At 40.1% G+C, this 115,343-nt stretch carries 100 protein-coding genes, 6 tRNA genes and 6 rRNA genes (2 of these 112 only partly in view); 70 read left to right on the top strand and 42 right to left on the bottom strand.

From position 1 onward, the window contains the following. The 6 genes in view from SDEL_RS08895 to SDEL_RS08870 are tightly spaced (at most 47 nt apart) and all read right to left on the bottom strand, a layout consistent with a single transcriptional unit that may run on beyond the window. Positions 1–982, bottom strand: the beginning of a protein-coding gene (locus SDEL_RS08895; protein WP_012857522.1) for a tetratricopeptide repeat protein. It extends 1,370 nt beyond the left edge of the window; only the first 982 of its 2,352 coding nucleotides appear in the window; the start codon lies at positions 980–982; its stop codon lies off the left edge, out of view. Position 983: 1 nt separating this feature from the next. Further along, the gene (gene serS / locus SDEL_RS08890) at positions 984–2,228 is read right to left on the bottom strand and encodes a serine--tRNA ligase (protein ID WP_012857521.1); all 1,245 of its coding nucleotides are present in this window, start codon (positions 2,226–2,228) and stop codon (positions 984–986) included. 8 nt (positions 2,229–2,236) lie between these two features. Continuing rightward, on the bottom strand, positions 2,237–3,202 hold the full coding sequence (gene trpS, locus SDEL_RS08885) for a tryptophan--tRNA ligase (RefSeq protein WP_012857520.1): 966 nt from the start codon (positions 3,200–3,202) through the stop codon (positions 2,237–2,239). A 9-nt stretch (positions 3,203–3,211) separates the two neighbouring features. Continuing rightward, positions 3,212–3,766, bottom strand: coding sequence for a shikimate kinase (locus tag SDEL_RS08880; RefSeq protein ID WP_012857519.1), 555 nt, complete (start codon positions 3,764–3,766; stop codon positions 3,212–3,214). After that, positions 3,735–5,168 (bottom strand): ribosome biogenesis GTPase Der, encoded by a 1,434-nt coding sequence (der, locus tag SDEL_RS08875; RefSeq protein WP_012857518.1) that lies wholly within the window; start codon positions 5,166–5,168, stop codon positions 3,735–3,737. The genes SDEL_RS08880 and der overlap by 32 nt, the downstream gene beginning before the upstream one ends. Positions 5,169–5,215: 47 nt before the next feature. Continuing rightward, complete coding sequence (locus SDEL_RS08870) at positions 5,216–6,286, bottom strand: mechanosensitive ion channel family protein (protein WP_012857517.1); 1,071 nt, start codon at positions 6,284–6,286, stop codon at positions 5,216–5,218. A gap of 131 nt (positions 6,287–6,417) precedes the next feature. On the opposite strand from SDEL_RS08870, the gene SDEL_RS08865 reads away from it, so the two are divergent. From SDEL_RS08865 to SDEL_RS08805, 14 genes are all read left to right on the top strand, one after another. Then, on the top strand, positions 6,418–7,269 hold the full coding sequence (locus SDEL_RS08865) for a DMT family transporter (RefSeq protein ID WP_049767073.1): 852 nt from the start codon (positions 6,418–6,420) through the stop codon (positions 7,267–7,269). After that, positions 7,266–8,066: a 3-deoxy-8-phosphooctulonate synthase gene (gene kdsA, locus SDEL_RS08860; protein ID WP_012857515.1), complete on the top strand. Its 801-nt coding sequence runs from the start codon at positions 7,266–7,268 to the stop codon at positions 8,064–8,066. Before SDEL_RS08865 ends, kdsA begins: the two co-directional genes overlap by 4 nt. Before the next feature lies 1 nt (position 8,067). Continuing rightward, on the top strand, positions 8,068–10,158 hold the full coding sequence (gene ovoA / locus SDEL_RS08855) for a 5-histidylcysteine sulfoxide synthase (RefSeq protein WP_012857514.1): 2,091 nt from the start codon (positions 8,068–8,070) through the stop codon (positions 10,156–10,158). Positions 10,159–10,215: 57 nt separating this feature from the next. Next, positions 10,216–10,680 (top strand): 6,7-dimethyl-8-ribityllumazine synthase, encoded by a 465-nt coding sequence (gene ribH, locus SDEL_RS08850; protein WP_012857513.1) that lies wholly within the window; start codon positions 10,216–10,218, stop codon positions 10,678–10,680. Between the two features lie 9 nt (positions 10,681–10,689). Further along, positions 10,690–11,100 (top strand): transcription antitermination factor NusB, encoded by a 411-nt coding sequence (gene nusB, locus SDEL_RS08845; protein WP_012857512.1) that lies wholly within the window; start codon positions 10,690–10,692, stop codon positions 11,098–11,100. Then, the gene (gene pyrF, locus SDEL_RS08840) at positions 11,097–11,780 is read left to right on the top strand and encodes an orotidine-5'-phosphate decarboxylase (protein ID WP_012857511.1); all 684 of its coding nucleotides are present in this window, start codon (positions 11,097–11,099) and stop codon (positions 11,778–11,780) included. Before nusB ends, pyrF begins: the two co-directional genes overlap by 4 nt. Before the next feature lie 16 nt (positions 11,781–11,796). Then, positions 11,797–13,245, top strand: coding sequence for an AsmA family protein (locus SDEL_RS08835; protein WP_012857510.1), 1,449 nt, complete (start codon positions 11,797–11,799; stop codon positions 13,243–13,245). Between the two features lie 53 nt (positions 13,246–13,298). After that, positions 13,299–13,442 carry a hypothetical protein gene (locus SDEL_RS12165; protein WP_012857509.1) on the top strand — a complete coding sequence of 48 codons (144 nt, stop codon included), beginning with the start codon at positions 13,299–13,301 and terminating at the stop codon, positions 13,440–13,442. A gap of 78 nt (positions 13,443–13,520) precedes the next feature. After that, positions 13,521–13,610: transfer RNA gene (locus SDEL_RS08830), tRNA-Ser, on the top strand. Between the two features lie 136 nt (positions 13,611–13,746). Then, positions 13,747–14,694 (top strand): lipid A deacylase LpxR family protein, encoded by a 948-nt coding sequence (locus tag SDEL_RS08825; protein WP_012857508.1) that lies wholly within the window; start codon positions 13,747–13,749, stop codon positions 14,692–14,694. Between the two features lie 96 nt (positions 14,695–14,790). Beyond that, a complete protein-coding gene (locus SDEL_RS08820; protein WP_012857507.1) occupies positions 14,791–17,265 on the top strand; it encodes an efflux RND transporter permease subunit in 2,475 nt (824 codons plus the stop codon). Positions 17,266–17,268: 3 nt separating this feature from the next. Then, positions 17,269–17,772 carry a lipocalin family protein gene (locus SDEL_RS08815; RefSeq protein WP_012857506.1) on the top strand — a complete coding sequence of 168 codons (504 nt, stop codon included), beginning with the start codon at positions 17,269–17,271 and terminating at the stop codon, positions 17,770–17,772. Positions 17,773–17,887: 115 nt separating this feature from the next. After that, entirely contained in the window at positions 17,888–18,583 is a 696-nt protein-coding gene (locus tag SDEL_RS08810; protein WP_012857505.1) for a tetratricopeptide repeat protein, read from the top strand. Then, positions 18,580–21,297 (top strand): cation-translocating P-type ATPase, encoded by a 2,718-nt coding sequence (locus tag SDEL_RS08805; RefSeq protein ID WP_223295816.1) that lies wholly within the window; start codon positions 18,580–18,582, stop codon positions 21,295–21,297. The genes SDEL_RS08810 and SDEL_RS08805 overlap by 4 nt, the downstream gene beginning before the upstream one ends. On the opposite strand, the gene SDEL_RS08800 is transcribed toward SDEL_RS08805, so the two are convergent. Next, complete coding sequence (locus tag SDEL_RS08800; protein ID WP_012857503.1) at positions 21,273–21,611, bottom strand: c-type cytochrome; 339 nt, start codon at positions 21,609–21,611, stop codon at positions 21,273–21,275. The two genes, SDEL_RS08805 and SDEL_RS08800, sit on opposite strands and share 25 nt — an antisense overlap. A gap of 296 nt (positions 21,612–21,907) precedes the next feature. Between SDEL_RS08800 and SDEL_RS08795 the strand changes: the two genes are divergently transcribed. After that, positions 21,908–23,080, top strand: a complete 1,173-nt coding sequence (locus tag SDEL_RS08795) for a diguanylate cyclase (RefSeq protein WP_012857502.1) — start codon at positions 21,908–21,910, stop codon at positions 23,078–23,080. A gap of 169 nt (positions 23,081–23,249) precedes the next feature. Here SDEL_RS08795 and cydB read toward each other — a convergent pair whose 3' ends face one another. The 5 genes from cydB to SDEL_RS08770 all read right to left on the bottom strand — a co-directional run bounded on the left by cydB (position 23,250) and on the right by SDEL_RS08770 (position 28,093). Then, the gene (cydB, locus tag SDEL_RS08790) at positions 23,250–24,380 is read right to left on the bottom strand and encodes a cytochrome d ubiquinol oxidase subunit II (RefSeq protein WP_012857500.1); all 1,131 of its coding nucleotides are present in this window, start codon (positions 24,378–24,380) and stop codon (positions 23,250–23,252) included. Beyond that, a complete protein-coding gene (locus SDEL_RS08785) occupies positions 24,380–25,909 on the bottom strand; it encodes a cytochrome ubiquinol oxidase subunit I (RefSeq protein WP_012857499.1) in 1,530 nt (509 codons plus the stop codon). The genes cydB and SDEL_RS08785 overlap by 1 nt, the downstream gene beginning before the upstream one ends. Continuing rightward, entirely contained in the window at positions 25,906–26,121 is a 216-nt protein-coding gene (locus SDEL_RS08780) for a DUF4492 domain-containing protein (RefSeq protein WP_012857498.1), read from the bottom strand. Before SDEL_RS08780 ends, SDEL_RS08785 begins: the two co-directional genes overlap by 4 nt. 14 nt (positions 26,122–26,135) lie before the next feature. Then, positions 26,136–26,525, bottom strand: coding sequence for a DUF6858 family protein (locus SDEL_RS08775; RefSeq protein ID WP_012857497.1), 390 nt, complete (start codon positions 26,523–26,525; stop codon positions 26,136–26,138). Between the two features lie 134 nt (positions 26,526–26,659). Next, on the bottom strand, positions 26,660–28,093 hold the full coding sequence (locus SDEL_RS08770; protein ID WP_012857496.1) for a response regulator: 1,434 nt from the start codon (positions 28,091–28,093) through the stop codon (positions 26,660–26,662). A 131-nt stretch (positions 28,094–28,224) separates the two neighbouring features. Between SDEL_RS08770 and SDEL_RS08765 the strand changes: the two genes are divergently transcribed. Both SDEL_RS08765 and SDEL_RS08760 read left to right on the top strand, forming a co-directional pair. Next, complete coding sequence (locus tag SDEL_RS08765; protein WP_012857495.1) at positions 28,225–29,055, top strand: mechanosensitive ion channel family protein; 831 nt, start codon at positions 28,225–28,227, stop codon at positions 29,053–29,055. 104 nt (positions 29,056–29,159) lie between these two features. Further along, a complete protein-coding gene (locus SDEL_RS08760; RefSeq protein WP_012857494.1) occupies positions 29,160–29,387 on the top strand; it encodes a DUF2798 domain-containing protein in 228 nt (75 codons plus the stop codon). Here the strand turns inward: SDEL_RS08760 and SDEL_RS08755 are convergent. Beyond that, positions 29,384–30,175, bottom strand: coding sequence for an RMD1 family protein (locus SDEL_RS08755; RefSeq protein WP_012857493.1), 792 nt, complete (start codon positions 30,173–30,175; stop codon positions 29,384–29,386). The two genes, SDEL_RS08760 and SDEL_RS08755, sit on opposite strands and share 4 nt — an antisense overlap. A 120-nt stretch (positions 30,176–30,295) precedes the next feature. Between SDEL_RS08755 and SDEL_RS08750 the strand changes: the two genes are divergently transcribed. The 5 genes from SDEL_RS08750 to proC all read left to right on the top strand — a co-directional run bounded on the left by SDEL_RS08750 (position 30,296) and on the right by proC (position 35,593). After that, positions 30,296–31,654, top strand: coding sequence for a TolC family protein (locus SDEL_RS08750; RefSeq protein ID WP_012857492.1), 1,359 nt, complete (start codon positions 30,296–30,298; stop codon positions 31,652–31,654). Continuing rightward, on the top strand, positions 31,651–32,838 hold the full coding sequence (locus SDEL_RS08745; RefSeq protein WP_012857491.1) for an efflux RND transporter periplasmic adaptor subunit: 1,188 nt from the start codon (positions 31,651–31,653) through the stop codon (positions 32,836–32,838). Before SDEL_RS08750 ends, SDEL_RS08745 begins: the two co-directional genes overlap by 4 nt. After that, positions 32,838–33,548, top strand: coding sequence for an ABC transporter ATP-binding protein (locus SDEL_RS08740; RefSeq protein ID WP_012857490.1), 711 nt, complete (start codon positions 32,838–32,840; stop codon positions 33,546–33,548). The genes SDEL_RS08745 and SDEL_RS08740 overlap by 1 nt, the downstream gene beginning before the upstream one ends. After that, the gene (locus tag SDEL_RS08735) at positions 33,545–34,765 is read left to right on the top strand and encodes an ABC transporter permease (protein ID WP_012857489.1); all 1,221 of its coding nucleotides are present in this window, start codon (positions 33,545–33,547) and stop codon (positions 34,763–34,765) included. Before SDEL_RS08740 ends, SDEL_RS08735 begins: the two co-directional genes overlap by 4 nt. Positions 34,766–34,846: 81 nt before the next feature. Next, positions 34,847–35,593 (top strand): pyrroline-5-carboxylate reductase, encoded by a 747-nt coding sequence (gene proC / locus SDEL_RS08730; protein WP_012857488.1) that lies wholly within the window; start codon positions 34,847–34,849, stop codon positions 35,591–35,593. A 49-nt stretch (positions 35,594–35,642) separates the two neighbouring features. Here proC and SDEL_RS08725 read toward each other — a convergent pair whose 3' ends face one another. The 3 genes from SDEL_RS08725 to SDEL_RS08715 all read right to left on the bottom strand — a co-directional run bounded on the left by SDEL_RS08725 (position 35,643) and on the right by SDEL_RS08715 (position 38,553). Then, the gene (locus tag SDEL_RS08725) at positions 35,643–36,650 is read right to left on the bottom strand and encodes a DNA cytosine methyltransferase (RefSeq protein ID WP_012857487.1); all 1,008 of its coding nucleotides are present in this window, start codon (positions 36,648–36,650) and stop codon (positions 35,643–35,645) included. Between the two features lie 2 nt (positions 36,651–36,652). Continuing rightward, positions 36,653–37,504 (bottom strand): NgoPII family restriction endonuclease, encoded by an 852-nt coding sequence (locus SDEL_RS08720; protein WP_012857486.1) that lies wholly within the window; start codon positions 37,502–37,504, stop codon positions 36,653–36,655. 119 nt (positions 37,505–37,623) lie between these two features. Then, positions 37,624–38,553: a D-alanyl-D-alanine carboxypeptidase family protein gene (locus tag SDEL_RS08715; RefSeq protein ID WP_012857485.1), complete on the bottom strand. Its 930-nt coding sequence runs from the start codon at positions 38,551–38,553 to the stop codon at positions 37,624–37,626. A gap of 213 nt (positions 38,554–38,766) precedes the next feature. Here SDEL_RS08715 and modA point away from each other — a divergent pair, with 213 nt between their 5' ends. The 8 genes from modA (at position 38,767) to SDEL_RS08675 (ending at position 44,567) form a co-directional block, all read left to right on the top strand. Further along, positions 38,767–39,516 carry a molybdate ABC transporter substrate-binding protein gene (gene modA / locus SDEL_RS08710; protein ID WP_012857484.1) on the top strand — a complete coding sequence of 250 codons (750 nt, stop codon included), beginning with the start codon at positions 38,767–38,769 and terminating at the stop codon, positions 39,514–39,516. Beyond that, on the top strand, positions 39,509–39,910 hold the full coding sequence (locus tag SDEL_RS08705) for a TOBE domain-containing protein (protein WP_012857483.1): 402 nt from the start codon (positions 39,509–39,511) through the stop codon (positions 39,908–39,910). The genes modA and SDEL_RS08705 overlap by 8 nt, the downstream gene beginning before the upstream one ends. Continuing rightward, positions 39,903–40,601, top strand: coding sequence for a molybdate ABC transporter permease subunit (gene modB, locus SDEL_RS08700; RefSeq protein ID WP_012857482.1), 699 nt, complete (start codon positions 39,903–39,905; stop codon positions 40,599–40,601). Before SDEL_RS08705 ends, modB begins: the two co-directional genes overlap by 8 nt. Then, complete coding sequence (locus tag SDEL_RS08695; RefSeq protein ID WP_012857481.1) at positions 40,598–41,458, top strand: ABC transporter ATP-binding protein; 861 nt, start codon at positions 40,598–40,600, stop codon at positions 41,456–41,458. The genes modB and SDEL_RS08695 overlap by 4 nt, the downstream gene beginning before the upstream one ends. 37 nt (positions 41,459–41,495) lie before the next feature. After that, entirely contained in the window at positions 41,496–42,479 is a 984-nt protein-coding gene (locus SDEL_RS08690) for an ABC transporter substrate-binding protein (RefSeq protein ID WP_012857480.1), read from the top strand. 2 nt (positions 42,480–42,481) lie between these two features. Further along, the gene (locus SDEL_RS08685; protein ID WP_012857479.1) at positions 42,482–43,234 is read left to right on the top strand and encodes an ABC transporter permease; all 753 of its coding nucleotides are present in this window, start codon (positions 42,482–42,484) and stop codon (positions 43,232–43,234) included. A gap of 3 nt (positions 43,235–43,237) precedes the next feature. Further along, positions 43,238–43,897 (top strand): ABC transporter ATP-binding protein, encoded by a 660-nt coding sequence (locus tag SDEL_RS08680; RefSeq protein ID WP_012857478.1) that lies wholly within the window; start codon positions 43,238–43,240, stop codon positions 43,895–43,897. Between the two features lie 82 nt (positions 43,898–43,979). Next, positions 43,980–44,567, top strand: a complete 588-nt coding sequence (locus SDEL_RS08675) for an IMPACT family protein (RefSeq protein WP_041666362.1) — start codon at positions 43,980–43,982, stop codon at positions 44,565–44,567. On the opposite strand, the gene SDEL_RS08670 is transcribed toward SDEL_RS08675, so the two are convergent. From SDEL_RS08670 to SDEL_RS08650, 5 genes are all read right to left on the bottom strand, one after another. Then, on the bottom strand, positions 44,562–45,128 hold the full coding sequence (locus tag SDEL_RS08670) for a YceI family protein (protein ID WP_012857476.1): 567 nt from the start codon (positions 45,126–45,128) through the stop codon (positions 44,562–44,564). The two genes, SDEL_RS08675 and SDEL_RS08670, sit on opposite strands and share 6 nt — an antisense overlap. Positions 45,129–45,238: 110 nt before the next feature. After that, the gene (locus tag SDEL_RS08665) at positions 45,239–45,712 is read right to left on the bottom strand and encodes a phosphatidylglycerophosphatase A family protein (RefSeq protein WP_012857475.1); all 474 of its coding nucleotides are present in this window, start codon (positions 45,710–45,712) and stop codon (positions 45,239–45,241) included. Positions 45,713–45,719: 7 nt separating this feature from the next. Then, positions 45,720–46,913: a sulfate adenylyltransferase gene (locus tag SDEL_RS08660; protein ID WP_012857474.1), complete on the bottom strand. Its 1,194-nt coding sequence runs from the start codon at positions 46,911–46,913 to the stop codon at positions 45,720–45,722. Next, positions 46,891–47,778, bottom strand: a complete 888-nt coding sequence (locus SDEL_RS08655) for a response regulator (protein ID WP_012857473.1) — start codon at positions 47,776–47,778, stop codon at positions 46,891–46,893. The genes SDEL_RS08660 and SDEL_RS08655 overlap by 23 nt, the downstream gene beginning before the upstream one ends. Continuing rightward, positions 47,775–48,899: a bifunctional 2-C-methyl-D-erythritol 4-phosphate cytidylyltransferase/2-C-methyl-D-erythritol 2,4-cyclodiphosphate synthase gene (locus tag SDEL_RS08650; RefSeq protein ID WP_012857472.1), complete on the bottom strand. Its 1,125-nt coding sequence runs from the start codon at positions 48,897–48,899 to the stop codon at positions 47,775–47,777. The genes SDEL_RS08655 and SDEL_RS08650 overlap by 4 nt, the downstream gene beginning before the upstream one ends. A gap of 105 nt (positions 48,900–49,004) precedes the next feature. Between SDEL_RS08650 and SDEL_RS08645 the strand changes: the two genes are divergently transcribed. Next, complete coding sequence (locus tag SDEL_RS08645) at positions 49,005–50,132, top strand: Mrp/NBP35 family ATP-binding protein (RefSeq protein ID WP_012857471.1); 1,128 nt, start codon at positions 49,005–49,007, stop codon at positions 50,130–50,132. A 115-nt stretch (positions 50,133–50,247) separates the two neighbouring features. Further along, positions 50,248–51,465 carry a tetrahydrodipicolinate N-succinyltransferase N-terminal domain-containing protein gene (locus SDEL_RS08640; RefSeq protein WP_012857470.1) on the top strand — a complete coding sequence of 406 codons (1,218 nt, stop codon included), beginning with the start codon at positions 50,248–50,250 and terminating at the stop codon, positions 51,463–51,465. A gap of 60 nt (positions 51,466–51,525) precedes the next feature. Here the strand turns inward: SDEL_RS08640 and SDEL_RS08635 are convergent, their stop codons facing one another. The 3 genes from SDEL_RS08635 to SDEL_RS08625 form a co-directional block, all read right to left on the bottom strand. After that, entirely contained in the window at positions 51,526–51,744 is a 219-nt protein-coding gene (locus SDEL_RS08635; RefSeq protein WP_012857469.1) for a hypothetical protein, read from the bottom strand. 66 nt (positions 51,745–51,810) lie between these two features. Further along, the gene (locus tag SDEL_RS08630; RefSeq protein WP_012857468.1) at positions 51,811–53,028 is read right to left on the bottom strand and encodes a GGDEF domain-containing protein; all 1,218 of its coding nucleotides are present in this window, start codon (positions 53,026–53,028) and stop codon (positions 51,811–51,813) included. Between the two features lie 19 nt (positions 53,029–53,047). After that, on the bottom strand, positions 53,048–53,842 hold the full coding sequence (locus tag SDEL_RS08625; RefSeq protein WP_012857467.1) for a HesA/MoeB/ThiF family protein: 795 nt from the start codon (positions 53,840–53,842) through the stop codon (positions 53,048–53,050). A 60-nt stretch (positions 53,843–53,902) separates the two neighbouring features. Between SDEL_RS08625 and SDEL_RS08620 the strand changes: the two genes are divergently transcribed. Continuing rightward, entirely contained in the window at positions 53,903–54,178 is a 276-nt protein-coding gene (locus tag SDEL_RS08620; RefSeq protein ID WP_012857466.1) for a MoaD/ThiS family protein, read from the top strand. On the opposite strand, the gene SDEL_RS08615 is transcribed toward SDEL_RS08620, so the two are convergent. The 4 genes from SDEL_RS08615 to SDEL_RS08600 form a co-directional block, all read right to left on the bottom strand. After that, a complete protein-coding gene (locus tag SDEL_RS08615) occupies positions 54,175–54,402 on the bottom strand; it encodes a MoaD/ThiS family protein (RefSeq protein ID WP_012857465.1) in 228 nt (75 codons plus the stop codon). The two genes, SDEL_RS08620 and SDEL_RS08615, sit on opposite strands and share 4 nt — an antisense overlap. Beyond that, positions 54,402–56,138, bottom strand: a complete 1,737-nt coding sequence (locus SDEL_RS08610) for an aldehyde ferredoxin oxidoreductase C-terminal domain-containing protein (RefSeq protein ID WP_012857464.1) — start codon at positions 56,136–56,138, stop codon at positions 54,402–54,404. The genes SDEL_RS08615 and SDEL_RS08610 overlap by 1 nt, the downstream gene beginning before the upstream one ends. Positions 56,139–56,289: 151 nt before the next feature. Further along, on the bottom strand, positions 56,290–58,824 hold the full coding sequence (locus SDEL_RS08605) for a glycosyltransferase family 2 protein (RefSeq protein WP_012857463.1): 2,535 nt from the start codon (positions 58,822–58,824) through the stop codon (positions 56,290–56,292). A gap of 110 nt (positions 58,825–58,934) precedes the next feature. Beyond that, entirely contained in the window at positions 58,935–61,223 is a 2,289-nt protein-coding gene (locus SDEL_RS08600; RefSeq protein ID WP_012857462.1) for a bifunctional diguanylate cyclase/phosphodiesterase, read from the bottom strand. A gap of 138 nt (positions 61,224–61,361) precedes the next feature. Between SDEL_RS08600 and SDEL_RS08595 the strand changes: the two genes are divergently transcribed. Genes SDEL_RS08595 through SDEL_RS08585 form a run of 3 tightly spaced genes read left to right on the top strand, consistent with a single transcriptional unit; the run spans position 61,362 to position 64,199 of the window. Continuing rightward, complete coding sequence (locus SDEL_RS08595; RefSeq protein ID WP_012857461.1) at positions 61,362–62,957, top strand: ABC-F family ATP-binding cassette domain-containing protein; 1,596 nt, start codon at positions 61,362–61,364, stop codon at positions 62,955–62,957. Further along, positions 62,926–63,285 carry an SUI1 family translation initiation factor gene (locus SDEL_RS08590; protein ID WP_012857460.1) on the top strand — a complete coding sequence of 120 codons (360 nt, stop codon included), beginning with the start codon at positions 62,926–62,928 and terminating at the stop codon, positions 63,283–63,285. The genes SDEL_RS08595 and SDEL_RS08590 overlap by 32 nt, the downstream gene beginning before the upstream one ends. 2 nt (positions 63,286–63,287) lie before the next feature. Continuing rightward, the gene (locus SDEL_RS08585) at positions 63,288–64,199 is read left to right on the top strand and encodes an AEC family transporter (protein ID WP_012857459.1); all 912 of its coding nucleotides are present in this window, start codon (positions 63,288–63,290) and stop codon (positions 64,197–64,199) included. A gap of 29 nt (positions 64,200–64,228) precedes the next feature. Here SDEL_RS08585 and SDEL_RS08580 read toward each other — a convergent pair whose 3' ends face one another. From SDEL_RS08580 to SDEL_RS08555, 6 genes are all read right to left on the bottom strand, one after another. Then, positions 64,229–65,461 (bottom strand): EAL and HDOD domain-containing protein, encoded by a 1,233-nt coding sequence (locus tag SDEL_RS08580; protein ID WP_012857458.1) that lies wholly within the window; start codon positions 65,459–65,461, stop codon positions 64,229–64,231. 21 nt (positions 65,462–65,482) lie between these two features. Next, entirely contained in the window at positions 65,483–66,790 is a 1,308-nt protein-coding gene (locus SDEL_RS08575; protein WP_012857457.1) for a M99 family carboxypeptidase catalytic domain-containing protein, read from the bottom strand. Positions 66,791–66,862: 72 nt separating this feature from the next. Continuing rightward, positions 66,863–67,237 (bottom strand): HIT family protein, encoded by a 375-nt coding sequence (locus tag SDEL_RS08570; RefSeq protein WP_012857456.1) that lies wholly within the window; start codon positions 67,235–67,237, stop codon positions 66,863–66,865. Continuing rightward, the gene (locus SDEL_RS08565) at positions 67,237–68,118 is read right to left on the bottom strand and encodes a radical SAM/SPASM domain-containing protein (RefSeq protein WP_012857455.1); all 882 of its coding nucleotides are present in this window, start codon (positions 68,116–68,118) and stop codon (positions 67,237–67,239) included. Before SDEL_RS08565 ends, SDEL_RS08570 begins: the two co-directional genes overlap by 1 nt. After that, positions 68,118–69,929, bottom strand: coding sequence for a glutamine--fructose-6-phosphate transaminase (isomerizing) (gene glmS, locus SDEL_RS08560; RefSeq protein WP_012857454.1), 1,812 nt, complete (start codon positions 69,927–69,929; stop codon positions 68,118–68,120). The genes SDEL_RS08565 and glmS overlap by 1 nt, the downstream gene beginning before the upstream one ends. A gap of 13 nt (positions 69,930–69,942) precedes the next feature. Further along, positions 69,943–72,477, bottom strand: coding sequence for a [protein-PII] uridylyltransferase family protein (locus SDEL_RS08555; RefSeq protein WP_012857453.1), 2,535 nt, complete (start codon positions 72,475–72,477; stop codon positions 69,943–69,945). Positions 72,478–72,591: 114 nt separating this feature from the next. Between SDEL_RS08555 and trpB the strand changes: the two genes are divergently transcribed. The 5 genes from trpB to SDEL_RS08530 all read left to right on the top strand — a co-directional run bounded on the left by trpB (position 72,592) and on the right by SDEL_RS08530 (position 77,893). Then, the gene (trpB, locus tag SDEL_RS08550) at positions 72,592–73,803 is read left to right on the top strand and encodes a tryptophan synthase subunit beta (RefSeq protein WP_012857452.1); all 1,212 of its coding nucleotides are present in this window, start codon (positions 72,592–72,594) and stop codon (positions 73,801–73,803) included. 104 nt (positions 73,804–73,907) lie between these two features. Next, positions 73,908–74,972 (top strand): aminofutalosine synthase MqnE, encoded by a 1,065-nt coding sequence (gene mqnE, locus SDEL_RS08545; protein ID WP_012857451.1) that lies wholly within the window; start codon positions 73,908–73,910, stop codon positions 74,970–74,972. Positions 74,973–74,993: 21 nt separating this feature from the next. Beyond that, entirely contained in the window at positions 74,994–76,283 is a 1,290-nt protein-coding gene (locus tag SDEL_RS08540; protein ID WP_012857450.1) for an NCS2 family permease, read from the top strand. A 1-nt stretch (position 76,284) separates the two neighbouring features. After that, complete coding sequence (locus SDEL_RS08535; RefSeq protein WP_012857449.1) at positions 76,285–76,734, top strand: phosphoribosyltransferase; 450 nt, start codon at positions 76,285–76,287, stop codon at positions 76,732–76,734. A 16-nt stretch (positions 76,735–76,750) separates the two neighbouring features. Beyond that, positions 76,751–77,893, top strand: a complete 1,143-nt coding sequence (locus SDEL_RS08530; protein WP_012857448.1) for an MFS transporter — start codon at positions 76,751–76,753, stop codon at positions 77,891–77,893. Positions 77,894–77,898: 5 nt separating this feature from the next. On the opposite strand, the gene SDEL_RS08525 is transcribed toward SDEL_RS08530, so the two are convergent. Then, complete coding sequence (locus SDEL_RS08525; RefSeq protein WP_012857447.1) at positions 77,899–79,554, bottom strand: ATP-binding protein; 1,656 nt, start codon at positions 79,552–79,554, stop codon at positions 77,899–77,901. Between the two features lie 356 nt (positions 79,555–79,910). On the opposite strand from SDEL_RS08525, the gene SDEL_RS08520 reads away from it, so the two are divergent. The 15 genes from SDEL_RS08520 to SDEL_RS08450 all read left to right on the top strand — a co-directional run bounded on the left by SDEL_RS08520 (position 79,911) and on the right by SDEL_RS08450 (position 94,169). Beyond that, positions 79,911–80,480, top strand: a complete 570-nt coding sequence (locus SDEL_RS08520) for an aminodeoxychorismate/anthranilate synthase component II (RefSeq protein ID WP_012857446.1) — start codon at positions 79,911–79,913, stop codon at positions 80,478–80,480. A gap of 54 nt (positions 80,481–80,534) precedes the next feature. Continuing rightward, positions 80,535–81,671: a hypothetical protein gene (locus tag SDEL_RS08515; RefSeq protein WP_223295815.1), complete on the top strand. Its 1,137-nt coding sequence runs from the start codon at positions 80,535–80,537 to the stop codon at positions 81,669–81,671. Positions 81,672–81,688: 17 nt separating this feature from the next. Further along, positions 81,689–82,348 (top strand): pilus assembly FimT family protein, encoded by a 660-nt coding sequence (locus SDEL_RS08510; protein WP_041666360.1) that lies wholly within the window; start codon positions 81,689–81,691, stop codon positions 82,346–82,348. A gap of 335 nt (positions 82,349–82,683) precedes the next feature. Then, positions 82,684–84,192, top strand: a 16S ribosomal RNA gene (locus tag SDEL_RS08505). A gap of 89 nt (positions 84,193–84,281) precedes the next feature. Continuing rightward, positions 84,282–84,358 (top strand) — tRNA-Ile (locus SDEL_RS08500). Position 84,359: 1 nt separating this feature from the next. Then, positions 84,360–84,435: transfer RNA gene (locus SDEL_RS08495), tRNA-Ala, on the top strand. A 301-nt stretch (positions 84,436–84,736) separates the two neighbouring features. Then, positions 84,737–87,649: ribosomal RNA gene (locus SDEL_RS08490) — 23S ribosomal RNA — on the top strand. Positions 87,650–87,784: 135 nt separating this feature from the next. Beyond that, positions 87,785–87,900: ribosomal RNA gene (gene rrf, locus SDEL_RS08485) — 5S ribosomal RNA — on the top strand. A 302-nt stretch (positions 87,901–88,202) separates the two neighbouring features. Continuing rightward, on the top strand, positions 88,203–88,445 hold the full coding sequence (locus SDEL_RS08480; RefSeq protein WP_012857443.1) for a ComEA family DNA-binding protein: 243 nt from the start codon (positions 88,203–88,205) through the stop codon (positions 88,443–88,445). Positions 88,446–88,837: 392 nt separating this feature from the next. Beyond that, a 16S ribosomal RNA gene (locus SDEL_RS08475) occupies positions 88,838–90,346 on the top strand. An 89-nt stretch (positions 90,347–90,435) separates the two neighbouring features. Further along, positions 90,436–90,512: transfer RNA gene (locus SDEL_RS08470), tRNA-Ile, on the top strand. Position 90,513: 1 nt separating this feature from the next. Further along, positions 90,514–90,589, top strand: a tRNA-Ala gene (locus SDEL_RS08465). Between the two features lie 301 nt (positions 90,590–90,890). Next, positions 90,891–93,803, top strand: a 23S ribosomal RNA gene (locus SDEL_RS08460). Between the two features lie 135 nt (positions 93,804–93,938). Continuing rightward, positions 93,939–94,054, top strand: a 5S ribosomal RNA gene (gene rrf / locus SDEL_RS08455). Together the 16S, 23S and 5S rRNA genes with 5 tRNA genes alongside form the textbook arrangement of a ribosomal RNA operon. A 38-nt stretch (positions 94,055–94,092) precedes the next feature. Next, positions 94,093–94,169: transfer RNA gene (locus tag SDEL_RS08450), tRNA-Arg, on the top strand. Between the two features lie 5 nt (positions 94,170–94,174). Here SDEL_RS08450 and SDEL_RS08445 read toward each other — a convergent pair. The 3 genes from SDEL_RS08445 to SDEL_RS08435 are packed head-to-tail and all read right to left on the bottom strand — an operon-like array spanning position 94,175 to position 96,821. Then, positions 94,175–94,633 (bottom strand): GNAT family N-acetyltransferase, encoded by a 459-nt coding sequence (locus SDEL_RS08445; protein ID WP_012857442.1) that lies wholly within the window; start codon positions 94,631–94,633, stop codon positions 94,175–94,177. Positions 94,634–94,635: 2 nt separating this feature from the next. Next, complete coding sequence (gene murG, locus SDEL_RS08440) at positions 94,636–95,664, bottom strand: undecaprenyldiphospho-muramoylpentapeptide beta-N-acetylglucosaminyltransferase (RefSeq protein ID WP_012857441.1); 1,029 nt, start codon at positions 95,662–95,664, stop codon at positions 94,636–94,638. Beyond that, positions 95,661–96,821: an FtsW/RodA/SpoVE family cell cycle protein gene (locus tag SDEL_RS08435; RefSeq protein WP_012857440.1), complete on the bottom strand. Its 1,161-nt coding sequence runs from the start codon at positions 96,819–96,821 to the stop codon at positions 95,661–95,663. Before SDEL_RS08435 ends, murG begins: the two co-directional genes overlap by 4 nt. Before the next feature lie 290 nt (positions 96,822–97,111). Here SDEL_RS08435 and flgB point away from each other — a divergent pair, with 290 nt between their 5' ends. From flgB to SDEL_RS08415, 4 genes are read left to right on the top strand one after another with little or no spacing between them, the layout of a single operon-like run. Continuing rightward, a complete protein-coding gene (gene flgB / locus SDEL_RS08430) occupies positions 97,112–97,546 on the top strand; it encodes a flagellar basal body rod protein FlgB (protein WP_012857439.1) in 435 nt (144 codons plus the stop codon). Positions 97,547–97,555: 9 nt separating this feature from the next. Continuing rightward, a complete protein-coding gene (flgC, locus tag SDEL_RS08425; RefSeq protein WP_012857438.1) occupies positions 97,556–98,047 on the top strand; it encodes a flagellar basal body rod protein FlgC in 492 nt (163 codons plus the stop codon). Positions 98,048–98,067: 20 nt separating this feature from the next. Further along, positions 98,068–98,364, top strand: coding sequence for a flagellar hook-basal body complex protein FliE (fliE, locus tag SDEL_RS08420; RefSeq protein WP_012857437.1), 297 nt, complete (start codon positions 98,068–98,070; stop codon positions 98,362–98,364). Positions 98,365–98,376: 12 nt separating this feature from the next. Beyond that, positions 98,377–100,176, top strand: a complete 1,800-nt coding sequence (locus tag SDEL_RS08415) for a peptidoglycan D,D-transpeptidase FtsI family protein (RefSeq protein ID WP_012857436.1) — start codon at positions 98,377–98,379, stop codon at positions 100,174–100,176. Here SDEL_RS08415 and hemH read toward each other — a convergent pair. Together hemH and SDEL_RS08405 are read right to left on the bottom strand one after the other, a co-directional pair. Continuing rightward, positions 100,157–101,095 (bottom strand): ferrochelatase, encoded by a 939-nt coding sequence (gene hemH / locus SDEL_RS08410; RefSeq protein ID WP_012857435.1) that lies wholly within the window; start codon positions 101,093–101,095, stop codon positions 100,157–100,159. The genes SDEL_RS08415 and hemH overlap by 20 nt on opposite strands. Next, positions 101,096–101,275, bottom strand: a complete 180-nt coding sequence (locus SDEL_RS08405; RefSeq protein WP_012857434.1) for a hypothetical protein — start codon at positions 101,273–101,275, stop codon at positions 101,096–101,098. It abuts the gene before it with no gap. 116 nt (positions 101,276–101,391) lie between these two features. Here SDEL_RS08405 and SDEL_RS08400 point away from each other — a divergent pair, with 116 nt between their 5' ends. From SDEL_RS08400 to SDEL_RS08370, 7 genes are all read left to right on the top strand, one after another. Continuing rightward, positions 101,392–103,344, top strand: coding sequence for a glycoside hydrolase family 17 protein (locus SDEL_RS08400; RefSeq protein WP_012857433.1), 1,953 nt, complete (start codon positions 101,392–101,394; stop codon positions 103,342–103,344). 63 nt (positions 103,345–103,407) lie between these two features. After that, on the top strand, positions 103,408–105,948 hold the full coding sequence (alaS, locus tag SDEL_RS08395) for an alanine--tRNA ligase (protein ID WP_012857432.1): 2,541 nt from the start codon (positions 103,408–103,410) through the stop codon (positions 105,946–105,948). Positions 105,949–105,957: 9 nt separating this feature from the next. Then, entirely contained in the window at positions 105,958–106,455 is a 498-nt protein-coding gene (locus tag SDEL_RS08390) for a hypothetical protein (RefSeq protein ID WP_012857431.1), read from the top strand. Continuing rightward, the gene (maf, locus tag SDEL_RS08385) at positions 106,455–107,009 is read left to right on the top strand and encodes a septum formation inhibitor Maf (RefSeq protein ID WP_012857430.1); all 555 of its coding nucleotides are present in this window, start codon (positions 106,455–106,457) and stop codon (positions 107,007–107,009) included. Before SDEL_RS08390 ends, maf begins: the two co-directional genes overlap by 1 nt. Positions 107,010–107,015: 6 nt before the next feature. Further along, entirely contained in the window at positions 107,016–108,107 is a 1,092-nt protein-coding gene (locus SDEL_RS08380; protein WP_223295814.1) for an aminotransferase class I/II-fold pyridoxal phosphate-dependent enzyme, read from the top strand. Continuing rightward, positions 108,104–108,799: an ATP-binding cassette domain-containing protein gene (locus SDEL_RS08375; RefSeq protein WP_012857428.1), complete on the top strand. Its 696-nt coding sequence runs from the start codon at positions 108,104–108,106 to the stop codon at positions 108,797–108,799. The genes SDEL_RS08380 and SDEL_RS08375 overlap by 4 nt, the downstream gene beginning before the upstream one ends. Next, positions 108,796–110,721, top strand: a complete 1,926-nt coding sequence (locus tag SDEL_RS08370) for a penicillin-binding protein 1A (protein ID WP_012857427.1) — start codon at positions 108,796–108,798, stop codon at positions 110,719–110,721. The genes SDEL_RS08375 and SDEL_RS08370 overlap by 4 nt, the downstream gene beginning before the upstream one ends. Before the next feature lie 71 nt (positions 110,722–110,792). Here the strand turns inward: SDEL_RS08370 and glnA are convergent, their stop codons facing one another. Next, the gene (glnA, locus tag SDEL_RS08365) at positions 110,793–112,223 is read right to left on the bottom strand and encodes a type I glutamate--ammonia ligase (RefSeq protein WP_012857426.1); all 1,431 of its coding nucleotides are present in this window, start codon (positions 112,221–112,223) and stop codon (positions 110,793–110,795) included. Between the two features lie 71 nt (positions 112,224–112,294). Then, complete coding sequence (locus SDEL_RS08360; protein WP_012857425.1) at positions 112,295–113,074, bottom strand: histidinol-phosphatase; 780 nt, start codon at positions 113,072–113,074, stop codon at positions 112,295–112,297. A gap of 88 nt (positions 113,075–113,162) precedes the next feature. Here SDEL_RS08360 and SDEL_RS08355 point away from each other — a divergent pair, with 88 nt between their 5' ends. The 3 genes in view from SDEL_RS08355 to purE are tightly spaced (each overlapping or abutting the next) and all read left to right on the top strand, a layout consistent with a single transcriptional unit that may run on beyond the window. Beyond that, complete coding sequence (locus SDEL_RS08355) at positions 113,163–113,900, top strand: magnesium transporter CorA family protein (protein WP_012857424.1); 738 nt, start codon at positions 113,163–113,165, stop codon at positions 113,898–113,900. Next, on the top strand, positions 113,901–115,172 hold the full coding sequence (locus SDEL_RS08350) for a peptidase U32 family protein (protein ID WP_012857423.1): 1,272 nt from the start codon (positions 113,901–113,903) through the stop codon (positions 115,170–115,172). Further along, on the top strand, positions 115,169–115,343 hold the 5' end (the start) of the coding sequence (gene purE / locus SDEL_RS08345; protein WP_012857422.1) for a 5-(carboxyamino)imidazole ribonucleotide mutase. 320 nt of this gene lie beyond the right edge of the window; 175 of the gene's 495 nt are visible here — the first part of the coding sequence; its start codon is at positions 115,169–115,171; its stop codon lies off the right edge, out of view. Before SDEL_RS08350 ends, purE begins: the two co-directional genes overlap by 4 nt.

The following is a 115,343-nucleotide window of genomic DNA, read 5'->3' as shown; positions in this document are numbered from 1 at the left end:
GCGAGGCGGTGTTGCCTAGATTGCCTAATTTATTTTCGACCATTGAAAGCGCTATTTTGACTTTTGCATTGTGGGGTTCAGCGTGAATCGCACGTTGTAAATAGTGTTTTGCTGTTACAAAATCACCTTTTTTCGCATATAAAAGTCCCAACGTGAAATGATCTCCTTCTGCTTTAATGCCTTCTAGCGTATCAATCGCAAGGGTGTTTTGATTTAAGGAAGCTAAAATTTTGGAAGCAAGATAGGTTTGATCCTCTTTATAAAACTCCATAGAGGGATGACGAATAGCACTAAGGGCTTCGTAATAAAAATTTTTATAATAATGAACCAGTCCGACATAATAAGAATAGAGTGGCGCATTACTCTCTTCCGGAAGATACGAAAAAGCAAGGTCAATATAGTAGGTAAAAAGGGTATCATCTTTGAGTTCCAAGGCGCAAACAGCGGCATTAATGGCACTGATACAGCGGTGCTCTTTGTTTTGAATCGCCTTTTTAAAGGCTTCAAGTGCTTCTGAGAAGTTTTTTTCTTTCAGTTTTGCAACGCCAATATTGTAATAAGAAATTGCCTCATTGAATGTAGCAATTTTTTCATAAATTTTAAGCGCTTCTTCTTTATTGCCTTGTTCGTAAAGAAGGTGTGCTTTTTTAATCATACTATCGAGTTTAGAAGGAGAAAATTGCTCCTTTTGGAGTATTTTTTCTTCTTCTTTCTCTTTGATTATGGGTGTTTGGGATACCGTGTCTTTTGCATTTAAAATAAGAAGAAGGGCAACCATGATGCCAATGAGCAAAATAACCCCTGCAATGAGTAAAATAAGCAATCTTTTTTTAGAGGGAGATCTCTTTTCATTTTGATTGAGTGGAACAACCTCTGAGGGGGTAATCTCATCTGTTCGCTCCTCCTCGATGAGCGCAAAACTCTCCTCTTCATTTGAAGGAGTGTTTTCCGCCTCGAGGATGACAACTTCTTCTTCTGCCATCTTACATGTACTTTTTCAAGACTTCAGGAATGGCAACACTGCCATCTTCTTGTTGGTAATTTTCCATAATGGCGATGAGTGTGCGACCCACGGCTAAAGAAGAGCCATTGAGCGTGTGTACTAAGCGGTTTTTACCCTCATCTTTAAAGCGAATTTTAGCTCGTCTGGCTTGAAAGTCGAAGGTATTAGATACGGAACTAATTTCACGGTAACGGTTTTGCCCTGGAAGCCAGACTTCCAAATCCACCGTTTTTGCAGCACTAAAGCCCAAATCTCCACCACAAAGCATTAAGTGGCGGTGAGGGAGTCCTAAGGAGCTAAGTAAATCAGAAGCACATGAAAGCATCTCTTCAAAAACCGTTTCGCTCTGTTCTGGTGTGGTAATTGAAACCAATTCTACTTTATCAAACTGGTGCTGGCGAATCATGCCACGGGTATCTTTCCCCGCACTGCCTGCTTCTTTTCGAAAACATGCAGAATAGGCGGTCATTTTAAGAGGGAGTTCTTCTTTGCTTAGAATTTCATCTCTAAAAAGGTTGGTGACAGGCACTTCAGCAGTAGGAATCAAAAAGAGCTCTTCGCCATCAATTTTAAAGAGGTCATCTTCAAATTTAGGGAGTTGTCCTGTTCCCATCAGTGTTTCACGGTTGACAATGTAAGGAACGGCTACCTCATGAAAACCACGGCTTCGGTTAAAATCAAGCATATAGTTAATGAGCGCTCGCTCTAATCTGGCAGCGTCATTTTTTAAAACACTAAAACGGCTTTTGGCAAGTTTTACACCTCTCTCAAAATCAATCCAGTTTTGTTTGCTGTCGATATCCCAATGCTCTTTAGGAGTAAAGGAAAATGTTTTAGGCTCAAGCACACGTTTCAGTTCCACGTTGTCATTTTCATCTTCACCTTCAGGAACAAGAGAAGAGGGCATATTTGGAATAATAGTCGCTAGTGCTTCAAGCTTCTCTTCTAAGGCACGAACCACCTCCGTTTTCTCAGCGATTTTTTCTTTGTTTAAAGAGAGTTCTGCTTTAAGCGCTCCCACATCTTTGCCTTCTTTGGCATAAACCCCAAAGAGTTTGCTTTTAGCATTTTGTTCCGCTTGGAGTGGCTCTAAAACAAGACGTGCACTTTTAAGTTCCAATGAAATAGCACGAAGTTCTTCCAAAAGGCTCTCATCTACTTTTTTCTTTCTGAGCGCTGTGGCAACAGTATCAAAATCATTTTGAATCAGTTTAATATCTAGCATACGTTTCCTTAACGGTAAATTCCAACAAGATTACGAATCATATCCATTTTTGCAGAAGCAATGTGACGTGCTTTAGCGGCACCTTCATCAAGAATGGCGATGACTTCCTCTTTATGCGCTACATAGTAGGCTCTTTTTTCACGAGCCGGTGCAAAATAGTCCCAAATCAGACCATTGAGGTAAGCTTTAAAATGCCCATACCCTTCACCGCCCTTTTGGTAGCGCACTTTGAGTGCTTCTAGTTCGTCATTTTCTAAAAAGAGTTTAGCCAGAGCGTACACGTTACATGTAAAAGGATTTTTAGGCTCTTCCATCGGTGTTGAGTCGGTTACAATACGAGAAGTTGCTTTTTTAAGCTCTTTTTCACTGCAAAAAATATCAATGGTATTGCCATAACTTTTACTCATTTTTGCCCCATCAAGTCCGGGGACAGTGGCGACGTTTTCATCGACTTTAAATTCGGGTACTTTAAAAATATCACCAAAATCGTTATTAAATTTAATGGCGATGTCACGGGTAATTTCAACGTGTTGGATTTGGTCTTTTCCCACAGGAATCACTTCTGAGTCATAGAGCAAAATATCCGCAGCCATTAAAACAGGATAGGAAAATAAAGAGTGGTTGGCAGCAATGCCTTTGGCGACTTTGTCTTTGTAGCTATGGGCTCTCTCTAAAAGTCCCATCGGCGTATAGCCTGAGAGTATCCAGTAGAGTTCTAATACTTCTTTGACATCGGATTGTGCCCAAAAGGTGACTTTGGTGTGATCAATGCCTAGAGAGAGAAAATTAATCGCCGCATCAAGCGTATTATGCTTAAGTGCCTCGCCATCTTTTAAAGAGGTGAGGGCGTGGTAATTGGCGATGAAGATAAATAAATCACTTTTTTCTTGAAGGTCAATCATCTGTTTAATCGCACCAAAATAGTTTCCTATATGCAGTGCACCTGAGGGTTGAATTCCTGTTAATACTCTCATAAAGCTGTCCTACTCTTTCTCTTTTAAATTGAGTCGTTTCATAATGGCATGAATAATCTCTTCGATACTTCGATCTTCCACATCCACAATCACATCGGCTTTTTTTTCATATAAGCAGGAGCGTTCTTTAAATAAGGCTCTTGCCTTCTCTTCATCTTGCAAAAGAGGGCGTTTTGCAAGTTTTAAATCGCCATTTTCATGCGCTTTTAAGCGTTTAAGGATACCATCAAAAGAGGAACGAAGATAGATGATGGTTCCTATCTTTTCTAAATTATCTACCTTAAAAAAACCACCACCTGTGGATATAATGGCATTTTTGACACTTTTTTCAAGCCATTTAGCTGTTTGTTTCTCAAGTCGTCGAAAGTAGGCTTCCCCATCGCTCGCAAAAATATCTTTGATTTTGCGATTTTCCATGCTCTCAATCAAATCATCAGTATCCAAACCCATTTGTTTGGTTCTTTGAATCAGTGCCCTTGCAATCGTACCTTTGCCAACTCCCATAAAACCGATAAAAACGATATTTTTATTCTTAAGATTCTTCACCGCTATTTTCCTGTTCATTATCCCTCTCCCCTTTAGCACGGGGGTAGAGTAAAATCGGTGAGCCTTCCAAATTAAAGACATCACGCAGTTTATTGGCAAGGTAGCGTTTGTAACTAAAATGCAAGGAGCGTGGTTTATTCATGACAAGCGCAATACGTGGTGGCTTGGTTTGGTACTGGGTTGCGAAGTAGATTTTGACAACTTTAGAGTGGTCGCTTGGAATTTGATGTCTAATGGTCGCTTCACGAATCACTTCATTGAGCTGTCTGGTTGGAATGTGTTGAGAGTAGTTTTCATACACACTTAAAATCATATCTTTAATTTTTGAAACCCGTTGTTTGCTTTTAGCCGAAACCGTAATCAGTGGCGCATAGGAGAGAAATTTAAATCGGTGGCGTACCTCTGCGGTGACTTTTTCAAAGTCATCCATCGCTTCATCCCATTTATTTAGAACGATAATACACGCAAGATTGTTCTCTTCCACTAGCCCTGCGATACGCTCATCGAGTTCCAAAAAGGGTTCACTCGCATCTAAGACAAGCAGAGCAATGTTCGCACGCTCTAGCATCTCTTTGGTACGCATGAGCGCAAATTTTTCAATGCCTTCGATTTTTCCACGCCTTCGAAGTCCAGCAGTATCGACAAAGTTAATGACTTTTTCGTTGTACTCAATGCTCTCATCTACAGGGTCAATGGTTGTTCCTGCCACATTACTCACAACCGCACGCTGTTTGCCGACAAGGGCGTTGAGTAGGGAGCTTTTACCGACGTTGACACGCCCAATAATAGCGACATTGATGTTAGGATTTTCTTCTTCAATGGGTGCTTCTAAGCTCTGCTCCTCTGATATTTTATCCTCATCCCAAACGTCATCTTCCTCATCTATCGTCTCCTCATCTGCTTCTTCTTCTGAAGCAACCAGAGCACCTTCTGGTGCAGGTAAGTATGAGCCAATCCACTCTAAAAGTGCACTGACACCTCGGTTGTGTGAAACGGAGAGAGGAAAGACGTGTTCTGCGCCAAATTCACTAAATTCCCAAGCACGTTCCATCTCTTTATCGTTGTCAATTTTATTAATGACTAAGGCAATAGGTTTATTGAGGGCTTGAAGGGCATAAAAAATCTTTTTTTCTTCTTCACTAGGGAGAAGTTTTCCATCGACGACCATTAATATAACATCTGCTTTTTTGGATGCTTGCATCGACATATCATGGACATTTTCAAAGAGCTCAGTTGATTTGTCCAGTCCACCTGTATCTAAGATAAGGCAGGGCTTTTCGGTGATGTAAACTTGATGACTTTTAATATCGCGTGTTGTACCACTAAAATCCGAGGTAATAGCAATACGTGCTTTAGCAATGCGATTAAATAAAGAGCTTTTCCCAACATTAGGAAGCCCGATAATAGCAATTTTTTTCATAGTAACCTTTATGGCATAATTGAATCTATTATAGCTTTTCTTTGCTGTTATTTTGGTAAACTCTCCACATAGAGCGATTGAGAAGGAAACGCAAACGTCGCTCCATTGCGTGCGACAATTTCCATAATTTTATAATTAATCTCTTCTCTTACATGTAAAGATTCATCAAGGGATGTGGCATAGGTAAAAAAGTTGAGTAAAATGCCAAGCGCACTCGCTTCAAACTCATCAAAATAGACCATAATTCCCTCAGAATGAACATCAGGATGATTCGATAACATCGTCTTAATCTCTTGCAAAATGGTTTGCATCTGTTCCATAGTGGTGGTATAGGTCAGTCCAAGACGGGTACGGATACGACGTTTTCCCATGCGTGACGTGTTGGTAATGGTCGCATTTGCGATAAAAGAGTTTGGTACACTCACCAACGCTTGTGTAGGATTTCGAATTTTGGTAGAACGAATGCCGATCTCTTCGATGGTTCCTTCCACGCCATTCATTTCGATGCTATCGCCCACTTGAAACGGTCTATCGCTGAAGATGACCAGTGAGCCAAAGAGGTTTGCAACGGTATCTTTTGCGGCTAAGGCAAAAGCAAGTCCACCGAGTCCTAATGAAGCAACAAATGCACTCACATTAATACCCCACTCTTGTAAAATCGCCATCAGTCCTAAGGCAATAATCAGAACACGCAGGGCTTTAATGGTGAAATTTTGGATGCCATTGTCCACTTCGGTACCTAGTTTGGAGGAAAAAAAGTTAAAAAGATGAGAAAAACGATTCACAAGACGGTATAGAATCCAAAAAATAAGAAAGGTTAAAAAGGTTTTTAAGCCAAGGTCTAGGAGTTTTTGTAAACGAGGATAAGACAACCATGTTCCTGCCACGTAGGCTGAGGCGAAGACAAGAGAGGCTTTTAAAGGACCTTCTAGGACGTTGATGACTCGATTATCCCATGATGTTTTGCTACGCAGAGCAATAATCTTAAACGGTTTGAGAATGACGTTGGTGAGAAAATGACGTAAGAAAAAAACCATCAAAAAGAAACAGATAGACAGAGCAATATGTGTAACGGCAAAGCCCATAAACGTGTAGTTGAAGATAGTTTCAAAATGCATGCTTTCTCCTGTAAGGCAAATCAAATATATCAACCAATTTTAACACAGAATAGATTAAGATTACGTATTTAACGCAGATTGGAGTGAGTGTGGGAGTATTTTTTGGTCAGATAAATAAAGGGGTTTTATTTATGCTGATCTCTTCATTTAGTTTTGCTTTTGATGGGGCTTTTGCAAAGATGTTAAGCGAAGGGATGGATTCGGTTGAGGTGGTTTTCTTTCGTAATGGCATTACCATGTGTATTGTGGCGTTAAGCATTGTTAAGCTTCCCCTCAAACAAGTGGGTGGAAAACCGTGGTTACTTCTTTTTAGGGCGTTGATTGGGTTTGCTTCGATGTTGGTTTTTTTCTATAACATTGCGCATATTCCGTTTGCTGATGCGATGACCTTTTCTCGTACGGCGCCGATTTTTACAGCGATTTTGGCATTTTTTTTCTTGAAAGAGAAAATGGGGTTGAAAGCGTGGATAGCTGTATTTATAGGATTTTTAGGTATTGTTTTTGTCATGAAGCCGACGGGTTTTATGCTTTCTAAAACAGATTTATTTGGGCTCTTTAGTGGGTTAGGTGCGGCTTTGGCGTATACGAGTGTGCGAGAGTTAAATAAGGTGTACGATACACGAGTGATTGTTTTAGCGTTTGTCTCCACAGGAACGATTTTTCCTGCCCTTTTTATGCTGATTAGCGAAGTCTATCATGCGCCGATGTTTGATTTTATGATGGGGCAATTTGTTATGCCAAAAGGCATAGAGTGGCTCTATATTTTTCTAATGGGCTTTTCAGGTGCCATTGGACAGGTTTATATGACCAAAGCGTTTGCTACAACCCGTGCGGGTGTTGTGGGTGCGGCTGGGTATTCGATTATCTTTTTTTCACTGATTATTGGGATTATTTTAGGAGACCCATTGCCTGATTTTCTAGGACTATTTGGTATACTCCTCGTTATTTTGAGTGGAATAATTGTAGCAAAGGAAAAAGAATGATTTTAATTGCAGGACCGTGTGTTATTGAAAGCAGAGAGAACCTTTTACGGGTTGCTGAAAAATTAGTGAGTTACCATGAAGATGAAAGCATAGATTTTTATTTTAAAAGCAGTTTTGATAAAGCCAATCGCACCAGCATTGACAGTTTCAGAGGACCTGGACTGGATGAAGGTTTGAAACTTTTAGATGAAGTTAGAAGAACGTTTGGTTTTAAACTTTTAACCGACATTCATGACTACACCCAAGCTAAGCCGGTGGGAGAGGTCGTGGATGTGCTTCAAATCCCTGCTTTTTTGTGTCGTCAAACCGATCTTTTGGTTGCAGCCGCACAGACAAAATGCGTGGTAAACGTTAAAAAAGGGCAGTTTTTAAATCCTGCGGATATGCGCTATTCGGTGAAAAAAGTTTTAGAGACCAGAGGAGTGAAAGAGGAAGGTTACGAAGCGGCAAAGCGTGCAGGCGTGTGGTTGACCGAGCGAGGAAGTACCTTTGGGTATGGTAATTTGGTTGTCGATATGCGTAGTTTTGGCATTATGAGAGAGTTTGCGCCTGTTATTTTTGATGCGACCCATTCGGTACAGATGCCTGGTGCTGAGGGTGGAAAAAGTGGTGGAAAACGTGAGTTTGTACGTCCTCTTTCACGTGCGGCTGCTGCGGTGGGTGTGGATGGCTTTTTCTTTGAAACTCATTTTAATCCCTGCGAGGCGTTGTGTGATGGTCCTAATATGCTCTATTTAGAGGATTTGGACTTAGCCATTAAAGATATCAAAGCGATTCAAAACGCCTTAAAGGTATAAGATGCAACTCATTCCTACACGCAATCTTCTTCTCAATCAAGGAAATGTTGAAGAAAAAAGAGTAGAGATTAGGAATTATTTTTTAAAAACGTATACGCTTTATGAGAAGCTTTTTGAATTGATGAAGGACGATGAAAGTTATTACCTTACGGCGGATCCTCTGCGTCATCCTTTGGTCTTTTATTTTGGGCATACGGCGAGTTTTTTTATCAATAAACTCGTCCTTGCTAAGCTTTTGGATCAACGCATTAACCCAGTTTACGAGTCTATTTTTGCTATTGGTGTGGATGAAATGAGTTGGGATGATTTGAACCAATCGCACTACAAATGGCCACGCATTGAAGAGGTGCGTCTTTATCGTGAAGCCGTTAAGGCTAAGGTGTTAGAGCTGATTGATACGATGCCTCTTTCTATGCCCATTTCGTGGGAGAGTCCGTTTTGGGCAATTATGATGGGCATTGAGCATGAGCGGATTCATCTTGAGACCTCTTCGGTGTTGATTCGTCAACTTCCCCTGAATAAAGTAGTCTCCGACTCGTTTTGGAAAGTCTGCCCTTTTGATACGCCTGTGGTGGAAAATTCACTCTTACATGTAACGGGGAAAACCCTTCGTTTGGAGAAGAAAAGAGACGATGCGCTTTATGGTTGGGACAACGAATACGGGTTACATGTAAAAGAGGTTAAAGACTTTAAAGCGTCTAAATATCTTGTTTCAAACGCTGAGTTTTTAGGCTTTATAGAAGAGGGCGGTTATGAAAATGAGCGTTTTTGGAATGAAGAGGGCTGGAAGTGGAGAACGTACAAAAATGCCACGATGCCACTGTTTTGGCGTAAAAATGAGGAAGGGTATGCGCTTCGCTTAATGGCAGAAGAGATTGCGATGCCATGGAGTTGGCCTGTGGAGATTAACTACCTTGAGGCCAAGGCATTTTGTAACTGGAAAAGCCAGAAAGAGGGTACATCCATTCGTCTTCCAAGTGAGGAAGAGTGGTATGTTTTAAGAGATTTACATGTAAAGGTGGATGAGCCCTTTTGGGACAAGGCGCCTGCGAATATCAACTTAGAGTATTTTGCTTCTTCTGTTCCTGTGGATACCTTTGCTTTTGGCGATTTTTACGATGTCATCGGCAATGTGTGGCAGTGGAGTGAAACACCGATTAACGGGTTTGATGGTTTCCAAGTTCATCCACTTTACGATGATTTTTCCGTTCCCACTTTTGATGACAGACACAATCTTATAAAAGGCGGTTCGTGGATTAGCACGGGCAATGAGATTATTCGCTCTTCTCGTTATGCCTTTCGTCGTCATTTTTACCAACATGCGGGTTTTCGCTATGTTGAATCAAACGAGCCAGTGGAAGTCTCTTCGGTTTTTTATGAGATGGACTTTGAACTCTCTCAAATCTGTGAAGTGCACTTTGGAAAAAAAGAGAACAATTACTACGAAGAGATAGCCCATTTTTGCACCACATTAGGCGAGGCAAAAGCCAAAGCCCTTGAGATTGGGTGCGGTGCAGGACGTGGAACTTTTGCCCTTGCACGTCATTTTGAAATGGTACATGGCATTGAGTTTACGGCACGTGTGGTCAGACTTGCTACCAATTTTAAAGAGAGTGGAAAGCTCAAGTATGCTCTTAAAGAAGAGGGCGAACTTGCGACATTTATAGAGAAAAATTTGAGTGATTTTGAGATTGACCCAAGCATTCAAAAAGTGGAATTTTGGCAAGCAGACCCGCATAATTTGAAACCTTATTTTGATGGATATGACCTGATTTTACTCAACGATACGCTAGATACCTTGTATGACCCAGCACTCTTTTTAGAGAAGATTAAAGAGCGTTTAAATCCACAAGGATTTTTAGTAATAGCCAGTAGTTATGATTGGGATGAAACGAGAACGCCAAGGGCTAAATGGCTGGGTGGATTTAAGAAAAATGGCGAAAAATATACGACATTTGATGCATTGCATGAACATCTTTCACCTTTTTTTACGTTACATGTAAACCCTTTTGTCATGCCTCTTCCTTTGCATGAGAGCGCACGAAAGACGGTTCTAAAATCGTTACATGTCAGTGTCTGGAAAAAGCGATAAAAGGTTCTCTAACCAAAAATAGTGTATGATTAAACAACATTTGATAGAAGGATTGTTATGAATATTATTGAAGGAAAACTCTCCCTAAGTGGTCACGAAAAAGTGGCGATTATTAATAGCAGATTTAACCATATTATTACGGATCGTTTGGTTGAGGGTGCGAAAGATGCGTTTATTCGCCATGGTGGAGATGAGAAAAATTTAGACCTTATTTTAGTTCCTGGTGCGTATGAGATTCCTTTGGCACTCGATAAAGTGCTTAGCAGTGGCAAATACGATGCTGTCTGTTGTGTGGGTGCGATTATTCGTGGCAGTACGCCTCATTTTGATTATGTTGCGGCTGAGGCAACCAAAGGTGTCGCCAATACAGCATTGAAGTATCAAAAACCTGTAACGTATGGTGTTTTAACAACCGATACGATTGAGCAAGCTATTGAGCGTGCGGGAAGCAAAGCAGGCAATAAAGGCTTTGAAGCGATGACAGGTTTGATTGAACTCATTAGCCTGTATAAAAATCTGTAAGGAAACGCATTGGCAACACGACATCAAGCAAGAGAAAGTATTATTACACTTCTGTATGCGGAAGATATAGGCAATGCGGGGATTGATAAATTTATTGATGAGCTTTTTGAAGAGAAAAAGATTCGTAACCAGCAAAAAGAGTTTGCGTTAGGGCTTTATCAGGGTGTTAAAGCACACTTAAGTGTTATTGATGAGGCGATTAACCGTCATTTAAAAGAGTGGAATCTTAGTGAAATTGGGATGTTGGAGCGCGCGATTTTACGACTGGGTGGATATGAAATACTCTACTCAGAACTGGATAATGCCGTTGTCATTAATGAAGCGATTGAATTAGCAAAAAAACTTTGCAATGAAACCAGCCCAAAATTTATCAATGGTGTTTTAGATGCGATTTGCAAAGAGGGAGAAGCTAAGGCATGAAAGTGTGTGTCGCTTTAGATTTGCCAACCCAAGAGGAAACCCTTACGCTTATTCGTACCTTAAAAAGTGAAGATATATGGCTTAAAGTAGGGCTTCGCTCCTTTATTCGTGATGGAGAATTTCTTTTAAAAAAGATAAAAAACATCAATCCAAATTTTAAGATTTTTTTAGATTTGAAAATCCATGATATTCCTAATACGATGGCAGATGCTGCAGAATCCATTGTGGGCTTAGGCGTGGATATGTTTAATGTGCATGCTTCTAGTGGAATTAAAGCCATGAAAACGGTGATGGAGCGAGTTAATCACTTACCTCAAAAACCGATTGTTTTAGCCGTGACAGCATTAACCAGTTTTGATAATGCGTCGTTTGAAGCTATCTATAAAACGCCTATTGCGCAAAAAGCGATTGATTTTGCTAGAGATGCTCACAATGCAGGTGTTCATGGCGTTGTTTGTTCTGTTTTTGAAAGTCGTGCGATTAAAGCTTCTACTTCTGAAGCCTTTTTAACATTAACACCAGGTATCAGACCCTTTGGAGAATCCCATGATGATCAAGAGCGTGTAGCAGACCTTGCAAGAGCAAAAGCGGAGCTTTCTGATTTTATTGTGGTGGGACGTCCTATCTATCAAAGCAGTGACCCTTTGGGCGTTGTTCAAAAAATTATCGAAAATATTTAGAGACGAAGAGGGAAACATGTTCCAAAAAGTAGTGCTTAGTATTGTGTTGTTTTTTGCATTTAGTATTGTTGCTTTTTTCTTATTGATTAAGGTGATAGATTTTAATGAGTACAAACCTCGCCTCCAAAAAATGATCAAAGACGCTACGGGTTATGAGTTGATTATTAAAGGGGATATTACTCTTTCACTTTCGCCCGTTGGAATTAGTGTTTTAGATATAGAGGTGTTCAATCCGCATGAAAAAGAAAAAGGTGCTTTTGCAACACTTAAAAGTTTTGATGTTGCCCTAGAAGTTGCGCCTTTGCTCACAAAAGAGATTAAAATCCATTATCTCTCTTTAGATTCATTGGCATTAACGCTTGAAAAAAATGAACAAGAACAGTTTAATTTTGAATTGCCAACGGTGAGTAAAAAAGAAGAAGCAAAACCAAGCACAGAGCAGAATACAACGCTTGAAAAAGCGCCACTTCTTCCTTTGGTCAATGTTAAAGAGATTAAATTTAGTAATGCGCATGTTTCGTATCATGATGTGCGTCAGAAAGAGACATTGCAAATCAAAGGTATTAATTTCGATATTGACAATATTCACTATGATCCATCAAAACATAAATTTCAGGGGCTCTCTTTTATCGCAGATGCGTCTATTGGAAGTCTGAATTATGGCGAATATGGCATCAAAGAGATTTATATGCCCTTAGAGATGAAAGAGTCAGTACTGAGTAGTGAAAATGTTCAATTTACACTATTTGAGACACCTTCTCAAGGAACACTTAAAATAGATTTAAGTGGTAAACAACCTAAGCTTTCATTGAAAAGCAAATTAGAACAGTTAAAACTAGCGCAAGTTTCCAAAGAAATTTTGAAAAAAGAGATTCTTGAAGGAAAAGCTAACGCCGATTTGAAACTCTCTTTCTTTCTTAATGATACATTGACGTTCAAAAATACGGTGAATGGATTTATCCATGTGAGCGGTGAAAATGTGACGTTTAAAGGGTACGATATCGACAAGATTGTTACGAGTGTAGATGCGAGTAAAGGTCTTTCGATGATGCTTTTAAACGTTATAAAGAGTACACAAGAAGCAAAAACACTTTTAAAAGAGGTTAATGCTAAGGTTGATATTGGGTATTCTGAAGTGCATTTGAGTGATGTTGCGGCAAGTACGGCTAAAAATCGTTTAGCCATAAAAGGTTCTGTGAATATCGTAGAAGAAAAATTTCAAGAGATGAAAGTGGCACTTTTAAATGCAAAAGGGTGCGCAACACTTACGCAGACGATTGAAGGGACGTTTCAAAAGCCTGTTTTCAATGTGAATGAAACGGTTTTAAATACCTTAAGTCAAGTCGCTTTCTCTTTACTCAATAAATCAAAATCATCGAACAAAACAGTAGATTCTCCTCAGGTTGAAACGGATGAAAATTGTACGGTTTTTTACGAAGGCGTTGTAAAGCATCCTAGTTTATAAAGAGGAATGCCTTTTGCTTTTTTTGATTATATTATGATCAAAAGGAGTACCCAATGCATTTTATAGAAGGTGTTAAGTTAATTGTTATGCTGAAAGATAAGATTGAAGAGGCGAAAAAAACTGATCAAGTTGCAGCGCAAAAGTTACAAAATTTACTTGAAAAACTTCTAAAATCCAACGATCCGCTCTGTATTTAAACACTAAACGGCTTAAAAAGTTTTTTCTTAAGCCGTTTATTATTTACTCTTGCTATAATTGCACTCTACTTTTTACTTGGACAGATGGGTGAGTGGCTGAAACCACACCCCTGCTAAGGGTGCGTCGGGGTGACCTGACCGAGGGTTCAAATCCCTCTCTGTCCGCCACCAAATTTAATTTTTAAACCTTCCAAAAACATCTTTTCAAATCAGCGTTTTTTTCATTGAAATATCTTTTCCCTAACGTATCTATCAAAATTCATTTGTTATACTTTCACACAAAATCAGAGTCGATGGAGTGAGGATGTTTAGTATACTAAAGAAGAGTATGGTGTTGGCATGTGCGACATTTGCGTATGCCGATACGATGTCATTGGTGCTTGAAAATGATGCCCTTGTAGGTAAAGATCAGCACTATACGAATGGAATGTATTATACATGGATGAGTGAAAAGGATACAAGCTTTCCTGATTTGTTGCCTTTTATTGATTTGGAGCAGAAAAATGTTGCTTTTTCACTCTCTCATGCTATTTTTACCCCCGAAGATAAAAAGCGTGATACCCGTAATTTAGATGATTTGCCATATGCTGGGTATATGGGCGTGAGCCTTTTAGCCTATAAATCTTCAGAGCATTTTTTTCATGAAGCAGGTGTTAATGTGGGGATGGTGGGTCCTTCAACGCATGCAGAGGATTTGCAAAAAGGGTTTCACTCTCTCATTGGACACAGTAAGCCCAAAGGGTGGGAGTATCAGCTAGATGATGAGTTCATGTATGGTGCTTCTTATCAGGTGGGATATAAGACGACTCCTTGGTCGCTAAGTGATGTATATCTGGACTTTACAACACATGTTAGAGGCGATGCGGGACGATTTTATACGGGTGGTTTACTGGGTGGAACGCTTCGTTTAAGCAGTACGCCTATGAAAAGTTTTGCGACGATTGGGAATTATATTGGAGGAAACGAGAGTGCATTGCTCAATTATGAAGCGAAAAAGAGTTTTGAGTGGGCACTCTCTTTAGGCGCATTTTATAATGCGGTTGAACGTTACTATCTCATTGATGAGGCGATTGATCAGGGGTATCGTTTGAAAAAAATGGATGCTCTCGTAGGTGAAAAGCTTTCATTAGACCTCTTTTACGATGAGATGCAACTCTCTTTTTATCTTAAATCCGTAGATATAGATTATAAAGGTGGGCGTTCTTCTCGTGAGCAAACAGGAGGAATGAATCTAGTATGGAAGTGGAATTAACCACTTCCTTTCTCTCTCAAAATGGCTAAGGCAGTATAAGCGAAATTAGGCTAAAATACGCGCAATAAATACGAAATTTTGTACGAAAGTTGCGCAATGCTTATATCTTTTTATACCCGTTTAGTAACGACATATTTTAAAACCACACTTTTTGTTGTGGCTCTACTCACAGCTCTTTTTGGCTACTACGCACAATATTTAAGTATTGATGCCTCCGCAGAAACACTTTTACTCGAAAACGATAAAGATTTGAAACTGACCCGTGAAGTGCATGGACGCTATGTTAGTCCTGAGTATTTGGTGATCTCTTTTACCCCGCATCAAGGGCTTTTAGAAGATACCACTTTGGAGAGCATGCGACGTTTAAAAGAGGAGCTTTTGAAAATCAAGGGCGTGGAGAGTGTGACTTCCATTTTAGATGTTCCCCTTTTAGAGAGTCCTATTCGTCCCATTAAAGAGGTGGTGGGCAATGTTCAAACCCTTGAATCTACTGGTATTGATAAAACTTTAGTTCAAAAAGAGCTTACCACGAGCCCTTTGTATGCCAATAATCTTGTCAGTGCTGATTTTAAAACCACAGCGATTTTGCTCAATCTTAAAGATGATACCACGTATACAAAACTCTTAAGTGAGCGTAATCAGTATATGCTTTTGTCGCAAGAGCGTTCGCTGAGTGTTGAAGAAAAGGTACGCTACGAAGAGGCGAAGAAGGCATTTAAAGCGTATAGGGATAGCATTCGTGATGAAACACATGAGATGATTGAAAATGTGCGAGCCGTGATGGAGCCTTTTAAAAGTGAGGGAGACCTCTTTTTAGGTGGCGTGATGATGATTGCTGATGATATGATTAGCTTTGTCAAAAATGACATTGTTAATTATGGCATTGCGATTTTTCTTATTATGATTGTGATTTTATGGGTGATTTTTAGACAGGTTCGTTTTGTGGTATTGCCTATTCTTGCCTCTTTTAGTGCGGTGGTGATTACGGTGGGCATTAACGCTCTTTTGGGCTTAGAAATTACAGTGATTTCGTCCAATTACATTGCGATGCAACTCATTACCACGCTCTCTTTGGTGATTCATTTAATTGTGTGTTACAGAGAAGAGTATCAGGTATATCCAAATCTTACGCAACAAGAGTTAATAGGCGTCACCCTAAAGCGTATGAGTGTTCCTTCTGTTTTTGTTATTTTAACTTCTGTGGCGGGATTTGGCTCGTTAATGACCTGCGATATTGTTCCGATTATCGACCTTGGTAATATGATGAACATTGGTGTGAGTGTCTCTTTAATTGTCACCTATCTGCTTTTCCCTTCCATGTTGATGCTCTTAGAGAAAAAAGCGCCTGTGATGATTTTTGATCATGCTTTTACGCTTAATGCGACCTTTGCACGTATTGTGGAAAAACGCCGTGGGGTGATTTTGAGTGTGGTGGTGCTGATAGCGCTGTTTAGCCTTTTTGGTGTGAGCCGTTTGGTGGTGGAGAACAGTTTTATCAACTACTTTAAAGAGAGCACAGAAATTTACAAAGGGATGCAAAAAATCGACAATGAACTAGGCGGTACCACACCGCTTGAGATTGTCGTGCGTTTACCCAAAGCAGATGTCGCTCAAGCAAAAGAGCAGAGTCCTTTAGATGAGTTTGAGGCTGAATTTGAAGAGAAAAGTTCAGAGGCACAGTACTGGTTTACTGCACAAAAAATGCAGACCATTTTAAAGGTGCATGACTATTTAGAGTCTTTGCCAGAAGTGGGTAATGTCTCTTCTTTGGGTACTCTTTCTAAAGTGGGGCGTATTTTAAAAGAGGGCAAAGATTTTGATACGTTTGAGTTGGCACTGCTTTATAATGAACTTCCTGAGGTGTATAAAAAGGTTATTTTAACGCCTTATGTGAACATAGAGCATGATGAGGCACGTTTTGTAGTGCGTTTGATTGATTCCAATCCAGAACTCAGACGCTCTGAGCTTTTGGAGAAAATTCAAAATGAATTAGAGAGCAAAGTAGGTTTGCCAAAAGAGGATTATAAACTGGTGGGGATGATGGTACTTTATAACAACATGCTCCAATCCCTCTTTTCGTCTCAAATTTCAACCCTCGCTTTAGCGGTATTAAGTTTGGGTTCGATGTTTTTATTTTTGTTCCGTTCTTTTAAAGTGGCGTTTTTGGCGATGGTGGTCAATATGGTTCCTGTGAGTGTTATCTTTGGCATTATGGGCGTGTTTAATATCCCGCTTGATATGATGAGCATTACCATAGCTTCCATTGCGCTTGGCATTACGGTGGACAATACGATTCATTACTACTACCGTTTCAGAGAAGAAGTCGCCATTGATGGCAATTATGTAGCAGCGATGCACAGAGCGCACGGGAGCATTGCCTTTGGGATGTTTTACTACTCACTTGCTACCATTGTGGGATTTTTAGTGATGGTGACATCCAATTTTATTCCAACGCTGATTTTTGGGCTTTTAACGGTGATTGTTCTGTTGACGGCCATTGTCTCTGACTTGCTTTTCTCTCCGCTTTTGGTGCTTTTATTTAAACCTTTTGGACGTGAAACAAAGGAGTAAGGTATGCGTAAATGGTGCTTTTTGTTTCTTTTTAGTTTTTCGTGTTTTGCGCAAGAGTTGCCTACGGTTTCGTGGGTGGATATGGAGCGTTACCTTGGAAAATGGTATGAAATCGCACGATTTGACCACTCCTTTGAGCGAGGGTGTGATGAGGTAGAAGCCTTTTACACGCTACGAGACGATGGCATGATAGGGGTTGAAAACAGCTGTTTTAAACGTGCGACACAAAGCCATAACGTGGCGTATGGTCGGGCAAAAATTGTCGATGAAATGAGCAAGGCAAAGCTAAAAGTCACTTTCTTTTGGCCTTTTTATGGGGATTATTGGATTGTGGATGTGGCGGAGGATTATTCGTATGCGATGGTGAGTGAACCCAGTAAACGCTATTTTTGGATTCTCTCACGCACGCCACAGTTAAGTGAAGATACGCTCAGCCGTTTACTCTCCTATGCGACGTATTTGGGTTTTGATACAAGCAAACTTATTTGGCGAACTTCTTGTCCTTAAAACACTGCATAACGTTACATGTAACGATAAAATAAATCCTTTATCTGCTACTTTTTTTTCCTTTTTTAAGGCTCAGTTGTACTATAATCAGTAAAACAATGACAAGGAGTCTGGCATGAAAAAACGTTTTTTTATGATAGCTATCCTTTTAACGACAGTCCTGTATGGTCTTGATTTTGAGCGAGAAAGTGAATATCAAAACGCTTGTGATAGGGGAGATGCTAAAGCGTGTGTCGCCTTAGGTGCGATGTACCATTCAGGCGATGGTGTGTTGCAAAATTTTGCACGAGCGAAGGCTTTGTACTTATACGCATGTGAGTTGGGGCTGGGCAGTGGGTGTGCCAATGTGGGTTACATGTATGAAAATGGTCATGCGGGGGAAAACCTCTCTTTAGCGCTTCAGTGGTATGAAAGAGCGTGTGCGCTAGGCGATGGGGAAGGGTGTATGAGTGTGGCATTGATGCATGAAAATGGCACAGGCGTGAGTGAAGATATGCAAAAGGCAGTGGATTATCACGATAGAGCGTGTGCGTATGGGGTGGGTCGCAGTTGTGCGCATTTGGGCTTACTTTATGAGCAAGATGAAAATGTTGTGGATGCGGTTATTTACTATCAGCGAGCGTGTGATGCGGGTGTCGCAGAATCGTGTGTGCGTGTGGGCGAGATGTATTATACGGGGCAAGGGGTGGCTCAAAATGAGCAAAAAGCAGAGGAGGCATTTCAAAAAGCGTGTGATTTAGGGGAAGAGAGTGGATGCAAGAATGTAACGATTTTGCAAAGCAATAAAGTTTGGTTTAAGGCTTCACATTGAAAGAAAAAGGGATGAAACAGACGCTTTGGCACACTTTACATGTAACGCATGTGCTTGAGATGCTCGTTGTGGATGAGAGCGTTGGCATTAAAGAGAGTGACGTTGAAAAGCAGCGTTTAACCTATGGCGTCAATCGTTTAAAATCCAAACCTTCGTATGTGCCGTGGAAACTTTTTTTACTTCAATTTCATCAATCCCTTGTTTATATTTTACTTTTGGCTGCTTTGGTTATGGTACTGCTTCATGAGTGGCTGGATGCGGGTGTTATTTTTGCGGTGGTGATGATAAATGCGCTGATTGGGTATTGGCAAGAGAGTAAGGCACACCGTGCTATTGAAGCGCTTTCTAAAATGCGTAAAAATAGGGTACGGGTTTTACGGGAAGGGCATATCAGCCTTTTGGATGCGGAGGATTTGGTCGTAGGCGATATCGTCTGGTTGGCTTCGGGCGATAAAGTCCCTGCCGATATGAAAATTTTGTATGCCAAAGCACTTAAAGTCGATGAATCACTCTTAACGGGAGAGTCAGTTTGCGAGAGTAAAACAAAAGGAATCGATGCGCCTCATACCCTTTTTGCCGATAGAATAAGTATGCTCTATGCCTCAACGTTGATTACCTATGGAGAAGCAAAAGGGGTGGTCGTTGAGGTAGGCGATGCAAGTTATGTGGGGCAGATTAACACACTAATCGCTCATGCGGATATTTTACAGACTCCTTTAAGTCAAAAATTGGCTCTTTTTTCAAAGCGTATGCTTTATGCGATTATGGGGGTTTCTGTTTTTACGTTTATCATGGGGATGGTGCATCAACAAGGAGTGATCGAGACTTTTATGGCTTCGGTTGCTTTAGCCGTAGGAATTATTCCTGAGGGATTACCTGCAGCGATGAGTATTATTTTAGCGATTGGCGTGATGAAAATGGCGGATAAACATGCCATTATTAGGAGGCTTCCTGCTGTGGAAACCTTAGGGAGCACGAGTGTTATTTGTTCGGATAAAACAGGAACCCTTACTCAAAATGCGATGAGTGTTACCACGCTTTATGCTGAGGGTGTTCCGTTTTTAGTCAGTGGCAGAGGATATGCTCCTAGGGGAGAGATTTTACTCCATGAAAAAGCTTTCATGCCTCTTCCCAAACGAGGGCTTTATGAGATGCTTGTTGCGGGGGTATTATGTAACAGTGCATCGCTTCAAAGTAAGAAAGGTGTGTATCATATTGTAGGAGATCCAACGGAAGGTGCGCTATTGGTTGCGGCGGCTAAAGGGGGCATTTGGATCGATGAACTCCTCAAAAAGGTCGTTTTAGAAGATACCCTTGCCTTTGAGTCGGAATATCAATATATGGCATCACTGTACAGTGTGGATGAAAAGAGTGTGGTGTATCTTAAAGGTTCAGTGGAGAGAGTGCTGGAACGATGCGCATGGATGATGGATGATAAAGGAGAAATTAGCGCTATTCAGAAAGAAGAGATTTTTGCGCAAGCGGAGATTATGGCAGAAGAGGGGCTTCGTATTTTAGCTTTTGCAAAGGGTGTGTGGGATGAAAAGCGCACCAGTTTGACGCATGAGGATGTGAAAGAGGGGTTGATTTTTTTAGGCTTACAAGGGATGATAGACCCTCCACGTTTAGGCGTGAAAGAGGCGATACAGAGCTGTTATGAAGCGGGTATTGTTGTGAAGATGATTACGGGGGATCATGGTGTGACCGCACGCTCTATCGCTCGTTCTATTGGTATGAATGTGGAAGGTGAGCAAAGGGTTTTAAGCGGAGCGGAAATAGATGCATTGGATGATGCTTCGCTCTCAAAGATTATCGCTCAGGTCAATGTTTTTGCACGCATTGCCCCTGAACAAAAACTGCGTTTGGTAAAAGCGTTACAGCAAAATGGTGAGATTGTGGCAATGACAGGTGATGGGGTCAATGACGCTCCTGCGCTTAGACAAGCTAACATTGGCATTGCGATGGGTGTGATGGGAACGGAAGTTGCCAAAGAGTCTTCCGATATGATTTTAACAGATGATAATTTCTTAACCATCAAAGATGCCATTGAAGAGGGACGGGTTGTGTATGATAATCTTATCAAATTTATCACATGGATTTTACCGACCAATGTAGGAGAGGGATTGGTGATTATTGTGGCGATTTGCTTTGGTGTGGCGCTTCCGTTGTTGCCTTTGCAGATTTTGTGGATTAATATGATTAGCGATAGTGCGCTAGGCATTATGTTAGCGTATGAACCCAAAGAGAACGCTCTGATGCAACGTCCACCTCGTGCACCCCAAACGCCTATCTTAACGTTTCTTTTACTGCGTCGAGTGCTTTTAGTGGGATGTTTACTCTTTGCTCACGCTTTTGGCGCATTTTTTTATACGCTCTTTTTAGGTGTGGATGAGAGTGTTGCTCGAACATTGGTTATGAATATTTTTGTGTTTGGTGAGATGTTGTACCTTCTAAATTGTCGTTCTTTTTATCATTCTGCTTTTAAAATAGGCTTTTTAAGCAATCCTTATCTGCTCTATGCGATGTTGGGAGTGGGTGTGCTACAACTCTTTCTAACCTATCATCCGTGGATGAACCATCTCTTTGATACGACACCACTTGGGTTGTTTGAATGGGGAATTGTAACTCTTTCTAGTCTAGTGATTTATGGCATTGTTGAGGTCGAAAAATACCTTACATGTAAAAAGCATCAAGGTTGCCATGTCGCATCATAAAGGTAACGGGCAATCTCTTCTAAGCTCTCCTTGTCATAGCCTAAAATGGGCATAAGCTCATACTGAGCAATGGCTTCAGGCATTAAAGCTGTTTTGGCATTGGGTTTTAAAATCCATTGCGCCATAAAAGAGACAAAGTCTTCTTTTGTGGGAAACTTCTCTTTGTAACGGGTTTGTATGGCTTGAATTGAAGGGGCTGAGTTTGCCTTTTGGATAGCATGACAGGTGACACAGTTGCCCTGAAAGAGCGTTTCTCCAAGGTTTGAGGCACTAAGGGTTGTTGTGATAAAAATAAGTCCAAAGAATCGTTTCATGGCTTTTCTCTCTGCGTAATCTATTTGGATTTATTGTAGCAAAAAGCAGGGCTTCTTCTCGTTGACGTGCGTCATAATTAAACAGCTAAGATATGAAAATGAAGAGAGTGATTTTGAGTGATGGATGGCTTGATGTGTATCAAGGAAAAAGAAAAAAATAAATATTAGAATTATTAGAATTTGTCAAAATTAAACACTTTTTTATTAAAAATAGTGAATAATTTGAGTACATTTTTTACATCATCATTAAAGTAGTTCCCATCAAACCTATTATCACTATTTTCACGGCTTTTCTTATGGTATTAACCTGTGCTGTTTTTCTTTTTTATGTCTTAGATTCTAGGCGAGAGAAAAAATTTATAGAAGAGTTAGCCCTCTCTCAAGCACGGTCTGTTTTTCAAAAAGATTTACGTTTGTATCGTTGGATATCCCAACAAGGAGGTATCTATATCCGTTCCACCGATACCAACGCCTCTCATGAGGCATTTACTTTTGTGAACCCCACAGAAATTGTTGATCATGTCAATGAAGATTCTTTTGGCTCCAAAGGAGGATTACAAGGACGTTTGATTCATTTGCATCGCTTAGAAAACTTACCCAATCCTCCTGATGCATGGGAAAAAGAGGCCTTAGCAAAATTAAGTGCCAACCAACATGAAGTGTACGATTTTAACCCATACGAAGGGAAGGAGCATCTACGTTTTATGGGTGCTTTAGTGGTGGATGAGAGTTGTCTCAAATGCCACCATGAAATGCACAAGGGTGATGTAAAAGGGGGCATTAGTGTTTCTCTTTCGTTGGAAAATTACGATGAAATTGCTCAAAAACGAGCACAATACTCTTTGTGGATTTATGGTTTCTTTTGGATATGTGGGCTTGTGAGCTTAGGGGTGGCGATGGCTTATCTTGTTCGATTGTTACGGAAACATCATCTCTTAGTGGAAGAGAGCGATGAATTGCGATTGTTAAATCAAATTGATCCTTTAACCAACGTCTCTAATCGAAGGGTTTTTGAAAGATGGTTGGAAGAGAAAATGACTCTTTATAAAACGCATCGCCTTTCGAGTTGTATGATCATGATGGATATAGATTTTTTCAAAAAAGTGAATGATACGTATGGGCATTTAGTTGGTGATGAGGTTTTAATCGCTTTGGCGAATCGAATGAAGCATTATGTGAGAGACAATGATTGTTTGGTAAGATTTGGTGGAGAAGAGTTTGCGTTGCTTCTTTTTAATACCTCTGCAAAACGAGGGTATATTATTGCTGAGCGTTTAAGACGCATGGTAGAAGCGTTGAAAATCTCCCTTCCTCATCATCCCAGTGCGTGCATATCTGTGACCATGAGTTTTGGAATGAGCACCTTTTTAAATTATGACACGACGATTGAAAATATTATTTCACGTGCTGATAAAGCAATGTATCTTGCCAAAAAAGAGGGTCGAAATAGAGTTAAAATAGAACTGTGAGTGGAGAAAAATCGTTACATGTAAAGAAGAAAGAGGCAGTTAAACTGCCTCAAGATGATTATGCTTCTAACTTTTTAACGGTAAAAAGAATCAAGCGGTACGTTGCATAAATAAGTACAGGCCAGCATAAAAGCCAGACAAATGATGTTGTATAATCCATAAAAATCCCCTAATAGTGATGTTCTGAAGCATCTTTTATCTCTGCTTCATCAATATCTTTTTTATCCATTGCATACCACGCATAGCTGATGTAGGCGAGTACGAAAGGGATAATAAGTGCTACATAACTCATGGTGGTTAATGTATAGTGACTTCCGCTTGAGTTTTCAATGGTGAGTGAGCTTTGCAGTGCACTGATGGAAGGGTAAAACGCTGTTTGATTAAACCCTAAAAGCAAGAAAATACCCATGACCACAAGAACAATGCCACTTCCCATCACTTTGATACCATGAACACTGGCTTTAAAAATGCCTAGATAAAGCGCTACCAACACCAAGACCACCCCTAAAAGAATCATCACAGCGACCACAGGTAAGGCAAGAAGGTTTTTAAGGTATTTGTACGCTTCAATACTCACCACTCCCGAAGCATCGTAGGTAAACCCCTCTTTGAGAAAAATCCATGCCAAAAACCCTAGAAAGAAAGGCAAAAAGAGCAGGGTATTTTTCAAAAGCATTTTTTGAATTCTTACATGTAAAGAGGCATGGTTGATGTTGCTAAGAAAATAAAGCCCTGCACTAAGACGTGCTAAAAAGAAAAGTGCAAAGGCTAAAAGGTAATTTTGGGGGACAAAAAGCGCTTCAAGACCTCGAAGGTTGCTATCCCATTGCACAAAGAAATTTTCATCTAAATGAAACGAAGCTCCACTAAAAAGGGTACTTAGCGCCACACCGAGTAAAATGACACCCAATGAGCCGTTAATGTACAAGAACATTTCATAGGTTTTTTGCCCCAAAAAGTTGTTCTCTTTTTTGCGGTATTCGTAGCTTACCGCTTGAATAATAAAACAAAACAAAATAGCAAGCCACACCCAATACGCTCCACCAAAACTGGTCGCATAAAAAAGAGGAAATGCGGCAAAGAGCGCTCCACCAAAAAGAACAAGCGTGGTAAAACCCAGTTCCCACTTTCGTCCTAAAGAGTTAATCAGCATACTTTTTTCTACTTCATTTTCAGGCAAACTAAAGAGCAGACTTTGTCCGCCTTGAATGAACATCAAAAAGACAAAAAGCCCCGCAAGCAGACTGACAATCATCCACCACAACTGTTGAAGTTGTAAAAAAGAGAGTAATTCAAACATCAGTGACCTCCCTCAAAGCCTTTGGCAATTTGCCTCAGCATAATTTTGATCTCCGCAATTAAGAGCACCGTAAATAAAATGGCAAAAAGGGTAAAGGAGAGGGCGATATTGCCTCCGCCTAAATGCGTTGCTGCGATGTGCGTTGGCATCAAGTCTTGAATCGCCCACGGTTGTCTGCCTACTTCTGCCACAATCCACCCTGCCTCAGCAGCGATGTAGCCTAAAGGAATGCTCCACAACGCAGAGTTCAATAAAAGCGGATAACGTACAATATCTCGTTTAAGCGTAAAAAAGAGGGTGAGCGCAAAGAGTGCGATAAACCACATGCCCAAAGAGACCATGATGTGAAAACTGTAAAAAGAGAGCGCAATGGGTGGTACGATTTGCTCAGGTTTCTCAAAATAACCATAACCAAAATCTTTCATATAGGTTTGTAAAATGGCTTCATTCTCTTTCATTTTTCCTGCATCGCCCATCTTTTTTGCTTCCCTAAAGTCACTTAAGGCTTGAAGGGCTATTTTGCCATTGGCGATACGTTCACTAGCGGGCGTAATGTTATGGGCAGGATTGCCATAGACCAAATCCTCTAAGCCTGGTACAAAGGCATCGACATCACGGTGACCTAATAAGGAGAGCATGTAGGGAAGTTCGATATCGCCTAAGAGTTCAGGCTCTTTATCGCCTAGTTGCTTGTTGGGATTTAAAATACCAAAAGCAATAATACCCGCTCTGGATTCACCTTTATAGAGCCCTTCCATGGCAGCGAGTTTGACAGGTTGGTGTTGTGCCACCTGATAGGCACTCTCATCACCGCTTAGGGTGAGGAAAAGCGAGGTTAAAAGACCAAAAGTAGCGCCTACGACGATACTGCGTTTGGCTAAAAGTACCTCTTTTTGTTTGAGTAAAAACCACGAAGAGATACCAATGACAAAAAGTGCGCCGATGACATACCCGCTTGAGACGGTGTGTAGAAATTTTGAAATGGCAACAGGGGAGAGTATGACATCGAAAAAGTTTGACATTTCATTACGGGCGGTGGAGGGGTTAAAATACATCCCGATGGGGTATTGCATCCAACCATTGGCGACCAAAATCCAAAAAGCGGAGAGGTTTGAACCAATGGCAACCAACCATGTGGAAAGCAGATGGAATTTAGGCGTCACCTTGTTCCAACCAAAGAACATCACGGCAAAGAAGGTGGATTCCATAAAAAAGGCTAAAAGACCTTCAATGGCAAGAGGTGCACCAAAAATATCACCAACAAACCACGAATAATTCGCCCAGTTGGTTCCAAATTCAAACTCCATAATAAGCCCTGTTGCGACACCAATTGCAAAATTGATCGCAAAAAGGCTCATCCAAAATTGGGTGATTTTTTTCCAACGTACATCGCCTGTTTTTACATAGAGTGTTTCCATTATGGCGATGATAAAGCTAAGCCCCAATGTGAGGGGAACAAAGAGAAAATGGTAGATGGCAGTGAGCGCAAACTGGGCTCTGCTCCAATCGACCGAAGAGAGTTCGTTCATGGTGTCTCCTTTATGAGATTGTCTAATACATAATTACTACGAGCTGAGTCGTCTAAAAAGTGGGAGTGAAGGGTCGTGTTAAAGAAGAAAAACTTAAACACGACCAGCATAATCAGCAGTTTTAAAAGAACAATTTTCCACAACGTCTTTCCCAGTCTAAGGTTGGCAAAACCCTCTTTGTAGAGGCTAAAGAAGGTGCGGAAAAATTGCATTTTTACTCCTTGAATCAGGCTTTTGCAAGTGATTTAGCCCATGTTTCCATAAGCACATGAAGCTCTTCTTTAGGGGCTTCTAAAAAGTCAACAATAAACTGATCTTTTGTTTCACATAAACCAATAGAACGAGGACGAACTGCTAAAATTTTAGAGTTAGGAATGGCAGCGCCAAAACAGAAAACGATATTTTTTGCATCTAAAATCTCAGGAGCAATTTCTCCGTTAATATTTTTAGTGTGCGCATAATGGTCAAAAAGAGCAATAAATTTTGCGATAGGATGCGCATCAATTTTCGCTTTCAAATCCTCTACTACTTCTTGCATAGTTTCGTATTTGCATTCGCTTTTGTCGATGGTAAGACTAAAAACGGGGTATTTATCCATAAAGGTTGTTTTTTTCATTCGATTTCCTTCTATTATTAAAATTTATGCAAATGATAATTTATTTTAATTAATAAAACAAGACAATTACGAGCTAATATTCAAAATTAAGAGTAATTTTATCCTTAATTCTTTCTCGCTCAACATGAGATATTTCATCCTTTTGGTTGCATTTCGTTGGCTTTTTTTGAATGGGATAAGGTAATTTGAAACTCTAAAACGGTACTTAAAATAACCCGATCAAACGCATGAATATCTTCTGTTTCCTCTGTGTAAAAAATAGCAATACGCCATTGGGTAAGGTACTGAAGCAGTTTTTCAAGACTCGCACAGGCTTCGTGCGCATATGTGCGAATATCCTCCTCTTCTAGCCCTTCCATAAAGTCACTCAGCGAGTAAAGCGCATTGCTAAGGTTTTGAAATTCACTGAGATTTTTTAAAAGGAGAGCATAGTGTTCTAGTAAGCGAGGAAGGAAGATGAGTGTCATAAGCGATGGGTTTTCTAAAAAGGCGCTGATGGTTTGATGGAGCGCATTTTCTAACGTCATTAAAGGGGTGAGTGTTCCAAACAAAGCTGCGTCTTGATGTTTTTTATACGCTAGGGCGCTTAGAGGCTTTACATGTAAAGAGGTTTTCTCTTGGATTTTGAGTGTTTTTTGTGTGTGCATAAAGGCTTTATTATTCTCTTTAAAAAGCTTTTGTGCTAAGAGTTCTTCGATGATTTCTTTGTAGTTATCCATCTTTTGTTGCTGATAGGTCATGTGTTGAATTTGAAGTAACAAAGGGGCGATATCGGTGAGCACAATGACACTAAAAGGCTCTTCCTCACTCTCAAGCGCAACGGTAAATTTGGTAGGGATAAAGATTTTTTGAATCGCATAATCTTTATAGATGTATTTTAAGTCTAACGATTTTCCCTCTTTAATTTGTGCAAAATGCATCTCTTTGGGCATCGTTTCAAATAAATCCTCTATATTCCATACATGCGCCATCTCTGGGATGTCTAATTTTTTGTTGTGAAAAAGTTTGGCTAAATCTTTGTTAAAAAAGAGAATTTTCTCCTGTGCATTGTAGGCAAAAATAGGAGAAGGTATCTCTTCAATAACCCGTTGAATCGTATATAACGCAATGCCTTGAATTTTACGCTTTTCTTTAAGTTCATGATAAAAATGTGTCTCTTTTTTGAGTTCTATTTTATGAATTAAGTTCCGTAGGCTAAAGCGAAGCGTTTCTTCTTCTAAAGGTTTGAGAAGGTAACACATCGCATTTGCGCTAATAAGCGCATCGTGATTGAGTTCTTCTTGGAGATGTGTGAGTAGTACGAGCGAAACATCATGCTGTTTTAAACGTAGTTGATGCACTAACGAGAGCCAATTATATGCCTTCATGGAGGTTTCTAAGAGAACAAGATCACTATGTTTTTCATCAAAAAAGTGAAGGCTTTGTGTGTGTGAATGGGTGGTGTAAACATGCGAAAAAAGAGAGTGAAGTAAGGGAAGCAGTGCAGAAGCGTCTTCACTGATGACCAAAACGCTAAGTGAAGATAAAGGTTTTATCGTCTCTTTCAAAGCCTCATGTTTACTTTCCATATCTTATCTTTCCTTGCCAAAAAATCACGAAAGATTATACTCTTTTTTATCGTCATCTATCGTAGAATTATTAAGCAAAGTTGTGCTAATTTTAATGTTTCTTAATCTTTATCTTTACGAAAGGTTTGACAATGGAAAAAGAGTTGCAAAGTCTCCAGCGTTTTTATGCGGTTGTGATAGAGTTTTTAACCACGTACAGTTTTCAGCTAGTGGGTGCTTTTATTATTGTGCTTTTAGGCTGGTTCGCCTCCAAATATGTCTATCTCCTTTTATTACGTCTTTTTGAGCGTCATCAGTTTGATACGACCCTTGCTAAATTTATCGCCAATGTTGCAAAAATACTTATTTTAGCGGCAATGAGTGTCGTGGCACTGGGAAAAGTGGGTATTTCCATTGCTCCTTTTGTCGCCGCGATTGGTGCGGTTTCTCTCACCGCTGGTTTGGCGCTTCAAGGCAGTGTTTCTAACTATGCGGCGGGTATTTTACTCATTATCTCACGTCCATTTAAAGTAGGCGATACGCTGTTGGTTTCAGGTGTGTATGGCGTGGTTGAAGAGATAAAACTCTCCTATACGATGCTTCGTAATGAAGATGAAGAGCTTATTACCATTCCTAATAAGCAGATGATTGGTGACATTTTGGTAAATTCGTTTGAATACAGGGTGGTTGAGTCACGTTTGGGTGTTTCGTATGAAAAGGAGCCTCATAAAGCCATAGAGATTATCCAAAATGTATTCATAAACCATCCTAGCGTCACTCAAGAGCATATTCCTATTGTGGGTATTTCTAAATTTGGTGATAGTGCCATAGAACTTGGACTTCGCTACTGGGTACCGACACGAAGCTATTTTAAAACCCAATATGAAATCAATTTAGCCATTTATGATGCTTTGCATCTCAATCATATTGCCATCTCATTTATACAAAGAGAAGTCCGTATTTTAGAGCATCTTGAAAAATAACGTTGCAAACGCTTCATCTTTCTAATGGCTATGAAAGACGTTTATTAAATTTTTGTTAAGACAACCACATTACAATGTCGCTTATTTTAAAAGAAGGATAGTGTGTGATTCCCAAAAAATATGAGTTTTTAGCTTTTGCGTTTTTAATGTCCCTTTTTATGACAACCTTAATGTCGTGTGTGGTTACATTTATTAACGTAGGTTGGGTGGATGATTTTTTTACCCTCTGGTTTAGAGCATTTTGGCGAACTTATTTTATAGCGTTTCCTACGATTTTAGTGGTTGTACCTTTTGTGCGTAAATTAGTCCACAAATTGGTTAGACCCCATTAATGCCCAAAAAATTCTATCAACCCCATCACAATTTCAAACATAATTAAAAGAATAATAATCCACTCTAGCACTTCGCTGTGTTTATGGTTAAACAGATCAAGCGCTAGGGTGATATTTTCTTTAAGATGGGTAAGTTTATGCTCTATAATTTCAAAGCGATCTTTAAGCTCTAAGGTTGAAGAGAGCATATTGTAGAGCTTTTCTGCTTCTTCGTTATCCCACAAAATATTGGGTTTATCGAGTAAAAAAAGATCATTGACCATGCCATGTTGAATAAAAATAAGATTGCGTGCGAATTCAATCAAACGGGAACGTTTAAAAAAGGTATAGCTTTTGGTGACATCAAGCAGTTCTTGACTTTTCCCAAAGTAAACATCCAAATCTTGTTCATACTTTTCAAGTCCCACACTTTGAGACACGACCAACGCAATGATAATGAGATAGAGAGGGAGGGCTTCTTTGAGGAGAATTTGCTCATTGCTCACTTTACATGTAAACTCCAAAGAAGCGTCAATAACAATGGGATAATCTTGGTATAAAAGATGGTTTTCAAACGTGTCCGCCTCTTTAATTCCTAGTTTTTCAAGCGCTTTGACAATTTCTAAACGCTCCCAATTTATAAAACTAATGACATTAAACGGAGTATAGACAAGATAACGTTCGTGGACTTGGGTGTAAAACGTCTTTTCAATCCCTTTTTTGAGTACACATTCTAAGATATTTTCAATCTCATGTTTGGCAAAAGGGTGTGGTAAAGCAATGGAAATAAGGGATAGCGTTGAATGCATCTATAACTCCTTATACGAAACAAGATAGAAAAGTATACTCCTAAAGTTTTACAAACGTATTACAAATGTTAACAATTTCATGCTAAGATAGATGGCATAAACGACATAGGATAGAAATTAATGCACTTAAAATCTGTAAGTTTTACGCTCTTGATGCTCACACCTTTGGTGTTTGCAGCAGAGTTTGATCCGCTTAATACACATGCACTCGTTTCACCCAATGAGATGAAGCAAAATGCCTGTCATAACGTTGATTTAGAGAAGGAATTGACGTTAAGTGATGTGATCAACATGGCACTTTGTCACAATCCTCAAACCAAAATCGCATGGGAAACCTCTTTATATCATGCTGCTCAGGTGGGAATGAGTCGTGCAGCGTATTTGCCAACCTTGAGCGCTTCAGGTTCAGCATCGAGGGGTACGAACAGTGAAACGATGACAGGAAATAGTGAAAATATCAGCGTTACGCTCTCTTACTTGCTCTATGATTTTGGTAAACGAGATGCTTCGTATGACAATACACGTGCGTTGTTGGATGCCGCATTGTACTCAGAAAACGATACTCTTCAAACGGTTTTTCTCTTAGCGCTTGAAGCCTACTATAACCTTTTTGGTTCTCAAGCAAGTTTAGATGCGGCGTATGAGGCAGAGCGTTCTGCTTTTGAAAGTCTTAATGCTGCTAAAACACGTTATGGTGTGGGTGTTGTAACGCCCGCAGATACGCTTCAAGCTCAAACGGCGTATTCTCAAGCGATGCTCAATCGCATTCAAGCGCAAGGCAATCTTAAAACAGCACAAGGTGAATTGGCTGCTATTTTAGGTTTATTGCCTGATACTTCTTTGCGTCTTCGTGTTCCTAAGCTATCTCTTCCTGATGGCTCGTTTGAAAAAAACATACGGGCATTGATGGAAGAAGCACAACGACTTCGCCCTGATTTGATGGCAGCGAGTGCCAAAATCAAAGCAAGTGAAGCGAGTCTTAAAGCTGCTAAAGCGGAGCATTTACCCAGTTTTTCACTCAGTGCGACGAAAGGCTCCACGGAGACGGTTTACAATACCACGCAACGTAATTCGAGTATTGGGCTTTATGTGAGTATCCCTATCTTTACAGGATTTAATACTAAATATAAAGTGCAAGCAGCACAGCAACAGCTGAAAATCTCTGAGGCTGAGTATGAGAGGCTCTCTCAAGATGCCAATTTGGAAGTGTACAAAACCTACCAAACGTTAGTCAGTCAGACGCAAGCGACACGAACGAGTGCCGATTTGGTAGCCAGTGCACAGGCCTCGTATGATTTAGCTTTGGGACGTTATAAGGCTGGAGTGGGAACTATTTTGGATCTTCTCAGTGCACAAAGTGCGCTTGCAAGTGCAAAACAGCAACATATTCAAGCGTTGTATACGTGGTATATTAGTAAAGCAACCCTCGCAAAATCGATGGGTTCTCTCGATTTTTCTGTGATTAAAGGACAACCATGACATTTTTACAAAAAATTCTTTTCAATAAAATAACACTTGTTATAGTGCTTATTGGTTTAGGCATCGGTGGATATAAGGCATGGAAAGCGTATACAAAACCTCCTCTTGAGGCGAACTATAAATTTTATACATTGGAAAAAGGGGATGTGACGCAAAGTGTCTCTGCCAATGGTACGCTGAACCCTCTTGTTCTCGTAACCGTAGGTACACAAGTCTCTGGTAAGGTGATTAAGCTTTATGTGGATTTTAATGATAGGGTTGAAAAAGGGCAGATTTTGGCAGAACTTGATCCTGCCTTGTTAGATGCACAAGCTGCCCAAAGTGCTGCGAATGTCAAAAGTGCTGAAGCCTCTTTGGAATTGGCGATTGCCAATGAAAAGCGTTCTCGAGAACTTTTAGCAAAAGAGTACATCTCCAAACAAGAGTTTGATACGACAGTACAAGCACTCAAAGCGGCACGAGCGGCGCTAGATTTGGCACGAGCTCAGGCACAAAAAGATAAAACCAATCAAGGATATACCATCATTCGTTCTCCTGTTTCAGGGGTTGTGGTCGATAGACAAATTGATGTCGGGCAAACGGTTGCTGCGAGTTTACAAGCGCCTGTTCTTTTTAAAATCGCACAGGATTTAAGACAGATGCAAATAGACTCTAATTTTGCGGAAGCGGATATTGGGCGTATTAAGGTAGGTCAAGCTGTAACTTTTGCGGTTGATGCTTTTCCAAATCTCTCTTTTTCAGGAGTAGTACGTCAAGTCAGACTGAATGCTACAACGGTTTCTAACGTTGTGACGTATGACGTTGTCGTGAAAGTTGAAAATCCAGATGAGATTTTAATTCCTGGCATGACAGCGTATGTTAATGTCATTATTGCTGAGAAAAAAAATGTTTTGATGGTTCCTAATGCCGCACTTCGTTATCGTCCAACATCGTTGCAAGGCAATGCAACATCGATGGGGATGAAGGTCAAAAATGAGAAAAAAGAGGGTGGCTTTGGTATCGTGTATGTGTTGGAAAATGGGGTGCCAAAACCTGTTAAAGTACGTGTGGGAATTACAGATAATCGTATGAGTGAAATAGAGAGTGACACACTCAAAGAGGGTGATATGATTATTTCGGAAGAGCTTAAAGCCAATGGGGCGCAAGGCTCTAAATCCTCACATCCTCCGATGAGACCTTTTTAATGGATGAGGTCATTAAAATCGTCAATGTGACGAAAAATTATGTGACAGAAGCGGGAGAAGTTTCTGTTTTAAAAGGGATTAATAGTCTTGTTTATAAAGGTGAATTTGTTGCGATTATGGGACCATCAGGTTCAGGAAAATCAACATTTATGAATATTTTGGGATGTTTGGATAAAGCCAGTAGCGGTGAGTATTATCTCAGTGGAAAAGAGACCAGTCGTTTGAGTAAAAATGAGTTGGCAGAGCTGCGTAATCGTATTATTGGGTTTGTGTTTCAAGGGTTTAATTTGATTCCACGACAAACACTTTTAGATAATGTTGCCTTGCCTTTAGTGTATGCAGGGGTGGCAACAGATGAACGTAAAAAACGTGCCAAAGAGGTGCTTAAAAGTGTGGGTTTGGGGAATTTTGAACACTACCTTCCCAATCAAATTTCAGGGGGACAGCAACAGCGTGTTGCGATAGCTAGAGCTTTGGTCAATCGCCCTCAATTAATTTTAGCCGATGAACCCACTGGAAATTTAGATACCAAAACCAGTCAAGAAATTATGCAGTTATTTTGCGATTTGAATGAGAAAGAGGGGATTACAATCGTCCTTGTTACCCATGAATCTAATATTGCAGCGTATGCGAAACGGTTAATTACAGTGGTGGATGGAAAAATTCAACACGATGGAACAACCGCAGTACTGAAGGATAAACGTTTATGATAATGCTCATGTTAAATGAAGCATGGCGTGCAATGAATGCCAATCGTTTACGCACGTTACTGACAATGCTTGGAATGGTGATTGGTGTTGGGGCTGTGATTATCATGTCCGCCGTGGGTGCTGGTACACAGATAAAGGTTCAAGAGGCTATTGATTCGATGGGAAGCAATCTTTTTATTGTTTTAGCAGGTTCAACCACCTCAGGAGGTGTGCGCATTGGAAGTGGGGGCGTGCAAACGTTGACGATAGCTGATGCGACTGCTATGGAAGAGCTAGAAGGTATTTCTGCCACAGCGCCTATGTCCACAGGTTCAGCACAGCTGATTTACCAATCCTCGAATTGGTTTACACAAGTGACAGGAACAAACCCTGCTTTTTTTCAAGTACGTGATTGGGAGATTGAACAGGGGTATCCTTTTATGGATTCGGATGTGAGAGGCTCAACACGTGTGGTGGTGCTTGGGCAGACGATTGTGCAAAATCTTTTTGGCGATGAAAATCCCATAGGAAAAACGATTCGTATTAAAAACAGTCCTTATTTGGTCGTGGGTGTTTTATCTAAAAAAGGGCAGAGTTTGGATGGAAGGGATCAGGACGATACTGCTATTATTCCGATTACGACAGCACAGACAAAGCTTTTTGGTAATCAATTTAAAGGTTCTGTTCGATTTATTATGGTGGAAGCTACTACTAAAGAAGTGATGGATCAAGTAGAAAAAGAGATGGTGCAGTTGTTGCGACAACGCCATAAATTACGTGAGAGTGCGGAGGATGATTTTACGATTCGAAATTTAACCGCTCTTGCCAATACCGCACAAGAAACGACACAGGCAATGTCATTAATGCTAGCAGCTATTGCTTCGATATCATTGGTGGTTGGGGGCATTGGGATTATGAATATTATGTTGGTTTCTGTAACAGAGCGAACACGAGAGATTGGTATTCGTATTGCTATTGGTGCGAAACAAAATGCGATTTTATTGCAATTTTTGCTCGAAGCGTTAATGATTTCGATTATAGGGTGTTTTATTGGGGTTTGTTTTGGAATGGGTGGAGCGTTTGTGCTGGAAAAATTTTTACCGATTGGCGTGACGGTCACACAAAGTTCTGTTATGATTTCCTTTTTGGTTGCTGGAGGAGTTGGTGTCTTTTTTGGATTTTATCCAGCAAAAAAAGCTTCCAATTTAGAACCGATTGATGCATTGCGTTATCAGTAAAGCGTGTGATACGTTATAATAGACTTCTTTCATAACCCATTGAAAGAAGTCTAATTTTTGAAAATGTATAGAGGATAAAGAATGAAATTACTTTTAATTGGTGCAGGTAACATGGGTGGAGCGATGCTTCAAGGCTTACATGTAAAAGATATCACCGTGGTTGAGGCGAATGCGACACGTGCAAGTGAGTTAAAAAAGCTTTATCCTACGATTACTGTGGTAGGAGAAATTCCCTCTTTGGAAGGGTTTGTCGTCATTTTGGCGATCAAGCCTCAGTCCTTTGCTTCGCTTCAAACTAAGGGGATTGCAGAGGGTGTTATTTCCATTATGGCAGGGATTAGTTTGGAAAAGCTTCATGCGGGTATTATGGCGAAGCATTATATTCGCTCTATGCCCAATATGGCAGCGCTTGTACGTAAATCAGCCACCTCTTTATGTGGCGATGTGGCATTAAAAGAGGTGGCGACAGAAGTGTTAGGCTCCATTGGATATTGTTTTTGGTTGGAGAGTGAAAAAGAGTTAGACATTGCCACAGGCATCGCAGGTTCCGCTCCTGCGTGGATTGCTTTGGTTGCAGAAGCTTTGAGTGATGGTGCGGTGAATTTAGGCATGAAGAGAGATATAAGCTATGCCTATGTGGCAGCACTTTTTGAAGGCGTAGGCGAGGTACTTAAGCATGAACATCCAGCGCTCTTAAAAGATAAAGTGATGTCTCCAGCTGGAACGACTGCGGCAGGGTATGCAAAATTGGAAGAGGGTAAGGTAAGAGATAGCTTCATTAAAGCGATGGAAGCTTCTTACGAGAGAGCTAAAGGGCTTTCAAAATAGAGAACATATAACGTGTTTGCAAAATTGTGAGCACGTTACATGTAATGAGTTATGAAACTTTCTTGAGAATGTTTGCTTGTGTAAGTTGTTTAGCAATAGCATCAGCTAAAAAGAAAGCAAGGTTTGGTGGCACGGCGTTGCCAACCATTTTATAACCTGCTGTTAAATTGTCGTAGTAAAAGGTATGGGTATCAGGAAAGGTTTGGATTCTGGCACATTCTCTGATGCTGAGCCTTCGATACAGATGTTCACTTCCTTTGACAAAAATGCGTTTGTTTTGTTCTATAAACTCCATCTTAGGTGCTTGAGGGTGAAGTGGGGCATGACGTCCTCCTGCTTGAATGGTAAATGAAGGTTCATCCCAATTTCTCACACGATTGCGTGACATAAAAATGGTCGAAAAACTACCCGTCATATACTCATGATTTGCAAGAGTGCACGCATGACCGTTGGTATAATTTTTCTCCTTAGCTGGTAATGCGTTGTCTTTTAAATCCCAAATAACATCTTTTAAATAGCGTTTTAAAGGAAACGCTTTAGGAAACTCAAATGTCATGTTCAAATCTTTTCTAAACCCCACAAAAAAGAGACGTTGTCTGTCTTGTGGCACTTTATAGTCATGGGCATTAAGAAGCTTGAAAGAGAGGTTGTAGCCACTGTCGATGAAGTGATTTTTGATGTTTTCTAACGCATCACTATGACGACTTGCTAACATTCCTGAGACATTTTCAGCCAAGAAAAACAGTGGTTTTTTATCTCGTAAAACCCTGATAAATTCAAAAAAAAGCTGACCCCGATGGTCTTCGATACCTCGTAATGCCCCAGCCTCACTCCAACTTTGACACGGCGGCCCTCCAATAAGCCCAATGGCTTCTGGAATGTCGCATGAGGGAATATTACGAATACTTCGTCTATCGAGCGTTGTATGAGGAAAATTCTTTTCAAAAGTTTCCCAAATTTCTTTGTCGTATTCATTTGCCCAAACGGTTTTAAAACCTGCTTTTTCAAAGCCTAAGTCTAAACCACCAGCACCACTGAAAAGAGAGATAATGTTCATTATTAAACCTTAAACACTAACAATTTCCCATCCATTAACTGAATAGGGTTATTCGGATTTTTAATTCTTATATCACTAAGCGTTACATGTAAATTACTCAAATTTTCAATAGCATTTCTATCTTCAAGTGGTAGTGCTTCGTACTTCTCTTTTTTCATCAAGCAGATGAGTTGAAAAGTAGCTGTTTCATCGTAATGGTAAAGATAGTTGAAAATTTTTGTTGGATTTTCAATATGCCACATACCACGTATGCGCAAATCCGTAATGCCCAAAGGGTCAACTTTTTTGACTTTTCCAAGTTCATTGGTTTGTGTAAACTCTACATTAGGAATTGAAGTGATACCGCTTGAAATTGTTTGTTGTATGCGCTCATACACTTCTTTATCGGCACAAAAACAATCACCATAAACTAACCATAAAGATTTTAATTGGTTGGTGGTTTTGGGAACGTTACCGATAGCATAAAGCATATCTTTTTCACTCCATGCCTCACATGTTCTACATGCCGTGGTAATCATGGTGCTATTGGAAAAAAGTTTTGCTTTTGGATAAGAACTATTAAGAGCAATGGCTGTACTAGCAGACTCTAACTTTTTAATTTCAATGGCATCGCTATTTTGGAGGATTAAATCAGGCGGATTGTTTTTATTGCCACTGTACGAATAAATTCTTGAAAAAACTTCTAGTTTCGTTTGCTCATTTGTCTCATTGAAGGTGTTGGCAAAAGCATCTTTGATAAAAGCTTCTAATCCATCACCCATATTGTTGGCTCGATTTGAGCCATTGGTCACATGTTGAACATTTGTTTGATAATTGCTGATAATGGTGCGAAAAGCACTTAATATATTTGTCATGAGTTCTCTTTTTTAGTTTTGTGTGTATTATAGCCAAAGAAGAATTTTGTCAAAAAAACATTGCAGAATGAAATTGTGATGATTATAGAATAGGCATAAAGAGATTACATGTAATCTCTTTATGCGTTTTGTGCTTTCTTCTTTTTTGTTGTTTTTTTGCTTTTCTTTTGTTTTGGGGTGACTATTTTTTTGACAGGTTTTTGTGTAGGAACTTGAACGGCGGTTTTGGTCAGTTGTGGTAAAACATCTTCAAAAATAGTTTTAATATCCTTCCAACGTTGCTCAGAATTGAGCATAACAACTAAAACATCTTTATTTCCATTTTTTGCACGAGCGATAAGACAAGGACCTGCTTTACGGGTGTATCCTGTTTTAATGCCTACGGCGTATTTGTAATTATTGAGTAGTTTATTGTGGGTGTAAGCAGCATATGCTCGTTTGGTATTGAGGGATTTAAAGTCATGGCGTTTGAGTTTTGCCATTTCGTTAAATTGAGAGTTTTTAATGGCATACTCACTCATTTTAAGTAAGTCTAACGCTGTTGAATGATGATCTCCAATATCAAATCCACAAGGGTTAGTGAAGTTGGTATTGTTCATGCCCAGTTGCTTGGCTTTGCGATTCATTTTCGCGACGAAGGTATTTACATTGCCATCACCCAAATAGACGCCAATGCTCATTGCTGCGTCATTAGCGGACATGACCATCGCTGCTTTGACTAAATCTCTTAAATAAAATTTTTCGCCAATTCTAAGACCTGCTTTGGTGGGTTCTACTTGAATCATATCACGTGTAATTGTTACAACATCGTTCATGCGACCACTTTCGATGGCTAACATGGCAGTCATGATTTTTGTAAGACTAGCAGGTTGGTTGATTTTTTGTGCATCTTTGGAAAAAATAAGCTCTTTGGTACTCAAATCTTTAGCGATAATCGCATCAGTGTTTTTGCTAAGCCTTGCAGCAGTCTCTTTATCGAGGTAATTTGCACTTAAACTGGTGGTGAGCAATGAGACGCCACAAAGAAGCGTTAAAAATTTTTTAGTCATGCTGGCCTTTTCATAAAATGTTTTCTTGATTTTAATGAAATTCTCTTAAAATTTCGCTTTGAAAATGGCTGAAATAGCCACTTTGAGTGAAATAATGCAAAATAAGGCATAAAGCGATATAACACTTAAGGTTATAACGTTATAATACTTTTGAAATGTTCTACTTTTTTGAAGGTCTTAGCGTTATATACCTAAAATATATAAGGAGTGTTTATGTTGAAAGTTTTGATGGCAAGTGCGGTGTTGGCTCTTTCGTTGAGTGCAGGTGAGATTAGCGTGGCTGTTGCAGCCAATTTAAGTGATGCGATTGAAGTGATCAAGACAGAATTTTCTAAGCAGCATCCTTCTACAAAGGTCAATACTACGTTAGGTTCCAGTGGAAAATTTACCACACAAATTAAAAATGGCGCCCCTTTTGATCTGTTTTTAAGTGCGGACATGCAGTTTCCTGAACATTTGTATGCAGAAAAAATTGCAGTAGATAAACCTGTTGTGTATGCCAGTGGCGCTTTAGCGATGGTGAGTGTGAAGGGATTAGACTTAAGTCAAGGATTAGCAATACTGAATCAGGCAAAAATTGAAAAAGTAGCGATTGCTAATCCTAAAACAGCGCCTTATGGCACGGCCAGTATTGAAGCATTTAAGAACGCAAAGGTTTACGATGGCGTTGTTTCAAAATTGGTTTATGGCGATAGTATCGGACAAGCGTTACAATTTACCTTAAGTGCTGCGGATGTTGGTTTTGTCAATGCCTCAGCCTTTTACAGTGAAAAAATGAAGCAGTATAAAGAGGGCAAAGAGTGGGTAAAGGTTGATTCAACACTCTATACACCGATTGCTCAAGGCATTGTGTTGCTTAAACAGGGTGAAAAAAATCTTGAAGCTAAAGCGTTTTATGATTTTATTTTAAGTGCTCCCGCAAAAAAAATCTTTAAATCGTATGGGTATGTGGTAAATGAATAGAATAAAGGCTTTTGTAACACGTATTGAGAAAGAGCAAAATTTACACATTATCCATTTTGAAGCAGAGCATTGCGCTTTGAAGATGATGGGATTGGAATTGCCAAAGGGGTTGCATGAAAATAGTTATGTTACCTTAGGCGTGAAACCTTCAAGTGTGGCTTTAGGAAAAAATCTTGGGGGAATCCTTAGCTACTCCAATCAGATGCAATGTACCATTGATGCGGTGGAAAAGGGAAAATTGTTGTGCAGTGTGTATGCAAGTGTGGGGTCTATTACGATGCAAAGCATTATCACACGGGGTTCGTTTGATCGTATGGATTTACATGTAAACGATTCTGTGACTCTTTTAATTAAGGCGAGTGAGTTGTTTATTGTGGAGGTTTTGGATGCTTGAGAGCTTGATGCAAATACCACTGACTCCTTTTTTCATTTCATTCAAATTAGCGGGAATTACGACACTGATTTTGCTTTTTCTCTCAACCTTTATCGCATGGTTTCTTTCGCAAAGCGCTTCTAGGATGAAACCTTTTTTTGAAGCCATTACGGCATTGCCGATTGTATTGCCTCCTTCGGTGATTGGTTTTTATATTTTGATAGCACTCTCTAAAAACTCTGCGTTAGGTGCTTTTGTTAATGATGTTTTTGGCGTTAGTATGGTGTTTAATTTTACAGGCTTAGTGATCGCAAGTTGTCTCTACTCACTTCCTTTTATGGTGCAACCCCTGCAAAGTGGTTTTGAGTCTTTGCCGAAAAATATGCTAGAAGCTTCTTATATTGCGGGGAAAAGTAAGCTCACAACCCTTTTTCGTGTGGCATTACCCAACATTAAACCTTCAATGTTAAGTGCTGTTGTCATAACGTTTGCACATACGGTAGGAGAGTTTGGTGTGGTTTTAATGGTGGGCGGAAGTATCCCCAATGAGACAAAAACGGCTTCGGTGGCTATTTATGAAATGGTTGAGATTATGGATTATACAAGTGCGCATATTTACAGCGGTATTATGGTGCTGATTAGCTTTTGTGTGTTGCTTTTGGTCTATATTTTTAATCGAAAACAAAAACGGCATCTCGGAGGTCTTGCATGATAGAAATTGCGGTTGAAAAAGAGCTCTTAGGTTCACGTGGAAAAATGGCGCTACATGTAAATCTTACGATTGAGCCTCAAAGTTTTGTGGCTCTTTCAGGTCAAAGTGGTAGTGGAAAAACGACACTTCTTCGTATCTTAGCAGGGTTAGAAGAAGCAAAAGGGCGTATTGTTGTGAATGATGAAGTGTGGTTGGATGGCTCGAAAGCCGTTTTACCTCAGCAAAGAGGCATTGGGTTTGTGTTTCAAGACTATGCGCTTTTTCCCAATATGAGTGTGTTGGAAAATTTGCTTTTTGTTCGAAATGATAGAGAATTAGCATTCCATCTTTTGGAAATTACAGAATTAAGTGAACTCGCCAAACGATCTCCTTTGACGCTTTCAGGTGGGCAAAAACAGCGGGTGAGTTTGTGTCGTGCGATGATGAATCGTCCCAAATTGCTTTTGATGGATGAACCCCTCTCTGCGCTTGATCCTTCCATGCGCTTAAAGTTGCAAAATGAAATTTTGACACTTCATAAAGAGTTTGAGACCACAACGATGATTGTCAGTCATGACCCCAGCGAAATGTACCGCTTAAGTAACCGTGTCTTGGTGATGTCTCAGGGAAGTATCATTCAAGATGGAAGCGCAAAAGAGGTACTTTTGCGTACACAAGGCTCTCAAAAGTTCTCTTTTGAAGGTGAAGTTTTAGAGATTGTGCGGGTTGATGTGATTTATGTAGCGGTGATTGCTATTGGACAGCAGTTGGTTGAGGTCGTTTTAGATAGAAGCGAGGCAGAAAGCTTGAAAATAGGGGATAACGTTACGATTGGTACGAAAGCGTTTGCGCCCATTATAACATTTCAAAAAAAGTGACGGTAAAGTATCCAAACTTAAATAAAAAGGTGTACAGATGTTAAAAAGAGGGATAGTGGGTTTTTTAATTGTATGTAATTTATTAATAGCTAATGATGGAGAGAAAAAGAATTTAAATTTTGCTGTTGAGTATACGAGTCACGCAACATCGTACTACTATGCAGAAGCTAAAGGATTGTTTAAAAAAAATGGTATTGATGTTAATGATGTTAAAGTGTATGTCAGTGGCGCAGCGGTAGCAACAGCCTTTGTTAAAGAACATTTTGATGTTGCATATATGTGTTTAGTCCCTGCTATTATTACTTATGTTAATGGAGGTGTTCCCATTAAAATTATTGCAGGGACACATAAAGATGGTTATGGTGTTGTTGTGAATAGCGCTAAAATTAAGACGGTTCAGGACCTAGGAAAAGAGGGAATCAAAATAGGCGTGGGACCTAAAGGAACGGTGACAAGTTTTATACAAGAAGTTTTAATTGAAAAAGCCAACCTAGATGCACAAAAGGTGAGAAAAAATTTTCTGACCATGAATTCATCTAAGCAAATTATGGCTTTGAAATCAGGTCTTGTTGATGCTGTTGTTTTACCAGAGCATTTTGCAACACTTGCTTCTCATATGGAAGGCATGAGTATGTTGGTATCGAGCCAAGATTTATGGAAAGATTTACAAGGAAGTGTCATTGTAGTATCTGATAAAATGCTTCAGGAGTACCCAAAAACTGTCACAAAGCTAAAACAGATAAATCAAGAAGCGATTGATGCAATTAACAAAGATAATGACGAAGCTTCCATCATCGTAGCCAAGAATTTAAATGTATACCAAGATCGTATTAAAAATGAGACAAAAACACCTGAAATAGACCTTAGTGTTACCCCAGAAATTGCTAAAGGATCTATTAAGCAGTTAGGGCTTACTTCCAAGATATCTGAAAAAGATGTTCAAGAAGTCATTGATAAAATGGTTCAATATGGGTTTATTAAAAAATCATTTGATGCTAAAGAGATTTTAGTGGTGGATTAATAATGGTCAAAAAATATATTTTAAATTTTTTATTGCTGAATAGTCCTATTTTTCTTTTTCTTATGATTTGGGAATTGGCTGGTAGAATTGCACAAACACCTCTTTTACCTTCTTTTTCGAATGTGATCATTGAGTTTTATCATCTCCTTTATTCAGGAATCATTATCGAAAATTTAAGTCACTCTTTTGCAAGGGTTGCTATAGGGTATTTGCTTGGGGGTCTACTGGGTATTGTTGTTGGTATTTTAATGGGAATGAATGTTATGATAGAAAAATCGCTCAAACCTCTAATTAGCTTACTTTTACCTATTCCCACTTTGGGATGGTTACCACTCATGATGTTGTGGATTGGTATTAACGAAGCGCTACCAATTACACTTATTTTTATCTGTGCTTTTTTCCCAGTAGCGTATGCAACGTTATTGGGCATTAAGGAAATTCCTTATGAATACATTAATACAGCAAAATCCTTAGGTGCTTCATCGTGGTATATTTTGATACGAGTAATGCTTCCTTTAGCGGCGCCTACTATTTTTACAGGATTGAGATTGGAAGCGGGTATGGTGTGGAAAACGGTTTTAGCTTCTGAGATGTTTGCTATTCCTACAGGAATTGGATCTATGATGATTCAAGCAGAGAGTTTGATTCGTGTTGATATTATTATGGTTTCACTTATGCTTTTAGCCTTTATGAGTTTTAGTTTTGAAAAAAGTATTTATTGGTTAGAACACTATGTCACTAAAAATTGGAGGTAGTTTATGGCAACGATTAGAATGCAAAATATTTCTACTTCTTATTGTTTGAAAGATATTAATATAACCATACATGATGGTGAATTTATGGTTATATTAGGACATTCTGGAGCGGGGAAAAGTACGCTTTTAAACATCCTTGCAGGTTTTGTTGGACATAGTGGTGATCTTTATTTTGATGAAAAACGAATGAATCAGATTGTCACACAAAAAAGGGAGATAAGTTATCTACATCAAGCCATTCATCTCTTTCCTCACTTAGATGTTTTTGAAAATATTGCCTTTGGATTGCGTGTAAAAGGAATGAGTAAAGGAAGTTTAGAAAAAAAAGTATCTGAAATAATGGGAACACTTCATATTTCTCATTTGAAAAACAGATATCCTAAAAATTTAAGTGGAGGTGAAAAACAACGTGTAGGACTTGCTCGTGCTATTGTCACACAACCAAAAATTTTGCTTTTAGATGAACCTTTGTCTAGCTTGGATGAAGCAACAGCTCATGAAATCAGAACGGAGTTAAAGATATTGCAACAAAAACTGCATCTTAGTATTATTTACGTTACACATACTATAATTGATGCAAAAGTATTAGCGCACAGGGTTATTGGTCTTAATAAAGGACGTATAGAGTATATAGGTACTCCTCAAGAGATTTTTAAAAACTAAATGACAGTAAGCAGGGATTTAGTTTAGACTGGTGTTAATATATAAAGTTTTTAATTTTAATATTTTGGATTGAAGCGTAATGATGTATACCGTAGATGAGATTTTTTCCTCCTTTTTTGAAGAAAAAAAGTCCACTTTTTTAAGTTTTTTATCTCCCATTGATGACATGGAATCTTTACATGTAACACTCAAAAATGAACATCCCAAAGCCGCACATATTGTCTGGGCAAAGCGTTATTTTAATGAATTTCGCCAGATTGTTGAAAATAATTCTGATGATGGTGAGCCTAAGGGAACCTCAGGTCCTCCTGTGCTTAATGTCATGCGTGGATATGAATTGGTTGAAGTGGGGCTTTTAATTGTGCGGTATTTTGGAGGTATTAAGTTAGGCACAGGAGGTTTGGTGAGGGCTTATGGGAGAAGTGCGAAAGAGGTGATAGCGGGGGCTTCTCTTGTTCCTTTTGTTTTCAAAGAACTTCTTACATGTAAAACCATTTATTCACTCGTGCCTCGTTTTGAGCACTATGTTATGCATCATGACTTACAGGTAAAGGAGCGTTTGTTTGAGAGCGATGGTGTGGTCTGGAGATTTGAGTTAAGCGAAGCACAAAAACAAGCATTTTTGCACTTCGCTTTAGCATTTGAGCGGGATGGTTTTAGCCTTTTATAGGGCGATGGCTTCCACTTCAATGGTGATATTGACCGTTTCATCCACCGTTAGTCCACCCCCTTCTAGGATTTTATTCCATGTGAGAGCAAAATCTTTACGGTTGAGTTTTCCTTCCAAACTAAATCCTAGACGTTGATTGCCTTGAAAGTCTTTAATCAAGCCATGAACCGTACTTTGAAGGACAATATCTTTGGTGATACCGTGCATAGTCAGTTTTCCATAGACTTTGTTCTCTTTCATAGAGGTCATGACAAATTCGATAGTTTTAAACTTTGCGACATCAAAAAAGTCCGCACTGCGTAAATGCTCATCTCGTTTACTAATGCCTGTGTCAATGGACGCTGCATCAATTTTTGCATTGAGTTTAGTAAACTGTTTATTCGCCTCATCGAACTCGATTTCAGCACTATAGGTATTGAAATTGCCTTTGACATTTGAGATCATCATGTGTTTGATACTAAATCCCACATGCGAGTGACTGGCGTCAATGACAAACTCTTTTGCGTGTACAAAAGAGAAACTAAGAAAGAGGGCAAAAAAAAGTTTGATAAGTGATTTCATGGTCTATCCTTTTTGGGGGAATAGGACTCTTTGTGTGACGAAAGAACCCTTTGTCTAAAAAGTATAGTTGGATGTGGCTTATGACTCTTGTGTGATAAAAAAGTAATTTTTTAATTTAAGAGAGTTTTCTCTATCATTTCGATGAGTTGAAAGACGCCTGCACTGCAAATTCCAGCAAAAATACCCGCTAACATGTCATCGCCCATCACCCCAATACCTCCTTGAATATTGCGGTCAATTCTCCCAATGACAGAGGGCTTCCAAATATCAAAAAGACGAAAAAATAAAAAACTAAAAACGATTTGAGTGAGTGTTGCTGAGCTTAAAATGAGTGCAATCCAAACCCCTACGACTTCATCAATCACAATACGTTTATCGTCGTGATTGCCACTATGCGTCTCATACGCATTGATTTGACGTATCCCCATTAAGGTAAAAAGAATGGTCAATAAAACCAAGGTTTCCATGGAAATAAAACGAATAATCCCTACTCCTAGGATAACCGCAAGAAAGGTTCCTGCTGTGCCTGGAGCTTTTGGGAAGAGTCCTGAATAGCAAAAGGTTAAAAAAGCATTGGGTCGCATATGATTCCTATGTCAGTGATGTGGTTTGATGTAAGCGCATGAGTTCAAGGTAAAAGTCTTTTTCATCATGGCTTTCCAGTAGTCCATTGTTGGGGAAAATAGCATCATAAATTTTGCTGATGTTATCAAATCGGTGCTTGAAAAGCTCACTCAAAAGCATTGCCGAGATATCTTTGCGCATAAAAATAGCAGGCGGTAACATCCCTAATTTTAGGATTTCCAGCAAAGATTTTGCATGGTACTTGATGTGGTGATGTGCGCCATGTGGGCAGGTGCTTGTGCTCACCAAGGTTTTACACTCATCACAATAGACAAACTCAGCAATAATCTCAATCTCAATATCAAGGTCATTATACTGATTGACAACGGATTTCATCTCATTTTTGTCATAATAAGCGCCAATGCCACTGTGATGTTGACCTAAGATAAGCTTATTGCATCCATAGTTTGAAGCACAAATGCTGTCTAAAATCGCATTTTTGTAACTGGAAAAAAGGTAGGTGTTTTCAAAAGGAACAATGACCACTCTGTTTTTCGGTAGATAATTATCTACAAAATATTGCAAACTTTTAAGGCGTAAATCATACGAGAGAATATCTTGTTTATAGGGTTTGAGAAGGAAAATCACCAAAAGGTCATACTTCTCAAGGGTCATACGAATAACCCGCTCGTGTGCTCGATGAAAAGGATTTGCGTTAATCATAATCGCTGCGACATTTTTAGCATCAAGCTCTTTTTTTGCCTCTTGAATGTTAGTTTTTATCTGTTTAATATCATCAAACCAAACTTCATAGGCTCCACACACCGCATAATCGCCTAAACGTTTAAGAAATGATTGGATTTCGGGGTTAGAAAGGTCATATGTGCCAAAAATTTGTTCAATACGTCTTTTTTTATCCACCTCAAAGACCTCTTCGACCACTAAAAATCCACGTATTTTTCCATCTACGATCAAATCTAACGTATCCCCTTTTTGTGCATGGGTAAGGGTTTCTTTGTTTTTTTCTCCCGCTGGGGCGATGATGAAAGGAAAGGGGAAAGGTTTGCCTTTGTAGTAGCCACTTTGCTCCACTTCAAGGCACTCTGCTTGATTCATTAGTTTATCCACAGGGTGTAAAATACCCTCTTTTGCGAGTGCTAAAGTTGCTAAAAATTCATTATCAAGATAAAGGGATTGGTTATTTTTTCTTGTTGATTCCATATTTTTTCCTTTTTTCCCACAAGCTTTTACGGGAAATTCCTAATTTTTTTGAGAGTTCTGTGTCGGGAAATTTGTTTTGAAAATTACCAATGATATATTTGACATATTCATCAATGCTCAAAATTTCACCTTGGTCTAGCACTTTGCTTTCGGTGTTGATTTCAATGGTAGAGAAGCTACTCTCTTCATTAGGGTCAGTGCTACAAATAATGGCACGTTTACCTTCTAAAACAGCATATGCTTTGAGCTTATCACTGCGCTTTAAATTTTGAATATCGATGATGTAGAGCAACTCATCATTGCTCGCACGGGTGATTTTTTCAAAAGCGTTTGCGTTTAAAAGCGAGATAAAGGTAAATGTTTCATTATACGTTTGTGCGTAGTTAAACACGAGGGCATCGGCGTGTTTTTGAAAATTGGTTTTAATGAGAATAGGAAATTTCATCTTCTTGTCAATGGGCTCTAGGTTTGCAGCGGCAAATAAGTTACTCACATACTCTTTATAGGTTTCGTTCTCTTTTTTGAGTTTTTTGTATTCATTGAGGTGTTGTAATTTTCGAATCAACTCTTCAATCATAAAGGGTTTTTGAATATAATCACTTGCACCTGCTTTGATAGGATTGGTGACGGTATCATTGCTGATATACGAAATCATTAAAATGATAATGGAGTTACGGTGTTTTTCAATAACAGGATAAAAATTTTGTCCAGAGATATTGGTAGAGAGAAGCACGGCGTCATATTTTTCATCTTTAAGTGAGTCTTTGATGCTGGTACTAATTTCACATAGATGTCCGATTTCCATTAATTTTGAGGCGATACTTTGGGCAAGATAAATTTCATTTTCGACAATTAAAATCTTCATACATGTGTCCAATCATAATAGTGTAATGTAGCGGTCGCACTGGCTGCGACACCTTCTTTGCGTCCCACAAATCCTAGTTTTTCTGTTGTGGTCGCTTTGATATTGACATGAACAGGATTTAATTCCATGATGTCTGCGAGGCAAAAGCGTATAGCATCCTTAAACGGGCTGAGGCGTGGAAATTCTGCCATAATGGCGATATCACAATGGGTAATTTCAAATCCTACTTTGCGCAAAAAGGTACACACCTCCTTCAGTAATACTTTAGAATCAATATCTTTATAGCGGGCGTCATTATCGGGAAAGAGCTCTCCAATGTCTCCAGCACCAGCCGCCCCTAAGAGAGCGTCAATCAGTGCGTGAATCGCTACATCGCCATCAGAATGTGCTTTAAAGCCGATGGTATCGTGAACGTGAATACCCCCTAACATCATCGCTTTGCCTTCTTCGTACGCATGGACATCAAATCCGTATCCTACTAAGGCTCTGTTGGAAGGCGCTTGAAGGCAATCCATGGTTGGAATATCGTCTTTACATGTAAGCTTTTTGGCTTTCTCATGACCTAAAACATAAGCAACCTTGCCACCCATAGCTTTAATGGCACTGCTATCATCTGTATAAATAACGCCTGTTTGAAGGGCTTTTTTTAAAGATGCTGTTTGGGAGAGTTGAGGTGTTTGTATGAGCTTGATGGCATCACGATTGATGGTACTCTCTTCATAAACAACGGTATCAACCACCGGTAAATACGGCACAACGATATCGGCGTTTTCCATTTCAGCCAAAAGGCGAACCAGCATTGCTTGGTCAATGCACGCTCGTGCAATGTCACTGACTAAAACGTACGGAGTCTTTACATGTAAAAGGGCTTTTTGCAAAGAGTCTTGTCTGGTGTCTCCTCCTTCAACGAAGGTGATATGTGGGCTAAATTTTTGTGCGTAAAACATCTCATCAGGTGTCGTGGTAACAATGGTCTGTGTAAAAGGGAAAAGCGTTTGAAGTGTTTGGGTAGCAAAAAGCCATAATGGAGTCTCTTCAATGCGTAACCACTGCTTTTTAACACGTTGATTAAAGCGTGATGAACTTCCAGCTCCCAACATAATAAGGGTTATTTCGGGCAAACTTTGTCCTTTTTCTGAAGTGTTACGATATTATACATTTTGAAAGCTTTTTTTTATCTTTTTTGTGTTAAATTCCGCCATTATTAAAAAGCATGTGAGGTCAAAATGTTAAATAAAGAATCAGTGCAAGAACAGTTAAGTGGGGTGAAATACCCAGGATTTGAAAAAGATATTGTGACGTTTGGATTTGTCAAAGCCATTGAAGTATCAGAATCAAATGTATATGTTGAAGTAGAGATTGTCTCTTCTAGTAAAGACGTGGGTGATGAGTTAAAAGCTTCTATTGAAAAAGCGATTAAAGCTTTGGGTGCGGGACGTGTCGATGTTGTGGTTAAACAACCTAAACCTCCTGTTGAGAAAAGCAACTCCCAATCGGGTAAAAATATGGCGCCACACATTAAAAATTTTGTGATGGTCAGCTCTGGAAAAGGGGGTGTTGGTAAAACAACTACGACCGTAAATCTAGCCATAGCCCTTGCAAGTCAAGGTAAAAAAGTAGGACTTTTGGATGCGGATATTTATGGTCCAAACGTGCCTCGTATGATGGGTGTGGTTGATAAACATCCTGAAGTCGTTGGACAAAAAGTAAAGCCTATTGTAGCGTATGGTATTGAGATGATGAGTATGGGCTCACTTATGGAGGGTGGTCAGTCACTGATCTGGAGAGGCGCTATGATTATGAAAGCGATTGAGCAACTCTTGCGTGATATTTTATGGAGTGATTTAGATGTGTTATTTATCGATATGCCTCCAGGAACAGGTGATGCCCAACTGACTTTAGCGCAAAGTGTTCCTGTTACAGCGGGTATTTGTGTGACAACGCCTCAACAAGTTGCCCTTGATGATACCGAGAGAAGTTTAGATATGTTCCAAAAATTGCACATTCCTATTGCAGGTATTATGGAAAATATGAGTGGGTTTATCTGTCCTGAGACGAATAAAGAGTATGATATCTTTGGTAAGGGAACCACTAAACCTTTAGCAGAGAAGTTTGGAACGATTGTGATTGGTGAAATTCCAATAGAGCCAGCCGTGCGTGAAGGTGGCGATGCGGGAAAACCTGTAAGCTTCTTCCACCCAGAGAGTGAGACAGCAAAACGTTACCAAGAATCAGCTAAAAAATTGTGGGAATGCATTGACAAAGTGAATGAAGAGGGTGGTGTTAGTAACGAAGCCATTCAGCCTACCATCGGTGTTAACGGTGGTGCAGCAAGTGCGTGTTCAACAAAATAAGTCCTACGGTGTAGGAAAACATTGATAAACCTTTTTGTAAAAAGAGGGGCATAGGGGGGGTAGGAAGAATCCTCTTAATTAAAAAGCATTTTAAATTGTCACAAAAGGAGACGTTATGGCGTTGCGTTTAAGTATGGATGAAGCAGATTTTAAAGCATTAGTTGAAGAGATTGAATCACAAGAGGGGTATAGAAAACCGATTGCTTTTGGTATTGCAAGGGTTGATAGAGGGCAACTCAATCCTGAGAAAATTCTTCAAGCTACTTTTCCTGTGGTTAACTGGAATGAAAATTTTGGAAGTGCGGCTATTTTTATTGCAGCATTACAAGCAACAGGTGTTGAGGTAGATTTTAGTAGCAGTGAATTTGTCTACGATGTGAAGAAAAAATTTGTTAAAAATGCGATGAATGCTTTTACGCCTTATTTAAATCTTGCTTTTGGTGATGCCCATAAAAATGTTCAAGTGATTAAAGCGTTGGATTGGATTGCGCAGACAGAAAAACTGAAAAAAGAGTATCGCATCGTCTTTTTATTTGAAGATGATAACCCTTTAAGCCCTGAGGCAGTTTATTTGAAACTCTATGCGCTCTCCACAGGTAAAGCGCCCCTTCGAACGGTTAATTTAACAGGTGCGTTTGGTGTACTTGAAAATGTGGCATGGTCGTTTGGTCAGCCACTTGAACTTGCGTGGCTAAGAGAACATGAAATCGAGATGAAACTTCGAGGAGAATACCCACTCATTGAGTCTGTCGATAAATTTCCACGCTTTTTATCGCATATTATTCCTGCGGACAATACTCGTATTTTAGATACCAGCAAAGTGCGTATGGGTGCGCAATTACATCCAGGCACAACCATTATGCCAGGGGCGAGTTATGTGAACTTTAACGCAGGAACCACCGGAGCGGTGATGGTTGAAGGACGTATTAGTTCTTCGGTTGTGGTTGGTCGTGGAAGTGATGTTGGAGGCGGTGCGAGTATTTTGGGAGTGCTCAGTGGAACCAACGGCAATCCTGTAAGCATTGGTGAAAACACACTTTTAGGTGCGAATTCTGTGACAGGTATTCCTTTGGGAGATGGCTGTATTGTGGATGCGGGCATGGCTATTTTAGAAGGCACAAAGGTGGGTGTGAGTGCTACTGAACTGGCAAAAATTGCAGAAGCTAATCCAAAAGCAAAACTGAAAAAAGCAGGAAAAGAAGAGATGGTATTTTTTAAAGGCTTAGAACTTGCAGGTCTTCATGGTATTCATTTCCGTCAAAACAGTGTCAATGGTATGATTCAAGCCACACGAAGCAAACGAGAAATTAAACTCAATAGTGAGCTTCACTAAAATCTTCAAAAGGGCTTTACATGTAAAGCCCTTTTGCTTTCTGAAAGGATAGGCGAAGAGCTACTTTCTTTCTAATAATGCTTCATTAAATTTTTCTGCCCAAAGGGTTGTTATCTTAAGATAGGTGGTGTTTGCCACGGCATTATCTTTGAGTATCCAATTACCGCATGTCGAACAGCGAGTGGCATAGGTTTCTAGTTCTTCCAAGCTCATCGTGTGAGCATCACATAAGCGTGCTTTACATTCTGCGAGAGAGCATTTGAGTAAATCAGAGTGCATGTAGATACCTCTTTATAACTTTTTTCGTCATATTGTAGCAGATAAATCTCTGATTAGATATCTAATTTATGAGCAAATAAGGCAATTCCTTCCACTCTCTTTAGCTTTATATAAAGCGTCATCTGCCTTTTTGATAATTTCTTGAGGCGTTTTTCCTTTTTGTGAAAGCGCTACACCAATACTTACTGAAAGACGCTCTTTTTTAGGGCTAGGGTTCGTTTTCGTTGCTTTAGATGATTTTGCAGGGCGATTTTTGTCACGAATGACAAAACCTCGACGAAAAATGGCTTCTCTTACCTCCTCAAGTGCCATAATACACTCCTCCTTTTTCTTGCCACTAAAGAGAATGGTAAATTCTTCACCCCCATAACGGAAGGCTTTTCCGCCATTTTTGACATGGTTTAACTCTTTGGCGACGAGCTTGAGGACATCATCTCCGATATCGTGTCCAAAGGTGTCATTGAATTTTTTAAAAAAATCAATATCCACCATAGCAATCACATAGCGTGAACCAAGGCGCAAAAAGCGCTCTTCAAGGGCTCTTCGTGAGGGAATACCTGTGAGGGTGTCAATGTATGCCATTTTATACGCATCATGCACCAGTGCACTCATCGCAATTAAGGCACTGAGCAACGAGAAAAGAATAAAACTTTGCGCTTCTTGCATCACTAAAAAAGAGAACATCAGTGAGGTAAGCATCCAAAAAGGTGCTTTTTGTGTTTGTGCTTCAAAGAGGAGAGAAACGAGAAAAATAAAGAGTAACGCAATGATAGAAAGAATAAAAATAAAGTCACTTGCTTGCGTGATTTTATGTAAAAAAGTTGGTAATAAAGGGGTGTTGAGTGCTGTATGCAGGTTGGATGAAAAGTGGTTTAATCCATAATAACTGATGCCTAAAATACCTAGAGCAATACCACTACGCAGTAAGCCAAAAAGGCTAAAAAGTCCTCGTTCTTGTAGGGCATAGAGTAAAAGATACCCAATGGCACAGCTAAGGGGTGCGATGTGCCAAAAGGCTTTACCGCTTAAGTGCGTAAAAAAAGTGTTTGGAAAGGCGAGTGCAAGATTGTAAAAGAGTGGAAAAAGGAGTAACGTAAAGAGTTTACTTTTATTAAAATAAATACTTAATCCAATAGCAATCACTAAAAAAGCAAAGGTGCTTTGCCATAAAAAATAGTATAAGTAAGAAGGAATCAGTTTAAAATAAAGAAGAGACCCTATCGCTAAAATGGCTCCTAAACAGAGCGCATTAAATGTATAAAGTTTCTCTTTCAATCCGTTCATTTCTATCCCTTTACTGATGTTAGCGTAATGAAAGATGGGTCATTTCATATTCCCATAAATCTCCCATTAAAAAGTGTGTTAAGTGAGGTTTCTTTAAAAGTAATTTTACCACTTCTACGCTTTGAATTGAGGCAGCAAAGCAGACCGTAAACGAAGGATTGCCTAATTGCGTCTCTATACCATCGCCTTCTTGAGCGTAGAGATGCTCTAAGGTTGTTTGGGTTGCAAATTGGCTGTAATATCCACCAATAGCGGCATGAACAAAAGGTTTATTGATGGCTTGTGCACATAAAGCAAGAAGGCATTTAAGGTTGGGATTGTCTAACGCATCGACAATCACATCGACTTTTTCTAGCAGTTCACGCTCTTCTGGAAGGCGTAAAAAGGTTGTTTTTGTTTTTACATGTAACGCTGGATTTATCTCTTCAAGTTTTTCTTTGAGTACCTCGGCTTTGTTGCGTCCGAGTGTTTTAATGGATGAAAAGTTTTGGCGGTTGAGATTGTGCTCTTCAAAAACGTCTCCATCGCACAAAATAAGCTCTCCTACACCAATGCGTGCGAGCATTTCACTGACAAATCCACCCAATCCTCCACACCCTACAATCAGCACTTTAGCTTTAAAAAGGGTATATTGATCTTGCGTTGAGAATGTTTTTTGATTTCGCTTGTATCGTAACGGCAAAATGTTGTTTTCAAGAGCGCATTGCTCAACATCACGAAAGTTACATGTAAAGTGTTTCATGGCTTCAAAACTGGTTTGAAGTGGTAAAAAACCCTCAATAAGGTGAGTACGTAAAAATTCTAAACACTGCATAATCTCTCCTGCATACGTTATACTATACCTCTAATTTTAGTCTCTTAAGAGAGGATAACCATGTACATTATACTCAATGCTTTTTCATTTTTACGTGAGAAACTCAAACAAAAGGGGATTCCCTATTTGGATGCGCAGTGGCGTATCAATGAACAAACACGCATTTGTGATTTGATTGATTCTTTGGGGCTTGAGCAAAATGAGGTGGAAGCCGTTTTTTTAAATCATACGGTTACATCGAAAGAGACACTGCTTAAAGAAGGAGATAGAGTGGCTCTTTTACCTCCAGGAACACCTGGTTCATACAGGTTACTCTCTGGTCTTAAAGAGCATTAACCCCCACCTACTTTTGGGAAGAGGGCAATGGTATCACCCTCTTGTAAAATGTAGTTCACATCAACATGTCTTCCGTTGACCATTAAAACACCCAAAGGAGAGACACTCTCAAGATGGAGTGTATCAATCACCTCTTGTGCAGAGGTATTTTCTTTGTATTCTCTCTCTTCAGCTTTAAATCGCCCCTCACGGTATTGCGCAAAGAGTTTAACAACAATGTGCATTAAAAATTCCAGAATGCATCAATCTCTTCTCCTGTAAAATCCCAAACCACATTGTGCGGAGGAAGGGTTTCGTATTTCATAAACTCAGGTAGCCTATCCTCAGCGCTGTTAAGACCTGCTTTGATATTAAATTCATGTTCTCTTTTAAGGATAGTCTTACCTAAATTGACGACATCATCAATCGTAAGCTTAGCGCCAAAACGTGCGTTAATCATATCGACTAAGGCAGGGAGACATTTTGGATCATCAAGGGCTGGGAAGGCAACGAAGATACACATACCTGTACTATCAACCGCTGCGGTTGCAATTTGAAGGTTTCGAGAAAGTTCAACTTGTCCCTCTTTTTTAAGCGGATCAACATACCCACCACTCTTAAGAATGTTCGTAGCAACAGCATATCCTGAAGTGTGATCTGCTCCCATCGTGGAAGTCGCATAGGTGATGCCTTGACCTTTAACGGCACGGGGTTCATACGCAGGAATACCTTGTCCTTTAACGGTTGGAACACGCACCAAACCATAAATTTTACCAAGAATATGTGTCCCACTGCCAATGATGCGACCTATGGGGGTTCCATTGGGTAAATCTTTCGATAAGAGCTCGTAGGCTTTTTCGCCATCGCCATAGGCTAAAATTCCCGCATCAACCGCCAGACCTAATGTAACACTTGCTTCGATAGAATCTACGCCTAAATCATCCATCAAGCCATCCATTTTGGCGATTAAATCTAAATCTTTAATGCCAAAGTTAGCACCCAGTGCCCAAATGGTTTCGTACTCAAATCCTGAAGTGAGGTAGTTGCCATCTTTGTCGTTATAGACTTGTGAACATTGAATGACACAACCTGCGTGACAACCGTGTGTTGTTTTTCCACCTCGTGCTTTGATGTTTTCTGCCATCGTTTCACCAGAGATATTTTCAGCAAATTCCCAATTTCCCGCTCTAAAGTTACGGGTAGGAAGACCACCTGCTTCATTGAGGATATTGACAAGGACATTGGTTCCAAATGCAGGGAGCCCTTGACCGCTGATAGGATTTTCTTGAAGCGCTTTGGTAAAGATTTTACTCGCTTCTTTAAATTTTTCAGGATCAGCGATAGTCACTTCTTTGTAGTTTTCTGCATCAACGGTGATACATTTAATCTTTTTCGAACCCATAACGGCACCAAGCCCTCCACGTCCGTGACTTCTGAGTTTTCCACTAGGGTCTTTAACGGAGATATTGGCAAGATTCATACGCATTTCACCCACGCGACCGATGGTCATCACCGCTACTTTCTTGTCATATTTTGCTGCCATCGCATCCAATACAGCGTAGTTATCAAGTCCAACAAGCTCAGGAACCTCAATAAATTCAACGTTATTTTTGGTTACATGTAATTGGTAAAACATCTCTTCATTTTTAGGCAAGCCTTCAATAATCAACGCTTTAACGCCAAGCTTTGACATAATACCAGCACTCGTACCACCCACGTTTGATTCTTTAATACCACCGGTTAAAGGGCTTTTCGCCCCACAGGAGTTACGACCTGAGTTAGAGGCGCTGGTTCCTGAGAGTAGTCCTGGTGCAAAAACGAGTTTATTATTAGGTCCTAAAGGGTGACACTCAGGATCAACTTCTTTGGCAACAATGGTTGAGGTTAAGGCTCGACCACCAAGACCTAGCCATTCTGCTGGCACTTCTTCGATTTTAAAGCTAAGATTGGTCATATTGACACGATAGATTAAATCTGCCATTTTAACTCCTTATATTTTGGTTATAAACCCATGATATAAGAAGTGTATAGCATGAAAATAGCGAAGTCAATGAAAGAGAGTGAAACAAAAATATGCTTTTTGGGCATATCTTTTTTTACACACCTGCATTGAAAAGCAGTGGCGATAGCCACTACTTTTTAGGTTTAAGGGATTGAAGCTCGATAATACGTAAGATAATCGCTGAGTAATAAGGGATACTTTGAATCAGCAACGTAAAGGCAAAAACATAAATCTCTGTAATGCGTGTAAAGTTGGTGAAATAGAGCGCAAAAAAGGCGATGGTCAGCAAACTTGCTAAAATCATCTCATGACGGATGGGATTGGTATTGGTTTTTTTAGTATTGCCACCTTTTTCAGTTCGTTTAAAAGGAAGACCATCTTTAACAAATCCATCATAGACGGCTTTAAAGATAACCAACTGCAAACTCATAGAGGCAATCGCACTTAAAACAGTCTCTTTAATGCCCATTTTAACCCGTGTGCGATACAAAATAAAGGCATGTAAAATGTTGACCAAAAAGGCGACGACAATCGGTAGTGTTAAAGGAAGCGTTGGGATGGTGACGCCTACAAAAATAATAAAGGGAACCCAAAAAATATTTAAAAATGCGGTCATAGCACCAAAGGCATCGGAGAGCCAGAAGAACCAACCCGCTACAAAATGATATTTTTGGTAGGGCGTTAACGTTTTGGATGAAGGCATAAAATGACGCCAATGACGTTTTAAAATTTGAATAGCTCCGTATGCCCAGCGATGGCGTTGTGTTCGGAAGGCTTCCACAGTGTCAGGTAATAATCCCCAGCCATAGCGCCTGTTCGTGTAGTGTGCGGTGTATCCTGCCTCAAAAAGACGAAGACCCAGCTCGGAATCTTCCACGATGGTATAGGTTGTCCAATCGCCCACTTCATGCATAGCGGAAAGGCGTGCCATAAGCATCGTTCCATGCGCTACAATGGCATTTTCTTCATTTCGCTCCACCATTCCGATATCAAAAAATCCTGCATATTCGGCATTCATGGCTTGTTTTATCAGTGATTCATTGCCATCTCTGTGGTCTTGCGGCGCTTGAACAAGGGCAACTTTTGGGTCATCAAACAAAGGAACCAAATCAATCAGCCAGTTATCACCCACAACATAATCTGCGTCAATGACCGCTAAAATTTCTGCTTTTTCATGGGTGTATTTAAGTGCTTCGTTGAGCGCACCTGCTTTAAACCCTTTACATGTAATGTTTAAAAAGACAAATTTTTCACCTAGTTTTGCACAATGCTCTTCAATCGGCTTCCAGTAAAACTCCTCAGGTGTGTTGTTAATGACCACTAAAACTTCGTAATTGGTGTATTTAAGTTTTGCAAGTGAATCTAGGGTCTCAATAAGAACATGAGGTTGTTCTTTATAGGCGGGAACATGAATAGAGACAAAAGGAACATGATCCGATTTGAGATTCAGAGGAGCTAAGCGTTTAGGAGCAATGCCTAGGGTACATTTAAAGAGTTCATTAATCTTTGCAAGGGTGATAATCACCAAAGGAATCATTAGAAAAATTCCCATGGTCCACATGACCCACATACCAAAATTCATGTAGTAAATAAACGGATAGGTGGCTGCCATAGCAATACCAAAGCCCATCGCTTGCGCTGCAAAACCATAGGTAAGCGCATGAGCAAAGTTGACCCGTTGGTTGCGAAGTCCAAAGAAAGTGAGGAGCAGACCAAAGAAAACAGAGGCTGCCATTTGATAGCGCCAGAGAGGATTTAAAATCGTCTGCTTGACAAAGTGAAATTTAGGTTGTTTGTTAATATCAAAAAGCCCCCAGTATGGTCCTACACTTCCCTCATGAACCCCTTTCCATGGCTGATCAAATGCTTCAACGATGTTATAACTCCATTTCAGTTCACGTGCCATTTCCAAAAAGCCTGTAATAGCAGCAATTTGGTTGGTGAGTGTGGCTTCAGCTTTTTCGTTGTTGTATCCACTGCTAGGCCAACCAAACTCCCCGATAGTAATGGGCTTTTTAGGATACATCTCAGCGATGGCGTCGTATTTTTCTTTGGCAAAAGCAAGGGTTTGCTCTATAGGGATTTTCTCCCAGTAAGGAAGAATATGGACATTGATAAAATCAACATGGTTAGCCAATTCTTTATTGGTAAGCCAGACATGTTGAACTTCTGCTGTGGTGACAGGAATACGGGTACGTTTGGAAACACGGTCGATGTACTCCATCAGCTCTTCAGGTGTTAAATCAGCACGTAAAAGTACCTCGTTTCCTACAATGATAGAAGCAATGCGAGGATAATAAAATTTGGTTAATTCAAAAAGCTTCTCCATTTCATATTCGTTTGCTCCTTTATCGCCTGAAAGCCATAGTCCAATATCAACTTTAAGCTTGGTATCGTCCACATTGCTCAAAACCCGTTTGGCATCATCAATGGCGTAAGTTCTGACTTTACGTGCAATATTTTCAACGGTTTTCATATCTTGCGCAATCTCTTCATCGCTTTTAGGTGCTTTTTCAAAGCCCCGATATGGTGTGTAAGAGAGGGATTCTATCTTGTCTCCAATTTGAGGAGATGTAACGATTTTATCGCCACCTCTTGTCCATAAAAAAACGTGTACAAGAGAGCTTAAAATCATTGAAAGTAGGACATATTTAAAGTATTTCAATCGAGTGCTCCGAAAGGATATGGTAGATTTTGTGTGACGGATGTTTGAAAATAGTCGCAAAAATCGAATGATTTTACAACAATTTTGTTTAAAAAATGAGGTATCAATCTTTACATGTAAAAAGCTGAACTTTTAAGAAATGCTAATAACGCCTCTTTATTTAAGGGTTTTGAGAAATAGTATCCTTGAAAACGATCACATCCAAAAGCTGTTAAAAGCTCTTTTTGTTCTTGGGTTTCAACGCCTTCTGCTAAGATGTGCATATTGAGGTTTTTACCGATGGTAATGATGTTTTGCACCATTTTAGCGGATGTTTCATCTTTATCAATGGTATAGACAAAGCTTTTATCAATTTTAAGCTCATCAATAGGCAGTTGGCGCAACATACTTAAAGACGAGTAGCCTGTACCAAAATCATCCATAGAAATCTGAATGCCTAAGGATTTGATTTTTTCTAAGAGAGGCACTATATAGTGTAACTCTTCAATAAAAAGATTTTCCGTGACTTCTAGTGTGATATTGAGCGTATGTAAGTCTGTTTTATCCAATATATTTAACAAATCTTCCAAAAATAGGGGATCCATAAATTGACGCACGGAAACATTTAAGGAAATTTGTAAACTTCGTTTGAGTTCTTGCTCAAGCGCAGCAATATCATAGCAAGCGGTTTCAAAAATCAGACGACCTAATTTAGGCATTAATCCTGTCGCCTCGGCCAAAGGAATAAATTGGTCTGGAGGTACGAGTTTTCCAAAAGCTGTGCTGTTCCATCGTACCAAAGCTTCAACGCCAAAAACGTTTCCTTGTGTATCGACTTGCGGTTGGTAAACCATAAAAAGTTCATTATTTTTGATGGCTTTTCTAAGTTCTTGCTCCATGGTGATATTTTTTAAAAAGCCCTCTTGCATCTCATTGGCAAAAATATGGGCACTGTTTTTAATTTTTTTGGAGGTGTACATGGCAATATCGGAGGCTCGAAGTAAAGCATCAAGGGTTTCTCCATGCTCAGGATAGCGGGCAATGCCCACACTCGCACCAATAGTAAAGTGAAACTGGTGAATTTCATAAGGTTGAGAAAGAGACTCGATGAGGTGTGAGGCGAAGCTCAACAGTTCGTGATGTTCATACATATGCGTTAAAAGAAGAAACTCATCGCCTCCATGCCGTACGATTAAAGAATCTTTGGGGGCTATCTGTGCGAGTCGTTTGGCAATGTCAATGAGAACTTCATCGCCTAAATGGTGCCCAAAACTATCATTGATATTTTTGAAATAATCCATATCAATATATAAAAGACTAAACATGGGGGCCTTAGGATAAATCCATTGGTGGATGTTTTGATGTAAAAAGTGGCGATTAGGAAGTAAGGTCAGTGGGTCATGGGTTGCTTGTTCGATTAAATCAGCATGGCGTTTCTCTTCTGCTTTGGCAATAAGACGGAAGAGGTAAAAGAAAATACTACCAATCGCTACAAAAATTAGAAAATAAAGAGAAACTTTTTGAGTAAAATCTTTCACGATAACGCTAAGCGGTGTTTGAGAAAGTGTCCAGAGATGGTAGGTGTGATTATATTTTAATGAAGCAAGGTAGTAGCCTTTTTTTCCTTCTTGGTATACAGAAGAGACTAAAAGTTGGTTCTCTTTGAGCTCCCTAGGGGTGATACCATAGCGATCAAAAATGGTTGTAAAAAGTTTTTCGAGGGTTGATTGAGGAAAAGGCGTGTTGTAAACTTTTTCGTAATCTTTATGCCCATTGGAATGGTATTGGTAATGGAAGTCATGGTCTCTTATCACCGAGAGATTAAGATAGTGACGGTGTTTTAACGTGGTTAAAAGCGCATCAAAGGTGCTGGTATGTTTCAGTACCGTGGTAATAACAAATTGTGCTTCACCTGCTTCATTGCGAATCGTTTTACGAATGGGCATACCCCATTTTTGTAAAGGGGGTGAAAAATAGGTGCGTCCAAAAACCATGCCATGAGATGCCAATGCTTGAATGAAAGAGTCTCGTGTTTCTGGAAGGGCAAGGAGATTGGGTATATTTTTGGGATTATCATCAGAACTTGCGTAGATAAAATCTCCTTGTGGTGTTGTGACACCTAGGGCAACCATCTCAGGATTTTGAAGTAGGGATTGTGCGTGTTTGTCAATGGCAATTTTAGGGTTTTTATCATCTATATGCTCTAGGATAGCTGAGCCTAAAATATCAATGAGTCGTTCGTGGGTATCAAACAAAGAGTGTGTGGCGTTCGCCATCAGTTCGACAATATTCTCTTGGGAAGCTTGATACTTTTGGGAGGTATTTTGCCATGTAACATAGCAAAGCACACCAAATAAGAAGGTGGCAGTTACGCATAAAACGTAAAAAATAAACCAAATATTTTTTTTGATAATTGCCACGAATCTCCTTTAAATAAAAAGGTTTCCAGAAGCATTGTAGCATTTTTTTGACTAAAAAAAAGATGAATTATAAGAGAATACAAGGCTTATAAAAGCACCTATTGGCTATAATCTTTGAAAAAACTAAAGAGAGAGTTTATGGTTGAAGTGAATAACTTGACGATGCGTTTTTCGCATCAATTATTGTTTGAAAATATCAATTTAAAATTGGACAAAGGGAAGCGTTATGGTCTTATTGGCGCAAATGGTGCTGGAAAGACAACGTTTTTAAAGATTTTATCCCGTCAGATAGAGCCAACCAGTGGCAATCTTTCGATTGAAAATGGCTTACGTGTGGGCGTTTTAGGACAAAATCAATACGCTTTTGAGGATTACACGTTAAAAGATGCCGTTATGTATGGCAATAAGCGTTTGTATGACGCCATTAAAGAAAAAGAGCACTTGTATGTTACGGGTGATTTTAATGATGAAAAAGTCAATGACCGTTTGGCGGAATTAGAGATTATTTGTGCAGAAGAAGACCCAACGTATGAAGTGGATGTGAATATTGAAAAAATTCTTGCCTCTTTAGGCTTTCCTGTCTCCATGCATGAGAGTTTGATGAGTGAACTAACCGGTGGCGATAAGTTTAAAATTTTGCTAGCGCAAGTGCTTTACCCAAAACCTGATGTCCTCTTTTTGGATGAGCCAACCAACAACCTCGATTTGGAAGCGATTTCATGGCTAGAAGAGCAACTCATTCGCCATGAGGGAACCATGGTGGTTATCTCCCACGATAGACACTTTTTAAATGCGGTTGTGACCAACATTTTAGATGTGGATTTTAAAAAGATTCGTGAATTTACAGGCAACTATGATGAGTGGTATTTAGCGGCAAATCTCATTGCTAAGCAACAAGAGATGGACAGAGACAAGAAGCTTAAAGAGAAAGAAGAACTTGAAGCGTTTGTGCGCCGCTTCTCCGCTAATGCGTCTAAAGCCAAACAGGCAACTTCTCGTCAAAAGCGTTTGGAAAAACTGGATATCGCAGATATTCAAACCTCTTCCAGACGTGATCCGAGTATTGTGTTTCGTGCAGGACGTGACATTGGCAATGAAGTGCTAGATGTTGAAGGCATTGAGAAGAGCTATGGCGATCAGAAGGTGCTTCATAATATCAGCTTTAAAGTTGAAAAAGGCGATAAAATTGCTTTAATTGGACATAACGGTGTGGGTAAGACAACGCTGTGTAATATTTTGATGGAGCAGTTGGAAAAAGATGCGGGTAGCGTAAAGTGGGGAGCGACGATTATTCCTAGCTATTTTCCTCAAAACACGACCGATATGATTAGTGGTGATTTACAACTTTTTGAATGGTTACAGCAGTATGATGCAAAGAAAGATTTGGATGAAATTCGAAAATGTTTAGGGCGTATGCTTTTTTCTGGAGAAGAGCAGAAAAAAAGTGTGAGTCAGCTTAGCGGTGGGGAAAAACACCGTATTGGGCTTTCAAAAATGATGTTGGAAAAAGGAAACTTTTTAGTTCTTGATGAGCCGAATAACCATCTTGATTTGGAAGCGATTATTGCTTTAGGTGAGGGATTGTTTAAATTTTCAGGCAATGTGATTTGTGTGACCCACGATAGAGAACTGATTGATGCCTTTGCTAATCGCATTATCGAGTTACATCCTGATGGCACAATGACAGATTTTAAAGGCGATTATGAAGCTTTTAGAGAGACCTATGGCCGCTAAAGACGCTCCGTTTACGCTAGGAAGTGCTTTAGACAACGATAGTGCTTGGCAGTTTGAAGAGGGAAAAACCTCTTCTTCGCCTCTTGAGATAAAAGTGCCTGCAAAACATCTTTTGGTGCTTAAAATGGAAAAACGACAGGGAAAACCTGTTTCGATTGCCGGTCCTTTTTTTCTTGAAAAAGAGGTACTTTTAAAACTCTGTTCTTTGCTTAAGAAAAAATTGGGCAGTGGCGGTACATGTAAAGAAGAGTGGTTAGAGTTTCAAGGTGAATGCCGTGAAAAACTTAAAACCTTTCTGCAAGATGAGGGATTTCGTTTTAAAGGATAAGAATGCCTTATATTTTAAATGCGCTCTTACCGATTTGTTTGATTATTTTTACAGGATATGTCTTTAAACATATGGCATTTCCATCGGTAGATTTTTGGCCGAAAATGGATAGGTTTACCTATTATGTTCTTATGCCCTCGCTCCTAGTGTATGAGCTAAGCGTCGCAAAGATTGATCTTCGTTATACGTTCAATCTTGTGATGAGCTCTCTGGGTGGTGTTTTTCTTATTTTACTCATCTTAATTCTGCTCAATCTTTTTTTGCATTTTGAAAGAAAAGCGTTCACTTCCATCGTTCAAGGGGGTATTCGCTTTAATACCTATGTTTTTTTAGCGTTAGTAAATGCCATCTACCATGAAGAAGGGTTGGTTCTAGCAGCGATTGTTATGGCGTTTGCTATTCCGTTTATCAATGTTTTGTGCATAGGTGTTTTTGCTTTTTATATACGCGAAGGGAAGTTCTCATTTCGTGGATTTTTGAAAACCATTGTAAAAAATCCATTGATTGGTGCGTGTGTGATGGGTGGTTTTTTAAATTTTTTAGGCAATCCAATGCCACTGTTTGTTTTAAAAGGCATTGCGGTTTTAAGTCATGCAGCACTTCCTATGGGGCTTTTATCTGTGGGGGTTGGCTTAGAGCTTAAATATCTTAAACATGCGAAAAAAGAGTTGGTTGTCTCTAGTGTGGCTAAACTAGTTTTATTTCCTCTATTGGCGTATGGCTTAGGGCTTTTGTTTGGTTTAGAGGGTATGAGTTTGAGCATTGGTGTTGTGTTTGCGGCGATGCCGACCGCAACATCTGCGTACATTTTAGCGCGAGAATTGGGTGGAGATGTTGCGTTAATGGCTTCGATTATTACCTTGCAAACCTTAGCGTGTATGGGCACACTTTTACTCATTACCCCTTTACTTTAAAAGAGGCATTTTATCTTTACATGTAAAGATTATTCGTATGCGGTTTCTTCCACAAATAAGAGTGCTTTTTGGCAGGTCTCATAAAGTTGATCCACTGTAAAACACGGTGTCTTTTCCATCCTCTTCAGGCTCTCTTTGATGTTGGTGCTATGGTTCATCTCCACCGCAATGTGCAAGAGATTTCCTAAAAAACCCTCTTTAAAAAGCAGTGCCGTTTTAATCTCATCGTCCAAATGGGCATGGTTCAAAAATTCAAGCATTGGAATACTCAGGTAGGTATCAATTAAGGAAAGACTTCCAATCAAAAAGGCTTTGTGTGAAAGTTCAGAGTGTTGGCAACAAAGAGCTAACTCTTCCATGGCTTTAGCTCTAAATTTGGCATTGTTGTAGATTTCTACTCCAAAAGGGCGTTCATGGGGAGTTCCGTATAAAAAAAGTCCTAGCCATGAGAGAATTCTTTTGGGACCTAAGAGGGTAATCATCTGTTGAATAGAGGTGATTTTTGTTTTAAAGTGATATGCTCCTGAATTGACATGGCGTAAAAGGTTATAGACAAGGTCTGGACACGTAGAAAATTTGTGGGTGACAAAGGCGATATCATCATTGGTTTGCATGCATTGAATCAGGTGGAGTGCGTTGAGTGTGCTAGGTTCGATTTTTTTTCCACTTAAAATGACAGGTTTTTCAAAAAAATAACCTTGAAAAAAGTGGAAGGGGTAGTTTAAGCAGCTCATATACTCTTCGTGAGTCTCAATTTTCTCTGCCAATAAAGGGATGGCATGTAAAGAGAGTTTGGCAAGAGCAGGGGCAAGATTTTCTACGCCAATAGCCTGAATATCTACTTTAATCAGTTTTATATAAGGGAATAAAGGCGTGTACGTTTCAAACATCTTCTCACTGCAATCAAAATCATCTAAGGAGAAGGTGTAGCCTTTCGCATGAAGTTCTGCCACTTTTTCAATCAGTTCATTGGAGATTTTTGTGTATTCTAAAATTTCAAATCCAAAAGATTCTGGAGGCAAGAGTAAAAGGGCATCACTAAAGAGCATGGATTCATCAAGATTGATGTATCCCTTTTTGGTGCCTATGATGGAGCGAAATCCTATGGTATGAATGAGATTAACAATGACTCTAGCCGTTGCTTTTGCGTTATCTTTAAAGGTTGCAACGTTGCTTAATTCACACGAACGATACAATAATTCATAAGCTAGACATTCACCCTCTTTATCGAAGATAGGTTGTCTTCCGATGTAGGTACTCACGATGCCCCTTTGTAAAACGGTTTAATGTTGAATAAACTGAATATTGACCATACCACAGAACTTTTTATCTTTGTAAAAGTGTACCATATAGGTGGTCTCTTCTTTGTCAATCGCATAGGACTTCATCAGGACACTAGGCTCCACTTTGATGCCTTCTTCACTGAGTACACCCTCTTTGGAATACCCAATAATATTGATACGGTATCCTTGAATGGGGGCAATTTCGAAATGTTCACGTGCTTGAATCAGCGTTCCCACTTTTGCGGTTGATTTTTTTCCATCTAGGAGGAGATTAATCTCATTTAAAGAGTTATCAAACTCCATCATATCGGCTTTTAGCGTTGAAATGAGTTTATTGCCATTCATGATTTTATACTCATTTTTATCGTGAATGATGGCCACCAAAGGATTTTCACTGTGGTAATGAAAATCTGCTTTGTTAATGGGGAAAAAGCGGATAGAAGGCTTTAGCGTTGAGAGATTGAGCATGATTTTTGTCGGAGGAATTTCTAACATCCCCACATCCTTCAAAAGCTCTTCAATGACTTTTTCTTCTAATTCAAATGAACGTGTAAATTCGATGTTCATGACTTTCATAAATTTTTCAATGGTTTTCAGTTGATAAAAGACTTTATGCGAAAGATCGGTAATATTTTTACTCGTTTCAATCGCAAATGCAGGTTTATTATTGGTGATCGAAAAATAGGTCAGGCTTTGTTGCATCGCCTTATCTTTATCTTTGGTGTTCGTGTTTTTAACGTTAAATTCATGCACATCTTCGATTAAATCAACATTGGTTTCTTGATTGACTTTTTTCGCAATTTCCGCAAGATTGCCGTATTTGGCATCCGGAATCTTTTGTTGGTCAATGATGGTTGCCTGTCCCCACGCTTTGGGGTTAAAATTTTTGTCAATGTTTTTTGCACGGTAAAACCCTTGTCCATCATGGAGATTGAGAGTTAAATCAACTTTGGGATCAAGAATCAGTTTTTTGATGTCAGAGACAATTTCAAAATCTTTATCTTTTGTTTCAATTTTGGCAAATTTACGGTTCATATCACCATAGGTGCCACGTCTGTTTTTGACGATGCTATCAAAATTAAGATTAGGAACGATCCAAACGTTGCCTTTTTGAATGGTATAGTGTTTGGCTAATAGCATGGGCGCAAAGTAGCCACCAGGTTCATCGCCGTGAATGCCTCCTATAACTAGCAGGGTACTTTCATTGGTTTTACCACTCTCTTTTTTGATGAGAGAGTAGTGCAAATCGGCGCTAAACGTAGAACTGGCACAGAGTAATAAAAATAAGGCAAACGAGCGTTTTTTCATTCAGAATCTTTGTTTTAAATTAATTTTAAGGCTAAAGCTTAGCAAATGAGAGATTAAATTTTACCCAAAAGCTTAGAGGTTCGATAACTTTTTGCTCAAAAGTGTTGCAAAATCTTCAAAATTAGGGAGTTTAATGGCTGATTCTCTTTGTTGAATGCCCCACATCGACTCAGGGAAATGTGAATCTTCCATAAAACGTGCCATCACATGAATATGCAGATGGGGCAGATAATTGCCAAACATAGCGATATTAATTTTGGTAGGATGGTAATAGGCTCTCATGATTTCTTCGGTACAGAGCATCGCTTGTAGCATTTGGTGTTGCGTTGTGGCATCACAGTCGCTTAACTCTTTATAGGGCTTTTGTGTAAAAATTTTGACCCACGGAATCGTGGACTCCTCTTTTTCGACATAAAAAAATGGATTTTCATAGAGTTTTGTTGACATTACTTTTCCTCATTAAAACGGTTTTTATAGGTACATTTTTGACAAAGAGGCTCTGTGGCTTTGTTTGCTTTAAACCCTTCAATGATAGCACGTGTGCGAGGAGCCTCTAAAATGGAGGCTAGAGAGTTTACATGTAAATCGCCCAAAACAACCACGCCATCTTTATCCAAGCAACAAGGAACAACCGCTCCATTGGAGAGAATCCCAAAATGAGAAGAGAGCCCTAAACACTTTCCATCTGAGTGGTGAGCGGAGTGAAGAGAAGGCCACTCAAAATAGTCATCAAAATGCAGACGTACTTTTTCTTGAAGTCTGATAGAGCGAGGTTTCTCTTCTTGAATCTGCTTTACATGTAAAGGGGTTTTAAAGGCATTTTCCAGATAGCTAAAAAGCATCTCATTAAAGGCTTGGTCGCTGTTGTTTTCATCTCTGTTCCATAAACGAAGGTTAATAAACAGAGATTTATTCTCCTTTTGTTTCGCATGGCAGAGCTCTAAAATAGGCTTCATATAGTCTTCAAAAGAGAGCGGCATACTGTTTTTATTAAAACTGTTAAGCGAGATGTTAATTTGTTTAATCGCTGGATGGAATAAAGTTGTGAGCGAATGGTTTTTCAAAAAATAACCACTCGTGGTCAGGATGACTTTAAAACCGTATGCGTGGGTGCGATCTAAATACGCTTCCACGTTAGAAAGCGCCAATGAATCCCCTGCCACATGATAAGCAATCTCTTTGGTATAGGGTTTAAGTTCACCTAAAATGTGTTCAAAAAAGGGAAGGGACATTGTTTGCGTGGGAAGAATTTTGGGTGGGCAGAAGCTACACTTCAACCCACAAATATTGGTTAATTCGACATAAACACGAAAAAAAGAGTGTGACATTATTCTACGGTAACGCTTTTGGCAAGGTTACGTGGCATGTCTACATCATTGCCTAAACGGATGGAGATTTCTAGCGCTAAGAGCTGGGTAATGAGCATCATCTCAAAAAACTCACCCATCATGTGTGTATGCGCATTGGTTTTAATAAAATCATCGGCCAAATCAAAAGGTTCTGGACTAATGATTAAAAGGGTTGAATCCCTTGCCCCTAACTCTTCGACGTTACTTTTCATTTTGTCGTAGAGAAGGTTTTTAGGCATGAGCGCAATGGTGAAAAGTTCACTATCGGCAAGGGCGATCGGTCCGTGTTTCATCTCTCCTGCTGGATACCCCTCAGCATGAAGGTAGCTAATCTCTTTGAGCTTCAACGCTCCTTCTAGGGCTAAAGGATAGAAGAGGTCTCTTCCGATAAAAAAGAAACCGTGTCCATGCAAGTAGCGTTTAGAGAGACGGCGAATTTTTTCGTGGGTTTGCTCATTGACTTTGAGTACTAAAGGAATTTTTAAAAGCGCACTAATCTCTTCATTCAATCGCTCCGGTGCGATACACTCTTTAATTTGAGCGACATAAAGGCTAAGAAGCCACAGCGTAATAACTTGTGTCGCAAATGCTTTGGTACTGGCAACGCCTTTTTCAATGCCTGCACGTGTAAGAATCGTCGCATCAGCAGTGCGAACAATCGAAGAGTTATCGACGTTACAGATAGCAAGCGTTGGCATACCGCCTCTTTTTGCCATTTTGAGTGCTTCAAGCGTATCGGCGGTTTCGCCACTTTGGGAGATAACGATAAAAAGCGTTTTAGGGTCGAGTAAAGGCTCTTTATAGCGAAATTCACTGGCGATTTCTACATTAGTGCGAATTTTTGAGAGGCGTTCAAACATGTAACACGCACTAAGGGCTGCATGGTAACTGGTACCGCATGCGCAGATTTTAATCGCATCAATAGCGCTAAAATCAATATGCGAGAGTTCATCAAGAACAATGGTATTTTCTTTGATACGTCCCATTAAGGTTTCGCCCACAACGATAGATTGCTCGTAAATCTCTTTCTCCATAAAGTAGCGATAACCATCTTTTTGGGCACTGAGTTTATCGTGGGTGAGTGGTTTAAAATCAAGGTGTTGTTTTGTGTTGTTTTTAATCAGGGTAATGGCATTTTTTTCGACCCAACCATACTCCCCATCTTCCAAATAGACAACCTCATTGACATGCCCAATTAAAGGGGCATCTGAAGAGCTAAAATAGACTTCATGCTCAGGGCTTCTCCCTAGTAAAAGGGGGACGGCATTTTTTGCAAAAAAGATAACATCAGGTGCTTTTTTGGTAATGAGTAAAATAGCATACGCTCCATGCAAAGAGGCGATGGTTTTCTCAAATGCCTTAAAACAATCTCCCAATTCACGGACATTTTTCTCAAAAAGATGCACCGCTACTTCGGTATCGGTTTGGCTTAGAAATGTGATTCCCTCTTTGAGAAGTTCATCTTTGATCTCTTTATAGTTTTCGATAATGCCATTGTGAATGATGTATGAAAATTCACCCCAATGAGGATGGGCATTGGCTTCTGTGGGTTTACCGTGGGTCGCCCATCTGGTATGCCCAATGCCAAGACCAAAGCCTGATGAACTGAAATTTTCAGTTTTATGGTCTAAATTGGAGAGTTTTCCTGTGGCTTTAAAGGAGCTAATTTCTCCTTCTTTTAAGACAGCAATGCCTGCTGAATCATACCCTCGGTATTCAAGTTCTTTAAGTCCGTGAATGAGAAAATCACGTTTTTCTTTTGTGCCAATATAGCCCACAATTCCACACATAATGGTTACCTTCTTAATAAAAATAGTCTAAAATGTTTTGCCCATTGTCGCATAAACGGGCTGTTTTTTCAATTAAAAGCAGGTTTCGGGTTCGGTTTTTAATGGTCTGAATTTTTGCCATAGCAATATCAATGCCATGCTCATCAAAAATGCTCATCATGTACGCCATAAGCCCTTGTTGGTTTTTCGTTTTGAGTTGCATCAAAGCGTAAGATTTGGAGTGGTCAAAATCAATACTCATCTCACCTTTTAAAATCACAGGTTTTTTGAGTACCGTGCGTTTGCTCATGTCAAACGAGTTTTCCAACAGCTCTTTGATGTAGGCTATATCGCTCTCATCGACCTTTTCATTAAAATCAATTTGAAAATATTTCTTGCCATCAAAGAGTTTGTAAATATCCATTTGGACGAGGTCTAAGTAGGAGAGTTTGCCTAAAAGGTAGCCAATGTTAAATTCAAGTCCTCGAATGACTTGAATGCTTAAATGATCTTCGTTGCGGATGGTGTAGTGGTAAAAATCCATGGAGGTTTCATCGGTTTGTTGGGCGATAGAGATAATTTCACTGGGTTTGAGTTTTAAAAAGAAAAAATTGGAAGGAATCGATAGAATACGTTTTTGCAAAGGTTTAGAAAGTTCCAAAAACTCTGGACTTTTTTTAAGACTCGCCTCTTTGCGTAGGCGTTTGGTCGTTTCATCAATCAGTTCCTCTTTTTCAAACATCTCCATGCTGTATTGGTAAAATTCACGCAGCAGTTTGGCGATAAATCCTGAATAAATATTGTTATTGACTGCGTTCATATCGGCATAGGTGAGAATGTAGAGCAATTTAAGCGCTTGAGGGTTTTGTAGCTTTGAGATAAACGAAAGGACGACCTTTTCACTGTAAATGTCCTCTCGATACGCTGTGTTACTCATGAGGGTATGGTACTTGATAATGAGAGAGCCCATCTCAATCGCTTTTTCGGGGAAATGCAATTTTGAGGCATACGCTCTAAAAATTTTTGCTCCTAGTTCACTGTGGTCTTCTTTTCTGCCTTTGCCCACATCGTGTAAAAAAGCGACCAGTTTGAGCATGGCACGACCTTCAGGACAGAGGTCATCAAAAAGCGCTTTAATGAAATCATCTTGAATATTTTCCAAATGGTACAAGGTATGTAAGGAGTGAATATCCACAGGCAATTTATGATACCCATCAAACTGAGCAAGGTTTAAAATCTGGCGGAAAGGTTTAATGAGCTGAGGCAATAACGAGGCTTCATACAAAAGGTTAAAGAGGGCATAGACGTTGGGTTGAAACAAAAGAGCGTAAAACTGTTTATAGGTTTTAGGTGTATTGTGTGGCGGATAGATGGCGTTTTTGATGTAATGTACATAACTGATATCAAAATCTAAAGAGGCATCATCAAAGCATTGGAGTTGCTCTAGCACGAGTGAGAGTTTAGGCGCTGGGTTTTTCAGCGAAGCATATACCGTGTGATTGGCAACATAAAGTCCTTTGTGTATGCGTCCTTTTTTAAGCGCATTAAGGCAGTTAGGATATAAAAACAGTGAGGCAGTGAGTTTGCGCATAAAGATTTTACATGTAACATCTACGGTGTGCATGGAAGCAAGGGTTCGAGAGGCGAGTTGCATATGGGCATTTTTCAAAATCTTATTTTCAAAGCCCAGTTTTGTCGCGACATCGGGGATGTACTCAAGGTTTAAAATATCTTGCTTCTTTTTCGCACTGAGATGAAGTGCTGAGCGCACACGGTAGAGAAACTCTAAGGCACTTCGAAACTCTTTATACTCCTCTTCGTTAATAATTTCAGGCACTCTATCTTTAATGCGAATACTTCCAAAAAGAATTTTACAAATCCAAAAAAGAGCATGGGCATCTCTAAGCCCACCCACGCCTTCTTTAATGTTGGGTTCCATGCTCATGGGGTGTTTGGCTCTGCGTGCCTCATTGGCGGCGATAATTTGCAGGATAATCTCTTTTTTATCGCCTTTATCGGTTTTGTGAAGCTTCAGCAGTTCTCGCTCCGTCTCCATCCATAAGATTTTGGAGCCACATAAAAAACGCGATTCAAGCATGGCGGTTTTGATGGTTAGGTCTTGATTGCTTGCTGTGACTAATTCTTCAAGTTTATGTGTTCGGTGTCCTAGTTTCATCCCCGCATCCCACGCTAAGTAGAGCATGGATTGGATGAGTGGTTCGATGTTGTACCCTGGAATGGCTTTGTAAACCACCATTAAATCAATGTCAGAGTAAACGCATAACTCTTCTCTTCCATAACTTCCCATTCCCACAAGTACCACAGGAATAGCGTTGGCAAAAGGCATGTAATTACCGAAGTATTTGCGTAGGGTATATTTATAGATAATGAGCATAAATTGGTCAATTTTTTTAGTATGTTTGACGAGAAAGTCTTTGCCTTGATTTTCTACAAAAATCTCATTTAAAGAGCTTAAATAGGTTTTAATATGCTCTTTAATCACTTTGGATATTTCAAAATCACTGGCATTTTTTTCGATTAAATCTTCAATTATCTCTTCAATTTCCATGCGCTTTTCCTAATTTCATTGGAGTGCGTTATAATACACCAAAAGTGCTTTTGCCTTCCCTTTGAGAATGCTCAATTTATAGGCAAAAAATCTTTACATGTAAAAAGGATAAACATGACTCAAAAGCCTTATTTAAGAGCGTTTCCTGATGCACAGGGTTACTTTGGAAAATTTGGAGGGGCTTATTTGCCTCCAGAATTGGTGGAGCAGTTTAAAAAGATTGAAGAGGCGTATTTGACCATTGGCAATTCGCACAATTTTATCAGGGAACTTCGTGACATTCGTAAGCATTACCAAGGCAGACCTACGCCTGTGTATTATGCGAAGCGTTTGAGTGAGTATGTGGGTGGGGCTAGAATTTATCTCAAACGTGAGGATTTAAATCACACAGGAGCGCATAAACTTAACCATTGTATGGGCGAAGCACTCTTAGCCAAATATTTGGGCAAGAAAAAACTCATTGCTGAAACAGGAGCAGGGCAACATGGTGTGGCACTGGCAACAGCTGCTGCGTACTTTGGGTTGGAGTGTGAGATTCACATGGGTGAAGTGGACATCGCTAAAGAGCATCCCAATGTCGTGCGTATGCGTGTTTTAGGCGCAAAAGTAGTCCCCGTGAGCTTTGGAGCAAAGACACTGAAAGAAGCGGTGGATTCAGCGTTTGTAGCGTATTTACAAGACCCAGAAAATTCTATTTATTGTATTGGCTCAGTCGTTGGTCCTCATCCGTTTCCTAAAATGGTAAGAGATTTTCAAAGTGTTGTGGGCATTGAGGCCAGAGAGCAATTTTTAGAGATGACGGGAAATTTACCTGATAATCTCGTAGCGTGTGTGGGTGGTGGCAGTAATGCCATGGGACTTTTTTCTGCATTTATCGATGATTCGTGTGAAATGTACGGGGTAGAACCAGGTGGACGAGGGACGAAGTTGGGTGAACATGCCGCTAGTTTGACCTATGGGAGTGAGGGAATTTTGCATGGCTTTAACTCCATTATGCTTAAAAACGATCAAGGTGAACCTGCGGAAGTTTACTCGGTTGCGAGTGGATTGGATTATCCTTCTGTTGGACCAGAACACGCCTATCTTAATTCGATTTCACGCACCAAAGTAGGCATAGCAGATGATAAAGAGACCATTCAGGCGTTTTACGATTTAAGCCATTATGAGGGGATTATTCCAGCTCTTGAGAGTGCGCACGCTGTCGCATTTGCCATGAAACTTGCCAAAGAAAAACCCTATGAGTCTATTTTGGTGAACTTAAGCGGAAGAGGCGATAAAGATATTGATTTTGTGGTAGAGAATTTTCCTCCTGAGAATTACATGTAAAGAGAAAAAGGAGCAATTTGCTCCTTTTTATTTTTTCGCTCTTTTAACCTCTCTTTATAAAAAAATGGCTAAAATCTTTCTTTATTTCTCTCTGAAAGCATATCATGACACTTATTGAAAAATTAGAAAACAATGAAAGATTGAGTCTTGAAGATGGTATTGCCTTGTATGATTTGGATCTTTTTACGCTAGGACATTATGCGAACAAAAAGCGAAGAGCATTGCATGGCAACAAAGTCTTTTTTAATGTTAATCGACATATTAATCCTACGAATATCTGCAAAGATATCTGCAAATTTTGTGCCTTTTCGGCGAATCGAAAAAATCCCAACCCTTATACCATGAGCCATGATGAGATTTTAAGTGCGCTTGAAAACACACTAAAACATAGCCCCATCACGGAAGTGCACATTGTTTCCGCACACAATCCTCATACAGGTTTAGCGTGGTATTTGGAAATTTTCTCCAAAATCAAAGAGCGTTTTCCTTCGTTACATGTAAAAGCACTCACCGCAGCCGAAATCAACTTTTTAGCGACACAGTATGGGCTTAGCTTTGATGAGCTCATTGATAAAATGATAGAACACGGTGTGGATTCCTTGCCTGGTGGCGGTGCGGAGATTTTTGATGAAGCGGTGCGGGATTATATCTGTAAAGGGAAAGTGAGCTCACAGGAGTGGTTGCATATTCATGAATTGTGGCACAAACGAGGCAAAGAGTCGAATGCTACGATGCTATTTGGGCATGTGGAAAAGCGTGAACACCGCATTGACCATATGATTCGTTTGCGTGAATTGCAAGATAAAACAGGCGGGTTTAATGCCTTTATTCCTCTGGTGTATCAGCGTGATAATAACTATTTACATGTAGAAGATTTTTTGAGTTCCAGTGAGATTTTAAAAACCTTTGCGATTAGCCGTTTAGTGTGCGATAACATTGAGCATATTAAGGCGTATTGGGCAACTTCAACGATTAATTTAGCCCTTGTCGCAATGGAGTATGGGGCGGATGATTTGGATGGCACCATTGAAGTGGAGTCCATTCAGTCCGCAGCAGGTGCGAAGAGTGCCAAAGGACTTGGGTTACAGAACATTTTAGAGCTGATTCAGACCAGTGGGTTTACCCCCGTTGAGCGAGATAGCTTGTACAATGAATTGAAACAGTATTAATATTTAATAAAAGGATATACCTTGGATTTTTTCAAACTTGAAAAACATGGTACCAATGTTAAAACGGAGTTTACAGCTGGTTTTACGACATTTTTAACCATGATGTATATTGTGCCTGTCAATGCTATTATTATGAGTAAAGCAGGCATGCCAATGGATGCGTTGATTACTGCAACAGCGTTAATCACCATTTTTTCATCTATCTTAAACGGTCTTTGGGCAAATACTCCTATTGCAATGAGCGTGGGTATGGGGCTTAACGCATACTTTACATTTGGACTTGTTTTGGGCATGAAAGTGCCTTGGCAAACAGCTCTTGGTGTTGTTTTTCTTTCAGGATTGTTGTTTTTAGTGCTCTCTTTAACACCGCTTCGTGTATGGATTATGCGTAGTGTGCCTCACGATTTGCGTCGAGCGATTAGTGCGGGTATTGGAACGTTTATTGCGTTTATTGGGCTCAAAAGTATGGGCATGGTGGTTGCAAATCCAGCGGTTTTAGTGGGTGTGGGTAACTTTAAAAACCCAACAGTTCTTTTAGGTGTTGTGGGTTTGGTGCTTGTTTTTGCTTTTTATTCATGGAAACTCAAAGGTGCTTTTATCTTAGCCGTACTTTTAACTTCGATTGTGGGCTGGGCATTTGGGATTGGGGCGTATCCAACAGAATTTTTCTCACTGCCTGCTTCTGTTGCTCCCATTGCGTTTGAACTGGATATTGTAGGTGCTTTAAAACTTTCATTGCTCCCTGTCATTATTACTTTCTTAATCACGGATTTATTTGACTCGTTGGGAACTCTTGCGGGTGTTGGATATCGTGCGGGTTTATTTAAAGATGATGGAAAAGAGCTTCAGAAAACACTTGAAATTGATGCCTTAGCAAGTACAGCCTGTGCGGTGGTAGGTGTTTCAACCACAACCGCATTCGTTGAAAGTGCGAGCGGTGTCGAAGAGGGTGGACGAACAGGATTAACAGCGGTTGTTACAGGTCTTTGTTTTATTTTAACACTCTTTATGATGCCACTGTTTAAAGCGATTCCTGAAAATGCTATTTATCCCGTTTTAGTGATGGTCGGTGTGTTGATGTTTAGTGAGCTTTCTCATGTCAATTTTAAAGATACTGCCATTGCCGTTTCTACGTTCTTAATTGTTGTGATGATGCCATTGACGTTTTCCATTACTAACGGTTTAGCGTTTGGCTTAATTTCATATGTGCTGATTAAGTTAATTAAAAAAGAGTTTAAAGATGTCAATTTTGGCATTTTATTTTTAACATTTGTAAGTTTAATCGTATTTATCGTACAGGAAGGACATTAAGTTGCGTTATTACAGTTATGAAGAATTTAAAGTAGATGTAAATCATTTAGCCAAAGAAATCAAACCGTATGCCCCCGATGTGATTCTAGCCGTTGCTCGTGGAGGAATGACCCTAGGGCATTTTCTCTCAGAAGCGTTGGAGATGAGAGCTTTGTACTCCATTAATTCCATTCATTATGAAGAGACCCATAAGCTTGATACGATTAATATTTTCAATATTCCAGACCTTAGTAAAGCTAAACGGGTTGTGATTGTGGATGATATTATTGACAGTGGCGAGACGATGATTGAGATTAAACGTGTGTTGGGCGAAAAGTACCCTGAGGTTGATTTGAAAGTTGCGGCTGTTTTTTATAAAGAAAAAGCACTTTTACGTCCTGATTTTGCTGCACGAGAAGCGACAGAGTGGATTGAGTTTTTCTGGGATTTCCAGATTGATAAATACAAATAACTTTCACGCATTTTTCGTGAAAAAGCAGCGCCTGATTGTCTATATTTGCACAATGTTGGCGCTGTGCTCCTTGTATGCGGCGCAACCCATCCAACCTCTTTTTGAAAAAGAGTTTAGCCTAAGCCGTTTTGAAGCGGTGATGTTTACCACTGCGATTATGTTACCTCTTGGCTTTGCGCCTATTTTTTATGGTTATATTTTAGAAACCTTCTCCTCAAAACGCTTTTTAAGAAATGCGGTTTTACTTTTAGGTCTTTTAGAGTTAGTGTTTGCTCTTAGTTATGACTATGCGTATTTGATTGCCATTCGAGCATTGCAAGGGCTTTTGATTCCTGCGATTTTAACCTCTTTGATGAGCTATATAGGATTTATGGCGCCTAAAGATAGGGTTCAACAATCCATTGGATATTATATTGGTTCGACGATTTTAGGTGGATTTTTAGGACGATTGCTCTCAGGGGCTATCAGCGATGTATTTGGTTGGAGACTTTTTTTTATTTTATTGGGTGTGGCGTTAATTGCCGTTTATTTTGCTTTGCATTATCTAAGTGAAGAGGTCAAAGTGGACTTTGTCAAGCCAAAGTTGATGGAGATTCTAAGTGTCTGTCGTAATCAGACGTTTTTAATTCTTTTTCTTCTTATGTTTTTTGTCTTTTTTGTGTTTCAAGCACTGCTAAATTTTTTGCCGTTTCAGCTACAAACCTTAAGTAACAATGTCAGTTATGGTAAAGTAGGCATGATGTACGCAGGATACATGATAGGTTTTATGATTTCTATTCGTGTATTGTGGATCATTAAACTTTTTGGTAATGAAACTAAGGCGATTTTAATAGGTTTACTCATTTATCTTTTTGGCTTACAGTTGTTTTATATTTCAAATTATACGGTGATGTTTTTAGGAATGTTTGTGGTGTGTGCGGGATTTTTTATTATTCACTCTGTTGCGTCTGGATGGATGAATAAACATGCCCATGAGAAACGTGCCATTTCTAATGGTTTATACCTCTCCTTTTATTATTCAGGAGGGACGATTGGGACGTTCGCCCCTGGTGTCTTTTTTGAGTATTTGGGATGGAACAGTTTTATTATTTTGCTCTCTTGTATCGTCTTTATACTCTTTTTTTTGCTTCTTTTTTTCAAAAAACGTCTGAGGGTATAGTTGAATTATCCCTTTACATGTAAAGAAGGATAGAGCGTACAAATCATCTGCGTATAATGAGCAATTTTTTGTTCAATCTCTTCTAGGAGTGTCGAATCCGTAGGCAAAGGATGTTCTAAACACTCAGCGTATTGGGCGAGGGTGCAGAGCTCTTCCATCCCCAGTGTTGCGCTGATGCCTTTAAGCGTATGGCACATTCGTTTGGTTGCGATGGTGTCATTTGCACGAGCTAAGGCGTGGTAGGATTTTAAAAAAGAGGATTGTTCGCTGACAAAAATTTTCAATAATTCACGATAGAAAGAGTGATTGCCACCTAAAGACTCAATGGCATAATGTGCGTGAATGCCCTCTGTGGCAAAGATATCAAAAGCTATTTTTTCACGTTGTTTTTCATCTTGAATATTGGGTAATGCGGCTAATTTATAAAGGGCTGTTGGATTGCTTTTGGAAAGTGAAACCTCTTGAAATGTGTTTTGACTCACTTCTGCAACGGTTTCAAACAAAATCGAAGCTGTCAATGGTTTTAAAAGAATCTTATAAGGTTTACTTGCCCCTAATTTTGAGAGAATAAGCTCTTTTTCATGGGGATTCATCACTAAAATCGTAGGGATTTTATTCCAAAATCGGTGTTTGATGGTATGAAACAGTGTGATGTTCTCAAGTGAGTCACTTGAACAACTTAGCATGACAGCATGGATTTGCAGACCACTTTCTAACTGTTTTAAAGCATCTGTTGCATGATTACATGTAAAGCACGTCACCCCAAAATCATTTAGAATGGTTTCGAAAATTTTAAGGGCAGTATGATTGGGTTCAACGATTAAAACATTGAGAGAAGAAAAACGTGCAGGTGTTTTTACGATGGTGTCAGTTTGATCTTTTTGCAGAGGAATTTCGAACCAAAAGGTGCTTCCTTCTCCTAGTGTGCTTTTATATTGGATTTCTCCACCCATCATCAAGACCAGCCCTTGTGCGATAGAAAGCCCCAGTCCCACTCCTTCATAGTGACGGGTTGTGGACATATCTGCTTGTGAAAAGGCGTTGAAAAGGTCTTTGGTTTGTTTAGGCTCAATCCCAATCCCTGTATCTTTAATGGCAAAGTGAACGATTTCATTCTCATCTTGGGTTTCGATAAGCGAAACTTTTAAAAGAATTTCCCCTTTTTGTGTAAATTTAACCGCATTTGAAAGGAGGTTAAAGAGGACTTGTTTAAGCCGTTTGGGATCGCCTTTATAGGGATGATTGGTCGCTTTATCAAGGTCTATGAGTAATTCAATCCCTTTTTGTTGGGCACGGATACGAAAAAGTTCACTTAAAGAGAGTAAAAGTTTTTCAAGATCAAACGAGACAGTTTTAAGTTCAATGGCATTGGCTTCTATTTTTGAAAAATCAAGAATATCGTTGATGATATCCATAAGGTGATGGGCTGATTCGACAATTTTATGTAAACAACGCTGCTCTTTTTCAGGTAATTTTTTATGAACCAATAATTCGCCCATTCCAATAATCGTATTCATGGGTGTTTTAAGTTCATGGCTCATGTTAGCAAGAAATTGGCTTTTGATTTGATGGGCATCTGCCGTTTTTTTAATAGCAATCTTAAGTTCTTCCATCATTTTTTGTAGGCGTTCATTGGAGCGTTTGAGCTTTTTTTCAGTCAATTTTCGTTTCCGCAGTTGTCTTTTTAAACGATAAAATCCGATGCTACTACCTATGAGGAAGAGAAAAAAAAGGAGAGTGAGAGAAAGTGTCTGTGTAGAACTTTGGGTTTGGGGTAGGAAAGATTCTTGGGCACAGAGACTTAAGCAGGATGAAGAAAAAATGAGGAGTGTGATAAAAGTAAGAAAAGTGCCCCATTTTTGCATTGTTTTTTAAACCTTAATAGACGTACTTGAAGAAGTATATCCCGATTTTCTTTAATTGATTTTTAATAGTATCGTCTTCTTAGTTGGTAGTGAATTCTTAAGCAAAAGCGTGTTATGATTGCCAAAACTAGCTTGTTTCCATGGGAAAATAAATGATTTTAATGATCGATAATTATGACAGTTTCACTTACAACATTGTGCAGTATTGCTTAGAGTTGGGAGCAGATTTAAAAGTGATTCGCAATGATGAATTAAGCCTTGAAGAGATTGAAGCGTTAAATCCAGAAAAAATTATTATCTCTCCAGGTCCCGCCACACCCAATGAAGCAGGGGTGAGTTTGGATGTTATCAAACATTTTGGTGGGAAAATCCCTATTTTAGGTATTTGTTTGGGGCATCAAGCGATTGGTCAAGCCTTTGGTGGAAATGTGGTTCGTGCAAAAAATATGATGCACGGGAAAACATCTCAAACCAAACAGTTGCACAATAGTTGTTTATTTGATGGGCTTCCTGAAACATTTACAACCACCCGTTATCACTCATTAATTGTTGAAAAAGAGGGTTTGCCTGAGGTTATTGTTCCAACCGCGTACAGTATGGATGACCATGAAATTATGGCGTTACAAATTAAAGATAAGCCTATTTATGGGGTACAGTTTCATCCTGAATCTATTTTAAGTGAGCATGGACATGCCATCTTAAATAATTTTTTAAAACTATAAGCTATGAGAGAGCGTCTTTATTTAACCTTTTTACTCCTTCTAAGTAGCCTATTATTGGCATATGAAACACAAATTTTGTCGATTAGTTATGATGAAGCAGAAATCTTTTTTCATGGAACCAATGTTATTCATTATCTTGTAACATTCTCGACACACTTTTTGGGGCAAAATGACTTTGCTTTGCGTTTACCGTTTATTCTCTTGCATTTAGCTTCTATTGTTTTGATGTACCAGATTGGTGCTTTGTTTTTAAAAAAGCCACTGGATCGTCTTCTTTCTGTAAGCATTTATGCTTTTTTACCAGGGGTCAATGGCGTTGCTTTGCTGGTGAACAATAGTATTCTTGTTATCTTTTTGAGTTTATTAGTGACGTATGCTTATCTTAGAGAGTATAAAAGTGTCTCTTATGGGCTTCTTGGAATAACGCTTTTTTTAGACAACTCTTTTGCCATCTTTTATATTGCACTCTTCTTTTTTGCTATTTTTAAACGTAAAACAGAGCTGATTCTTTTGACCTTACTTTTATTTGGTGTATCAATGTATCTGTATGGGTTTGATACAGGCGGGAAACCTAAAGGGTATTTTGTTGATACATTAGGGGTTTATGCTGCTATTTTTTCACCGTTTTTATTTATTTATTTCGTTTATGCGCTGTATCGTATTTTGGTAAAAGAAGAAAAGAATCTTTTATGGTACATCTCTTTTTTCTCCTTGATTGTTTCTTTACTGCTTTCTTTAAGGCAACGATTAATGATGGAAGATTTTGCTCCCTTTGTTGTTTTAGCGATTCCTTTGATGGTCAAAGTGTTTTTCAATAGTTATCGGGTACGATTACCAGCGTTTCGTAAATGGCATTCAGCACTTTTTGGATTTGTTATGGTAACGCTTTTTATCAATACAATGGTTAGTTTTTTTCATACACCACTTTATCTGTTTATGGAAGATTCTTCTAAACATTTTGCAGCTAAGTATCATGGTGCTAAGGAATTGTCTCAAGCATTAAAAGATAAAGGGATAGAGAGGGTTATTTTAAACGATAAAAAATTGGCGATACGTTTGGCATTTTATGGTGTTAAAGAAGGTGGTAGGCATAAAGTATCTACCAAAAAAGAGATTGCTCAAGGATACGAAGAAATATCTATTAAGTATTATGGTAAAACGATACAAACGTTCTACCTTTATGCCCTTTGATGAAAGAGGATACGGCGATGAAAAAAGCATTTACGATGTTAGAACTTGTTTTTGTAATTGTAGTTGTAGGTATTATGGCGTATGTTGCTGTTTCAAGTTTTTCTCGTAATCCTTTACGTGAAGCCGCCGACCAACTCGTTAGTCATATACGATACACACAACATTTGGCAATGATGGATGATAAGTTTGATCTCAATGATGCGACATGGTATCGAAAACGTTGGCAAATTCGTTTTTCAACGGCTGGTGGTGTGCAATCGTATGCCATTATGTCTGATATTAATAGTGATGGTAATCCTAATGCTTCTGTTGGCGGTATTATTGAAGTTGCAAAAGACCCTTTAAATCCTATTCAATATCTTATCGGAACCCCTACAACCTCTTTTTTTAATAATGAAAAAAAAGAATTTATGAATCAAAAATTAGATTTGACAACCACTTATGGCGTTACGCAAATTGCAGTTGCAGGGGGTGGTACTGGTTCGACTGCAGATAGAATCCTCTTTGATCCACTGGGCAGACCGTATAGAGGAGATACAAATGCTGGAAATGCTGGAGTAATAGCTAGTTCTGTTGATAGAGTAGTTACAACTCCTATCACAATTACTTTAAGAGATGGAACCACAAATGTTATTATTGCCATAGAACCAGAGACAGGATATACACATATTTTATAAGCAGAAGAGTCTTCTTATTCTTTTAACCTTCTTTTAAGGTGTATTGCCATATAATTTCGTCCTCGTTTGAGAGAACGGGGTTAAAGAGAAGTACCCAAAGTAGGGAATTTGCTTCACGTTCATTACCATTTTAACAATGTTAAATTCAATCTTTGAAATCTAAATAAGCGACCAAAGCCAGGACGCAAAAAAGTAAGAGATTATCACCTCTTCAAAAACAAAGAGATAATAATCAACACTTCATTTATGAAGGATACTTAAGATACAGAAGCTTTGCTTCGTGCTTTAGTATTTGGTTCTTTAAGACAGCTTTGCTGTCTGCTAAAAGAACAAACTTAATGGAGAGTTTGATCCTGGCTCAGAGTGAACGCTGGCGGCGTGCTTAACACATGCAAGTCGAACGGATAAAATAAGCTTGCTTATTTTGTTAGTGGCGCACGGGTGAGTAATATATAGCTAACCTGCCCTTTAGTGGGGGACAACAGTTGGAAACGACTGCTAATACCCCATACTCCTTCTTATCATAAGGTAAGTTGGGAAAGATTTATTGCTAAAGGATGGGGCTTTATTGTATCAGCTAGTTGGTGGGGTAATGGCCTACCAAGGCTATGACGCATACCTGGTCTGAGAGGATGATCAGGCACACTGGAACTGAGACACGGTCCAGACTCCTACGGGAGGCAGCAGTGGGGAATATTGCACAATGGAGGAAACTCTGATGCAGCAACGCCGCGTGGAGGATGACGCATTTCGGTGTGTAAACTCCTTTTATAAGGGAAGATAATGACGGTACCTTGTGAATAAGCACCGGCTAACTCCGTGCCAGCAGCCGCGGTAATACGGAGGGTGCAAGCGTTACTCGGAATCACTGGGCGTAAAGGATGCGTAGGCTGTAATATAAGTCAGGAGTGAAATCCAACGGCTCAACCGTTGAACTGCTCTTGAAACTGTTTTACTAGAATATGGGAGAGGTAGATGGAATTGGTGGTGTAGGGGTAAAATCCGTAGATATCACCAGGAATACCGATTGCGAAGGCGATCTACTGGAACATTATTGACGCTGAGGCATGAAAGCGTGGGGAGCAAACAGGATTAGATACCCTGGTAGTCCACGCCCTAAACGATGCACACTAGTTGTTGCGATGCTAGTCATTGCAGTAATGCACTTAACAGATTAAGTGTGCCGCCTGGGGAGTACGGTCGCAAGATTAAAACTCAAAGGAATAGACGGGGACCCGCACAAGCGGTGGAGCATGTGGTTTAATTCGAAGATACACGAAGAACCTTACCTGGCCTTGATATCCTAAGAATCCTGCAGAGATGCGGGAGTGCTAGTTTACTAGAACTTAGAGACAGGTGCTGCACGGCTGTCGTCAGCTCGTGTCGTGAGATGTTGGGTTAAGTCCCGCAACGAGCGCAACCCTCGTGATTAGTTGCTAACAGTTTGGCTGAGCACTCTAATCAGACTGCCTTCGCAAGGAGGAGGAAGGTGAGGACGACGTCAAGTCATCATGGCCCTTATGGCCAGGGCTACACACGTGCTACAATGGTTAGGACAAAGAGACGCGATACTGCGAAGTGGAGCAAATCTTAAAACCTAGTCTCAGTTCGGATTGGAGTCTGCAACTCGACTCCATGAAGCTGGAATCGCTAGTAATCGTAGATCAGATATGCTACGGTGAATACGTTCCCGGGTCTTGTACTCACCGCCCGTCACACCATGGGAGTTGAATTCACCCGAAGCCGGAATACTAAACTAGTTACCGACCACGGTGGGTTCAGCGACTGGGGTGAAGTCGTAACAAGGTAACCGTAGGAGAACCTGCGGTTGGATCACCTCCTTTCTAGAGTATAAGAGACACTATCTCACAATGGTGTCTCGGGCGAGAATGGCTTGGTTGCTTATTTAGTTTTGAGAGATTGAATGAAAGAGGGGCTTATAGCTCAGGTGGTTAGAGCGTACCCCTGATAAGGGTAAGGTCAGAGGTTCGAGTCCTCTTAAGCCCACCATGGGGAATTAGCTCAGCTGGGAGAGCGCCTGCTTTGCACGCAGGAGGTCAGCGGTTCGATCCCGCTATTCTCCACCATTTTTTATGGTAAACATTGTTCAAGAAGATCTTAAGAAGTTTAATAACAGTTTTTACATGTAAGAGTTGTTATTAGACTTTTTTAGTCTAAGTTTGTGTTCTAAAACTTATGATACGATGCATGTGCGTTGTGCTTTAGGTTTGGTTCTTTAAGATGGCTTTGCCATTTGATGAAAGAACATAAAGATGTTATTTAAATTATTATTGTCAAAGTCAACAAAACGCAAAAAAAACAATTTACAACTTGTTTAATGTTTCATTACATTTAATAAGGGAGTGAAATGTGCATTAGAATACAAATAGGTAAGCTATTAAGAGCGAATGGTGGATGCCTAGGCTGTAAGAGGCGATGAAGGACGTACTAGACTGCGAAAAGTTGCGGGGAGCTGTCAAGAAGCTTTGATCCGCAAATATCCGAATGGGGCAACCCAACTGGTAGTGATACCAGTTACCCTGCGGGGGGCGAACCTGGCGAAGTGAAACATCTCAGTAGCCAGAGGAGAAGAAATCAAATAGAGATTCCGATAGTAGCGGCGAGCGAACTTGGAAGAGGGCAAACCTGTTGCTTGCAACAGGGGTTGTAGGACTGCGTTATAGAATGATGATAGGTAGTAGAGTAACTTGGAAAGGTTAACCATAGCGGGTGATAGTCCCATATACGAAATCTAGATTCATCTTAGCAGTATCCTGAGTAGGGCGGAACACGTGGTATTCTGTCTGAAGCCGGGAGGACCACCTCCCAACCCTAAATACTACTTACAGACCGATAGTGAACCAGTACCGTGAGGGAAAGGTGAAAAGAACCCCAGTGAGGGGAGTGAAATAGAACCTGAAACCATTTGCTTACAATCATTCAGAGCCCTATGATTTATCAGGGTGATGGACTGCCTTTTGCATAATGAGCCTGCGAGTTGTGGTATCTGGCGAGGTTAAGAAAACTCGGAGCCGTAGCGAAAGCGAGTCTTAATAGGGCGAATAAGTCAGATGCTGCAGACCCGAAGCGAAGTGATCTATCCATGAGCAGGTTGAAGCTGGTGTAAGAGCTAGTGGAGGACCGAACTCGCTGACGTTGAAAAGTCTTGGGATGACTTGTGGATAGGGGTGAAAGGCCAATCAAACTTCGTGATAGCTGGTTCTCTCCGAAATATATTTAGGTATAGCGTCATGTTGTAGTATACGGGGGTAGAGCACTGATTGGGCTAGGGCCTATACCAAGGTACCAAACCCTGTCAAACTCCGAATACCGTATATGTAATCATGGCAGTCAGGCGGCGGGTGATAAAATGCGTCGTCAAGAGGGGAACAACCCAGACTACCAGCTAAGGTCCCAAAGTGATAACTCAGTGGAAAACGATGTGGAGTTGCTTAAACAACCAGGAGGTTGGCTTAGAAGCAGCCATCCTTTAAAGAAAGCGTAACAGCTCACTGGTCTAGCGATTCTGCGCGGAAAATATAACGGGGCTAAAGTTATCCACCGAAGCTGTAGATTCTATTTTTAATAGAGTGGTAGGAGAGCGTTCTAGTCAGCATTGAAGGTGTACCGGTAAGGAGCGCTGGAGCGGCTAGAAGTGAGTATGCAGGCATGAGTAGCGATAAAACGGGTGAGAATCCCGTTCGCCGAAAACCCAAGGTTTCCTACGCGATGTTCGTCATCGTAGGGTTAGTCGGGACCTAAGTCGAGTCCGAAAGGGGTAGACGATGGAAAGTTGGTTAATATTCCAACACCAATTATAGAGCGCGATGGAAGGACGCTTAAAGCTAAACGAGGCAACTGATGGAATAGTTGTTCGAAGGATGTAGATTGAGATACAGGCAAATCCGTATTTCTTTATTCGAGATCTGACAGGCACTTGATGCTCTTCGGAGGGGATGGTGAATCGTTGATGCTATCGAGCCAAGAAAAGTTTCTAAGTATATCTGTAATTGCTCGTACCGTAAACCGACACAGGTGGGTGAGATGAGTATTCTAAGGCGCGTGGAAGAAATCTGGTTAAGGAACTCTGCAAAATAGCACCGTATCTTCGGTATAAGGTGTGCCTCCTTCTGTATAGGAACTTGCTTCCAAAAGCGGAAAAGGTTGCAACAAAGAGTCCCTCCCGACTGTTTACCAAAAACACAGCACTCTGCTAACTCGTAAGAGGATGTATAGGGTGTGACGCCTGCCCGGTGCTGGAAGGTTAATTGATGTGGTTAGCGCAAGCGAAGCCATTGATCGAAGCCCCAGTAAACGGCGGCCGTAACTATAACGGTCCTAAGGTAGCGAAATTCCTTGTCGATTAAATATCGACCTGCATGAATGGCGTAACGAGATGGGAGCTGTCTCGACCAGAAATCCAGTGAAATTGTAGTGGAGGTGAAAATTCCTCCTACCCGCGGCAAGACGGAAAGACCCCGTGGACCTTTACTATAGCTTGACACTGCTGTTGGGATAAAGATGTGCAGGATAGGTGGGAGGCTTTGAGGGTGTGACGCCAGTTGCACCTGAGCCATTGTTGAGATACCACTCTTCTTTATTCTGATAGCTAACTGGGACATATTATCTATGTTCAGGACAATGTCTGGTGGGTAGTTTGACTGGGGCGGTCGCCTCCTAAAAAGTAACGGAGGCTTACAAAGGTTGGCTCAGAACGGTTGGAAATCGTTCGTAGAGTATAATGGTACAAGCCAGCTTGACTGTGAGAGATACACCTCGAGCAGAGACGAAAGTCGGTCATAGTGATCCGGTGGTTCTGTGTGGAAGGGCCATCGCTCAAAGGATAAAAGGTACCCCGGGGATAACAGGCTGATCTCCCCCAAGAGCTCACATCGACGGGGAGGTTTGGCACCTCGATGTCGGCTCATCGCATCCTGGGGCTGGAGCAGGTCCCAAGGGTATGGCTGTTCGCCATTTAAAGCGGTACGCGAGCTGGGTTCAGAACGTCGTGAGACAGTTCGGTCCCTATCTGCCGTGGGCGTAGGAAAGTTGAGGAGAGTTAACCCTAGTACGAGAGGACCGGGTTGAACGAACCACTGGTGTACGGGTTGTTCTGCCAAGAGCATCGCCCGGTAGCTATGTTCGGATGTGATAACCGCTGAAAGCATCTAAGCGGGAAGCCAACTCCAAGATGAACTTTCCCTGAAGACCTCATGAAGACTACATGTTTGATAGGCTGGGTGTGTAATGGGTGAGAGCCCTTTAGCTGACCAGTACTAATAGGTCGTTTGGCTTACATATTATTACGTATGATAATGCTATTTCACTTCCTTATTAAGTGTAAAGCGCTTTGTTGACTAGACAATTTTAAACTCACCTGAAGAATGGTGAATTAAGCCTATTTCGCTATACTGCTAAATAGATTTAATTCACGATTCTGGTGGCTCTAGAGAAGAGGAAACGCCCTGTCCCATTTCGAACCAGGAAGCTAAGCTCTTCATCGCCGATAATACTCTCCCTTACTGGGATGGAAACGTAGGTCGCTGCCAGTTCGTATCTCCTTATGATTTAACTCAAAAATAAACTCCCTAATCTTTTAATTCAGTTTTTTTAAATATTATTTCAAATATCAATCTCTCTTATTCAAAAATAATGCTATCACTTTCAAAAATAATGCTATCACTTCTTTAATCTATTTATCCTCCCTCAAATCCTTTTTTAATGGTGCTTTTATTTACTTTTTTAAACTCTATTCCTATTTTATAATTTTGGCATCTTATGGATTCTATAATTAACACATATTTAAAGATTTTGTATTAGTATAATTGAAATATTTGAATGAAAAGGATTGTGAATGTTAAAGTTTTTTATGCTTTTTTTATTCTTGGTAGCCTCTTTGTGGGCAAAAGTGGATATTAATAGTGCATCTTTGAGTGAGTTAAGTTCTTTAAGAGGGATTGGTGAGAAAAAAGCTCAGGCTATTGTAGAGTACCGTACGCAAAAAGGTAAATTTAACACGATTGATGAATTAGTTCATGTAAAAGGAATTGGTCCTAAAATATTAGAGTCTATTAAAAGTGATATTGAGGTTAAATAAAAAGCTTAAAGAGTCTATTTTTTAAAGATAAAGAGCTTTATATTCTCTTAGATAAAAGAGTAAGAGTCTTCTTATTCTTTTAACCTTCTTTTAAGGTGTATTGCCATATAATTTCGTCCTCGTTTGAGAGAACGGGGTTAAAGAGAAGTACCCAAAGTAGGGAATTTGCTTCACGTTCATTACCATTTTAACAATGTTAAATTCAATCTTTGAAATCTAAATAAGCGACCAAAGCCAGGACGCAAAAAAGTAAGAGATTATCACCTCTTCAAAAACAAAGAGATAATAATCAACACTTCATTTATGAAGGATACTTAAGATACAGAAGCTTTGCTTCGTGCTTTAGTATTTGGTTCTTTAAGACAGCTTTGCTGTCTGCTAAAAGAACAAACTTAATGGAGAGTTTGATCCTGGCTCAGAGTGAACGCTGGCGGCGTGCTTAACACATGCAAGTCGAACGGATAAAATAAGCTTGCTTATTTTGTTAGTGGCGCACGGGTGAGTAATATATAGCTAACCTGCCCTTTAGTGGGGGACAACAGTTGGAAACGACTGCTAATACCCCATACTCCTTCTTATCATAAGGTAAGTTGGGAAAGATTTATTGCTAAAGGATGGGGCTTTATTGTATCAGCTAGTTGGTGGGGTAATGGCCTACCAAGGCTATGACGCATACCTGGTCTGAGAGGATGATCAGGCACACTGGAACTGAGACACGGTCCAGACTCCTACGGGAGGCAGCAGTGGGGAATATTGCACAATGGAGGAAACTCTGATGCAGCAACGCCGCGTGGAGGATGACGCATTTCGGTGTGTAAACTCCTTTTATAAGGGAAGATAATGACGGTACCTTGTGAATAAGCACCGGCTAACTCCGTGCCAGCAGCCGCGGTAATACGGAGGGTGCAAGCGTTACTCGGAATCACTGGGCGTAAAGGATGCGTAGGCTGTAATATAAGTCAGGAGTGAAATCCAACGGCTCAACCGTTGAACTGCTCTTGAAACTGTTTTACTAGAATATGGGAGAGGTAGATGGAATTGGTGGTGTAGGGGTAAAATCCGTAGATATCACCAGGAATACCGATTGCGAAGGCGATCTACTGGAACATTATTGACGCTGAGGCATGAAAGCGTGGGGAGCAAACAGGATTAGATACCCTGGTAGTCCACGCCCTAAACGATGCACACTAGTTGTTGCGATGCTAGTCATTGCAGTAATGCACTTAACAGATTAAGTGTGCCGCCTGGGGAGTACGGTCGCAAGATTAAAACTCAAAGGAATAGACGGGGACCCGCACAAGCGGTGGAGCATGTGGTTTAATTCGAAGATACACGAAGAACCTTACCTGGCCTTGATATCCTAAGAATCCTGCAGAGATGCGGGAGTGCTAGTTTACTAGAACTTAGAGACAGGTGCTGCACGGCTGTCGTCAGCTCGTGTCGTGAGATGTTGGGTTAAGTCCCGCAACGAGCGCAACCCTCGTGATTAGTTGCTAACAGTTTGGCTGAGCACTCTAATCAGACTGCCTTCGCAAGGAGGAGGAAGGTGAGGACGACGTCAAGTCATCATGGCCCTTATGGCCAGGGCTACACACGTGCTACAATGGTTAGGACAAAGAGACGCGATACTGCGAAGTGGAGCAAATCTTAAAACCTAGTCTCAGTTCGGATTGGAGTCTGCAACTCGACTCCATGAAGCTGGAATCGCTAGTAATCGTAGATCAGATATGCTACGGTGAATACGTTCCCGGGTCTTGTACTCACCGCCCGTCACACCATGGGAGTTGAATTCACCCGAAGCCGGAATACTAAACTAGTTACCGACCACGGTGGGTTCAGCGACTGGGGTGAAGTCGTAACAAGGTAACCGTAGGAGAACCTGCGGTTGGATCACCTCCTTTCTAGAGTATAAGAGACACTATCTCACAATGGTGTCTCGGGCGAGAATGGCTTGGTTGCTTATTTAGTTTTGAGAGATTGAATGAAAGAGGGGCTTATAGCTCAGGTGGTTAGAGCGTACCCCTGATAAGGGTAAGGTCAGAGGTTCGAGTCCTCTTAAGCCCACCATGGGGAATTAGCTCAGCTGGGAGAGCGCCTGCTTTGCACGCAGGAGGTCAGCGGTTCGATCCCGCTATTCTCCACCATTTTTTATGGTAAACATTGTTCAAGAAGATCTTAAGAAGTTTAATAACAGTTTTTACATGTAAGAGTTGTTATTAGACTTTTTTAGTCTAAGTTTGTGTTCTAAAACTTATGATACGATGCATGTGCGTTGTGCTTTAGGTTTGGTTCTTTAAGATGGCTTTGCCATTTGATGAAAGAACATAAAGATGTTATTTAAATTATTATTGTCAAAGTCAACAAAACGCAAAAAAAACAATTTACAACTTGTTTAATGTTTCATTACATTTAATAAGGGAGTGAAATGTGCATTAGAATACAAATAGGTAAGCTATTAAGAGCGAATGGTGGATGCCTAGGCTGTAAGAGGCGATGAAGGACGTACTAGACTGCGAAAAGTTGCGGGGAGCTGTCAAGAAGCTTTGATCCGCAAATATCCGAATGGGGCAACCCAACTGGTAGTGATACCAGTTACCCTGCGGGGGGCGAACCTGGCGAAGTGAAACATCTCAGTAGCCAGAGGAGAAGAAATCAAATAGAGATTCCGATAGTAGCGGCGAGCGAACTTGGAAGAGGGCAAACCTGTTGCTTGCAACAGGGGTTGTAGGACTGCGTTATAGAATGATGATAGGTAGTAGAGTAACTTGGAAAGGTTAACCATAGCGGGTGATAGTCCCATATACGAAATCTAGATTCATCTTAGCAGTATCCTGAGTAGGGCGGAACACGTGGTATTCTGTCTGAAGCCGGGAGGACCACCTCCCAACCCTAAATACTACTTACAGACCGATAGTGAACCAGTACCGTGAGGGAAAGGTGAAAAGAACCCCAGTGAGGGGAGTGAAATAGAACCTGAAACCATTTGCTTACAATCATTCAGAGCCCTATGATTTATCAGGGTGATGGACTGCCTTTTGCATAATGAGCCTGCGAGTTGTGGTATCTGGCGAGGTTAAGAAAACTCGGAGCCGTAGCGAAAGCGAGTCTTAATAGGGCGAATAAGTCAGATGCTGCAGACCCGAAGCGAAGTGATCTATCCATGAGCAGGTTGAAGCTGGTGTAAGAGCTAGTGGAGGACCGAACTCGCTGACGTTGAAAAGTCTTGGGATGACTTGTGGATAGGGGTGAAAGGCCAATCAAACTTCGTGATAGCTGGTTCTCTCCGAAATATATTTAGGTATAGCGTCATGTTGTAGTATACGGGGGTAGAGCACTGATTGGGCTAGGGCCTATACCAAGGTACCAAACCCTGTCAAACTCCGAATACCGTATATGTAATCATGGCAGTCAGGCGGCGGGTGATAAAATGCGTCGTCAAGAGGGGAACAACCCAGACTACCAGCTAAGGTCCCAAAGTGATAACTCAGTGGAAAACGATGTGGAGTTGCTTAAACAACCAGGAGGTTGGCTTAGAAGCAGCCATCCTTTAAAGAAAGCGTAACAGCTCACTGGTCTAGCGATTCTGCGCGGAAAATATAACGGGGCTAAAGTTATCCACCGAAGCTGTAGATTCTATTTTTAATAGAGTGGTAGGAGAGCGTTCTAGTCAGCATTGAAGGTGTACCGGTAAGGAGCGCTGGAGCGGCTAGAAGTGAGTATGCAGGCATGAGTAGCGATAAAACGGGTGAGAATCCCGTTCGCCGAAAACCCAAGGTTTCCTACGCGATGTTCGTCATCGTAGGGTTAGTCGGGACCTAAGTCGAGTCCGAAAGGGGTAGACGATGGAAAGTTGGTTAATATTCCAACACCAATTATAGAGCGCGATGGAAGGACGCTTAAAGCTAAACGAGGCAACTGATGGAATAGTTGTTCGAAGGATGTAGATTGAGATACAGGCAAATCCGTATTTCTTTATTCGAGATCTGACAGGCACTTGATGCTCTTCGGAGGGGATGGTGAATCGTTGATGCTATCGAGCCAAGAAAAGTTTCTAAGTATATCTGTAATTGCTCGTACCGTAAACCGACACAGGTGGGTGAGATGAGTATTCTAAGGCGCGTGGAAGAAATCTGGTTAAGGAACTCTGCAAAATAGCACCGTATCTTCGGTATAAGGTGTGCCTCCTTCTGTATAGGAACTTGCTTCCAAAAGCGGAAAAGGTTGCAACAAAGAGTCCCTCCCGACTGTTTACCAAAAACACAGCACTCTGCTAACTCGTAAGAGGATGTATAGGGTGTGACGCCTGCCCGGTGCTGGAAGGTTAATTGATGTGGTTAGCGCAAGCGAAGCCATTGATCGAAGCCCCAGTAAACGGCGGCCGTAACTATAACGGTCCTAAGGTAGCGAAATTCCTTGTCGATTAAATATCGACCTGCATGAATGGCGTAACGAGATGGGAGCTGTCTCGACCAGAAATCCAGTGAAATTGTAGTGGAGGTGAAAATTCCTCCTACCCGCGGCAAGACGGAAAGACCCCGTGGACCTTTACTATAGCTTGACACTGCTGTTGGGATAAAGATGTGCAGGATAGGTGGGAGGCTTTGAGGGTGTGACGCCAGTTGCACCTGAGCCATTGTTGAGATACCACTCTTCTTTATTCTGATAGCTAACTGGGACATATTATCTATGTTCAGGACAATGTCTGGTGGGTAGTTTGACTGGGGCGGTCGCCTCCTAAAAAGTAACGGAGGCTTACAAAGGTTGGCTCAGAACGGTTGGAAATCGTTCGTAGAGTATAATGGTACAAGCCAGCTTGACTGTGAGAGATACACCTCGAGCAGAGACGAAAGTCGGTCATAGTGATCCGGTGGTTCTGTGTGGAAGGGCCATCGCTCAAAGGATAAAAGGTACCCCGGGGATAACAGGCTGATCTCCCCCAAGAGCTCACATCGACGGGGAGGTTTGGCACCTCGATGTCGGCTCATCGCATCCTGGGGCTGGAGCAGGTCCCAAGGGTATGGCTGTTCGCCATTTAAAGCGGTACGCGAGCTGGGTTCAGAACGTCGTGAGACAGTTCGGTCCCTATCTGCCGTGGGCGTAGGAAAGTTGAGGAGAGTTAACCCTAGTACGAGAGGACCGGGTTGAACGAACCACTGGTGTACGGGTTGTTCTGCCAAGAGCATCGCCCGGTAGCTATGTTCGGATGTGATAACCGCTGAAAGCATCTAAGCGGGAAGCCAACTCCAAGATGAACTTTCCCTGAAGACCTCATGAAGACTACATGTTTGATAGGCTGGGTGTGTAATGGGTGAGAGCCCTTTAGCTGACCAGTACTAATAGGTCGTTTGGCTTACATATTATTACGTATGATAATGCTATTTCACTTCCTTATTAAGTGTAAAGCGCTTTGTTGACTAGACAATTTTAAACTCACCTGAAGAATGGTGAATTAAGCCTATTTCGCTATACTGCTAAATAGATTTAATTCACGATTCTGGTGGCTCTAGAGAAGAGGAAACGCCCTGTCCCATTTCGAACCAGGAAGCTAAGCTCTTCATCGCCGATAATACTCTCCCTTACTGGGATGGAAACGTAGGTCGCTGCCAGTTCGTATCTCCTTATGATTTAACTCAAAAATAAATGATGTGCGTTCGTAGCTCAGATGGATAGAGCATTGGTTTGCGGTACCAACGGTCAGGGGTTCGAGTCCCTTCGAGCGCACCACTTCCTTAAAATAATTCTTCAAATAGTCTGTATGGTGTTTTTTGTAATCCTAACTCTTCATACATTTTTTGTGTCTCTTTATCATCTTTATGGACATATAAGCGTATTCCACATACATCATAATGTTCTTTTGCTAATGTTTTTGCTTTTTCTAAGAGCGCATCATGAATCTCTTTTTCATGCTTATGGTCTGTTACAAAAATACTTTGAATACAGTAGAAAGCTCCATTACTCCAGTCGCTCCATTCACGTGTAATCATTGTCATACCTACAATCGTCTCATTCAGAGAAGCGAGCAGATAAAAACCATTGTGAAATTTTGCGAAGACTTGATGAACGCCTTCTGTGGTTAATGCTAAGGGGATATTTTTATTAATCGTTTCTTTGGCAAAAAGAACATTAAATTCTGCAATTTTTGTGGCATCATCTCGGGTTGCAATACGAACGATAAGCTCTTTTAACATAGTTACTCCTTGGGTAATGTTTGTAATATAGTATCAACAATTTCCTTAGCACCATTGGGCTGAATCATAGTATCAAGTTCTTGAGAAATTTTATTTAAATCTAGTGTTTTTATTTTTTGATAGACTTCTTCAACATCATATAACTCTTTTTGTTCCAGAAGCAGTGCTAAGTTTTTCTCTTCAAGCACTTTTGCGTTAAAATATTGATGATTAGCTGCTGCATGTGGATAGGGAATAAAAAGAGCTGGAATTTTTGCCGCACACAGTTCCCACAACGTACTTGCGCCTGAACGGCTGATTGCAAAATCGGCATGACGTAATTTGTTGGCTATTTCTTTAGAAAAAGCGAACACATCTGCGGGAATACCTTCTTGTTTATAAAAATCTTGGATTGTTGCAAACTCTTTGATTCCTGTTTGATGAATAATAGAAATGCCATCCTTATGAAGTATTTTTGCCATTTTTAGCGCCAGTTGGTTGATAAATGCTGCACCTTGACTTCCTCCTAAGAAGATAATCGTTTGAAGGGTGTGATGTTCTTTTGCAAGTGTGAAAAAAATTTGATTTACAGGGTAGTTTGTGTAGGTTGCTTGTGTATCATACGAGCTAAAAAAAGCTTTTGCAAAAGGTTTCAACACAGCATTAAGTTTACCATGAATAGCATTTTGTTCATGGATATAAAGAGGTCGTCCTAAAAGAAGCGCTCCGATAGAAGCAGGGGCTGCAGAATAGCCTCCTACAGAAAAGATTGCATGAATGTGATGTTTGGCAAAAAGTTTTTTACATGTAAAAGCAGAACGGATGATATTTAAGAGTGAAAAGAGTTTCGTGAGACCCTTTTTGTTGACAATGCCTTGACTCTCTAAAAAATAGCTTGCTTCAAATCCGTCATCGTTTTCAAACCAGCTTTTATCTTGACCTGAGGTAGAACCAATGTAAATGGGTTTTATGCCACGGCGATTGAGTTCTTCTTTGATGGCTTTTGCAATCGCTAAGTGCCCTCCAGTTCCTCCTCCTGTAATTGCTATCATAATTTTGCCTTTTTACTAATCATAAGTACCATTCCAATGCCAACAGAAAGCGCTAAGATAGAACTTCCTCCATAGCTTATAAAAGGAACAGAGATACCTTTAATGGGTGTAATAGAGGTAATGCCATACGAATTCATCAAAAATGAAAAGACGATGAGCAGACCTATGCCTAAAGAGAAAAGATAATAGACCTTATTAGGGCTTCGTGAGGCAATCTTAAAAATACGATAAATAATGGTAATAATTACGAGAGTAAGTACCGTAACGCCTAGCGCACCCATCTCTTCAGCAATACCCGCTAAAACGAAATCGGTATGAACTTCACTTAAGTAGCCTAGTTTAAGCATTCCATTGCCAATACCTTCGCCAAAAACGCCACCGTGTTTAATGGCATTTAAGGAGTGCGAAATTTGATAGGGTTCAGGAGCATCTTCGACTCTTAAAACGGAGGCAATACTCTCAGGAAAAAGTGAGAGCACCATGTTTTGTATGGTTGCCCACCATGTTTTAATACGAATAATACGGTGAGTTGAGCTAAAAATAGCAATTAAAAAGACAAACACAGAGCCTAAAATGGCTAACATAAAGAGTTGTAAGCTGGTTCCTGCGAAAAATGCCATTACTGCGAGGGTTAATGCAAGAACAACCACTTGTCCTAAATCGTTTTGCATCACAGCAATGAGATAAATAACCAAAATAAAAACAGCGATATAAGGCAAGATGAGTTTGATTTCTTCCGTGAGCGTTTTTTTATTGTTGTTAAGCTTTCTCGCAAAACTCCATGCAAGAAAATAGACAAATCCTATTTTGAAAAATTCAACAGGAGCGAGTGAAAAACCTGGAAGACGAATCCACCGTTTTGCACCACCTGCGGAAGTGACAAGAGATTCGGGAAGGTAGTGCATAATGCCCATTAAAAAAAGACAACTCAAAAAAATCGTAAACCCAATCGTACTGAGGAATTTATCAGGATCGAGTTGGGAGAGCATCCACATGACTGTCACGCAAATCATGCCGACTGCAAACTGTCGAATAAAAAAGTGATATTCTGAATAGTCGAAAAAAAGGGTTGTAAACACAGGTAAGGAGAGTGAAAAAACAATCCCTACAAAAATGGCAAAAGTACAAAGTGAAAAAAGTATTTTATCTGTTTCCATGGCTTCTTAAAAAGTTAATGATATAGTAGACCTCTTTCATAACCCATTGAAAAAAGAGTATCGCTTATAGTACATCACTTTTTAAAACTAAAAACATCGCCATAGCTACGGCTATGACTCAATTTTGAGTTTTAAAAATTAATGCACTCTAAATAAACTCTTTATCTTTTCAAGGGTGATGCAAGAAGTCTAGTTTGTAAGATTGTACATTAAAATAGATTAAACCTTATTATGGCATTATTTGGAATAAAATTTGCTTGTCTAGAGCACATTACATGTAAAGGTTAAACATGGCGATTATTACCTCTAAATCAAATCAGTTGTTAGAAGCGGGCTTGAATGCAAGAGCGATGCGTCAAGACCTTATCTCAAGTAATATTGCCAATATTGATACCCCTTTTTATAAGGCACGAGATATTGATTTTGAAAGTGCTTTAATTGAAAAGAAGAGAGAGATTTATGGGCAGAATAGTACCGCAGATACATTGGAAATGGCACAAACAGATACCAGTCATTTAAAAGGCATCACGGATTTTGATAGTTCAAAATCGACACTCTATCTTAGAGACGGGCATATGGCTCGAAACGATGGCAATACGGTCGATTTAGATGTGGAAACATCTGAGTTGGGTAAAAATGCTATGATGTTTGATGCTCTGATGTCAGGGTTACGTAAAAATGGTTTGATTTTCAAAAGTGTTTTAGAGTCTTCTGAGAAAATATAAGGATAAACAGTGGCATATTTAAGTAGTTTTGACATTAGCAGTTATGGACTCTCTGCGCAACGGTTTCGTATGGACTTGATTAGCTCTAACATCGCCAATGCGAATACAACACGCACCAGTGAGGGTGGACCGTATCAGCGCAAAGATGTTGTCTTTAAAGCGGTTGATTTTAGTAAAACGCTCAATGAAAAAATTGCAGAAAATAATAATATGCTCGAATACGAGAATCCCTTGGATGACGCTTTTTTGCAAGAAAATGCCAATCCTGCTATAATGAGCGTTGTTGTGGATAAAGTGGTACGTGATGAGAGTGAATTTACTTACAAATATGAGCCTTCTCATCCTGATGCAAACGAAGAGGGTTATGTGGCGTATCCAAACATTAATCCTGTTATTGAAATGGCGAATTTGATTGAAGCGACGAGAGCTTATCAAGCCAATGTTTCAGCGTTTCAAAGCGCAAAAGCGATTGCACAAAGTGCGATTGATATTTTAAAATAAAAAGTGTGAGGAGATAAGTCATGTACAATAGCATTGATAAACTTTCATCATTGACAAATACCTCTAATGCGACTCTTACGAAAACAGAATCAGTGGGAGAGGATTTTTCAAAAATTCTACAAAACTCTATTGATGAAATTAACGATACGCAAGTTAAAGGGGATCGTGCTATGGCAGATCTTGCCACCGGCGAAGTGAAAGATTTGCATCAAGCTGCCATTGCGATTAACAAAGCTGAGACCAGTATGAAATTGATGTTAGAGATTCGAAATAAAGCACTGAGTGCTTATAAAGAGATCTCTAAAACGCAAATTTAATTTTTGGCCTCCATGGAACACTCTGACGCTAAAAAAATCAAAATTCTTTTTTTATTTGTTGTTGTACTTTTAGGGTTTCTTATTTTTTTAGGAACCCTTTTTTATTGGGCAACCATTGATAGAAGGCTTCCTCGTTTAGAACACAAAGAGGTCAATCATGCATTGCGTGGAAATATTATTAGTGCGGATGGTTTTAAGTTAGCGACAAGTCAAAAACTCTACAAAGCGTCTGTGGATACCCGAAATATTGACCCTAAAAAAGTGGATTTGTTTGTTAAACTCTACTCACTTTACAGTGGGGATGACCCTAAAGCCGTTGCCGCAACCCTAAAAAGTAATGTGGGCAATACCATTCTCTCTTATCGTATTAATTCAAAAAATGCAAAATACCTTCAAGAACTCTCTCGTAAACTTTATAAATTAGGAGTCTTCCGAAGTTTTGAAGATCCTAAAACGGGTGTGGCTTTTTTACATGGGTTAAGTATTGTTGAAAGTGGTGAGGATAGGGTTTATCCCTCTGTTGATTCGGCAACACCTATTTTGGGGTATGTACGAAAAAAAGAGTATAAAAATATTACCAAAACAACAGGTGTTAAGGGCATTGAGCGTTATTATGAAGATAAACTTTCTTCGGTACAAGACTCTTTAGTGACGGGGGCTCGTGATATTGCAAATACGATTATTTTGGATGGAAATAGCTTTTCTGAGAGACGTTTTGATGGGTATGATGTCCATTTAACCATCTCTTTACGAATGCAAAAAATTCTTGAAAATCTTTTGGACAAACACAAAAATGAATTAGACGCTAAAGAGATTATGGTTGCCGTTATGAACAGTGAAACGGGAGAACTTGTAACGTTAGCCTCTAGCAACCGTTTTAATCCTGATCTGATTGAAAAGAAAGATTATGGGGCGTTAAATATATCCGCCGTAGAGTATATCTACGAACCCGGTTCGGTTTTAAAACCGATAGCCTTTGCTCTTCTTTTAAAAGCCAATAAAGTCAATCCGTATGACATTGTTAATGTCCATGGTGGTAGTTATAAATTGGGTAAAAAAATCATTAAAGATACCCATAAAGCAGATACGTTAACAGCAGAAGGCGTTATTGTTGAATCGAGCAATGTAGGAACAGCTATTTTAGCACAAAAGCTTGATGCGGTTGAGTTTTATCAGGGACTAAAAGATTTTGGATTTTCGCTTAGAAGTGGTGTGGATTTGCCGTTTGAAAATCCTGGTGTGATTCCTGCGATGAATCGTTTTAATGCTGCAATTTATAAAGCAACCGTTGCGTATGGATATGGTATGAATGCCACTTTTATACAAATTTTAAAAGCGTACAGTGTGTTTAACAACAATGGACGCATTTCAACGCCCCATTTAGTCAAAAAAATTGTCTCTCCTTCAGGGCAAGAGCTTTTTCCTGAAAAACCTCCTGTGAATCAAGTGGTGCCTGTGGCTGTCGCAAAACGGATACAAAAAATTCTTATCAAAGTTGTTCAAGAAGGTACGGCAAAAGGAACCCGTATGGATGGGCTTGAAATTGGTGGGAAAACGGGGACGGCGCATATTGCAGAAGGTGGTGAATACGTACGCAGTTACAACGGCTCTTTCTTTGGATTTGTGAACGATAAAACCAACCATTATACGGTAGGTGTTTTGGTACGAGAAGCGAAAAAAAGGCATGCTTATTTTGCGGCGCAAAGTGCGGTGCCTGTCTTTAAAGAAGTGGTGGAAAAATTGGTAGAAAACGGCTATTTAACGCCGTCTTCTGAGATTCAAATAAAAGAAGCTACGAACAAAGTCCCTTAATTGCACTGACAAAAGCATCGTCATCATTCGGACATTTCGCAACCAGATAATGCTCATAGCCTAAATGGTGCGCTACTTCTGCATACTCCATACTCAGTTCAAACTCTGTTTCTGAATTATCAATCGTAAACGCAATAGGAACAATCAGAGCATTTTTGTTTTCAAGGGATGAGAGTTTTTGCTCTAAGGAGGGTTCTAACCATTTTAGAGGTCCTAGTTTGGATTGGTAGGCAAGATGAATGCCGTGAAAATGAATACCTTGCTGCACCAATAGTTCACTTAAAATCTTTACATGTAACTCAATTTCTCTTTGGTAAGGATCGCCTTTTTCGATGATTTTTTGAGGAAGTGAGTGGGCTGAAAAAATCAATTCAAAGTTTGAAGCATCGTGTTTGCCTAACGTTTCTTTGATTTTTTGAATCAGAAGTTGGTTATACGAGGCATCCTCATAAAAACGATCAATCACGTTGATTTTTCCATGGTAGCCAAGAAGATGTGCGACTTCCATAAAATCTTCAACGGATGATTTGGTTGTGGTTGAAGAGTAGTGTGGATAGAGCGGTAAGAGAGTGACTTCATGAATCTCTTTCTCAAGGAGTTTACGAATAACCTCTTCACAAAAAGGGGGCGTGTAACGCATCGCAAAATCGACATGAACAGAAGGAAGGGCTTTTTGGAGTTTATCCACCAGCTTTTGTGTATAGCCAACCAATGGGGATTTACCGCCTAGTTTGGCATAATTAGCTTGTGCTTTTTTTGTCCGTGACGCAGTAATCATAAACGCAATAAAACGACGTAATAAAGCACTTTTGGTTGTAATAATATTTTTATCATTGAACATATTGGTTAAAAAAAGTTTCACTTCATCGAGGTTGTTTGGACCTCCCATATTGAGCAGTATTAACGCTTTTTGTGCCATTTATAGTTTCTCCTTTTTGATTTTGAGTACGAGTGCATGACAGAGGTATTTTTCTTCTTTTGCTACACGTGCACACTTTTCACAGATAAATTTTGGTTTTGAGACGATTTTTATCACCTTTTTCATCAGGGCTTTTATCTCATCTTTTTTGAGTCTACAGAGTTTTTTGATTTTTCCCATCTATCCTCCTTCTTCCATGTAAAAGTCTAGCATAGAAAAGAAAACAATGCTTACATGTAAAGGCTTTAAACTCCTTTTTTGTATAATCGCACCATTTCATACAGGAGCATTATGACATGAGTCATGCCGTTAAAATCGTTCTTTTTTACATTACCATGTTTCTCTCGTTGGGGTTGTTTTGGTTTTGGATGGCAAAGCCCTCCAATGATTTGATCACCTTACCTGATGATGTAAAGTTACAATGTCTCTCTTACGCCCCTTTTGGGAAAGATGACTCACCGTTTGATATCGCTAAAGGATTTCGACCTTCTAAAGAGCAGATGGAAGGGGATTTGGCAAAACTTTCGACTTTGACCAACTGTATTCGTACCTATTCGAGTGTTGGGCTTGAGGCACTTCCTGAAATCGCGCGCAAACATGGGCTGAAATTATGGCTAGGTGCTTGGATCAGTAATGATGCAAAAATGACGCAAAAAGAGATTGATACTGTTATTGCTTTAGCCAAAGAGTATCGAGAAAGTGTTGAAACTGTTGTGGTGGGGAATGAAGCGCTTTTACGCCGTGATGTGAGTGCTTCTCAGTTGGTAGGGTATATTGAACAAGTCAAACGTGCTTTGCCTGATATGAAGGTAACGTATGCTGATGTTTGGGAGTTTTGGAATAAACATCCTGAAATTGCTCCCTCAGTGGATCGTGTGACAATTCATATTTTGCCTTATTGGGAAGATCAGCCCATTAGCGTGGATAAAGCCCTTTTACATGTAAAAAATATTTATGATGAAATGACACAGAAAATTAATGATAAAGAGATTGTCATTGGGGAAACAGGGTGGCCAAGTGAGGGGCGAATGCGAGAAGGTGCGTATCCAAGTGCGCTCAATCAAGCTATTTTCACACGTGGTTTTGTCAAAATGGCAGAAGAGAATGGTTGGAAGTACAACTTTATCGAAGCGTTTGACCAGCCGTGGAAGCGTTTGAGTGAGGGAGCCGTTGGCGGATATTGGGGACTTTTTGATGCTAACCGTATGGATAAGCATATTTTGCATGGATTTGTCTCTAATTTTCCCAATGCCCTTTGGCTGTTTTTAGGAAGTTTTATGTTGTCTCTTGTCGGATTGATTTGGCTGTGGGGACTGCCTACATGTAGCTGTAAAAAAGCACCCATATGGTTTATTTCTTTGTTTGGTGGAGCTGTCGCACTTGCGTGGCAAGCCAATATGTATTGGATTGTTTCTCGCAATACCTTAGAGTACGCATGGGCGATTGTTTGTTTAAGTGTTGCCTTTATCTTGTGGCTTAAAGTGGTGCAATATGTGATGACCGATGAGATTTCAATGCGTGGTTCAATGATGCGATGTATGCAAGTGATAACATTGAGTGCCCCCAAAGGAGAAACCTTTTGGGAAGATGTGTTGCATTTATTGAGCGTTAGCATTGTGTTGATTATGGCACTCTCTTTAGCCTTTGATGGACGTTATCTTAATTTTGAGTTGGGTGTGTTAGCGATTATTGCCATGAGTTATGCGCTCTCCTATATGAGTACGGAGCGTTTGGCGCTCAATGGGATGATGGAAAAAATGAGTGGATTGAGCTTATTTGTGTGTGCGCTGGTGGTGCTACAACAAGAGAGCGCTCGTAATGGATTTGCTTTGAATTGGGTGGTTTTAGTTGTTGTGTTTGGATCTACGTTGTGGCTATCTCGTGCCAAATTGTGTGGCATTACGAAAAGTTTTTTAGTGCTGATTGCGAGTGCTATTGTATTTGTGCTTATCAAAGAGGGCATTTATGTTAAAGAGTCGCTGGTGAGTGTGTGTGCCACAGAGCCTTTGTTGCCCATATGTCAATTCAGAGCTATCTTAGGGAAGGTGATTTATCTCAATTATAGCGGTATCGCAGGGAGTGTGATTGCCTTTTTTGCGGTGCTTTCAGGAAGCTATATCTTAGGAATGATTGCGATGGTTATCGGGCTTTTTTGTTTATTGACCTTCAATGGCTTTTTAGGCGCTATTATTCTAACGCTTGGATGGTGGGTTGTTGGGTATCGTTTAAATGAGAGCTGTAAGCTTTAATGGTGCCCTTTAGGTTTTTTAGCTAAAATAGATGAATTTTTCATAATAGAATAGGACGAAAAGATGGATGTTAGAGCTGAGTTTTTAAAGTTTTTTGAACAAAAAGGTCATAAGGTCATTGAGAGTTCACCACTGGTTCCTGATGATGCGACGTTACTGTTTACCAATGCGGGAATGGTTCCTTTTAAGAGTGTTTTTACAGGTGAAGTGCCCAGACCTAACCCTCCACGTGCAACGACATGTCAGACATGTATTCGTGCGGGTGGTAAGCATAATGATTTAGATAACGTCGGTTATACCGCACGTCATCATACTTTTTTTGAGATGTTGGGTAACTTTTCTTTTGGAGATTATTTTAAAGAGGATGCGATTTCTCATGCGTGGGAATTTGTGACTGAAGTGTTAAAACTGCCTAAAGAGAAGCTTTGGGTAACGGTGCATGAGAGCGATGATGAGGCGGAGGAGATATGGATAAAGCATATTGATGCCTCTCGTATCATGCGTTTTGGGGATAAAGACAATTTTTGGCAAATGGGCGATACTGGTCCTTGTGGTCCTTGTAGTGAGATTTTTATTGACCAAGGAGCGGAGAATTTTAATACGCCAGAAGATTACATGGGTGGCGATGGGGATCGTTTTTTAGAGATTTGGAATCTCGTGTTTATGCAGTATGAACGTGATAAAGAGGGAAATTTACATCCCCTTCCTAAGCCTTCGATTGATACAGGTATGGGATTGGAGCGTGTGACCGCAGTGCAAGAGGGTGTTTTTAGTAACTACGATTCATCGTTGTTTATCCCTTTGACGAGTAAAGTAGCAGAACTATGCGGTAAAGCTTATGCGTATAAAACAGGAGCCAGTTACCGAGTTATTGCTGATCATATTCGCTCTGTTGCGTTTTTAGTGGCACAAGGAGTCAGCTTTGGTCGTGTGGGACGTGGTTATGTTTTACGACGTATTTTACGCCGTGCTGTACGTCATGGTTATCTCTTAGGACTTCGTGAGCCTTTTATGTACAAACTCTTAGATACGTTATGTGATCTTATGGGCAAACAATACCCTTATTTGGTCGCTAAAAAAGAGGGTGTGGCGGAGCAGATTAAAAACGAAGAGGAGAGCTTTTTTACAACGATTGCTTCAGGGCTAGAGTTATTTGAAAAAGAGCTACCCAATACCAAAGCGATGTTTAGCGGGGAAGTGGCATTTAAACTTTACGATACTTATGGTTTTCCACTCGATTTAACGGCGGATATGCTCAGAGAAAAAGGTTTAAGTGTCAATGAAGCGGAGTTTGAAGCATTAATGGCAGAACAAAAAGCACGTTCAAAAGCCTCATGGAAAGGCAGTGGCGATAAAGCAACGCATGGCGAGTTTAAACCGCTTTTAGAGAAATTTGGTTTAAATACCTTTGTAGGCTATACGCAAAAAGAGGTTAAAACAAAGGTTTTAGCCCTTTTGGATGAAAATTTTAAAGAGGTCGAGAGCTTAGACGAAAACGGCTGGGTCATGTTTGAAAAAACGCCATTTTATGCGATGAGTGGTGGTCAATGTGGTGATGAAGGAAGTATTGAAGGGTATGGTAAAGTGCTCGATACCAAGAAGTTTTTTGATTTAAATCTCTCCTTGGTAGAGCTTGAAAAACCTTTACATGTAAACGATGAGGTAGCACTTGTTGTGGATCTTTCTCGTTTAGAAATTGAAAAGCATCACAGTGCAACACACTTATTGCATAGTGCTTTGCGAACCATTTTAGGTGATCATGTTGCCCAAGCGGGTAGTTTGGTAGAAAAAGAGCGTTTGCGTTTTGACTTCTCCCATCCAAAAGCCTTGAGTCATGAAGAGCTTTCAAATATTGAAGCTTTTGTGAATCGCATCATTGCAAGTGGTGTTGCGGGTGAGACAAAACTGATGAATATTGAAGAGGCAAAAAAAAGCGGAGCTATGGCGCTTTTTGGTGAAAAATATGGCTCTGAAGTGCGTGTGGTGAGTTTTGGCGATGCGAGTATTGAGCTGTGCGGTGGAACGCATGTGGAAAATGTGGCGAACATTGGAAGCTTTTTCATTTTAAAAGAGAGTGGTGTCAGCGCAGGAGTTCGTCGTATTGAAGCGATTTGTGGAGGGGCTGCTTTAGCGTATGCACAAGCATTACGCACGGAGATGGAAGCGATTAAAGAGAGTGTGAAACACAAAGAACCGTTGATTGGTATTAACCGTCTTAAAGAAGAGATTAAGAGCTTAAAAACAGAAGTAGAGTCGCTTAATGCTCAAGCAGGTAAAGCCGTTGAATCTTTACATGTAAACGGTGTAGAGTTGATTGTGGATGTTTTAGGTGCGGGGGATATTAAAGCACGGATTGATGATTTGAAAAATGAGAAAGAGTCTGTGGCGGTGTTATTATTGCAAGTTAAAGAGGATAAAGTGCTTATTGCCGCAGGTGTTAAAAATGCACCAATTAAAGCGGGAGCATGGATTAAAGAGATTGCCCCTATCGTTGGTGGTGGTGGTGGTGGAAGGGATGATTTCGCACAAGCTGGAGGTAAGGATGCCTCTAGGGTTGAAGAGGCGAAAAATGCTGCATTGGCATACGCCAAATCCCTTTTGTAAGGCTTGAGGATGCGAGATTTTTTTATTGAAAGTTTTAGTGATTACAGCAGGATTATTATCTTTTTACATGTTATCAGTGCAGCGCTACTGATTGGGAGCATGTTTACAGTACGTTTTGTGATTCATCCTATTCAAAAAGAGATCTCTGATATGAAAATACGGTTTGAAAATTGCATGAAGATGGTAGAACGTTACATGCTTTTTTCACTTCCGATGATGTTTTTTATTATCGCTACATCTGTTTTTATGCATATAGGGCTTGGCTTTCGAGGGGGAAATCCTTTAACGAATGTGATGGTGCATACCAAAGAGGCATTGTGGACGTTTATTGCGTTTAATATGCTTTACATGTATTTAAAATACCGAAGAGCCCAAAAGGGAATGGTAGAAGAGAATTATATAGAAGTGGAAGAAAATGTTGTGTTGATTGTGCGTTATTTGATTCCTTTAAACCTTCTTTTAGCCGCCATTTCAGGCTATTTCGGTGTTATTTTACGAGGGTTTTAATGATGCAACAAATCGTTTTAGGCTCATCTTCACAAACGAGAGCGGAAATTTTAAGGGCGCATAGTATTCCTTTTATTCAAAGGGAGTGTGGATTTGATGAAGAGCAGTTAAGCCTTCAAAATCCCGCACACTTTGTGTATCATGCGACCAAGGGTAAAATGCAAAGCTATCTTGCTTCTTATGCACTCGATAGAGCTGTTTTATGTGCCGATACGGTCGTCACCGCTCATGGAGAAATTCTTCGAAAAGCCAAAGATGTAGAGGATGCAAGACGCATTTTGGAGCGTCAAAGTGGAAGTCGTGTGAGCATCTTAACGTGTATGATGTATAAGTCCGCCAAATGCGAGATGATGGATTTAAGTGCGACACACTACCGTTTTAAACCTTTTGATAAAGCTTCTCTTGAAGCCTATTTACAAGGGGATGAATGGAAAGGCAAAGCAGGAGCGTGTATGGTGGAAGGGTTTTGTAAATCTTACATTGAAGAAGTGGTGGGACTTGAGAGTACAGCCATGGGGCTTAGCATTGAGAAGCTCATTCCTTTTTTATCTTAATGTATGATGTATCACAATGAATTAGCCGCTATTGCTAAATCAAATCGCACACGTACACGAAGGCTCTTCGATGAGACGTTGATTGATTTTTGCTCCAATGATTATTTGGGTTTTGCGCAGAAAAAAGCACTCTTCAATCGAGCCGTCACGCAAGTTTCCATGTATAAAACCCATGCCTCCAAAGCGTCTATGGTGGTCAATGGCTATCATCCTATCCATGAAGAGTTTGAATCCTTTTTAACACGTACCAACGGTTTTGAAGCAGGTTTGGTCTGTGGGAGTGGTTTTTTAGCGAATTTTTCGTTGATTGAAGCTTTGCCTAGAAAACGAGATGTGTTAATTTTAGATGAAGAGTACCATGCCAGTGGCATAGTTGCTGCGAAACGGGTAGATGCAACACTGCTTTTCTTTCGCCACAACGATGCCACTCATCTTGAACATCTTATCAATACCCATACACACAATCGTGTGATTATTGCTGTTGAGGGTATTTACTCGATGAGTGGGGATGTGCTAAATCCTGAAATTTTTGAGGTAGCCGATCGCTACAATGCCATTTTAATTGTTGATGAAGCACACAGTGTAGGGGTTTTGGGTGAAAATCTTCGGGGTGTATTTGATCACTTTGGAATCACTCCCAAGCCTAATCATATCAAAATGGGCACGTTAGGAAAGGCCTTAGGCAGTTATGGAGCGTATATTTTATGTTCTGAACATATCGCCTCTTTTTTACAAAATCGTGCAAAAGCATTGATTTATACCACTGCACCTTCTTTATTTGATATTGCCTTAGGGTATCAGGGATTTTTATACCTTTTGAAAAATAGAGCAAAAATTAAAGCGGAGATAGAGCAACGTCAAGCACTTCTTGCCCGTGCGTTGGGCATGAGCATTGAAGGGCTTATTTGTGCCTATCCACTTAAAGAGGGCGTGGATGCTTTAGGGGTACAACGTTTATTGATGGAGCAGGGATTTTTAGTGGGGGCTATTCGTCCGCCTACGGTTGAGAAGCCTATTTTAAGGATTATTCCTCAGTTGGGTGAATCCTTAGAATCCCTAGAATCTTTGTGTGATGTGTTGAAAAAGGGTGATGTTTGAGCTTTACATGTAAAAGCCTGAAACTTGAGAGTCACGAGAAAGTATTAGTTGATATCTCTTTTTCGTTTCAGCATACTTTTGCCTTTATTGGGGAGAGTGGGAGTGGTAAGAGTTTGACCCTCAAAGCACTCTTAGGGATGTTACCAAAAGAGCTCACACTGCATTTGGAGTATGATGCTTCCTATACCCTTGAAAGAGGAAAGAGTGTGGCATTGGTTCCTCAAAATCCCTTTACCGCACTCTCTCCCTTAACCAAAATAGGGCAGCAGTTTATGCAAGAAAAAGATGTCAGTGTTGCTTATTTGGAGATGGTTGGTTTAGAAGCTTCGTTTTTAGAGCGGTTTCCTTCTGAGCTTAGTGGTGGACAGTTACAGCGGTTGATTATCGCTATGGCATTAAGTTTGAAACCACGTTTGTTGTTATTGGATGAGCCGACTACGGCGCTGGATGAAGGAAGTAAAGGGGTGATTCTCTCGTTGATTCAAAGCTTACAGAGATCATTGGGATTTGATCTTTTATTTGTGACGCATGATATTGCAACGGTGGAAGATCTCTGTGATGAGGTAGGGATTATTCAGCAAGGGAAAATAGTTGAGCAAGGAAAAACAAAAGAGATTTTAGTGGCTCCAAAAGAGGCTTATACGAAGCAGCTTTTAAGCTCAGGATTTAGACAAAGGAGTTTTAGAACGTGAGATATATAGTAACAATTTTTTCAATGATTATTTTTGCCGTAGTGTTAGCGGTACTCTTTTTATATGCACAAGTACGTTTTGATGCTAATAAAATTATTGATTATAAGCCAAAGATTACGACGCAGATTTATGATAGAAATGGCGAATTAATGGCAAATCTTTTTGAAGAAGAACATCGTTTATATGTGCCTTATGATGAGATTCCTGCTCGTGTGATTGAAGCTTTGGTCGCGACGGAGGACACCTCTTTTTTTGAACATGGGGGGATTAATATTGAAGCGATTTTTCGAGCCATTATCAAAGATATTCAAGCGATGAAATTGGTTGAAGGGGCAAGTACGATTACGCAACAGCTCATTAAAAATACGGTTTTAACACGTCAAAAAACCTTGTCACGAAAGATTAATGAGGCTGTCTTGGCATACACGGTTGAAGCAGAGCTTAGTAAAGAAGAGATTTTAGAGCGTTACTTCAATCATGTCTATTTTGGGCATGGCTACTATGGGATTAAGACCGCAGCCCTTGGTTATTTTAAAAAGCCTTTGGATAGGCTGACATTAAAAGAGATTGCGATGCTCGTAGGGCTTCCCAAAGCACCTAGTTCGTATGACCCAACCCGTCATATGGATTTATCACTGGGCAGAGCCAATCAAGTCTTAAATCGTATGCATTCGATTGGATGGATTAGTGAGGGTGAATATACCAAAGCAATGATGGAACACCCTGTTGTTTACGATGAAACTCTCACTCGCAATCGTGCACCGTATGTGGTGGATGAAGTTATTAAAACGCTTTTACCCGAGTATGAAGATATTAAGCGTGGAGGGTATCAGATTTATACGAGCGTGGATTTGAAACTTCAACAGCTTGCGCAAGAATCACTCAAAGTGGGTTATGAGGGGATGATCTCTCGTGCGGGGAAAAAGACAGATACGTCAGAACTCAATGGCGCAATCGTGGTCGTTGAAAATAACTCAGGTAATATTTTGGCTTTGGTTGGGGGATTGGATTATGCAAAAAGCAGTTTCAACCGAGCGACCCAAAGCAAACGCCAACCAGGTTCTAGTTTTAAGCCTTTTTTATATCAAAAGGCGTTAGATTGGGGGTACTCTCCTTTAAGTGAGATTCCAGATATTTCACGAACGTATGTGAACAGCGAAACAGATGAGACATGGACACCTCGAAACTATGAAAATAATTTTGAGGGATTGATTACCCTCAAAGAAGCGTTAGTACATTCTCGCAACCTCGCAACCATCAATCTTCTCTCGTTATTGGGATTGGATAGTGTTTATAAAGAGTTTGTGAAAGATGGTTTTAAAAATCTCTCTATGGATCTTTCTATTGCTCTAGGAACCTTTGGCATTTCGCCTTTAGAATTTAGTTCTTTTTATTCGATGTTCCCTAATTATGGGGTAAAGGTAGAGCCTTTATTGGTGAAAAAAGTGGTCAATCGTTACGGGGAAGAGCGAGTCTATGAGTCCAAAAACACAGAGATAACTTCTCCAAAGCAGAGTTTTTTGATGCTGGATATGCTCAAAGAGGTGGTCAATCGAGGAACTGGACGTAACGCACAAGTAGCAGGGATTGAAATTGCTGGAAAGACAGGAACAACCAATAACAATGTCGATGCATGGTTTTGTGGTTTTTCTCCTGATATTGAAGTTTTAACATGGTACGGGAATGATAATAATACGCCGATGCAACGCAGTGAAACAGGTGGACGTGCGGCAGCTCCTGCGTTTAAACATTTTATGAGTAAATACCTTGAATTACATCCTGAAACAACCCGTAAGTTTAGTATGCCAGAAGGGGTCAGTGCTCGAAAAATAGATGGTGTTATGGAGTATTTTACCGATGTCTCTCCTCTGCCAAAATCGAGCAATAAAGAGCTTAAAGAAGAGGGCGGTTTGATTTTCTAAGGGTTACATGTAATGATAAAAAGTGTGAAAAAAGAAGAAGAAGCAAAGGGGAATTTATCCCCTTTGTAAGATTAGCATGAGAACATGGTTTTAAATTCAAATGCCGTAGGTCTTGCCTCATCTGGCCAGACTTGTGTTTCAAATTTGTAGTGTTGGTAGGTATCGATAAACTCTTTAGACATCACAGGGTTAAGATACTCATTGTCACGAATCAAAGCTTCAAGAGAACCTCTGAGTGTATGAGGCATTTGGTTAATCCCTTTCTCTCTGATTTCATCAAGTGTCAATTCAAATAAATCCTCATCCATTGGACCAATAGGCTCTGTTTTGGTGTTGATACCATCAATACCCGCTAAAAGCATGGCTGAGAAGGCAAGGTATGGGCACGCTGTTGAGTCTGGGAAGCGCATCTCCACACGGACTGATTTTTCACCTGCACCGTAAGGAATACGACATGAAGCTGAGCGATTTTGCATAGAGTACGTTAGAATGGAAGGTGCTTCAAATCCTGGAATTAAACGCTTATAAGAGTTGGTTGATGGGTTTGTAAATGCCGCAACACTACGTGCATGTTTTAAAATACCACCGATGTACCAACGTGCCATATCGCTGAGGTTTGCGTATTCACCTGCTTTGTAAAACAAGTTTTTGCCATCTTTCCAGATAGATTGGTGAACGTGCATACCGCTACCATTGTCCCCGTAAAGTGGTTTTGGCATAAAGGTTGCTGTTTTGCCGTTGAGGTGGGCAACCATTTTAACCACATATTTGTATTTTTGTACATTATCTGCTGCTTCGATAAGAGTTCCAAACTTCACACCGATTTCGCCTTGACCTTGTGCGACTTCATGGTGAACCACGAAAACCTCAAGACCAATTTGTTTTAACACCTGTACCATTTCTGCACGTAAATCGACCATAGAGTCAATAGGTGGCACTGGGAAATAGCCTCCCTTTGTTCCTGGGCGGTGACCTGTGTTGTAACCATCTTTGTACTCTTTCGCACTGTTCCAGCCACCCTCTTCAGAATCCACTTCATAGTAAGAACAGTTGATGTCATCTCTGATTTTGACATCGTCAAACACAAAAAATTCATTTTCAGGTCCAAAGTAAGCTACATCACCTAAGCCCGTTGTTGCTAAATGTTGTAATGTTTTTTTGGCGATACTACGTGGACATTTTTCATACAATTCACCTTTGTAAATGTCATAGACATCACAAAAAACAACAATGGTAGGATCTGCTGTAAAAGGGTCTAGGAACGCTGTTTCTGCTTCAGGTTTGAGGAGCATGTCAGATTTGTTAATCGGTTGCCAATGTTCGATGGATGAGCCATCAAAAGGGATACCGCTGTGGAAAGAGTCTGGATTGACCGCTTCAATGGTGTAGGTAACATGATGCCATGTTCCTTTCATATCGGTAAAACGAAAATCAACAAACTCAACCTCATTATCGGTACAATATTTGAAAAATTCTTCAACACTGTTCACGAACTTACCCATGTGTTACTCCTGCAATTTTAAATTTCAGTAATTTTATCAGATACAACTGAAAATAACGAGGGGCACTCTGCTTAAAAATTAATCAGTTGGCGCTCTCTTTCTTCAAACGTTGCACATGTTGTATACCCGTAGTGATGTGCTAACGTGCGTAATTTATCATGGCAATAGCCAATTTGTTCAGGTGTATGGGCATCTGAGCCAAACGTAATTGGGATATCATGTTCTGCCATTAATTCCATCAGTGGATGACTAGGATACTGTTCTTGAATGGGTTTTCTAAGTCCCGCAGCATTGAGTTCGATGACCATATCGGCTTTCTTTATAGCCTTAATAGCTTCTTTAGCAATGCATCGTACATCTTTTTTAGGCAAAAATTTAAACACTTTGATTAAGTCTATGTGCCCAACAATATCAAAAAGATGACTCTCTGCCATAGTCTTAATGGCTGCAAAATACTCTTCCCAAATGGCATCAATATTTTTATTTTGATAGCCTCCAATAAACTCTGGATTATCAAATCCCCACTTGCCTAAAAAATGAACAGATCCAATGCGATAATCAACCTTACGAGCCAGTACGCTCTCATCAAGATATCCCTCTAAAAAATCAATTTCATAGGCGAGTAAAATGCGAATGGAATCACGGTATTTCATCTTTACATGTAAAACCTCTTTTTCGTACGTCTCCATCTCATCAAAACGCATACGATACGCTTCATCAAAGTGCATAGGTGCATGGTCTGAAAACCCAAAAATATCTATTTTTTGTTCAATAGCTTTTTGTACATACGTTTCAATGCTACCGGTGGCATGATTGCAAAGAGGGGTGTGATTGTGCAAATCAACGATCATGTGTGTTGCCTTCTTTTTCAGGGTTTTAAAGTTAAATTATATATAAAGTTCACTATAATAAATCATAATTCTTTTTAGGAGAAAGCTGATGACGCAAGAAGAACTTGATGCTTTAATGGCAGGTGAGTTAGATGATATGCAAGATGATGCCCCTGCTACGTTAACGATGGATGAGAGTGATACATTTGAAGAGACTCCTTTGGTGGACAGCGATGCGCTTGATGATGAAAAAGAGAGAGCTACCCATCAGCTCATGCAGGAATACCGTCCCTCTTCAACGATGAGTTGGCCACCGCCACCGCCGACAGATGATCACAAAATGGTGCATCAACTAGACGATGTTACTAAAGATTCTGAGTTAAAAGCAACCCAAGTCTTTGATAAACTTGAAACGATGAACAACTTTATGATGAGTGTGGAAGATCGTGCAAAAGAAGTCAGTAAGCAAGTGAATTCCAATATTGCATTGTTTGAAACATTGGTTGCAAAATTTCCTAAAATTGAACAGTTTCAAAAAGCGTTAGATGATAATCGTACGATGCATGAAAGTGTGGAAGAAATTTTAATGCATGCGCAAATGGCGGAAGATGAAGTTATGATGACGATGGATATGATGCAATATCAAGATATTCACCGCCAAAAAATTGAACGGGTTATTAATGTTATGCGAGCATTGTCAAAATACATGAATGCCTTGTTTGAAGGCAAACAAGATGATGAAAAACGAGTGGGTTCTGCGGTTCACATTCATGGAGACACCTCCACAGAAGATGTTGTGACCAGTGAAGATATTGAGGCATTGATTGCTAGTTTAGGAAAGAAATAGTTGAAAGATATTGAGCTTCTCTCCCCTGCGGGAAATTTTGAAAAATTAAAAATCGCACTGGCGTATGGTGCGGATGCTGTCTATGCGGGGGTGAGTCACTTCTCCCTTCGGATTCGTTCAGGCAAAGAGTTTACCTATGAAAGTTTTGAAGAAGCGATAAAATACACGCATGAAAGAGGCAAGCATTTGCATGCTACCATCAATGGCTTTCCTTTCAATGCGCAGATTCCTCTTTTGGAAAAACATATTGAGCGTGTGGCGGCGATGAATCCTGATGCCTTTATTGTGGCAGCTCCTGGTGTGATAAAGCTTGCACGTAAAATTGCCCCGCATATTCCCATTCATCTCTCCACACAAGCGAATGTTCTTAATTATTTGGATGCTGAAGTGTATGCGGATATGGGTGTGAAACGCATTATCGCCGCACGAGAAGTGAGTCTAAAAGATTTAGAACAGATTAAAAAACATTTACCGCATTTAGAGTTGGAAGTATTTGTGCATGGTTCTATGTGTTTTGCGTATAGTGGACGGTGTTTAATCAGTTCCGTTCAAAGCGGACGGGTTTCCAACCGAGGAAGCTGTGCGAATGACTGTCGTTTCCCTTACACACTCTATGCCCATAACGAGGAGAGTGGAACGCTCTTTAGAATAGAGGAGAGCGAAGAGGGTACGCACATCATGAATGCGAAAGACCTCAATCTTAGTGCGCATGTCAAAGAAATTTTAGACTCAGGCGTGATTGATTCGTTAAAAATTGAAGGACGCACAAAAAGCCCTTATTATGTTGGGATTACGACTAAAACGTATCGCCAAGCCATTGAAGATTATTTTGCCAACCAATTTGTGGCAGAAAAATATATGAAAGAGCTTGATTCAACGAAAAACAGAGGCTTTAGCGATGGGTACCTTGTCAATCGTCCTTATGAAAAAAATGATACGCAAAACCTCGCCCATTCCATTAGCGAAGGAACGCATCAAGTCGTGGCACAGGTGAGTGAAGATGGTACAAATTGTCTTTGTAAAGATGTTTTAAAGTTACATGTAAGCTATGAATTAGTGATGCCATCTTCTGCTGTGGGCGTGTGCGTAGATAATGAAATCGGTACGATTTTTGAAGAGCATGGAGCGTGGAAGATTCTTTTTAAAAAGCTTCAAACGGCAAACGGTAAACAGTTCGATGAGATTCATAGTGGCAATATTCATGCCATTATGCTACCAATTCCTGTGGCGGGATTTAGTTTTTTACGATTACAGTTAAAGGATCAAGAATGAAATTTGTTTCTATTTTAATGGGAAGTAAGAGTGATTATAGTGTCATGGAAGAGTGTGCAAAAACCCTAGAGAAATTTGGTGTTTTGCATGAACTTGTGGTCTCTTCTGCCCATCGAAGTCCAGAGCGAACCCATCAGTATGTTAAAAATGCAGAAGCCAAAGGGGCAAAAG

The organism is Sulfurospirillum deleyianum DSM 6946, from assembly GCF_000024885.1.
GTDB classification, from domain to species: Bacteria; Campylobacterota; Campylobacteria; order Campylobacterales; family Sulfurospirillaceae; genus Sulfurospirillum; species Sulfurospirillum deleyianum.
The sequence above is the reverse complement of the archived record's forward strand: the minus strand, read 5'-3'. Positions and strand labels throughout refer to the sequence as shown.

What these genes read in the sequence shown, in the direction of transcription:
- serS (WP_012857521.1), bottom strand. Translation starts at nt 2,228, where the DNA reads ATGCTAGATATTAAACTGATTCAAAATGATTTTGATACTGTTGCCACA.
- trpS (WP_012857520.1), bottom strand. Translation starts at nt 3,202, where the DNA reads ATGAGAGTATTAACAGGAATTCAACCCTCAGGTGCACTGCATATAGGA.
- SDEL_RS08880 (WP_012857519.1), bottom strand. Translation starts at nt 3,766, where the DNA reads ATGAACAGGAAAATAGCGGTGAAGAATCTTAAGAATAAAAATATCGTT.
- der (WP_012857518.1), bottom strand. Translation starts at nt 5,168, where the DNA reads ATGAAAAAAATTGCTATTATCGGGCTTCCTAATGTTGGGAAAAGCTCT.
- SDEL_RS08870 (WP_012857517.1), bottom strand. Translation starts at nt 6,286, where the DNA reads ATGCATTTTGAAACTATCTTCAACTACACGTTTATGGGCTTTGCCGTT.
- SDEL_RS08865 (WP_049767073.1), top strand. Translation starts at nt 6,418, where the DNA reads ATGCTGATCTCTTCATTTAGTTTTGCTTTTGATGGGGCTTTTGCAAAG.
- kdsA (WP_012857515.1), top strand. Translation starts at nt 7,266, where the DNA reads ATGATTTTAATTGCAGGACCGTGTGTTATTGAAAGCAGAGAGAACCTT.
- ovoA (WP_012857514.1), top strand. Translation starts at nt 8,068, where the DNA reads ATGCAACTCATTCCTACACGCAATCTTCTTCTCAATCAAGGAAATGTT.
- ribH (WP_012857513.1), top strand. Translation starts at nt 10,216, where the DNA reads ATGAATATTATTGAAGGAAAACTCTCCCTAAGTGGTCACGAAAAAGTG.
- pyrF (WP_012857511.1), top strand. Translation starts at nt 11,097, where the DNA reads ATGAAAGTGTGTGTCGCTTTAGATTTGCCAACCCAAGAGGAAACCCTT.
- SDEL_RS08835 (WP_012857510.1), top strand. Translation starts at nt 11,797, where the DNA reads ATGTTCCAAAAAGTAGTGCTTAGTATTGTGTTGTTTTTTGCATTTAGT.
- SDEL_RS12165 (WP_012857509.1), top strand. Translation starts at nt 13,299, where the DNA reads ATGCATTTTATAGAAGGTGTTAAGTTAATTGTTATGCTGAAAGATAAG.
- SDEL_RS08825 (WP_012857508.1), top strand. Translation starts at nt 13,747, where the DNA reads ATGTTTAGTATACTAAAGAAGAGTATGGTGTTGGCATGTGCGACATTT.
- SDEL_RS08820 (WP_012857507.1), top strand. Translation starts at nt 14,791, where the DNA reads ATGCTTATATCTTTTTATACCCGTTTAGTAACGACATATTTTAAAACC.
- SDEL_RS08815 (WP_012857506.1), top strand. Translation starts at nt 17,269, where the DNA reads ATGCGTAAATGGTGCTTTTTGTTTCTTTTTAGTTTTTCGTGTTTTGCG.
- SDEL_RS08810 (WP_012857505.1), top strand. Translation starts at nt 17,888, where the DNA reads ATGAAAAAACGTTTTTTTATGATAGCTATCCTTTTAACGACAGTCCTG.
- SDEL_RS08800 (WP_012857503.1), bottom strand. Translation starts at nt 21,611, where the DNA reads ATGAAACGATTCTTTGGACTTATTTTTATCACAACAACCCTTAGTGCC.
- SDEL_RS08795 (WP_012857502.1), top strand. Translation starts at nt 21,908, where the DNA reads ATGGTATTAACCTGTGCTGTTTTTCTTTTTTATGTCTTAGATTCTAGG.
- cydB (WP_012857500.1), bottom strand. Translation starts at nt 24,380, where the DNA reads ATGTTTGAATTACTCTCTTTTTTACAACTTCAACAGTTGTGGTGGATG.
- SDEL_RS08785 (WP_012857499.1), bottom strand. Translation starts at nt 25,909, where the DNA reads ATGAACGAACTCTCTTCGGTCGATTGGAGCAGAGCCCAGTTTGCGCTC.
- SDEL_RS08780 (WP_012857498.1), bottom strand. Translation starts at nt 26,121, where the DNA reads ATGCAATTTTTCCGCACCTTCTTTAGCCTCTACAAAGAGGGTTTTGCC.
- SDEL_RS08775 (WP_012857497.1), bottom strand. Translation starts at nt 26,525, where the DNA reads ATGAAAAAAACAACCTTTATGGATAAATACCCCGTTTTTAGTCTTACC.
- SDEL_RS08770 (WP_012857496.1), bottom strand. Translation starts at nt 28,093, where the DNA reads ATGGAAAGTAAACATGAGGCTTTGAAAGAGACGATAAAACCTTTATCT.
- SDEL_RS08765 (WP_012857495.1), top strand. Translation starts at nt 28,225, where the DNA reads ATGGAAAAAGAGTTGCAAAGTCTCCAGCGTTTTTATGCGGTTGTGATA.
- SDEL_RS08755 (WP_012857493.1), bottom strand. Translation starts at nt 30,175, where the DNA reads ATGCATTCAACGCTATCCCTTATTTCCATTGCTTTACCACACCCTTTT.
- SDEL_RS08750 (WP_012857492.1), top strand. Translation starts at nt 30,296, where the DNA reads ATGCACTTAAAATCTGTAAGTTTTACGCTCTTGATGCTCACACCTTTG.
- SDEL_RS08745 (WP_012857491.1), top strand. Translation starts at nt 31,651, where the DNA reads ATGACATTTTTACAAAAAATTCTTTTCAATAAAATAACACTTGTTATA.
- SDEL_RS08740 (WP_012857490.1), top strand. Translation starts at nt 32,838, where the DNA reads ATGGATGAGGTCATTAAAATCGTCAATGTGACGAAAAATTATGTGACA.
- SDEL_RS08735 (WP_012857489.1), top strand. Translation starts at nt 33,545, where the DNA reads ATGATAATGCTCATGTTAAATGAAGCATGGCGTGCAATGAATGCCAAT.
- proC (WP_012857488.1), top strand. Translation starts at nt 34,847, where the DNA reads ATGAAATTACTTTTAATTGGTGCAGGTAACATGGGTGGAGCGATGCTT.
- SDEL_RS08725 (WP_012857487.1), bottom strand. Translation starts at nt 36,650, where the DNA reads ATGAACATTATCTCTCTTTTCAGTGGTGCTGGTGGTTTAGACTTAGGC.
- SDEL_RS08720 (WP_012857486.1), bottom strand. Translation starts at nt 37,504, where the DNA reads ATGACAAATATATTAAGTGCTTTTCGCACCATTATCAGCAATTATCAA.
- SDEL_RS08715 (WP_012857485.1), bottom strand. Translation starts at nt 38,553, where the DNA reads ATGACTAAAAAATTTTTAACGCTTCTTTGTGGCGTCTCATTGCTCACC.
- modA (WP_012857484.1), top strand. Translation starts at nt 38,767, where the DNA reads ATGTTGAAAGTTTTGATGGCAAGTGCGGTGTTGGCTCTTTCGTTGAGT.
- SDEL_RS08705 (WP_012857483.1), top strand. Translation starts at nt 39,509, where the DNA reads ATGAATAGAATAAAGGCTTTTGTAACACGTATTGAGAAAGAGCAAAAT.
- modB (WP_012857482.1), top strand. Translation starts at nt 39,903, where the DNA reads ATGCTTGAGAGCTTGATGCAAATACCACTGACTCCTTTTTTCATTTCA.
- SDEL_RS08695 (WP_012857481.1), top strand. Translation starts at nt 40,598, where the DNA reads ATGATAGAAATTGCGGTTGAAAAAGAGCTCTTAGGTTCACGTGGAAAA.
- SDEL_RS08690 (WP_012857480.1), top strand. Translation starts at nt 41,496, where the DNA reads ATGTTAAAAAGAGGGATAGTGGGTTTTTTAATTGTATGTAATTTATTA.
- SDEL_RS08685 (WP_012857479.1), top strand. Translation starts at nt 42,482, where the DNA reads ATGGTCAAAAAATATATTTTAAATTTTTTATTGCTGAATAGTCCTATT.
- SDEL_RS08680 (WP_012857478.1), top strand. Translation starts at nt 43,238, where the DNA reads ATGGCAACGATTAGAATGCAAAATATTTCTACTTCTTATTGTTTGAAA.
- SDEL_RS08675 (WP_041666362.1), top strand. Translation starts at nt 43,980, where the DNA reads ATGTATACCGTAGATGAGATTTTTTCCTCCTTTTTTGAAGAAAAAAAG.
- SDEL_RS08670 (WP_012857476.1), bottom strand. Translation starts at nt 45,128, where the DNA reads ATGAAATCACTTATCAAACTTTTTTTTGCCCTCTTTCTTAGTTTCTCT.
- SDEL_RS08665 (WP_012857475.1), bottom strand. Translation starts at nt 45,712, where the DNA reads ATGCGACCCAATGCTTTTTTAACCTTTTGCTATTCAGGACTCTTCCCA.
- SDEL_RS08660 (WP_012857474.1), bottom strand. Translation starts at nt 46,913, where the DNA reads ATGGAATCAACAAGAAAAAATAACCAATCCCTTTATCTTGATAATGAA.
- SDEL_RS08655 (WP_012857473.1), bottom strand. Translation starts at nt 47,778, where the DNA reads ATGAAGATTTTAATTGTCGAAAATGAAATTTATCTTGCCCAAAGTATC.
- SDEL_RS08645 (WP_012857471.1), top strand. Translation starts at nt 49,005, where the DNA reads ATGTTAAATAAAGAATCAGTGCAAGAACAGTTAAGTGGGGTGAAATAC.
- SDEL_RS08640 (WP_012857470.1), top strand. Translation starts at nt 50,248, where the DNA reads ATGGCGTTGCGTTTAAGTATGGATGAAGCAGATTTTAAAGCATTAGTT.
- SDEL_RS08635 (WP_012857469.1), bottom strand. Translation starts at nt 51,744, where the DNA reads ATGCACTCTGATTTACTCAAATGCTCTCTCGCAGAATGTAAAGCACGC.
- SDEL_RS08630 (WP_012857468.1), bottom strand. Translation starts at nt 53,028, where the DNA reads ATGAACGGATTGAAAGAGAAACTTTATACATTTAATGCGCTCTGTTTA.
- SDEL_RS08625 (WP_012857467.1), bottom strand. Translation starts at nt 53,842, where the DNA reads ATGCAGTGTTTAGAATTTTTACGTACTCACCTTATTGAGGGTTTTTTA.
- SDEL_RS08620 (WP_012857466.1), top strand. Translation starts at nt 53,903, where the DNA reads ATGTACATTATACTCAATGCTTTTTCATTTTTACGTGAGAAACTCAAA.
- SDEL_RS08615 (WP_012857465.1), bottom strand. Translation starts at nt 54,402, where the DNA reads ATGCACATTGTTGTTAAACTCTTTGCGCAATACCGTGAGGGGCGATTT.
- SDEL_RS08610 (WP_012857464.1), bottom strand. Translation starts at nt 56,138, where the DNA reads ATGGCAGATTTAATCTATCGTGTCAATATGACCAATCTTAGCTTTAAA.
- SDEL_RS08595 (WP_012857461.1), top strand. Translation starts at nt 61,362, where the DNA reads ATGGTTGAAGTGAATAACTTGACGATGCGTTTTTCGCATCAATTATTG.
- SDEL_RS08590 (WP_012857460.1), top strand. Translation starts at nt 62,926, where the DNA reads ATGAAGCTTTTAGAGAGACCTATGGCCGCTAAAGACGCTCCGTTTACG.
- SDEL_RS08585 (WP_012857459.1), top strand. Translation starts at nt 63,288, where the DNA reads ATGCCTTATATTTTAAATGCGCTCTTACCGATTTGTTTGATTATTTTT.
- SDEL_RS08575 (WP_012857457.1), bottom strand. Translation starts at nt 66,790, where the DNA reads ATGAAAAAACGCTCGTTTGCCTTATTTTTATTACTCTGTGCCAGTTCT.
- SDEL_RS08570 (WP_012857456.1), bottom strand. Translation starts at nt 67,237, where the DNA reads ATGTCAACAAAACTCTATGAAAATCCATTTTTTTATGTCGAAAAAGAG.
- SDEL_RS08565 (WP_012857455.1), bottom strand. Translation starts at nt 68,118, where the DNA reads ATGTCACACTCTTTTTTTCGTGTTTATGTCGAATTAACCAATATTTGT.
- glmS (WP_012857454.1), bottom strand. Translation starts at nt 69,929, where the DNA reads ATGTGTGGAATTGTGGGCTATATTGGCACAAAAGAAAAACGTGATTTT.
- SDEL_RS08555 (WP_012857453.1), bottom strand. Translation starts at nt 72,477, where the DNA reads ATGGAAATTGAAGAGATAATTGAAGATTTAATCGAAAAAAATGCCAGT.
- trpB (WP_012857452.1), top strand. Translation starts at nt 72,592, where the DNA reads ATGACTCAAAAGCCTTATTTAAGAGCGTTTCCTGATGCACAGGGTTAC.
- mqnE (WP_012857451.1), top strand. Translation starts at nt 73,908, where the DNA reads ATGACACTTATTGAAAAATTAGAAAACAATGAAAGATTGAGTCTTGAA.
- SDEL_RS08520 (WP_012857446.1), top strand. Translation starts at nt 79,911, where the DNA reads ATGATTTTAATGATCGATAATTATGACAGTTTCACTTACAACATTGTG.
- SDEL_RS08510 (WP_041666360.1), top strand. Translation starts at nt 81,689, where the DNA reads ATGAAAAAAGCATTTACGATGTTAGAACTTGTTTTTGTAATTGTAGTT.
- SDEL_RS08480 (WP_012857443.1), top strand. Translation starts at nt 88,203, where the DNA reads ATGTTAAAGTTTTTTATGCTTTTTTTATTCTTGGTAGCCTCTTTGTGG.
- SDEL_RS08445 (WP_012857442.1), bottom strand. Translation starts at nt 94,633, where the DNA reads ATGTTAAAAGAGCTTATCGTTCGTATTGCAACCCGAGATGATGCCACA.
- murG (WP_012857441.1), bottom strand. Translation starts at nt 95,664, where the DNA reads ATGATAGCAATTACAGGAGGAGGAACTGGAGGGCACTTAGCGATTGCA.
- SDEL_RS08435 (WP_012857440.1), bottom strand. Translation starts at nt 96,821, where the DNA reads ATGGAAACAGATAAAATACTTTTTTCACTTTGTACTTTTGCCATTTTT.
- flgB (WP_012857439.1), top strand. Translation starts at nt 97,112, where the DNA reads ATGGCGATTATTACCTCTAAATCAAATCAGTTGTTAGAAGCGGGCTTG.
- fliE (WP_012857437.1), top strand. Translation starts at nt 98,068, where the DNA reads ATGTACAATAGCATTGATAAACTTTCATCATTGACAAATACCTCTAAT.
- SDEL_RS08415 (WP_012857436.1), top strand. Translation starts at nt 98,377, where the DNA reads ATGGAACACTCTGACGCTAAAAAAATCAAAATTCTTTTTTTATTTGTT.
- hemH (WP_012857435.1), bottom strand. Translation starts at nt 101,095, where the DNA reads ATGGCACAAAAAGCGTTAATACTGCTCAATATGGGAGGTCCAAACAAC.
- SDEL_RS08405 (WP_012857434.1), bottom strand. Translation starts at nt 101,275, where the DNA reads ATGGGAAAAATCAAAAAACTCTGTAGACTCAAAAAAGATGAGATAAAA.
- SDEL_RS08400 (WP_012857433.1), top strand. Translation starts at nt 101,392, where the DNA reads ATGAGTCATGCCGTTAAAATCGTTCTTTTTTACATTACCATGTTTCTC.
- alaS (WP_012857432.1), top strand. Translation starts at nt 103,408, where the DNA reads ATGGATGTTAGAGCTGAGTTTTTAAAGTTTTTTGAACAAAAAGGTCAT.
- SDEL_RS08390 (WP_012857431.1), top strand. Translation starts at nt 105,958, where the DNA reads ATGCGAGATTTTTTTATTGAAAGTTTTAGTGATTACAGCAGGATTATT.
- maf (WP_012857430.1), top strand. Translation starts at nt 106,455, where the DNA reads ATGATGCAACAAATCGTTTTAGGCTCATCTTCACAAACGAGAGCGGAA.
- SDEL_RS08380 (WP_223295814.1), top strand. Translation starts at nt 107,016, where the DNA reads ATGTATCACAATGAATTAGCCGCTATTGCTAAATCAAATCGCACACGT.
- glnA (WP_012857426.1), bottom strand. Translation starts at nt 112,223, where the DNA reads ATGGGTAAGTTCGTGAACAGTGTTGAAGAATTTTTCAAATATTGTACC.
- SDEL_RS08360 (WP_012857425.1), bottom strand. Translation starts at nt 113,074, where the DNA reads ATGATCGTTGATTTGCACAATCACACCCCTCTTTGCAATCATGCCACC.
- SDEL_RS08355 (WP_012857424.1), top strand. Translation starts at nt 113,163, where the DNA reads ATGACGCAAGAAGAACTTGATGCTTTAATGGCAGGTGAGTTAGATGAT.